Source organism: Sinosporangium siamense (genome assembly GCF_016863435.1).
Taxonomy (GTDB): domain Bacteria; phylum Actinomycetota; class Actinomycetes; order Streptosporangiales; family Streptosporangiaceae; genus Sinosporangium; species Sinosporangium siamense.
In genome coordinates, this window is sequence record NZ_BOOW01000012.1 from 1 (window position 1) to 115,343 (window position 115,343).

At 69.3% G+C, this 115,343-nt stretch carries 99 protein-coding genes and 1 tRNA gene (1 of these 100 running past the window's edge); 48 read left to right on the forward strand and 52 right to left on the reverse strand.

Features of this window, described 5'->3' with window-relative positions; genetic code table 11:
* Positions 1-2,717, reverse strand: a 2,717-nt coding sequence (locus Ssi02_RS09695) for a LamG-like jellyroll fold domain-containing protein (RefSeq protein ID WP_204023889.1), incomplete at its 3' end; no start/stop codon positions are given.
* Between the two features lie 914 nt (positions 2,718-3,631).
* On the opposite strand from Ssi02_RS09695, the gene Ssi02_RS09700 reads away from it, so the two are divergent.
* The 4 genes from Ssi02_RS09700 to Ssi02_RS09715 are packed head-to-tail and all read left to right on the forward strand — an operon-like array spanning position 3,632 to position 9,307.
* Positions 3,632-4,615, forward strand: coding sequence for an ABC transporter permease (locus Ssi02_RS09700; protein WP_204023890.1), 984 nt, complete (start codon positions 3,632-3,634; stop codon positions 4,613-4,615).
* The gene (locus Ssi02_RS09705) at positions 4,612-5,535 is read left to right on the forward strand and encodes an ABC transporter permease (protein WP_239128756.1); all 924 of its coding nucleotides are present in this window, start codon (positions 4,612-4,614) and stop codon (positions 5,533-5,535) included. Before Ssi02_RS09700 ends, Ssi02_RS09705 begins: the two co-directional genes overlap by 4 nt.
* Entirely contained in the window at positions 5,532-7,601 is a 2,070-nt protein-coding gene (locus tag Ssi02_RS09710) for a dipeptide ABC transporter ATP-binding protein (RefSeq protein WP_204023893.1), read from the forward strand. Before Ssi02_RS09705 ends, Ssi02_RS09710 begins: the two co-directional genes overlap by 4 nt.
* A 14-nt stretch (positions 7,602-7,615) precedes the next feature.
* Positions 7,616-9,307: an ABC transporter family substrate-binding protein gene (locus Ssi02_RS09715; protein ID WP_204023896.1), complete on the forward strand. Its 1,692-nt coding sequence runs from the start codon at positions 7,616-7,618 to the stop codon at positions 9,305-9,307.
* Positions 9,308-9,347: 40 nt separating this feature from the next.
* On the opposite strand, the gene Ssi02_RS09720 is transcribed toward Ssi02_RS09715, so the two are convergent.
* From Ssi02_RS09720 to Ssi02_RS09740, 5 genes are all read right to left on the reverse strand, one after another.
* On the reverse strand, positions 9,348-10,199 hold the full coding sequence (locus Ssi02_RS09720; protein ID WP_275410643.1) for a 5-oxoprolinase subunit C family protein: 852 nt from the start codon (positions 10,197-10,199) through the stop codon (positions 9,348-9,350).
* Complete coding sequence (locus Ssi02_RS09725; RefSeq protein WP_204023899.1) at positions 10,196-10,858, reverse strand: 5-oxoprolinase subunit B family protein; 663 nt, start codon at positions 10,856-10,858, stop codon at positions 10,196-10,198. Before Ssi02_RS09725 ends, Ssi02_RS09720 begins: the two co-directional genes overlap by 4 nt.
* 208 nt (positions 10,859-11,066) lie before the next feature.
* On the reverse strand, positions 11,067-11,822 hold the full coding sequence (locus Ssi02_RS09730; RefSeq protein WP_204023902.1) for a LamB/YcsF family protein: 756 nt from the start codon (positions 11,820-11,822) through the stop codon (positions 11,067-11,069).
* Between the two features lie 1,070 nt (positions 11,823-12,892).
* A complete protein-coding gene (locus Ssi02_RS09735) occupies positions 12,893-14,437 on the reverse strand; it encodes a hypothetical protein (RefSeq protein ID WP_239128778.1) in 1,545 nt (514 codons plus the stop codon).
* Positions 14,438-14,578: 141 nt separating this feature from the next.
* On the reverse strand, positions 14,579-14,821 hold the full coding sequence (locus tag Ssi02_RS09740; protein ID WP_204023904.1) for a hypothetical protein: 243 nt from the start codon (positions 14,819-14,821) through the stop codon (positions 14,579-14,581).
* Positions 14,822-15,118: 297 nt separating this feature from the next.
* On the opposite strand from Ssi02_RS09740, the gene Ssi02_RS09745 reads away from it, so the two are divergent.
* The 3 genes from Ssi02_RS09745 to Ssi02_RS09755 all read left to right on the forward strand — a co-directional run bounded on the left by Ssi02_RS09745 (position 15,119) and on the right by Ssi02_RS09755 (position 19,926).
* Positions 15,119-15,688, forward strand: coding sequence for an HhH-GPD-type base excision DNA repair protein (locus Ssi02_RS09745; protein WP_204023905.1), 570 nt, complete (start codon positions 15,119-15,121; stop codon positions 15,686-15,688).
* Between the two features lie 195 nt (positions 15,689-15,883).
* The gene (locus tag Ssi02_RS09750; protein WP_204023906.1) at positions 15,884-17,980 is read left to right on the forward strand and encodes a SpoIIE family protein phosphatase; all 2,097 of its coding nucleotides are present in this window, start codon (positions 15,884-15,886) and stop codon (positions 17,978-17,980) included.
* A 242-nt stretch (positions 17,981-18,222) separates the two neighbouring features.
* Entirely contained in the window at positions 18,223-19,926 is a 1,704-nt protein-coding gene (locus Ssi02_RS09755; RefSeq protein WP_204023907.1) for an RNA polymerase sigma factor, read from the forward strand.
* 85 nt (positions 19,927-20,011) lie between these two features.
* On the opposite strand, the gene Ssi02_RS09760 is transcribed toward Ssi02_RS09755, so the two are convergent.
* The 3 genes from Ssi02_RS09760 to Ssi02_RS09770 all read right to left on the reverse strand — a co-directional run bounded on the left by Ssi02_RS09760 (position 20,012) and on the right by Ssi02_RS09770 (position 23,969).
* On the reverse strand, positions 20,012-22,102 hold the full coding sequence (locus Ssi02_RS09760) for an NACHT domain-containing protein (RefSeq protein WP_204023908.1): 2,091 nt from the start codon (positions 22,100-22,102) through the stop codon (positions 20,012-20,014).
* Between the two features lie 73 nt (positions 22,103-22,175).
* Positions 22,176-22,907, reverse strand: a complete 732-nt coding sequence (locus Ssi02_RS09765) for a YaaA family protein (protein WP_204023909.1) — start codon at positions 22,905-22,907, stop codon at positions 22,176-22,178.
* An 831-nt stretch (positions 22,908-23,738) separates the two neighbouring features.
* Entirely contained in the window at positions 23,739-23,969 is a 231-nt protein-coding gene (locus Ssi02_RS09770; protein ID WP_204023910.1) for a DUF7455 domain-containing protein, read from the reverse strand.
* Positions 23,970-24,215: 246 nt separating this feature from the next.
* On the opposite strand from Ssi02_RS09770, the gene Ssi02_RS09775 reads away from it, so the two are divergent.
* Entirely contained in the window at positions 24,216-26,285 is a 2,070-nt protein-coding gene (locus Ssi02_RS09775) for a DNA gyrase/topoisomerase IV subunit B (protein ID WP_204023911.1), read from the forward strand.
* Positions 26,286-26,901: 616 nt separating this feature from the next.
* On the opposite strand, the gene Ssi02_RS09780 is transcribed toward Ssi02_RS09775, so the two are convergent.
* Positions 26,902-27,408: a beta-class carbonic anhydrase gene (locus Ssi02_RS09780; RefSeq protein ID WP_204023913.1), complete on the reverse strand. Its 507-nt coding sequence runs from the start codon at positions 27,406-27,408 to the stop codon at positions 26,902-26,904.
* A gap of 219 nt (positions 27,409-27,627) precedes the next feature.
* On the opposite strand from Ssi02_RS09780, the gene Ssi02_RS09785 reads away from it, so the two are divergent.
* Positions 27,628-27,939, forward strand: a complete 312-nt coding sequence (locus Ssi02_RS09785) for a hypothetical protein (RefSeq protein ID WP_204023917.1) — start codon at positions 27,628-27,630, stop codon at positions 27,937-27,939.
* Between the two features lie 7 nt (positions 27,940-27,946).
* On the opposite strand, the gene Ssi02_RS09790 is transcribed toward Ssi02_RS09785, so the two are convergent.
* The 3 genes from Ssi02_RS09790 to Ssi02_RS09800 all read right to left on the reverse strand — a co-directional run bounded on the left by Ssi02_RS09790 (position 27,947) and on the right by Ssi02_RS09800 (position 31,680).
* A complete protein-coding gene (locus Ssi02_RS09790; protein WP_204023920.1) occupies positions 27,947-28,507 on the reverse strand; it encodes a thioredoxin family protein in 561 nt (186 codons plus the stop codon).
* Positions 28,508-28,866: 359 nt separating this feature from the next.
* Positions 28,867-29,037: a hypothetical protein gene (locus Ssi02_RS09795; protein WP_204023922.1), complete on the reverse strand. Its 171-nt coding sequence runs from the start codon at positions 29,035-29,037 to the stop codon at positions 28,867-28,869.
* A gap of 132 nt (positions 29,038-29,169) precedes the next feature.
* A complete protein-coding gene (locus Ssi02_RS09800) occupies positions 29,170-31,680 on the reverse strand; it encodes a DNA gyrase/topoisomerase IV subunit A (protein ID WP_373870109.1) in 2,511 nt (836 codons plus the stop codon).
* 110 nt (positions 31,681-31,790) lie between these two features.
* Between Ssi02_RS09800 and Ssi02_RS09805 the strand changes: the two genes are divergently transcribed.
* Both Ssi02_RS09805 and Ssi02_RS09810 read left to right on the forward strand, forming a co-directional pair.
* The gene (locus Ssi02_RS09805; RefSeq protein WP_204023925.1) at positions 31,791-32,639 is read left to right on the forward strand and encodes a hypothetical protein; all 849 of its coding nucleotides are present in this window, start codon (positions 31,791-31,793) and stop codon (positions 32,637-32,639) included.
* Between the two features lie 182 nt (positions 32,640-32,821).
* On the forward strand, positions 32,822-34,987 hold the full coding sequence (locus Ssi02_RS09810) for a RecQ family ATP-dependent DNA helicase (protein ID WP_204023926.1): 2,166 nt from the start codon (positions 32,822-32,824) through the stop codon (positions 34,985-34,987).
* 543 nt (positions 34,988-35,530) lie between these two features.
* On the opposite strand, the gene Ssi02_RS39255 is transcribed toward Ssi02_RS09810, so the two are convergent.
* Together Ssi02_RS39255 and Ssi02_RS09815 are read right to left on the reverse strand one after the other, a co-directional pair.
* Positions 35,531-35,659 carry a hypothetical protein gene (locus Ssi02_RS39255; protein ID WP_275410645.1) on the reverse strand — a complete coding sequence of 43 codons (129 nt, stop codon included), beginning with the start codon at positions 35,657-35,659 and terminating at the stop codon, positions 35,531-35,533.
* Between the two features lie 273 nt (positions 35,660-35,932).
* Positions 35,933-36,826, reverse strand: a complete 894-nt coding sequence (locus Ssi02_RS09815) for a carbohydrate kinase family protein (RefSeq protein ID WP_204023927.1) — start codon at positions 36,824-36,826, stop codon at positions 35,933-35,935.
* A 311-nt stretch (positions 36,827-37,137) separates the two neighbouring features.
* Here Ssi02_RS09815 and Ssi02_RS09820 point away from each other — a divergent pair, with 311 nt between their 5' ends.
* On the forward strand, positions 37,138-39,780 hold the full coding sequence (locus tag Ssi02_RS09820; RefSeq protein WP_204023928.1) for a bifunctional acetate--CoA ligase family protein/GNAT family N-acetyltransferase: 2,643 nt from the start codon (positions 37,138-37,140) through the stop codon (positions 39,778-39,780).
* Positions 39,781-39,819: 39 nt separating this feature from the next.
* Here Ssi02_RS09820 and Ssi02_RS09825 read toward each other — a convergent pair whose 3' ends face one another.
* Positions 39,820-41,916 (reverse strand): L-type lectin family protein, encoded by a 2,097-nt coding sequence (locus Ssi02_RS09825; protein ID WP_204023929.1) that lies wholly within the window; start codon positions 41,914-41,916, stop codon positions 39,820-39,822.
* 315 nt (positions 41,917-42,231) lie between these two features.
* Here Ssi02_RS09825 and Ssi02_RS09830 point away from each other — a divergent pair, with 315 nt between their 5' ends.
* On the forward strand, positions 42,232-42,822 hold the full coding sequence (locus Ssi02_RS09830) for a DUF5998 family protein (RefSeq protein ID WP_204023930.1): 591 nt from the start codon (positions 42,232-42,234) through the stop codon (positions 42,820-42,822).
* Positions 42,823-43,029: 207 nt separating this feature from the next.
* The gene (locus Ssi02_RS09835) at positions 43,030-43,860 is read left to right on the forward strand and encodes a sulfurtransferase (protein WP_204023933.1); all 831 of its coding nucleotides are present in this window, start codon (positions 43,030-43,032) and stop codon (positions 43,858-43,860) included.
* A gap of 12 nt (positions 43,861-43,872) precedes the next feature.
* On the opposite strand, the gene Ssi02_RS09840 is transcribed toward Ssi02_RS09835, so the two are convergent.
* The 4 genes from Ssi02_RS09840 to Ssi02_RS09855 form a co-directional block, all read right to left on the reverse strand.
* The gene (locus Ssi02_RS09840) at positions 43,873-46,383 is read right to left on the reverse strand and encodes a CHAT domain-containing protein (protein WP_204023936.1); all 2,511 of its coding nucleotides are present in this window, start codon (positions 46,381-46,383) and stop codon (positions 43,873-43,875) included.
* Entirely contained in the window at positions 46,380-46,826 is a 447-nt protein-coding gene (locus Ssi02_RS09845; RefSeq protein ID WP_239128757.1) for a hypothetical protein, read from the reverse strand. Before Ssi02_RS09845 ends, Ssi02_RS09840 begins: the two co-directional genes overlap by 4 nt.
* 2 nt (positions 46,827-46,828) lie before the next feature.
* A complete protein-coding gene (locus Ssi02_RS09850; RefSeq protein WP_239128758.1) occupies positions 46,829-47,413 on the reverse strand; it encodes an RNA polymerase sigma factor in 585 nt (194 codons plus the stop codon).
* Between the two features lie 65 nt (positions 47,414-47,478).
* Positions 47,479-48,534, reverse strand: a complete 1,056-nt coding sequence (locus Ssi02_RS09855; RefSeq protein WP_204023939.1) for a S8 family peptidase — start codon at positions 48,532-48,534, stop codon at positions 47,479-47,481.
* 203 nt (positions 48,535-48,737) lie between these two features.
* Here Ssi02_RS09855 and Ssi02_RS09860 point away from each other — a divergent pair, with 203 nt between their 5' ends.
* The 6 genes from Ssi02_RS09860 (at position 48,738) to Ssi02_RS09885 (ending at position 52,639) form a co-directional block, all read left to right on the forward strand.
* Positions 48,738-49,232, forward strand: a complete 495-nt coding sequence (locus Ssi02_RS09860) for a DUF3145 domain-containing protein (protein ID WP_204023942.1) — start codon at positions 48,738-48,740, stop codon at positions 49,230-49,232.
* Between the two features lie 102 nt (positions 49,233-49,334).
* Positions 49,335-50,015, forward strand: a complete 681-nt coding sequence (locus Ssi02_RS09865) for a RibD family protein (protein WP_204023945.1) — start codon at positions 49,335-49,337, stop codon at positions 50,013-50,015.
* Between the two features lie 44 nt (positions 50,016-50,059).
* The gene (locus tag Ssi02_RS09870) at positions 50,060-50,500 is read left to right on the forward strand and encodes a cytidine/deoxycytidylate deaminase family protein (RefSeq protein ID WP_239128759.1); all 441 of its coding nucleotides are present in this window, start codon (positions 50,060-50,062) and stop codon (positions 50,498-50,500) included.
* Positions 50,497-51,300 (forward strand): phosphotransferase family protein, encoded by an 804-nt coding sequence (locus Ssi02_RS09875; protein ID WP_204023951.1) that lies wholly within the window; start codon positions 50,497-50,499, stop codon positions 51,298-51,300. The genes Ssi02_RS09870 and Ssi02_RS09875 overlap by 4 nt, the downstream gene beginning before the upstream one ends.
* A gap of 131 nt (positions 51,301-51,431) precedes the next feature.
* Positions 51,432-51,818 carry an SCO5389 family protein gene (locus Ssi02_RS09880; RefSeq protein WP_204023953.1) on the forward strand — a complete coding sequence of 129 codons (387 nt, stop codon included), beginning with the start codon at positions 51,432-51,434 and terminating at the stop codon, positions 51,816-51,818.
* A 242-nt stretch (positions 51,819-52,060) separates the two neighbouring features.
* The gene (locus tag Ssi02_RS09885; protein WP_204023955.1) at positions 52,061-52,639 is read left to right on the forward strand and encodes a Uma2 family endonuclease; all 579 of its coding nucleotides are present in this window, start codon (positions 52,061-52,063) and stop codon (positions 52,637-52,639) included.
* A gap of 605 nt (positions 52,640-53,244) precedes the next feature.
* Here the strand turns inward: Ssi02_RS09885 and Ssi02_RS09890 are convergent.
* Positions 53,245-54,084, reverse strand: coding sequence for a tyrosine-type recombinase/integrase (locus tag Ssi02_RS09890; protein ID WP_204023957.1), 840 nt, complete (start codon positions 54,082-54,084; stop codon positions 53,245-53,247).
* Positions 54,085-54,139: 55 nt separating this feature from the next.
* Here Ssi02_RS09890 and Ssi02_RS09895 point away from each other — a divergent pair, with 55 nt between their 5' ends.
* The gene (locus Ssi02_RS09895) at positions 54,140-54,307 is read left to right on the forward strand and encodes a hypothetical protein (protein ID WP_204023959.1); all 168 of its coding nucleotides are present in this window, start codon (positions 54,140-54,142) and stop codon (positions 54,305-54,307) included.
* 748 nt (positions 54,308-55,055) lie between these two features.
* Here Ssi02_RS09895 and Ssi02_RS39585 read toward each other — a convergent pair.
* On the reverse strand, positions 55,056-55,673 hold the full coding sequence (locus tag Ssi02_RS39585; RefSeq protein ID WP_307825625.1) for an ATP-binding protein: 618 nt from the start codon (positions 55,671-55,673) through the stop codon (positions 55,056-55,058).
* Between Ssi02_RS39585 and Ssi02_RS09905 the strand changes: the two genes are divergently transcribed.
* The gene (locus Ssi02_RS09905) at positions 55,672-56,415 is read left to right on the forward strand and encodes a GntR family transcriptional regulator (protein WP_204023964.1); all 744 of its coding nucleotides are present in this window, start codon (positions 55,672-55,674) and stop codon (positions 56,413-56,415) included. The genes Ssi02_RS39585 and Ssi02_RS09905 overlap by 2 nt on opposite strands.
* 292 nt (positions 56,416-56,707) lie before the next feature.
* Here the strand turns inward: Ssi02_RS09905 and Ssi02_RS39590 are convergent, their stop codons facing one another.
* The 4 genes from Ssi02_RS39590 to Ssi02_RS09925 all read right to left on the reverse strand — a co-directional run bounded on the left by Ssi02_RS39590 (position 56,708) and on the right by Ssi02_RS09925 (position 60,556).
* On the reverse strand, positions 56,708-57,256 hold the full coding sequence (locus tag Ssi02_RS39590) for a helix-turn-helix domain-containing protein (RefSeq protein ID WP_307825626.1): 549 nt from the start codon (positions 57,254-57,256) through the stop codon (positions 56,708-56,710).
* A 257-nt stretch (positions 57,257-57,513) separates the two neighbouring features.
* Positions 57,514-58,719: an ABC transporter permease gene (locus Ssi02_RS09915; RefSeq protein ID WP_204023971.1), complete on the reverse strand. Its 1,206-nt coding sequence runs from the start codon at positions 58,717-58,719 to the stop codon at positions 57,514-57,516.
* Positions 58,716-59,501 (reverse strand): ABC transporter ATP-binding protein, encoded by a 786-nt coding sequence (locus Ssi02_RS09920; RefSeq protein WP_204023974.1) that lies wholly within the window; start codon positions 59,499-59,501, stop codon positions 58,716-58,718. The genes Ssi02_RS09915 and Ssi02_RS09920 overlap by 4 nt, the downstream gene beginning before the upstream one ends.
* Positions 59,498-60,556 (reverse strand): efflux RND transporter periplasmic adaptor subunit, encoded by a 1,059-nt coding sequence (locus tag Ssi02_RS09925; RefSeq protein ID WP_239128760.1) that lies wholly within the window; start codon positions 60,554-60,556, stop codon positions 59,498-59,500. Before Ssi02_RS09925 ends, Ssi02_RS09920 begins: the two co-directional genes overlap by 4 nt.
* A gap of 184 nt (positions 60,557-60,740) precedes the next feature.
* Here Ssi02_RS09925 and Ssi02_RS09930 point away from each other — a divergent pair, with 184 nt between their 5' ends.
* Both Ssi02_RS09930 and Ssi02_RS09935 read left to right on the forward strand, forming a co-directional pair.
* Positions 60,741-61,388 carry a response regulator transcription factor gene (locus Ssi02_RS09930; RefSeq protein ID WP_204023977.1) on the forward strand — a complete coding sequence of 216 codons (648 nt, stop codon included), beginning with the start codon at positions 60,741-60,743 and terminating at the stop codon, positions 61,386-61,388.
* A gap of 5 nt (positions 61,389-61,393) precedes the next feature.
* A complete protein-coding gene (locus Ssi02_RS09935) occupies positions 61,394-62,668 on the forward strand; it encodes a sensor histidine kinase (RefSeq protein WP_204023980.1) in 1,275 nt (424 codons plus the stop codon).
* Here Ssi02_RS09935 and Ssi02_RS09940 read toward each other — a convergent pair.
* Both Ssi02_RS09940 and Ssi02_RS09945 read right to left on the reverse strand, forming a co-directional pair.
* A complete protein-coding gene (locus tag Ssi02_RS09940) occupies positions 62,592-63,122 on the reverse strand; it encodes a hypothetical protein (RefSeq protein ID WP_204023982.1) in 531 nt (176 codons plus the stop codon). The genes Ssi02_RS09935 and Ssi02_RS09940 overlap by 77 nt on opposite strands.
* A 321-nt stretch (positions 63,123-63,443) precedes the next feature.
* Entirely contained in the window at positions 63,444-64,172 is a 729-nt protein-coding gene (locus Ssi02_RS09945) for a helix-turn-helix transcriptional regulator (protein WP_204023984.1), read from the reverse strand.
* Positions 64,173-64,375: 203 nt separating this feature from the next.
* Here Ssi02_RS09945 and Ssi02_RS09950 point away from each other — a divergent pair, with 203 nt between their 5' ends.
* The 9 genes from Ssi02_RS09950 to Ssi02_RS09990 all read left to right on the forward strand — a co-directional run bounded on the left by Ssi02_RS09950 (position 64,376) and on the right by Ssi02_RS09990 (position 72,702).
* Positions 64,376-64,786 carry a hypothetical protein gene (locus tag Ssi02_RS09950; protein WP_204023986.1) on the forward strand — a complete coding sequence of 137 codons (411 nt, stop codon included), beginning with the start codon at positions 64,376-64,378 and terminating at the stop codon, positions 64,784-64,786.
* An 8-nt stretch (positions 64,787-64,794) separates the two neighbouring features.
* On the forward strand, positions 64,795-65,955 hold the full coding sequence (locus Ssi02_RS09955; protein WP_204023988.1) for a glutathionylspermidine synthase family protein: 1,161 nt from the start codon (positions 64,795-64,797) through the stop codon (positions 65,953-65,955).
* 11 nt (positions 65,956-65,966) lie between these two features.
* Positions 65,967-66,416 (forward strand): DUF350 domain-containing protein, encoded by a 450-nt coding sequence (locus Ssi02_RS09960; RefSeq protein ID WP_239128761.1) that lies wholly within the window; start codon positions 65,967-65,969, stop codon positions 66,414-66,416.
* A 70-nt stretch (positions 66,417-66,486) separates the two neighbouring features.
* Positions 66,487-67,605 (forward strand): PucR family transcriptional regulator, encoded by a 1,119-nt coding sequence (locus tag Ssi02_RS09965; protein WP_204024383.1) that lies wholly within the window; start codon positions 66,487-66,489, stop codon positions 67,603-67,605.
* A 108-nt stretch (positions 67,606-67,713) separates the two neighbouring features.
* Complete coding sequence (locus tag Ssi02_RS09970) at positions 67,714-68,610, forward strand: ACP S-malonyltransferase (protein WP_204023990.1); 897 nt, start codon at positions 67,714-67,716, stop codon at positions 68,608-68,610.
* Entirely contained in the window at positions 68,607-69,563 is a 957-nt protein-coding gene (locus Ssi02_RS09975) for a beta-ketoacyl-ACP synthase III (protein WP_204023992.1), read from the forward strand. The genes Ssi02_RS09970 and Ssi02_RS09975 overlap by 4 nt, the downstream gene beginning before the upstream one ends.
* A gap of 68 nt (positions 69,564-69,631) precedes the next feature.
* The gene (locus tag Ssi02_RS09980) at positions 69,632-69,871 is read left to right on the forward strand and encodes an acyl carrier protein (RefSeq protein WP_204023995.1); all 240 of its coding nucleotides are present in this window, start codon (positions 69,632-69,634) and stop codon (positions 69,869-69,871) included.
* A 161-nt stretch (positions 69,872-70,032) separates the two neighbouring features.
* The gene (gene fabF, locus Ssi02_RS09985) at positions 70,033-71,265 is read left to right on the forward strand and encodes a beta-ketoacyl-ACP synthase II (RefSeq protein ID WP_204023998.1); all 1,233 of its coding nucleotides are present in this window, start codon (positions 70,033-70,035) and stop codon (positions 71,263-71,265) included.
* A 12-nt stretch (positions 71,266-71,277) separates the two neighbouring features.
* Positions 71,278-72,702, forward strand: a complete 1,425-nt coding sequence (locus Ssi02_RS09990) for an acyl-CoA carboxylase subunit beta (RefSeq protein WP_204024001.1) — start codon at positions 71,278-71,280, stop codon at positions 72,700-72,702.
* A 68-nt stretch (positions 72,703-72,770) separates the two neighbouring features.
* Here the strand turns inward: Ssi02_RS09990 and Ssi02_RS09995 are convergent, their stop codons facing one another.
* The 8 genes from Ssi02_RS09995 to Ssi02_RS10030 form a co-directional block, all read right to left on the reverse strand.
* Positions 72,771-73,322, reverse strand: coding sequence for a DUF2399 domain-containing protein (locus Ssi02_RS09995; RefSeq protein WP_204024004.1), 552 nt, complete (start codon positions 73,320-73,322; stop codon positions 72,771-72,773).
* 15 nt (positions 73,323-73,337) lie between these two features.
* Complete coding sequence (locus Ssi02_RS10000) at positions 73,338-73,772, reverse strand: RloB family protein (protein ID WP_204024006.1); 435 nt, start codon at positions 73,770-73,772, stop codon at positions 73,338-73,340.
* Positions 73,773-74,100: 328 nt separating this feature from the next.
* Positions 74,101-74,175, reverse strand: a tRNA-Val gene (locus Ssi02_RS10005).
* 21 nt (positions 74,176-74,196) lie between these two features.
* On the reverse strand, positions 74,197-75,216 hold the full coding sequence (locus tag Ssi02_RS10010) for an ROK family protein (protein WP_204024007.1): 1,020 nt from the start codon (positions 75,214-75,216) through the stop codon (positions 74,197-74,199).
* 83 nt (positions 75,217-75,299) lie between these two features.
* Positions 75,300-75,638, reverse strand: coding sequence for a hypothetical protein (locus Ssi02_RS10015; RefSeq protein WP_204024009.1), 339 nt, complete (start codon positions 75,636-75,638; stop codon positions 75,300-75,302).
* A gap of 110 nt (positions 75,639-75,748) precedes the next feature.
* Entirely contained in the window at positions 75,749-76,204 is a 456-nt protein-coding gene (locus Ssi02_RS10020) for a peroxiredoxin (protein ID WP_204024011.1), read from the reverse strand.
* A 541-nt stretch (positions 76,205-76,745) separates the two neighbouring features.
* A complete protein-coding gene (locus Ssi02_RS10025; RefSeq protein ID WP_204024013.1) occupies positions 76,746-77,174 on the reverse strand; it encodes a DUF3052 domain-containing protein in 429 nt (142 codons plus the stop codon).
* A gap of 279 nt (positions 77,175-77,453) precedes the next feature.
* On the reverse strand, positions 77,454-77,648 hold the full coding sequence (locus tag Ssi02_RS10030; protein ID WP_204024014.1) for a DUF1918 domain-containing protein: 195 nt from the start codon (positions 77,646-77,648) through the stop codon (positions 77,454-77,456).
* 261 nt (positions 77,649-77,909) lie between these two features.
* Between Ssi02_RS10030 and aceE the strand changes: the two genes are divergently transcribed.
* Complete coding sequence (gene aceE, locus Ssi02_RS10035) at positions 77,910-80,657, forward strand: pyruvate dehydrogenase (acetyl-transferring), homodimeric type (protein ID WP_373870111.1); 2,748 nt, start codon at positions 77,910-77,912, stop codon at positions 80,655-80,657.
* Positions 80,658-80,871: 214 nt separating this feature from the next.
* Here the strand turns inward: aceE and Ssi02_RS10040 are convergent, their stop codons facing one another.
* A complete protein-coding gene (locus tag Ssi02_RS10040; RefSeq protein WP_204024016.1) occupies positions 80,872-82,170 on the reverse strand; it encodes a tetratricopeptide repeat protein in 1,299 nt (432 codons plus the stop codon).
* 189 nt (positions 82,171-82,359) lie between these two features.
* The gene (locus Ssi02_RS10045; RefSeq protein ID WP_204024021.1) at positions 82,360-83,856 is read right to left on the reverse strand and encodes a DUF4331 domain-containing protein; all 1,497 of its coding nucleotides are present in this window, start codon (positions 83,854-83,856) and stop codon (positions 82,360-82,362) included.
* Positions 83,857-83,965: 109 nt separating this feature from the next.
* Here Ssi02_RS10045 and Ssi02_RS10050 point away from each other — a divergent pair, with 109 nt between their 5' ends.
* The 5 genes from Ssi02_RS10050 to Ssi02_RS10070 all read left to right on the forward strand — a co-directional run bounded on the left by Ssi02_RS10050 (position 83,966) and on the right by Ssi02_RS10070 (position 88,183).
* Positions 83,966-85,822: a GMC family oxidoreductase gene (locus Ssi02_RS10050; RefSeq protein WP_204024024.1), complete on the forward strand. Its 1,857-nt coding sequence runs from the start codon at positions 83,966-83,968 to the stop codon at positions 85,820-85,822.
* A 299-nt stretch (positions 85,823-86,121) separates the two neighbouring features.
* Positions 86,122-86,466, forward strand: coding sequence for an ArsR/SmtB family transcription factor (locus Ssi02_RS10055; protein WP_204024039.1), 345 nt, complete (start codon positions 86,122-86,124; stop codon positions 86,464-86,466).
* The gene (locus tag Ssi02_RS10060; protein WP_204024042.1) at positions 86,463-86,930 is read left to right on the forward strand and encodes an SRPBCC family protein; all 468 of its coding nucleotides are present in this window, start codon (positions 86,463-86,465) and stop codon (positions 86,928-86,930) included. Before Ssi02_RS10055 ends, Ssi02_RS10060 begins: the two co-directional genes overlap by 4 nt.
* A 366-nt stretch (positions 86,931-87,296) precedes the next feature.
* Complete coding sequence (locus tag Ssi02_RS10065; RefSeq protein ID WP_204024045.1) at positions 87,297-87,614, forward strand: hypothetical protein; 318 nt, start codon at positions 87,297-87,299, stop codon at positions 87,612-87,614.
* 98 nt (positions 87,615-87,712) lie between these two features.
* Positions 87,713-88,183 (forward strand): hypothetical protein, encoded by a 471-nt coding sequence (locus tag Ssi02_RS10070; RefSeq protein WP_204024048.1) that lies wholly within the window; start codon positions 87,713-87,715, stop codon positions 88,181-88,183.
* Between the two features lie 11 nt (positions 88,184-88,194).
* On the opposite strand, the gene Ssi02_RS10075 is transcribed toward Ssi02_RS10070, so the two are convergent.
* On the reverse strand, positions 88,195-90,165 hold the full coding sequence (locus Ssi02_RS10075; protein WP_204024051.1) for a hypothetical protein: 1,971 nt from the start codon (positions 90,163-90,165) through the stop codon (positions 88,195-88,197).
* A gap of 27 nt (positions 90,166-90,192) precedes the next feature.
* The gene (locus tag Ssi02_RS10080; RefSeq protein ID WP_204024067.1) at positions 90,193-90,501 is read right to left on the reverse strand and encodes a hypothetical protein; all 309 of its coding nucleotides are present in this window, start codon (positions 90,499-90,501) and stop codon (positions 90,193-90,195) included.
* A 451-nt stretch (positions 90,502-90,952) separates the two neighbouring features.
* Here Ssi02_RS10080 and Ssi02_RS10085 point away from each other — a divergent pair, with 451 nt between their 5' ends.
* Both Ssi02_RS10085 and Ssi02_RS10090 read left to right on the forward strand, forming a co-directional pair.
* The gene (locus Ssi02_RS10085; protein ID WP_204024070.1) at positions 90,953-91,162 is read left to right on the forward strand and encodes a hypothetical protein; all 210 of its coding nucleotides are present in this window, start codon (positions 90,953-90,955) and stop codon (positions 91,160-91,162) included.
* A gap of 102 nt (positions 91,163-91,264) precedes the next feature.
* Positions 91,265-92,782, forward strand: coding sequence for a hypothetical protein (locus Ssi02_RS10090; RefSeq protein ID WP_204024072.1), 1,518 nt, complete (start codon positions 91,265-91,267; stop codon positions 92,780-92,782).
* 49 nt (positions 92,783-92,831) lie between these two features.
* Here the strand turns inward: Ssi02_RS10090 and Ssi02_RS10095 are convergent, their stop codons facing one another.
* Genes Ssi02_RS10095 through Ssi02_RS10115 form a run of 5 tightly spaced genes read right to left on the reverse strand, consistent with a single transcriptional unit; the run spans position 92,832 to position 98,827 of the window.
* Positions 92,832-93,584, reverse strand: a complete 753-nt coding sequence (locus tag Ssi02_RS10095; RefSeq protein WP_204024074.1) for a (2Fe-2S)-binding protein — start codon at positions 93,582-93,584, stop codon at positions 92,832-92,834.
* A gap of 26 nt (positions 93,585-93,610) precedes the next feature.
* A complete protein-coding gene (locus Ssi02_RS10100) occupies positions 93,611-95,323 on the reverse strand; it encodes an oligopeptide/dipeptide ABC transporter ATP-binding protein (RefSeq protein ID WP_204024077.1) in 1,713 nt (570 codons plus the stop codon).
* Positions 95,320-96,171 carry an ABC transporter permease gene (locus tag Ssi02_RS10105; protein ID WP_204024080.1) on the reverse strand — a complete coding sequence of 284 codons (852 nt, stop codon included), beginning with the start codon at positions 96,169-96,171 and terminating at the stop codon, positions 95,320-95,322. Before Ssi02_RS10105 ends, Ssi02_RS10100 begins: the two co-directional genes overlap by 4 nt.
* Positions 96,168-97,187: an ABC transporter permease gene (locus Ssi02_RS10110; protein ID WP_239128780.1), complete on the reverse strand. Its 1,020-nt coding sequence runs from the start codon at positions 97,185-97,187 to the stop codon at positions 96,168-96,170. The genes Ssi02_RS10105 and Ssi02_RS10110 overlap by 4 nt, the downstream gene beginning before the upstream one ends.
* A 5-nt stretch (positions 97,188-97,192) precedes the next feature.
* Positions 97,193-98,827: an ABC transporter substrate-binding protein gene (locus Ssi02_RS10115; RefSeq protein WP_204024084.1), complete on the reverse strand. Its 1,635-nt coding sequence runs from the start codon at positions 98,825-98,827 to the stop codon at positions 97,193-97,195.
* Positions 98,828-99,191: 364 nt separating this feature from the next.
* On the opposite strand from Ssi02_RS10115, the gene Ssi02_RS10120 reads away from it, so the two are divergent.
* A complete protein-coding gene (locus tag Ssi02_RS10120) occupies positions 99,192-100,835 on the forward strand; it encodes an endonuclease/exonuclease/phosphatase family protein (protein ID WP_204024093.1) in 1,644 nt (547 codons plus the stop codon).
* A 38-nt stretch (positions 100,836-100,873) separates the two neighbouring features.
* Here the strand turns inward: Ssi02_RS10120 and Ssi02_RS10125 are convergent, their stop codons facing one another.
* From Ssi02_RS10125 to Ssi02_RS10150, 6 genes are all read right to left on the reverse strand, one after another.
* Complete coding sequence (locus Ssi02_RS10125) at positions 100,874-101,503, reverse strand: phosphotransferase (RefSeq protein ID WP_204024112.1); 630 nt, start codon at positions 101,501-101,503, stop codon at positions 100,874-100,876.
* 16 nt (positions 101,504-101,519) lie between these two features.
* Positions 101,520-102,386 carry a tetratricopeptide repeat protein gene (locus Ssi02_RS10130; protein WP_204024114.1) on the reverse strand — a complete coding sequence of 289 codons (867 nt, stop codon included), beginning with the start codon at positions 102,384-102,386 and terminating at the stop codon, positions 101,520-101,522.
* A gap of 307 nt (positions 102,387-102,693) precedes the next feature.
* Positions 102,694-104,229 (reverse strand): multicopper oxidase family protein, encoded by a 1,536-nt coding sequence (locus tag Ssi02_RS10135; protein ID WP_204024116.1) that lies wholly within the window; start codon positions 104,227-104,229, stop codon positions 102,694-102,696.
* Between the two features lie 138 nt (positions 104,230-104,367).
* Positions 104,368-104,781: a hypothetical protein gene (locus Ssi02_RS10140; RefSeq protein ID WP_204024118.1), complete on the reverse strand. Its 414-nt coding sequence runs from the start codon at positions 104,779-104,781 to the stop codon at positions 104,368-104,370.
* A 75-nt stretch (positions 104,782-104,856) separates the two neighbouring features.
* A complete protein-coding gene (locus tag Ssi02_RS10145) occupies positions 104,857-105,804 on the reverse strand; it encodes a M56 family metallopeptidase (RefSeq protein ID WP_204024119.1) in 948 nt (315 codons plus the stop codon).
* Positions 105,801-106,175 (reverse strand): BlaI/MecI/CopY family transcriptional regulator, encoded by a 375-nt coding sequence (locus Ssi02_RS10150; protein WP_239128762.1) that lies wholly within the window; start codon positions 106,173-106,175, stop codon positions 105,801-105,803. Before Ssi02_RS10150 ends, Ssi02_RS10145 begins: the two co-directional genes overlap by 4 nt.
* A 255-nt stretch (positions 106,176-106,430) precedes the next feature.
* Between Ssi02_RS10150 and recQ the strand changes: the two genes are divergently transcribed.
* The 3 genes from recQ to amcH all read left to right on the forward strand — a co-directional run bounded on the left by recQ (position 106,431) and on the right by amcH (position 111,221).
* Positions 106,431-108,308: a DNA helicase RecQ gene (recQ, locus tag Ssi02_RS10155; protein WP_204024121.1), complete on the forward strand. Its 1,878-nt coding sequence runs from the start codon at positions 106,431-106,433 to the stop codon at positions 108,306-108,308.
* Between the two features lie 167 nt (positions 108,309-108,475).
* Positions 108,476-109,111 (forward strand): AAA family ATPase, encoded by a 636-nt coding sequence (locus Ssi02_RS10160; RefSeq protein ID WP_204024123.1) that lies wholly within the window; start codon positions 108,476-108,478, stop codon positions 109,109-109,111.
* 694 nt (positions 109,112-109,805) lie between these two features.
* Complete coding sequence (gene amcH, locus Ssi02_RS10165; protein WP_204024126.1) at positions 109,806-111,221, forward strand: adenylate-forming 2-oxoglutaryl-ACP ligase AmcH; 1,416 nt, start codon at positions 109,806-109,808, stop codon at positions 111,219-111,221.
* A 136-nt stretch (positions 111,222-111,357) separates the two neighbouring features.
* On the opposite strand, the gene Ssi02_RS10170 is transcribed toward amcH, so the two are convergent.
* Entirely contained in the window at positions 111,358-112,458 is a 1,101-nt protein-coding gene (locus Ssi02_RS10170) for a lysylphosphatidylglycerol synthase transmembrane domain-containing protein (protein ID WP_204024130.1), read from the reverse strand.
* A gap of 57 nt (positions 112,459-112,515) precedes the next feature.
* Between Ssi02_RS10170 and Ssi02_RS10175 the strand changes: the two genes are divergently transcribed.
* From Ssi02_RS10175 to Ssi02_RS10185, 3 genes are all read left to right on the forward strand, one after another.
* Complete coding sequence (locus Ssi02_RS10175; RefSeq protein ID WP_204024133.1) at positions 112,516-113,763, forward strand: sensor histidine kinase; 1,248 nt, start codon at positions 112,516-112,518, stop codon at positions 113,761-113,763.
* Between the two features lie 5 nt (positions 113,764-113,768).
* Positions 113,769-114,422, forward strand: a complete 654-nt coding sequence (locus tag Ssi02_RS10180) for a response regulator (protein WP_204024136.1) — start codon at positions 113,769-113,771, stop codon at positions 114,420-114,422.
* A gap of 361 nt (positions 114,423-114,783) precedes the next feature.
* Positions 114,784-115,343: the 5' portion of an FkbM family methyltransferase gene (locus Ssi02_RS10185; protein ID WP_204024140.1), read on the forward strand. The gene runs 295 nt beyond the window's last position; the window shows 560 of its 855 coding nt (coding positions 1-560); it begins with the start codon at positions 114,784-114,786; its stop codon lies beyond the right edge, outside the window.

A 115,343-nucleotide genomic window follows, 5' to 3' on the forward strand; every position in this document is an offset into this window, starting at 1 on the left:
ACCCAGCTCGTGCCGTGAGCAGCTCCGCCGTTGGCGTTGCCGGAGGAGTCGGCGACCGTCGTCCCTGTGCCCTCCTCCAAGCCGTAGGCGGCTACCAGCCCGGTGTCAGGCTCGGGTTCCGGACCCGGTGTGGTGATGGAGGTGGTCATGTCCGTTTGAATCTGTGCCGCGGTTTGTGCGCGGTTGTAGACGCGGACTTCGTCGATGACTCCGGCGAAGTATTCGCCCCATTTGGTGTTTCCGCCGAGGTGGAGTGAGCCGTTGTCGTCGATGAGGCTGCCGGTCATGGGGATGGTGGTGGTCTGGGTGCCGTCGACGTAGAGGTGGGCGTCGGTGCCGTCGTAGGTGATCGCGATGTGGCTCCAGGTGTCGACGGGCAGGGGTGAGGTGCCGTTGACGATGTTGTGGCTGGCGGCGTCCGGTTTGAGCATCCAGGCCGAGGGCACAGCATCGCCGTTGGAGGAGTAGAGGCCGTAGGCCGAGCCGTTGGTGTGGTCCTTCATGACGACTGTGCGATAGCCGCCGACGCCGGTGGGCTTGACCCAGGCCGAGAGGGTCATCCCGTTGGTGAGTCGCAGTGATGGGCTGTGGGGTACGGTGACCCACGCGTCGATGCCGTCGAACGACAGGGCGTTGCCGTACTTCCCGGTGACCCAGCTCGTGCCGTGAGCAGCTCCGCCGTTGGCGTTGCCGGAGGAGTCGGCGACCGTCGTCCCTGTGCCCTCCTCCAAGCCGTAGGCGGCCACGAGGCCCTCCAGCGCACCGTTGGCGGTGGTGAACGTCCACGTATAGGGCGCCATAGTGTTGTCCGCCTGGTCGGTGGCGCCGGTGACCTCGACCGAATACGTGGTCTCGGCGGCTAACTGTGCTGACGGGGTGAAGGTGAGGGCCCTGTTCGCGTAGACCGGTGCTCCAGGCACGGTCGCTCCGCCGGGACCTTTCACGGAGATAGCCGCTTCGGTCACAGGCTCGTCGAAGTACGCCTTGATCCCTGTGGTGACGGGGACGCCGGTCGCGTCGCGGGCCGGTGAGGTCTCCATCACGTTGGGGGCCTGTGTGTCCGGTTCGGGATCCACGGGGGGATCCGACTCATGCGGCAACGGTTGATCCTGCTCCGTCTCCTGGATGTCGAACTCGGCCTCCGACTCGCGGGCGGCCTGTGCCTCCTCCCAGGTCGGGCCGTTGGGGTCGGCCGAGACCGACGTGGTCGCCCGGGCACGCGCAGGATCGTTGGCCAGCGCCTCGATCTCGTCATAGGTCGTGGCGTCGGCGTCGCCGGAGTATCGCCAGGCGACCGAGCTGACCGGCCGGTCGGCGGGTGTGTATTCGATGAAGAGCACGGGACCGCGAGGGGTGAAGGGATAGGTGTCGTAGCCGCCGTACTCGTCGGAGCGGTAGTAGCGCCAGTTTTGCAGGGCGTCGGCCTCGATGACGGAACTCAGCCGGACGCCGTGGTCGGGAGTGCCGTTCATCCAGGCCTGGACGATGAGTTCGATCGAGTAGTAGAGCTCGCCTTCGCCCTCTGGGCACCGCGTGGCGCTGTAGGCGCCGCGGTTGCCGACGTGGCCGGCGGAATCGGTCGACGGTTGGTTGGACCAGCTGATGGTGTCCGTGGTCCACGGGCTGGAGACGCGTTGCAGATCGATGCCGGGGCTGTCGGTGTCGCTGCAAGTATGGGAATCCTGATTGTGCAGCCGAAGATCGGCGTTGTGTACGGTGCCGCCCATCAGCGGCGTGTCGTGAATGTTGAAGTCGATGTAGGTGCGGTGCGTGCGGCTGCCGCTGTGCGATTTGCCAGCCAGCAACCAGGGCAGCGTGGCATTCGCCTGTCCGCTCGGCAGGACGTTGCTGACGTGGGTGTCACCTGCGATGCCGGTGCCTTCCCAGGTGTCGCTTGCGATCGTCACCGTGACGGGGTAGGTGACGGCTGGGTTGTTGAGGAAGGCGGATTTCGCCGTGAACACCATGCTGTCGCCGTCGACTGCGGCCTTGGCCTGGCCAGCGGTTCCCTGGTCGGGGTTCGCCGCGGCCGTAGCATCCAACATCGGAGCGGTGGCCAGATCGGCGACCTCTTTGCCTTTCGTGTTGAGCAGGCCCGGCGTTTTGTCGGAGCCGTTGCCGAGTTTGAGTCCCCGGGGCAGGCGCATCGGCATGCGGAGCTTCATGTCTTTGGCGGGACGTTGCCGGATCACCACGTCATGGCGGAATCCGCTGGGGGTGAGGGTGACGACGAGGTCGGCGAGGGGGCCGTAGGCCGATGGGTATGTGGCGGTGTTCCCTTTGACGATCGGCCTAGGCAACGTGGCAGGAGCCGCGATAGCGGCCCGGCCCTCGTCACGAATGTAGGTGACGGCGGTGGTGTCCCCTCCGGCCGATAGGGAGAGGGGGCCGGGCGCCGCTTTGGGACGCAGGACACCGTCCTGCTCAACGAGTGTGAGGTCGATGGGTTTCCAGCCGCCGTCCCGCTTGACCCGGATCGGCGTGCTTGAGACTTCGGCGCGAACCGTTTTGCCATCGGGGTTCGCGTAGTAGGTGGCACTTTCGGAGCGCAGCGCCTCGATCTCGACGCGCTTGTTGTCCTTCCTGGCCTTGTCCAGTGCGGCTACGGTCGGATCCGCTTTGGCGGCGGCGGGCGGGGGCTTCGGTGGGTCGGTGGAGGACGGCAGGGGGTTACGGGCGATTGCGGGTGCCGCCAGCATTGAGAGCGGCAGGGCCACGGCGGTGATCAGGCATGCGGAGCGGCATATCCGCGAGGATAAACTCGGCCGCGACGATGGTTGTATGTTCAACGCCAGCCTTTCCATGAGACCGGGAAAACAGCGCAAGTGTCACATAAGTAGTAAATAAAAATAAGCCTCTATTTTGTGGCTGGACGAACACAGCCCGTGAGGATTTGGGGGGATGGATGCCCTAACGGCCGCAGATTCAACGGCTATTGTTTGGGTGCGGAGCGCGAAAATCCAATCGCGCACAGTGAAGAAATGGAGGTCGTCTCTTGGTCGGGTCGGGTGGAGGATGTCCGGCGCGGAATGCCGGTGGTGGGGAAGTGAAGGCTGTACCAAACTCCGGATCGCGGGTATCCGAAGCTCTGACCTGCGACGATCAGGCGAAGGGGTGGAGGTGTCACAGTGGGATGGTTATTGTTCGCTTCGTGGGAGCGGGTGGTTTTGGCGCGCGCTAGCCTGCAGGTGGACGAGGTGTGATGGGCCGCCGTGTGGTCCAGATGCGGCATTTGCAATGTCTTATGGCAGGAGGTCCTGATTCGCTATTCCGCCATTAGCTCGAATTTCCTACGGTCGGTAGGTTAGTCGTTACGTGTGGTAGTTCATGTAGGCGGGTGTATCGGCATGAGGGTGTTGGTCGGAGTTTGTCGGCATTTAGGCTGATGTTGCCCATACCCGTGGGTCGGACAGGCGGGGGGCCGGGCGGCGGCCGTGCGGGCGTCATGTGCGGGATTGCTTCACGGATCTCTCTGGCGGATGAAAAGGTTCACTAATCTCAAATCACGACACACCCTCCGATTGGGAAGTCCGCCCCTCCTGGACGTCGCATGATGTAGCAGTATGGCTACACTCCGTATGGCTTTGAGGGGGCTACCCGAGGCGGCCTTGGCGGGGCGAGGGGGAGGGTGATGGCGGGTTTCCTGGCCCGGCGGCTGATCAACTATGTGGCGTTGATCGTTGTCGCCACCAGCCTGGCCTACATGCTGGCCGCGAGTGCGCTCGATCCCCGGTCGAATTATGAGGCGCGCAGGCCGCCTCCGCCGCCGGCGGTGGTCGACGCGCGCCTCGACGAGCTCAACCTCAACAACAAGACACCGGTTTTCCAGCGTTATCTTCGTTGGTCGTGGTCGGTTCTGCACGGCGACTTCGGCAAGACCACCGTGGGCGACCCGGTCAACGCCGACCTCGCCCGCCGGGCGGGGGTCACGCTGCGACTGATTCTCGTCGGGCTGATCGTGGGCAGCGTGGCGGGGGTGCTCGGGGGAGCGCTGGCCGCGGTGTGGCAATACGGGTGGTTCGACCGGCTGACCACAGCGGCGTCGTTCCTCGTGCTCGCCGTGCCGACCGTCGTGCTGGCCAACATGCTCATCATCGGGGCGGTCTGGTTCAACGACCTCGTCGGCGCGCAGATCTTCCTGGTCAGCGGTGAGACGACGCCGGGCCTCGAAGGCGGGTTCCTCAGGGGGGCGGCCGACCGCGCGCAACATCTGCTGCTGCCGACCCTGTCGTTGTCGCTCGGGCTCATCGCGGTCTACAGCCGATACCAGCGCAACATGATGCTCGACGTGCTCGGCGCGGACTTCGTCCGTACGGCACGGGCCAAAGGTCTGCGCCGATCCACCGCGTTGACCAAACACGCGCTGCGCACCGCGCTCATCCCGGCGGTGACCTATTTCGCGTTCACCTTCGGCGCGCTGATCGTCGGCACGACGTTCACCGAGAAGATCTTCGGCTGGCACGGCCTCGGCGAGCAGCTCATCAACTCCATCTTCACCAACGACGTGAACACGGTGGCCGCGATCAGCTGCCTGGCCGCGTTCGGGGTCCTGGTGGCGGCGCTCGCCTCCGACCTCATGCAGGCAGCACTGGACCCGCGGGTGAGGGTGGGGTGAGCGGCCACGTGACCCTGCCCGACGAGCAACTCGCCGAGCAGAGCTCGCCTGGGGGAGTCGGCGTCGCCGTTCCCTCGCGCGGCCGTGTGGTCGCGAGGCGCTTCTTCGGCTCATGGGGCGGGCGCGCGGGGTTCGCGCTGCTGGCCGTCATGTTCCTGGCGGCCTTCGCCGGGCCGCTGGTCTACCCGTGGGGCTACACCGACAAGGACTTCACCGCGTTCCTCACCCCGCCGTCGCCGAGCCACTGGTTCGGCACATTGCAGACCGGTGCCGACGTCTTCGCGGTCACGATGCGCGGCATGCAGAAGTCGCTCGTGGTGGGGCTGCTGGCCGCACTGGTCTCCACGGCGCTGGCCGCGATCGTCGGCGCCTTCGCGGGCTACTTCCTCGGATGGACCGACCGGGTGCTCATGTGGGTGGCCGATCTGCTGCTCGTGCTCCCGGCCTTTCTCATCCTCGCGGTGATGTCACCGCTGTTCGCCGCCGGTCAGTGGCCGCTGTTCGTCGTCATGCTGGCGCTGTTCCTGTGGATGGTCACCTCGAAGGTCGTGCGCGGCATGACCCTCTCCCTCAAAGAGCGCGAGTTCATCCTCGCCGCGCGGTTCATGGGCGTGTCACCCACCCGCATCGTCTTCCGGCATGTCATCCCCAACCTGTCGTCCCTGCTGGTCGTGGACGCCACCCTCAACGTGAGCGCCGCCATCCTGACCGAGACCGGCCTGTCCTACTTCGGGTTCGGCATCCAGCCGCCCGACGTGTCCCTCGGCACGCTCATCGCCGACGGTTCCAAGACCGCCACCTACGCCCCGTGGACGTTCTGGTTCGCGGCCGGCCTCCTGATCGTCACCGTGCTCGCGGTCAACCTCATCGGCGACGCCCTGCGCGACGCTTTCGACCCGTCGGCTCGGAGGGCCCGATGAGTGATCCGACCCATCCCGGTGCCCCGGTGCTTGAGGTCGCCGATCTGTCCGTGACCTTCGGCTCGGGGCCGTCCGCCGTGCGCGCGGTGCGCGGGCTGAACTACGAGGTGCGTCCCGGCGAGGTGCTCGGCATCGTGGGGGAGTCCGGCTCGGGCAAGTCGGTGGCGTCGATGGCCGTGATGGGGCTGCTGCCGCCGCACGCCCGCGTGTCGGGCTCGGTCAAGCTGCTCGGCACCGAGTTGCTCGGCGCTTCCGACAAGCGGCTCGCCGCCTTCCGCGGACGCACGATCTCGATGGTCTTCCAGGATCCGCTGTCGGCCCTCACCCCCGTCTACCGCGTCGGCGACCAGATCGCCGAGGCCCTCACCGTGCACCAGGACCTCACCAGGGCCGAGGCCAGGAAACGCGCGGTCGAGCTGCTCGACCTGGTCGGCATCCCGCACCCGGCCGAGCGCGCCACGGCCTTCCCGCACGAGTTCTCCGGCGGCATGCGCCAGCGCGCCGTGATCGCGATGGCCATCGCCAACGACCCGGACGTCATCATCTGCGACGAGCCCACGACCGCGCTCGACGTGACGATCCAGGCGCAGGTGCTCGACGTGCTGCGCAAGGCTCAGCGCGAGACCGGTGCGGCCATCGTGATGATCACCCACGACCTCGGCGTGGTGGCCGGCTTCGTCGACCGTGTCCTTGTGATGTACGCCGGCCGGCCCGTCGAGATCGGCTCCGTGGACGAGGTCTACTATCACCCGCTCATGCCGTACACCATGGGGTTGCTCGGCTCGGTGCCCCGCCTCGACCAGGGCGAGCGCGGCCGGCTGACCCCGATCGACGGCAACCCGCCGTCGCCCGCGGCGCTGCCCCCCGGCTGCCCCTTCGAGCCACGTTGCCGGCTCGCCGTCCCCGAGTGCCGCCTCGCCGAACCCCCCCTGCGTCCGGTACGGCACAGCCGGCACCTGGCCGCCTGCATCCGCGCGGGCGAGATCGAACGCGGGGTCGTCACGACGGTCCCCAAGCTCCCGGAGATCCCCGAGGAGGGGGAGGAGAGGCCGCCCCGCGAGAGCCGGAGGGTGGTGCTCGGGGTCGAGGACCTCGTGAAGCACTATCCGCTGACCCGGGGCGCGGTGTTCAAGCGCAGGGTGGGCACGGTGGAGGCGGTCGCGGGCGTCTCGTTCGACCTCAGGGAGGGCGAGACGCTCGGCCTCGTCGGCGAGTCGGGATGCGGCAAGACCACCACGCTGATGGAGATCCTCAAGCTGGCGCGCCCCCAGGGCGGGCGGGTGGTCGTGCTGGGCCGCGACATCTCGGGCCTGGTCGCCGCCGACCGCATGTCCGTGCGGCGTGACATGCAGGTGGTCTTCCAGGATCCGATGTCCTCGCTCGACCCCCGCATGACGGTCTACGACATCCTGGCCGAGCCGCTGCGCGCCCACCGCGTGCGTGAGCCGGGTCCGCGCGTGCGCGACCTGCTCAGGCTCGTCGGGCTGGAGCCCGAGCACGCGGCCCGCTACCCGCAGGACTTCTCCGGCGGGCAGCGCCAGCGCATCGGCATCGCCAGGGCGCTCGCCCTGGAGCCGCGCCTCGTCGTGCTCGACGAGCCGGTGTCGGCGCTCGACGTGTCGATCCAGGCGGGCGTGATCAACCTGCTTGAGGAGCTGAAGGCGCGTCTCGGCCTGTCCTACCTGTTCGTGGCGCACGACCTGTCGGTCGTCCGGCACATCGCCGACCGTGTCGCGGTCATGTATCTCGGCCGCATCGCCGAGGTGGGCCAGGTGGACCGCGTCTACGACACCCCCATGCATCCATATACGCAGGCGCTGTTGTCGGCGGTTCCGCTACCCGATCCGGTGGTGGAGCGCGCGCGGCGCCGCATTCTGCTCGAAGGTGACCTCCCGAGCCCTGCCGACCCCCCGTCGGGATGCCGGTTTCGCACCCGTTGCCCGCTGTACAAGGCGATCGGGGAGACCGAGCGTCTCAGGTGTGTGCATGAGGAGCCGCGCGTGCGTCCGATGGGCGGCGATCACGGTGCGGCCTGCCACTACGCCGAATCATTGGATGTCGTGTGACTACTGGAGGAATCGTGATTGCAGTCCGGCGCGCGGCCGCGCTGGTGTTGGCCGGAGTGCTGGCCTTCACCGCCTGCGGTGGCCAGACCACCACGCAGACCGGGAGCGGTCAGGGCCAGATGAAGGCATATGACATCAATCCTCATCCGCGTGACTCGGTCAAGGACGGCGGCACCTTGAGGTGGGGCATCACCGAATATCCCGTGCAATGGAATCTCAACCATATTGACGGCAACCTCGCCGAGGTTAAAAAGGTGATCGACGCGTTGATGCCTTCACCCTTCAGGTCGGATGAGAAAGCGCAGATCGCCCACGATCCCAATTATCTGACCCAGGCGAAGATCACCCAGTCGACGCCTAAGCAGGTGGTGACCTACACCCTCAACCCCAAGGCCAGGTGGTCCGACGGCAACCCCATCACCTGGGCGGACTACGATGCCCAGTGGAAGGCGATCAGCGGCAAGGACCCCGCCTTCCGGGTGGCGACCGTCACCGGATATCAAGACATTGAGAGTGTGAAGCGCGGCAAGGATGACTTTGAGGTGGTCGTCACCTTTGCCCGGCAGTTCGGTGACTGGCAGTCGCTTTTCTCCCCGCTGTATCCGAGGTCGACCAACGCCAGTGCGCAGGCGTTCAACACCGCGTGGATGAACAAGATGCCCGTCTCGGCGGGGCCTTTCAAGTTCCAGGCGTTCGATCCCACCGCCAAGACCATCACCCTGATACGCGACGACAAATGGTGGGGGGATCGGGCAAAACTCGACCGCATCATTTTCCGCGCCTCCGAGAGCGACGCGCTCATCGGCGCCTTCACCAACAACGAACTCGACGTGGTGGACGTCGGCCCCTCAGCCCCCGACTACGCGCGGGCCAAGGCCACCCAGGGCGGTGCCGTACGGCAGGCCGCCGCCCCTGATTTCCGGCACTTCACCTTGAACGGCGAAAGCGAGCACCTGTCCGACCCCAAGGTCCGGCAGGCCATCGCGATGGGCATCAACCGTCAGGCGATGGCCCAATCCGATCTGCAGGGGCTCAACTGGCCCATCGTTCTGCTCAACAACCACTTCTTCATGAACACCCAGGGGGGCTACCAGGACAACGCAGGTTCCGTGGGTGTCCACGATCCGGCCAAGGCGCGGCAGATGCTCGATGCGGCGGGGTGGGTCATGTCGGGCGGCACACGCAAGAAGAACGGCAAGGAGTTGAGCCTGCGCTTCGTCATCCCGTCGGGGCTCCAGCTCAGCAAGTCGGAGGGTGAGCTGGCGCAGAACATGTTGTCCGCGCTGGGGGTCAAACTGGTCATCCAGGCGGTGCCCAGCGATGACTTCTTCGTGAAGTACGTCATCCCCGGCAATTACGATATTGCGCCTTTTTCGTATATTGGCACACCATTTCCGGTGACGAGTAGCTATGGGCAATACGCGGATGCGGTGGCCGGTCCCCGCGGCGGCAGACAGTGGAACGCCAACCTAGGCCGCATCGGCTCCTCCCAGATCGACGCCGCCATGAACCGCGCCGTCTCCGAACTGGACCCGGGCCAGGCCATCACCGAGGCCAACGCCGCCGACCGCCTCATCTGGGAGGCGGTCAACGTGCTGCCGCTTTACCAGCGCCCGCAGAACATCGCCGTGCGCCAGACTCTCGCCAACATCGGCGCCCGCGGCTTTTACAGCTTCAGATACGAGGACATCGGGTTCACGGCTTGACCGTGGCGGGTTCCGGCCATCCGTAAATCGTGACGGCCGGTCACCGTACCCGGAGGAATTTCACCTGGTCGCCAGGTCGCAGTTGCGCGGCGAGACCGAGGTCGGCGTCGGCGACCACGCCGATCACCGGATATCCGCCCGTGGGCGGATGGTCGGCGAGGAAAACGATCGGCTGCCCGTCCGGCGGCACCTGCACCGCGCCCGCCACCATGCCCTCGCTCGGCAACTCCCCCCGCCGGGCCCGTTCGAGCACGGGCCCGCGCAGCCGCACGCCCACCCGGTTGCTGTCCTCCGACACCGAGTACGGCACAGCGCACATGGCGGCCACCGCCTCCGGCGTGAACCAGTCGTCCCTGGGGCCCACCCGGATCCGCAACATCGGGGTGTCCGGCCAGGGCGGGGGAGGGGCGGCGTCCGCGAGGGGCTGGGGCAGGCCGGCAGGGGAGCCGAGGGGCAGCAGGTCGCCCGGCTTCAACGGGGGAGGGCCCAGCCCGGACAAGGTGTCATGGGAGCGGCTGCCCAGGACGGGTTCGACGTCGACGCCCCCGCGGATCGCCACGTAGGTGCGCAATCCCGCCGAGGGTGTCCCCAGCGAGAGCTCACCGTCCGGCGGGACCCAGACGGGGGCGTATGTGCCTCTTCCGACCGGGCAGGGGGCGCCGGTCACCGCGACCCACGCGCCTCCGGGAAAACGCAGCCGGAGCCCGCCGAAGGTCGCCTCCAGTCCCGCAGTGTCCTCCGGGTTGCCCACCAGGCGGTTGGCCAGCCGCAGGCTGCGCCGGTCGGCCGCACCCGCTCCCGGCACCCCGAGATGTGCCAGTCCCGGCCTTCCGAGATCCTGCACGGTCGCGAGCATGCCCGTCGCCACGACCTCGGCCACCCTCGGGGTCACGAGCCGCCTGCCTCGGTTTTTTCGGTCTTTTCGATGAAGCGCACGCGCATGCCGGGCCGCAGCAGAGACGGCGGGTCGGCCGAGGTGTCCCACACCGCGGTCGACGTGCGCCCGAGGAGATGCCAGCCCCCCGGGGAGGCCGACGGGTAGACGGCGGAGTAGGGCCCCGCCACGGCCACCGAGCCGGCGGGCACCGACGTGCGGGGCGTGGTCAGGCGTGGAACATGCAGGACGGGGTCGAGACCGGTCAGATAGGCGAATCCCGGTGCGAAGCCCAGCCACCCCACGAGGAACTCGCTCCCTGTGTGGCGGGCTACCACCTCCGCCGCGGAGAGACCCGTGAGAGCGGCGACCCCGGCCAGGTCGGCTCCGCCGTACTCGACCGGGATGGTCACCACCGGGTGATCGCCCTCCGCCAGTCCCCCCGGCACGTGAGCCGCCGCGTTGAGCGCCGCCAGACGCGCCGCGAGCCGGTCCACGGCGTCGCACGCGGCTCCGTAGGCGACGACAAGCACCGTTTCCGGCCCCGGGACGATCTCGGTGACCCCCGGGGGGCGATCGGCCCTCAGCGCCGCGTCCAGCCGATGCGAGGCGGCCAGGTCCCCCGTCTCCACCAACACCCCGAACTCCCCGGCACGCCGCACACCCGCCTCGGTCATGTGCGCACACCCAGGGGTGGGTCGTTCGTATCTCTCATCGGAGCGTGGGCACTCAGGCGCGTGACATGTCGGTCATGTTGGCATGGGGTGCTCATGGCGCCTGGCCGGTCCGTTTGACGGGTGCCCGCATGAACTCCGGAACGGCGCCGCCGACGCGGGTGGGCTGCACGGCGGGGCCTCGTGTCGGGCATGTCCGTTCGGCGGGTGCTCACGTGAACGCCATGACCGTCACGCCGGCGCCGGTGAGGGCGTCGCGCACCGCCCGGGCGAGAGCGACCGCGCCGGGGGTGTCGCCGTGCACGCAGATCGAGCGCGCGCCCACCGCCACCTCGCTTCCGTCCTCGGCCACCACGACCCCCTCGGCCGCCATGCGTACGGCACGGGCCGCGACCTCGGCCGGATCCGTGACGACAGCACCCGGCCGGCCACGGGGCACAAGGGCGCCGCCCGAGGTGTAGGCCCGGTCGGCGAACGCCTCGGTGACGGTGGTCACCTGCGCCTCGGCGGCGACCCGGTGAACGGCCGAGTGGGGCAGGGTGAGCACCGGAAGCCGGGCGTCGTAGTCGACCACGGCCGCCACCAGCGCCTCGGCCTGCCCGGGGTCTCGGCAGACCCGGTTGTAGAGCGCGCCGTGGGGTTTGACGTAGGAGACCCGGCCGCCCATGGCGCGGGCGATGCCGTCGACGGCGGCGATCTGGTAAAGAATCTCCGCGCACAACTCCTCCGGCGGCACCTCCATCTCGCGCCGCCCGAATCCGGCCAGGTCACGGTAGGACACCTGTGCTCCGATAGCCACCCCGCGATCGACCGCGGCGGCACAGGCGCGCCGGATGGTGAGCGGATCACCGGCGTGAAAACCGCAGGCGAGGTTGGCGCTGGTGACGATGTCGAGAAGCGCCTCGTCGTCACCGAGGCGGTAGACGCCGAAACTCTCACCGAGATCGGCGTTGAGATCGATCAACATCGTGCCCCTGGGAGACGCACCGGACGGACTTCAACGAGCATGCCCTATCCCCCCGGCCTCCCGCGCCCCTAGGGCCCGGCTGGCGTGTCCCACGCCGACGGTGTCCACCTGGGGCCAGGTCACGGCGTCGAGAGTGGGGAACGCGAGGTACTTGGGCATGCGGTTGAGCTTCGCCCCGATCGGCTCGCCCCGGCCAGGTCGCCCGTGGCGTGCGGCGGCCAGGTCGCGGCGAACCTCTCGTGCGTCTTACGTCCAGGCGACAGCACTCCGCCCCGGAACCGCTGCCGTACCGCCGGCGTCGCCAAGCAAGACGCCGACCTGCGGCTCGGTTCTCGGTGCTGATATTCGGCCGGTTTCGGGGACGAGGTGGATCCTCGCCCCTTCTTACCGGGGCCGGCAGGATTCGGACCTGTCTGCTCCCCCCCTTTGGCGGCGCGGGCGCCGGCCGAAGTCGGTCGCGCGGTGCGATCGTTCCTGCTCTCCGCGCGAGCTGGGGATCCGATGTCGAGGATCAGACGATCACGGAGGCGAAGGAGGCCGCCTTCCCGACGGCACGGCCCGAGTCGCCGAACCGGATCAGGTACGGCTCGGCCCACGCGCGGGCGGCGCTTCAGTGAGCCGACCGCCTGACGCGCAGCAGCGGAGAGCTTGCCCCGCGCGCGGGCGGCGCTTCACCCGGTGAAGCGGCGGCGCATGGTCTGCCGGGAGGTGCCGAGGGCGGGTGGTGGCCGCGTCGCGGTGGACACGATTGCCGCCAAGGCCGGGGGGCGCGGGTCTGCCGGGAGGTGCCGGGGGCGGGTGGTGGCCGCGTCGCGGTGGACACGATCGCCGCGAAGGCCGGGGGGCGCGGGTCTGCCGGGAGGTGCCGAGGGCGGGTGGTGGCCGCGTCGCGGTGGACACGATTGCCGCCAAGGTCAGGCGGCGCCGGTCTGCTGCCGTGTCGGCGAGGGCGCGGCGCCGCCCGCCGGGGCAACTCCCGTAACCCATTTGGGAACCGGGCGGTCTTCGAAGGTCGTCACAAGCGGCTCGAAGACCCGGCACCACATGAGGCAGGGGATTGGACCCGGAGGTTAGAAAGGGGGTTCGTCTGGGATGTCGGCGATGTCGTCGAGGGCGCCGGCGAGTTCGTCGGGGTGGTCGCCGATGCGTTCGGCGATCTCGATGAGGACGTGGAGGACGTCGTGCCGGTCGTGGCCGAGGTCGAGGAGGCGCTGGGCGGCCTCCCACATCTCGGGTGGGTCGCCCTCCCACAGGCGGGCCGCGATCTCCTCGTGCCAGGCCAGGTGTTCCTCGTAGTCGGGGCGGTCCACCTCGCCCGCGTGGTCGAGTTCGAGCAGGACCCGGCGGTCGGCGTCGTCGGCGGGGTTGAGGCGGTCGAGCTCGACGCCGCCGTGGGTGCCCTCCAGGAGGGGGAAGGCGAACACCCGGCGGGCCAGGGCCGACAGGTCGCCGTCGGGTAGCAGGCGCTCAACCAGGGCACGGTCGAGGCCGAAGGTCGTGGGGTCGCGATAGGCGTCGGAGAACCTCGCGGTGGCCTCCCACACCGAGTCGAGGGTGGCGCGCAGCCCGGCCTCGGGCAGGCCCATGCGCGCGCCGGCGAACCGCACCCAGGCGGCCAGCACGTGCGGCATGGCCTCCTGCTCCGCGGGGCTGAGCATGACCTTGCGGGGCAGCCAGGTGAGCAGGAAGGTCTCGCACTTGGTGGGGCTGACCCGCAGGGGGCGGCTGAAGTCCTGGTCGCAGCCGTAGTCGATGATGTGGTCGGCGCAGCGGGAGGCCGCCGAGGGGTCCGACAGGTGCTCGGCGGCGTCGGAGGCGAGGAACTCCGCGGCCAGCATGGCGCGGCGGTCGCGGCTGTAGGGGGCCTCGCTGTGGAGCGGAGCGGGGCGTTTGCGGCCGGGGGGCAGGGCTTTGAGGCGGGCCCGGGCGAACGCGTGGTAGGCGCCGTAGCTGTCGCTGACCGGCGGCGGGGTTCTTCGGTCGGCGGGGTCCCGGGTGGCCTTCATCGCCGATTCCAGGAGCGCGCGGGCCTGGTCGGGGTCGACCTCCTCGAAGCGCAGCATCTCGCTCGCCTCGGCCTCGGCGCGGGCCTGCTCCAGCAGTTTGTCCACCTGGGAGGAGACCCAGGAGTCGCGGGCCATGCCGCGCATGTTGTAGTCGACCACCAGGACCAGCGCGTGGCGGTCCTCGATGGGGGAGGCGCGGCGCGGGCGGGGCGCGCCCTCGAGGTGCTCGGTGCGGTAGGCGAACGTGCAGACCACGGTGTCCTGGTCGCCGTAGGCGTCCCTCGACACGAAGCAGCCGGTCTGCTTGACGGCGCCGACGCGCTCGGCCCAGCTCGGGCGGGCGACGCCCGACTCCATGAGCGCGAGCGCGGCGCCCTCGGACTTGGCGCCCTGGCGGGCGGTGCCGAGGTAGGCCATGGCGATCAGCAGGGTCAGCGCGGCGGGCGTGCCCGCTTTGGCGGCGTAGTCGACGAGGCCCTCACCGAGCACCTGTTCCACGTCGCCGCCGCGCAGCCGGCGGCCCCACCAGGCGCCGATCATGTCGGAGACCATCAGCTCGGCGTCGAGAGGACTCCTGACGGCGAGTAGCTCTCGCGCCGCGACCAGCATCTCCGCGAACACGTCGTCCGGTGGCTGATTGTCCCGTGGATCTCGGTGTTGTCGGCGGCTCACACCCCAACCTTCTCGCATTTCCGTTCCTGGGGCACGTCGGGCCAAACGGTGCGTAGGAGGCGGCCCGGTACCCCGATGTTATCGGGGAGTGCGGGGCGGCGGAGCGGAGTTCACGAGCGCGAGCAAATGCTCGCGGGCGATTCGTTCGATGACGTCCGGCGTGGCGCGCACGCCGAGATGCCGGGCACAGGCGCTGACGTCCATGACGTACCTGGCGACCGTGGCCCCAGGGATCGTCAGGAACTCGGCGGACAGGCGCGCGCTCACCGATTCGTGGAGCGAGGTGGCGCCACCGGTGCTGCGTGTGGCGAGACCGTGCATGTCTGTCGCATTCCTCCCGAGGATCGGGTGAAAACCCCGTATGGACACATGGGGGGCTTGCGTTCCCATTCCATTACTTCTCAGGTTTATGTCAAGGCGTGGACGGTCATGTGAACTTTTTTTGACGGTACGGTAGCCAGATTTGTGCTTTGCCGTCACGTAAGGGCGGTTTGTCCATGTTTTAGATCTATCGAGGTCGGATGGGCATTTGTGACAAATGTTGTCTACGCGCCGTGAGACATTGGGGGAACACGTCGATGCCGGATCCGGCGCGGGGCGCTGTGGGAAGCTGGACGCATGCGAATCCAGCTCACCCAGGAGGCGCGCGCCGACGAGCTCCTGACCCGCGACCCCTTCGCGCTGCTCGTGGGCATGCTGCTTGACCAGCAGGTTCCCATGGAGTGGGCCTTTACGGGGCCGCGCACCATCGCCGACCGGATGGGCGGCGAGTTGAGCGCGGAGGCGATAGCCGAGAGCGATCCCGAGGCTTTTGCGGGGCTGCTCTCCGCAAAACCCGCCGTGCATCGCTATCCGGGTTCGATGGCCAAACGTGTTCAGCAACTAGCTGCCTACCTCGTCGAGCACTACGATGGCTCGGCAGAGGCCCTGTGGCGGGACGCCCGCGACGGAGATGAACTGCTGCGGCGGCTTATGGATCTGCCCGGGTTCGGCAAGCAGAAGGCGCAGATCTTCCTGGCACTGCTCGGCAAGCAGCGGGAGGTGAGACCGCCGGGATGGCGTGAGGCGGCCGGGCCATATGGCGAGGATGCGGTTTTCCGCTCGGTTGCCGACGTGGTCGACGGCGACAGCCTCGCCAAGGTGAGGACCGCGAAACAAGAGGCCAAGAGGGCGGCGAAGAGGAAGTAGCCTGATCTTGCTGCGGACGGCGGAGCATTTTTGACAGGATGCGTTGACCGCATCGTGGCCGGGGCTTCCGTCCGCGCATGCCCATCGCCGATGATGTAGGGCAGGATCCGGTCAACCCGGAGCCGCGCAAAGCCGAATCACAGTTATGGAGATGTGCCTCGTGGGAGACCCTGGCACGCGACGGAGGTGCCGACCATGAGCGCCGAAACCTCCGTGCCCCGTCCCCGGGAGTCGGGTGTGGACATCTCAGACTCCGGCCTGTTCCAAGGCCTGATGTCAGAGGCGACCTTCGCCTTCGCGTTCTTCGACCCCTCGGGCCACTTCCAGCGGGCCAACCAGCTCTTCGGCGAGGTGGTCGGGGTTCCGGCGGAGAGGCTGATCGGGCAGATGCCCGGAGACGTGCTGGCCGCCGACCTGACCGCCCTCATCGAGGGCTCGGTCCGCGCGGTGGCCGACGGCAACGACCCCGTGACCGACGGCAGGGTGCGAGTGCGCCTGTCCGACGGCGAGACCAGGCACTGGTCGCTCTCGTTTGCCCCCGTCCACGACGACGACCAGGTGCTGCGCGCCGTCGCCCTGGTCGGTGTCGACGTCACCGAGGGCCGCCAGGTCGAAGAGGATCTCCGCCGCAGCGAGGAGCGCTATCGCTCGCTCGTCGAGGCCCAGTCGCAGCTCGTCTGGATCACCTCGCCCACCGGCGCCGTGATCGAGGACGCGCCGCAGTGGCGCGCCATCACCGGCCAGGGGCTGGAGGAATACCTCGCCCACGGCTGGCTGGAGGCCGTCCACCCCGACGACCGCGCCCACACCGAGGAGGCGTGGCGCGACGCCCTGCGGGGCCGCACGATGTTCGAGTGGAATTACCGCGTCCGCACCCGGGCGAGCGGCTATCGCCATTTCGAGGTCCGCGCGGTCCCGATCATCCGCCACGGCCGCGTCGTGGAGTGGGTGGGGGCCAACACCGACGTCACGCCTCAGCGTGAGGCCGAGGAGATGCGCGGGCGCCTCACCGACCAGCTGGGCGCGGCGGCGCTGCGCACGGCGCGCCTCCAGGGCGCCACGGCGATGCTGGCCGAGGCGCTCACTGTGGAGCAGGTAGTCCAGGTCATCATCGACGTGGGACGCACGGCCCTGGCCGCCGACCGTTCGTCGGTGGCCCTGCTCGACCCCGACCGCGCCGCGCTGAAACTGATCAACAGCGGCGGTTTCCCCGACGTGCTGCCGGGCGCGCCGAGCGACGATCTTCCGCTGACGCACTCCAGCGTGCTCACGATGGCGGTCAACAGCCGCCGGCCGGTCTTCGCCGAGTCTCCCGAGAGCCTGCGCGCCCAGCTGATCGACGCCGGGGGCGAGGAGGACGTGATCGAGGGCTTCCTCAATCACTCCGACGAGCGCGCGTGGGTCGGTCTGCCACTCCTGGCGGCGGGCCGGGCCCTTGGCGCCCTCAGGTTCTCGTTCACGCGCCCGCAGAAGATCTCTCAGGAGGACGGCGTCTTCCTGGAGGCCCTGGCCGGGCAGTGCGCGCTCGCGGTCGAGCGGGCCACGCTCTTCGAGCGTGAGCATCGCACCGCCGAGACGCTCCAGCGCAGCCTGCTGCCCGACCGCCTGCCGGTGGTGCGGGGGCTCGTGCTGGCCCAGAGGTTCCGATCCGGCAGCCGCCACGTCCAGGTGGGCGGCGACTGGTATGACGCCTTCGTGCTGCAGGACGGGCGTGTCGCGGCCGTCGTGGGCGACGTCATGGGCAAGGGCGTGAAGGCCGCCGCGGGCATGGGCCGCATCCGCAACGCGATGCGCGCCCTCGCGCTGACCAATCCGCCGCCCGCGGCCGTGCTGACGGGGCTGGACCGCGTCTTTGAGGCCACGGAGGAGGAAGAGCAGGTCACGACGCTGGCCTACATGGTGGTCGAGCCGAGCACGGGTGAGGGCACCCTCGCCCTGGCGGGCCATCCGCCGCCCCTGCTGGTCTCCCCGCAGGGCGCGCCGCTGCTCTGCGACGCCGAGCCGGGCACGCCGCTGGGGTGGGCCACGAGCCGCCGGCAGTTCCGATTCTGTGTCCCGCCGGGGCATACCGCCGTACTCTACTCCGACGGTCTGGTGGAGAACCGCAAACGAGGACTCGATGCCGGACTCGCGGAGCTATGCTCGGTTGTGACTGAAGCTCCATCTGAGGTCGTGGGGAGTCCTCACATGTTGCTCGATTTCCTGGTGGATCGGATGTTGGCTGGCTATGAACAGGATGACGATGTGACTGTACTGGCGATTCACGTCCCCCCGGCCACGAAGAGTGACTGAATGAAACAGTCATAACGGTTGCTTTCGGATATCAGTGCCCCGCTTCCGTACGCACTACTCTCTCGGTCGGCCTAGGGTGGGAGGGCAACCGCCGGGAGGTGGGCCTGTGGAGTGTGTGTGTCGTGCCAGAATGCTTGGCATGCACGTCGCGGTCCGCACGGCCACGCCGACTTCAAGAGAGGCATCCGCCCCTAGCGGGCAACTGGGTCCATTGTCGCCACGCGTTCGTTCGAGAGGTGTTCGTGTCGCCTGCAAGTTCGACTCGCTCGAAGCCATCTGAGCTGAACGAGCCCGTCATTCAGCGACTGCTCGAGCGTGGGCGCTCGCAGGGTTTCCTCGAGTCCGAGGATGTCCGCAAGGCTTTCGAGGAGGCGGACATCCCCATGTCGCACGCCGCCGCGTTCTTGCGGAGCCTCAGCAAAGAGGGTGTGACCGTCGTGGTGACCGCCGCGGACTCCGCAGCGGCCCCCAAGAGGTCTCGGGGATCAGCAAAGCGCCGCACAGCCGCTCCCGTCAAGAAGACCAAGACAGCCGCTGCCGCGGCCAAGGAGCCTCAGCCTGAGACCGTCACCGCGGTCGTCAGTGCCACAGAGCCCGCTCCCGCCGCGCCCAAGAAAGCGGCCCCCGCCAAGCGCGGCGCCGCGACCGCGGGCAAGAAGCCCGCGGCCAAGGCCAAGTCGGAGGCGGCTTCCGCCCCCGCCGCGCCTGCCGCCGGGGGCTCCGGCCCCGCCGGCCCCGCGAGGGGCGGCGAGGGCAAGGCCAAGCCCGCCGAGTCCAAGTCAAAGATCGCCGACTCCGGTGAGGACGACGAGGACATCGAGCTCGATGTCGACGTCGAGCTCGAGGACTTCGACGAGGAGCTGGAGGTCGAGACCGACGAGGTCGAGATCGAAGGCGAAGAGGCCGAAGGCGACGCCGAGGAGGAGACCGAGGCCAAACCCGACGCCGCGGTCAAGCCGCAGAGCGACGACGAGGTCCTCATCCTCTCCGACGACGATGACGACGCGCCCGTGGCCCAGGTGGCCGCGGCCGGCGCCACCGCCGACCCGGTCAAGGACTACCTCAAGCAGATCGGCAAGGTCCCGCTGCTCAACGCCGAGCAGGAGGTCGAGCTCGCCAAGCGCATCGAGGCCGGCCTGTTCGCCGAGGAGCAGCTCGCGGGCGAGAACGAGAAGCTCCCCGTCGACGTCCGCGCCGAGCTGGAGTGGATCGCCGAGGACGGCCGCCGGGCGAAGAACCACCTGCTGGAGGCCAACCTCCGCCTGGTGGTCTCCCTCGCCAAGCGTTACACCGGCCGCGGCATGCTCTTCCTGGACCTGATCCAGGAGGGCAACCTGGGCCTGATCCGTGCGGTCGAGAAGTTCGACTACACCAAGGGTTACAAGTTCTCGACCTACGCCACGTGGTGGATTCGCCAGGCGATCACCCGGGCCATGGCCGACCAGGCGCGCACGATCCGCATCCCGGTCCACATGGTCGAAGTGATCAACAAGCTGGCCCGGGTGCAGCGGCAGATGCTGCAGGACCTTGGCCGCGAGCCCACCCCGGAAGAGCTGGCGCGTGAGCTCGACATGACCCCTGAAAAGGTCATCGAGGTTCAAAAATACGGTCGTGAGCCGATCTCTCTCCACACCCCGCTTGGTGAGGAGGGCGACAGCGAGTTCGGTGACCTCATCGAGGACTCCGAGGCGATTGTCCCGGCCGACGCCGTCAGCTTCACGCTCCTGCAGGAGCAGCTCCACTCCGTGCTCGACACGCTGTCCGAGCGTGAGGCCGGGGTGGTGTCCATGAGGTTCGGCCTTACCGACGGCCAGCCGAAGACACTCGACGAGATCGGCAAGGTCTACGGGGTGACGCGTGAGCGCATCCGGCAGATCGAGTCGAAGACGATGTCCAAGCTGCGCCACCCGTCGCGTTCTCAGGTGCTGAGGGACTACCTCGACTGATTCAAAGTTGAGCAAGCATTGATTGGGAGGCCCCGGATCCGCGTTTGGCGGGCCGGGGCCTTTCCGTTCACGCAGTGTGATCGGCTTACGCAGTGTGGTCGGCGCCGGCTGTGCCGTACGCGACCTTGTGCTCCCGGGCGTGGGCGGCGGCGAGGTGGTCTTGCAGCTCCGCGTGCCGGAAGCGATAGACCGGCCCCGCCGCTCGCAGCAGGCCCATCCGATGGGCGTCGTCGAGGAACGGCATGAGCCCGCGTGGCAGATGCCCCCGCCGGGCCAGCCGACATGTCATCACAAAGTAGGCGAGCCACGCCCGGCGGGAGCCAATGTTGAACTCGTCGACCCCCATGAGCCCGCCGAAGAGCCCACCGGTGACACCCCCGGCGATCCCGGCGGCGGCCTCGCCCGCCCACGTGGCCACCAGCATGCCCGCGAAGGCGCCGAGGGCGCTTCCCCCTACACCGCCCGCCGCGCCGCCGAGAAGCCCGCCCAAGTATCCGTGGGTGTCGAAGAGCGCGTTCACCAGGGCGCCCGCCAGCCCTCCCGCGACCGCGAGGGCGAGCACTCGGCCGAGGTTGCGAGCCCGGTCCGCGCGCCAGGTGGCCATGGGGCTCGCCGCTCTTCCGGCGGCAGGGGCGACTTCGAGGCCGAGGGCGGGCCCGACGGCGAGGGTGATGACAAGCCCGAGGCAGATCCCGAACACCGGCCCGCTGGAGACGGCGAACGAAAGACCGGTGAGCAGACCGAGCACGACCGCTGCGGCGAGGGGCACCGCGGCGTCCCGGCCCCGGAGGCGGAGGAGAGCGGGGCCGGGCTGGGCGTCCTTGGCGGCGGGACACGCCGAGATGAGCGTTCTGCCGATCAATCGTGCTGCGACCAGGCCGACGACCGCCGCGAACACCCCCGCGACGACGCCTCCCAGGAGCCCGAGGACGACCATGCCGATCCCTATGGCGACCATGTGATCGCGCGGCGCGGGTGCGGTGCCGGTGCCGGTGAGGCGGGCCAGGCGCCACCAGGCCAGGTCACGGGTCCTGGGGGCGCCGTCCACGGTGGGCGATGTCATCGTGAAGGCCAGGTAGCCCAGCCACCGGCGTACTCGTGCGGGGTCGCGGCGGCGGGGGCGCGAGGTGTCGCCGTCCACGAGGGCGGGGATCAGGTGGTCGAGCAGGTGGGAGCGGAGGGCCGCCGCGTCCGGGAAGTCACCGAGCAGGTCGGCGGGGTCGGTGCCGCGCCGCATGTAGACGGTGCGTACCAGCCACAAGCCCAGGGGTGTCTGGCATAGCTCGGCTAGAGCCGTGTTTCGCGGGGGTGTGGTGGATAAGGCGTCGAGAATCCGATTCCACCCGGGACCGGGCTCTTGGGGAAGGCAGCTCCGGAGATGCTCCGCCGCGGTCGTGTGGCCGATCGGGAGGGGTTCGATCACCATGGCAGGGAAGGGCACGTCGTAGGGATACGCCTCAGTGCGACAGGTAAGTATCACCTGGTCGTCACCCCCGAGGCGGGCCGAGAGCGCGGTGAGGAACGCGGTGCGGGCGGGGGCGGGGAGTTCGTCCAGCCCGTCCAGAACGGGCAGCACCCGGCCGCCGGCGATCAGGCGGCGGACGGCGTCGGGGTCGAGTGCCGCCGCGGGATAGTCCTGCGCCAGCCGGGCCGCGAACCAGTCGTGCGGATGGGGATGGAGCTCCGGATCCCACTCGGCGACGGGCAGCGGCACCGGCAGTGGCTCCCCGGGATGTCCGGCTCGCCGGCTGAGGAGTTCGCAAACCAGGCGCATCGTGAGCGTGGACTTGCCGGTGCCCGAGCCGCCCAGGACGACCAGGCGCCGCCGCTCCATCGCGAGAAACTTGCGGGCCAGGGTGGCGACGTCGTCACCGTCTTCACCGGCCGGGCCCCAGCGCAGGGGGATCGGGCAGGGATCGTCCGCCTCGTCGCGCCACCGCTCGGCGACGAGATCGGCCAGGGTCTGCTCCGCCGTACCGGCTGTCTTGGCGGGCGGAGCTGATCGGCGGCGGGATAACTCGCCCCACACCAGCGCGCCGATCAAGAACACCACGGTGCTCCACACCGCGAGCGGCCACGCCGACCAGGAGATCTCCACGGTGGTGGCGGCCAGATTGCCCGCGAGCAGCAGGGCGACCGCCACAAGGGCGGTGGTGATCAAGGAGTGGGCACGCACCCCTCCATCATGATCGCGGGCGAATTTCGGCGCTGGATGGTGACAACATTGTCACCCTGGAGCTGGGTCGGCCTTACGGCGAGAGCAGCACATCCAGGCGCCGACCGTCGAGACGCACGTCGTAATCGAGGTCGATGAGGGTCTTGGCCAGCTCGTCGGGGGTCTCGGGGGTGTTGTCCGCGAGGAGCAGGGAACGGGCGACCGCACCACGTGTCGCCTTCGCCATGTGACTCACCACTTTGCCCCCCTTCAACACCCGCACCGACACACCTCGCCGTCCCGGCGGCCACGCCGGGGCGTATGTCGACGACCGCATGTCCACCACCAGGCTTGTGGACCCGTCGAGGGCGGCGCTCACCACCGGCCGCCAGAAGGTGCCGAGAGGTCCGAGAGGAGGCAGTTTCACGCCCATCGACAAGCGGTATGGCGGCACCCGGTCGGCCGGCCTGAGCACGCCCCAGAGCCCGGAGAAGACCAGCAGCGCCTCGTCGGCCCGTCGCCGCGCGGCCGGGGGAAGGTCGCCGAGGCGCAGGTTGTCGTAGAGGACCCCGGTGTAGAGCTCGGCCGCAGGCAGGGCAGGGGCGGTGCGCAGTGTGCGGTTTTTCGCGACCTCACCCGACTGCCCGGGGGAGAGGGTGAGTGTCTCCCGTGCCCGCTCCTCGTCGCCGCCGCAGAGCGCGAGCAGGGCGGACAGAACGCGCTCCCGGGCCTCGTTGAGGGAAGGAAAACTCAGCGAGGCCGGATCGAGCGCGGGGCCGTGCCCTGCGGCGGCTTTGCCCTCGGAGGGGGGCAGGAGGATCAGCACGAGCCCTGACTCTATCGTCCGCCCTGGTCGCAGGGGGTGCGCCAGAGGGATTTCGGTGGGGCCGGGGGTGGCCCCTCCGGTGCGCCGGGGTCAGCGCTCGGCGGCGGCCTCCCACTGGGAGCAGGGGTTGAGCGCGTAGTGCTGGTAGATCGTCCCGATGGGCTTGCTGCCGGCTTCAGGGAATTTCACCACGTCTGGTCCCGGACCGCAGATGCAGTGGGCGTTCGGCTCGTGCTCGACCACGTCATCTACCGGTCTTACATGCACAATCACGCTAGTTCCCCCGTTCGACCACGCAAGTGGCGGATAGGGCAAACCTAATCCCAAGGGAGGTCTAGCGCTATGGCTACCTGGGTAAAGTCACAGAGGGTTAGGGTGCGTGACTCTATGGACTCGGTGGTTCAAGGTTCTGGGCATGCCGATGTATCGGTGTCCGGGACTTTGAGGATGGGTGACGGCTCGCGGCCGGGGGGTGTGGCTTCGCCGTACATCGGTTCCCGGGGAACGTGCGCCCGCCCTTCGGGGAGGGGCGGTGTGTCCGGCTCGCTCAAGGGCGAGAGTGCGGCTTCAGGCCAGGGGTGTGGCTTCGCCGTGCACCGGCCCCCGAAGGGCATGCGTCGCGCCCCGGCCTCCGGTTTGTGGGAGAGCGGGGCGCGTGCCGCGCCGATTGTCGGACTATTTCGTGATCTGAATGTTTCACGGGATGGGGCGCGGCTGCGGTCCCCTTGATCTAAATTGGGGATCTTGGCCCTCGGGAGTGGTGAGGAGGCGGATGGCGTCGTGATGAGGAACGCTGGTATCCGCCTGGATATGGGGGTTGGGGAAGCGTCGTCAGCGCTCCCCGTCGCGGGCTGTCGTAGAGGTTTCGCTGAGCCTGGCCGACTCGTCAAGAATGTCGGCGCCCTTGTCGCGCAGTGCTGCGACGTGCTGACGCCCGTGGTGGGCACAGAACAGCAGCTCCCCGCCGATCGGCAGGGTCGCGCGAACATAGGCTTGGGCGCCGCAGCGGTCACACCGGTCCAGGGCCGTCAGCGGCTTGGTGGGGGCGAGAGCTCCAGTCACGTATCGCCTTTCGGGTCATCCCTGCGAGAGCGGGGATCTGGCGTCAGTCACTTGGGACAACATCTAACCCGACCTGAACGTTCCCAATCGCGTCGACGCTACGCCGAGAGCGGAATGTGTTGGAAAGTGACACGGAGCTGGCCGTGGGTAACACCAAACGCCTCCTGATGGCAAGCTTGTACGCGCACTACGGGGAAGCGCTGTAAGCTGCGCACTGGTGTTCGATGTGGGACTCTGGGAGTGGGTGTGACCGCAGTAAGCACGGAGACGGGTTACACGGCCCGTCACCTGTCGGTGTTGGAGGGCCTTGAGGCGGTCCGCAAACGCCCGGGTATGTATATCGGGTCCACCGATAGCCGCGGTCTCATGCATTGCCTTTGGGAGATCGTGGACAACGGCGTCGACGAGGCGCTGGCGGGCCACTGCTCGCGCATCGAGGTGGTGTTGCATCCCGACGACTCGATCGAGGTCCGGGACAACGGGCGAGGCATCCCCGTCGACATCGAGCCCAAGAGCGGCCTCGCGGGTGTCGAGCTGGTTTACACCAAGCTCCACGCGGGCGGGAAGTTCGGCGGCGGCTCCTACGGCGCCTCGGGCGGCCTTCACGGCGTCGGCGCCTCGGTGGTCAACGCCCTCTCCTCGCGCCTTGACATCGAGGTCGACCGCGGCCGCGTGCACGCGATCAGCTTTCGGCGCGGCGTGCCCGGCGTCTTCGACGGCGACGGGCCGAAGGCCAAGTTCAAGAAGAAGTCCGGCCTGCGCGACAGCGGGCCGCTGGCTCAGCCGGGCACGGGCACTCGTGTGCGGTTTTGGGCCGACCGCCAGATCTTTCTGCCCGAGGCGGAGGTCTCCCTCGACGAGATCCACGTCCGGCTGAGGCAGACCGCCTTCCTCGTGCCCGGCCTGACCCTGGTCGTGACCGACGCCCGGGGTGAGGAGCCTCAGGAGGAGACGTTCCGCTTCGAGGGCGGCATCTCCGAGTTCACCGAGTTCCTCGCCCGCGACGAGGGCGTCTGCGACGTGCTGCGCCTGCAGGGTGTCGGCCACTTCCGCGAGACGGTGCCGGTGCTCGACGAGCAGGGGCACATGACCCCGACCAGCGTCGAGCGCGAGCTCACCGTCGACGTCGCCGTGCGCTGGGGCAAGGGTTACGAGTCGACCGTGCGGTCGTTCGTCAACGTGATCGCCACGCCCAAGGGCGGCACCCACGTCACCGGTTTCGAGCGTGCCCTCGTGCGCACCATCAACGAGCAGCTCCGCGAGACCCGCCTGCTCAAGAACGGCGACGACGCGGTCACCAAGGAGGACATCCTTGAGGGCCTCACCGCCGTTGTGACCGTGCGGGTGCCCGAGCCGCAGTTCGAGGGCCAGACCAAGGAGGTGCTCGGCACCTCCGCGGCCAACCGCATCGTCTCCCACGTGGTGTCCCGCGACCTCAAGGAGCTCTTCGCCGGCACCAAGCGCGCGCAGAAGCTCCAGCTCCGGGCCGTCCTCGAAAAGATCGTCGCCGCGGCCAAGGCCCGCATCGCCGCTCGCGAGCACCGCGACAACCAGCGGCGCAAGAGCGCCCTTGAGAGCTCGGCGCTGCCCGCCAAGCTCGTCGACTGCCGCAGCGACGACGTCGACCGCAGCGAGCTCTTCATCGTGGAGGGAGACTCGGCGCTCGGCACGGCCAAACTCGCCCGCGACTCGGAGTTCCAGGCTCTCCTGCCGATCCGCGGCAAGATCCTCAACGTGCAGAAGGCCTCGGTCAGCGACATGCTGAAGAACACCGAGTGCGCCGCGATCATCCAGGTGGTCGGCGCCGGCTCCGGGCGGTCCTTCGACATCTCCGCCGCCCGTTACGGCAAGATCATCCTGATGGCCGACGCCGACGTCGACGGCGCCCACATCCGCTGCCTGCTTTTGACCCTCTTCCACCGCTACATGAAGCCGCTGGTCGAGGCCGGCCGCGTCTTCGCGGCGGTCCCGCCCCTGCACCGCATCGAGGTCACCAACCCCGGCCGGGGGCAGGACAAGGTCATCTACACCTACTCCGACGCCGAACTCCACAAGGTCCTGCGCGACCTTGAGCGCAAGGGCAAGCGTTGGAAGGACCCTGTGCAGCGTTACAAGGGTCTGGGTGAGATGGACGCCGACCAGCTCGCCGAAACCACCATGGACCCCCGCCACCGTGTGCTCCGCCGCGTGCGCATCGACCAGGTGGAGGCGGCCGAGGAGGTCTTCAGCCTGCTCATGGGCAGCGAGGTCGCCCCTCGGCGCGAGTTCATCGTCAAGAGCGCCGCGGACGTCGACCGCGACCAGATCGACGCCTGACCTCTCCCGCGCCCGTCCCCGCGATCGTGGATGGGCTCTGCCGCGCGCTGTGACGGTCTTTCGGGGCTGTTGCCGCCCTGGGTGAGATCCTGGGGTCACCCTGTGCTGTTTGGCGCGCTCCAGGCTTTCCGGGGCCGTGTTTCCAGCGGTGCCGTGCTGCGCTGTACGGCGTGGCGTTTGCGGGCTGTGCCGTACGGTGTGGCCTCGCTTTATGCGTCGGTGCGCGTTTGCCGGGACTCGTCGGCAGTGTCCTGCTTGCCGCCCTGGGGATGAGCCGATGTGGAATGTGTCGCGAATGTGCGAGGCGATCCCGTGCCGCAAAGCCCATCGCGCTCGCCGATGAGGGGGGCGGCACGAGCCTTGACGCGTGCTCTGCGGTTTGCGTGGTCAGTGGCTGGGATCCCGTCCCGACGTCAAAGGCCGTGTCCGGTCGGACTGGGAACGTTTCCGTGGACGACATCGGGGCGGTCGCCCTGCTGCGCGGTTGGGCCACAGCGCTGTTCCGGGGGGGTTCCGCTGGGTGTTGCCCGTGTGGTCGGCGGGCGGCCGAGGCGGGCCCGGGAACGTTCCTGGCCCGCCTCGGTTCCTGCCGCTGTCCCGGGGATCGGTGAGAGTGTCAGGAGGTGAGGTCGATTGGGGTGAGGCGCCCGGTGTTGACGTTGTACAGGGCGCCGCCGACCGCCAGGTCCGCTGGGAGGAACGGGCTCGTGCGGATGCGGGTGAGGTCGTGGTGGAGTGCCGCTTGCTGGTCGGGGACGGTGTGGAACTCCAGGCTCCGGGTGTTCATCCCGTGTTCAGCGCTGATCAGGTCGTGCACGTCCTCGTCCGTCAGTTTGGACATGCGGCAGTCGGTGTGGGGCATGACGAGCACCCGGTGCACGCCGAGGAGATAGACCGCCAGGACTAGTGTGCGCAGAACGTCGTCGGTGACGCGGGCCCCGGCGTTGCGCAGGATCTTGGCGTCACCCGCCTTGAGGCCGAGGAGGCCAAGGGGGTCGATCCGGGAGTCCATGCAGGTGACAACGGCCAGGCCACGGGCTGCTCTGCCCGTCAGGTCCGAGTCGGTGAAGGTGGCGGCGTAGCGCTGGTTGGCGACCAACAGGTCGTCGAACGCATCGCTCAAGGTAGACCCTCTCCTCCGAGATGCCAATGGGGACTAGACACTCCCAAGATGATTCCGCATGCCCCAATAGTCAAAGTTGCGGGGGTGGCCATTTGGCGACAGTCGGCGGTGGCGGTAACTTAGGGTGACGAGTGGGTCACGTGGGGTCGCATAATGGTTGCCCGTTAAGCACGTGAGTTTTTCGAGCGGCGGGGGCCGTTCGTCGAGCGAGGAGCACCCATGGGCAAGACCGAGATGCTGGCGGACTTTCTTCGAGCCCAGGCACGCCGTCAGCTCGACCGGGTCGAATACCGCGACGACGGTCGCAACGCCCGATGTGCCCTGGCCCTGCTGGACGCCGCGCTTTACGCGACCGAGCTTGAGGAAGACGATGCGCTGATCGTTGAGCTCACGGAGGCCGGCTGCTTCGGCCCCGCGCAGTTTGACCCGGGAGAGGAGGCCACGCGGGCCGTCCGCGCCTGGGAGGGCGGCGAGCCGCGTGACCTTCTCCGCTTCGTGGTGATGATCTCGAAGGTGCAGTTGATGAGCTGAGACCCGCTTAGGCGGGTTCGTTGCCCGGCTTCCACTTGATGCCGCACCCGAGGCTGGGGGCCTGTTCGGGGGCGGGCTGGCCGGCCAGCACGGCGTCGGTGGCCGCTCGCAGCGACGAGCCGGTCACCGGCACGTCGTTCTTGGGACGGGCACCGTCGAACTCTCCCCGGTAGGCCAGCTTCAGGTCACCGTCGTAGAGGAAGAAATCCGGCGTGCAGGCCGCGCGATAGGCGCGTGCCGTCTCCTGGGTCTCGTCGAGGAGGTAGGCGAAGGGGAAACCCGCTCGCCGTGCCTGCTCGGCTAGGTGGGCGGCATCGTCGTCGGGGTAGGCGACCATGTCGTTGCTCGCGATGGCCACTGTGACGATCCGGCCCGCGTAGTCCGCGGCGAAGGCGCCGATGCCATGCTCGATGCGTCGCACGTAGGGACAGTGGTTCGACAGGAAAATCACCAATGTCGCGGGCGCACCCTTGAGGTCGCGCAGAGCGACCCTCCCGCCGCCCACGGCCGGAAGGTCGAAATCAGGCGCGGGTGTGCCGAGAGGAACCATAAACGAACTGACAGCCATGTTCACCATTGTCACAAAGCCCAGCCGATCCCACAGCGCGGCCCGCCGTCACGCCGCGAGACAACCCGATCAAGCCCCTCCGCGCGGCCCATGGTGGCCGCCCGAACTCGCCCTGTCTCACGGCCGCGGCGGTGCCCGGCCGTGAACTTGGTCGGTGTGGTTGCGGTGTCGGCTGGCGGCCACTTCGCCTCGCCGGCTTCGCCGTACGCCTGCCGTTCCACCCGGTTACGGAGTTGGTTGTGGCTGTCCACTGTGGGCCTGTGACGGGACAACGCCGGCTCACGACCGCGGTTTGGGAGGCGGCGGATTCCCGGGGCAACGTGATCGGCTCACGTGACCGCCGAGCCCAGGCGTGCGGCTTAGGCGAAGGGGACGCCGTCGGAGGCGCCGGACAGGGAGGGGCGGGGGGAGAACGCCACTAAGGTCAGGGTGATCTCGTGGGCGTGCCCGCCGCTCTCGGTGCGAAGGGTGGCGGTGGCGTTGCCGTTCGGGGTGAGTGTGATGGTGTCGCTGACCTGCAGGTTGTGCACGAACAGGATCTCGTTGAGGGTGACGTCCCGGCCGCAGGCCGGCCCGGGTTCGTTCGTCCGCGTCCACTAGGACGGGCGCGAGGGGATGGTGTCGGTCGGCCAGAGGCGGGTGCCTCTGGCCGTCCGGGGTGGTTAGAGGGTGGGGTCCTCGTCGGGGGCAGGGGGCGGTGGGATGGAGGCGGTGGTGCCGAGGGCGCCGCCGAGGGCGCTGACGGGGTGGGTCAGGCGGAGGCCGGAGCCGTCGCGGCGGCCGATCTCGTCGGGGAGGTCGACGGGGCGGCCCGTGTCGGTGACGGCCTTGGCGGGGGCGGGGCCCGCCCATGCCAGGATCAGGACGTCTTCTCCCTTGAGGAAGCGCTGGGCGCGCACGCCGCCGGTGGCGCGGCCCTTGGCGGGGAAGTCGGCGAAGTCGGAGACCTTGGCGTTGCCGGTCTGGGTGCCGGGGATGGCGGTGGCGAGGCCGGAGATGGTCACGACCTGGGACGGCAGAGCCGGGTCGAGCGCGCCGAACCAGATCACCTGGGCGGCGGCGTCGAGCCGGATGCCGGCCATGCCGGTGGCGGGGCGGCCTTGGGGACGCACGCTGGTCGCGGGGAAACGCAGGAGCTGGGCGTCGCTGGTGATGAACACGAGGTCGTGGTCCTCGGAGGTCAGCTCGGTGACGCCGACCACGTGGTCGCCGTCCTTGAGGGTGATCACCTCGAAGTCCTCGCGGTTGGCGGGATAGTCGGGGACCACCCGTTTGACCACGCCCTGTGCCGTGCCCAGCGCGAGGCCGGGACCGTCGGGGTTGAGGGAGCCCAGTCCGACGACCGTCTCACCGGGGGCGAGTGTCACGTATTCACTCACGGGGTGCCCGCCGGACAACGACGGCGGGTTGGCCGACGGCGGCAGGGCGGGCAGGTCGATGACGCCGACGCGGATGAGGCGGCCGTGGGAGGTGACCACGCCGATCTCGCCGCGCACAGTGGAGTCGACGACGGAGATGAGCACGTCGTGGTTGGACCTGTCCCCGATGCCGCTGAGCGGCTCGGCGCCGGCGGTGCGCGCCAGCAGGCCGGTGGAGGACAACATCACGCGGCACGGGTCGTCGGGGACCTCCAGCGGCACGGCGGGCGTGCTGCGGGGCTGCCCGCTGGACTCCATGAGGATCGTGCGGCGGGGCGTGCCATAGGACTTGGCGATGTCGGCGAGCTCCTTGGACACCGCGGCGCGCAGCTTGGTCTCGGAGGCAAGCAGCGCGGCCAGCGCGGCGATCTCGTCGGTGAGCGTCTGCTTCTCGCGGTCCAGCTCGAGCTTGTCGAAGCGGGTCAGGCGGCGCAGCGGCGTGTCGAGGATGTAGACCGCCTGGGTCTCCGACAGGTCGAAGACCTCCATGAGCCGCGCGCGGGCCTGGGCGGAGTCGTCCGAGGCGCGGATGACCTGGATGACCTCGTCGATGTTGAGCAGGGCGATGATGAGGCCCTCGACGAGGTGCAGGCGTTCCTCGCGCTTGTGCTTGCGATAGGCCGAGCGGCGCCGCACCACGTCGATCCTGTGGTCGACGTAGACCTGGAGCAGCTCACGCAGGCCCAGGGTGCGCGGCTGCCCGTCGACGAGCGCGACGTTGTTGATCCCGAAGGTCTCCTCCATCGGCGTGAGCCGGTAGAGCTCGTCGAGGATGCGCTCGGGGATGAAGCCGTTCTTGATCTCGATGACCAGCCGCAGGCCCTTGTGGCGGTCGGTGAGATCCTTGAGGTCGGAGATGCCGGCGAGCTTCTTCGACTGGACGAGCTCTCTGATCTTGGTGACGACCCGCTCGGGGCCGACGTTGAAGGGGAGCTCGGTGACCACGAGGCCCTTGCGGCGCGGTGTGACCTGCTCGATCGCCACCTTGGCGCGCATGCGGAAGGTGCCGCGCCCGCTCTGATAGGCGTCGCGGATGCCGTCGAGCCCGATGACCAGGCCGCCGGTGGGCAGGTCGGGGCCCGGGACGAAGCGCATCAGCTCGTCGAGGGACGCCTCGGGGTGCTTGAGCAGGTGGCGCGCGGCGGCCACGACCTCGCCGAGGTTGTGCGGGGGCATGTTGGTGGCCATGCCGACCGCGATGCCGGTGGCCCCGTTGACGAGCAGGTTGGGGAAGGCCGACGGCAGGACCGTGGGCTCGACCTCCCGCCCGTCGTAGTTGGGACGGAAGTCGACCGTCTCCTCCTCGATCGACTGCACCATGAGCATTGCCGCCGAGGCCAGCCTGGCCTCGGTGTAACGCATGGCGGCGGGCATGTCGTCGAGGGAGCCGAAGTTGCCGTGGCCGTCGATCAGGGGCAGTCGCATGGAGAACGGCTGCGCCAGCCGTACGAGCGCGTCGTAGATCGGGCTGTCTCCATGGGGGTGGAGCTTGCCCATGACCTCGCCGACCACCCGCGACGACTTGACGTGGCCGCGATCGGGTCTAAGCCCCATCTCGTTCATCGAGTAGAGGATGCGCCGCTGGACCGGCTTCAGACCGTCCCGCGCGTCGGGAAGCGCACGCTGATAGATGACCGAATATGCGTACTCAAGGAAGCTCGTGCGCATCTCGGAGGACACGTCGATGTCGACGATGCGTTCCTCGAAATCATCGGGCAGGGGGGTGGTCGTCTTACGTCGGGCCATGTCGAACATTCTGCCGAAGGTCGGGGCCCGGTTGCGACTCGAACAAGCCGTTCCCGCATGTCGGTCCCTCTCCCTACGATGCCGGGGTGATCATATTTCGCGAGATCGCAGGTCCAGCTATGCGGAATCCGTTGCCAAAGATCGTGGGAAAGGGCCTTCTAGCGGGGACATTGATCTTCACCTTGGTGGGATGCGCCTCCATATCGCAGTTGGCCACCGAGGCCGAGAAGGCGTTGGATGAGGGTGCGGGAGTCAACGACGTGATCTCCGCGGACGCCCCCTTCAGGGGGTCGCCCTCCGAGAAGTACGCCGACGGCGCCGCCGGCATTGTGATCCCCGAACCCACCTATGAGAGATGGTTTTCCAAGGCGGACACGGCATGGGCCTACAAGAAGACGAGGCAACTCCTTGAGGCGAGGAGCCTCGACACCACCACGCTGCTGGGCGGCGGGCCGGACGCCTATGCCAAGGCACTCGACCCCGAAGCGCGCTCGTTCTTTCTCAAAGGGCTCGACCACAAGGACGACGACAAGAACACCCGCTACGCGGTGACCAGCTTCCCGCCCGGCAAGGTGGAGCTCGTCGGCTCGGTTGTCAAGGTGCGGGGAAAGCTGTCGGCCGAGCCCAAGTTCGTGGAGGGGGAACGCGAACTCCACGTCACGCAGGAGTCGAGGTTCGTCTACCCGGTGCGCCCCAAGGGGAAGCCGGGGCCGATCATCCGCGTGATGGTCTATTCCAAGACCGTCTACAGGTTCTGGCGGGACAAGCCGAGGGCGCGCCTTCGCGTGTGGGAGGGCGATCACCTCGACGGCTGGAACGCCAACGCGCAGTGCAACACCGCCGACGGGTTCATCCACCCCGACTTCAGCCTGACGGACAGTGGCGGCTCGGGTCCGGCCGACGACGCTTACGGCGACAGCAGCCGCAAGTTGAAGGAGGGGGAGTGCGGCTCCGTCACCGGAGTCTGATTTCGACCGTTTTCGCTGATCGCGGAGGTCGCCGGTGAAGCCCGCCCGTGCCGTACGGCATGAGCCAGAAGCGGCCGATCCCCGCGTGTCGCCGAGTGTGCCTCTGTCGGTGTCACGTGGTACCAAGGACGGCGTGACCGAGCCGTGCCGTGGGGCTCACGTGAGGCCGTCGGAGGTGTGCCATGGATGACCAGGGCTTCGAGCAGGGCTCCGAACAGGGCTTTGACGATCCTGAGGAGGCTGCGCTCCATGCGGAGGCGCAGGCCAGGCTGCGTGCCCTGGCGGGCGAGGGGGCGGTGCTCCGCGACGACCAGTGGGCCGCGATCAAGGCGCTGGTCGTCGATCGGCGGCGGGTGCTTGTCGTGCAGCGCACCGGGTGGGGCAAGTCGGCGGTCTACTTCATCGCGACGGCGCTCCTCCGCGAGCTCGGAGAGGGGCCGACGGTCATCGTGTCGCCCCTGCTGGCCCTGATGCGCAACCAGATCGCCGCCGCCGAGGGCGCCGGCGTTCACGCGGTGACGGTCAACTCCGCCAATCCCGAGGAGTGGGAGCAGATCTACGCCCAGGTGGCCGAGGGCGTCGTCGACGTGTTGCTGGTGAGCCCAGAGCGGCTCAACAACCCCGACTTCCGGGACAACGTGCTGCCGGAGCTCGCCGAGAGCGCGGGGTTGGTGGTGATCGACGAGGCGCACTGCGTGTCCGACTGGGGGCACGACTTCCGGCCCGACTACCGCCGCCTGAAGTCGCTTCTCGCCAAGTTGCCGCAGGGCAGCCCGGTGCTCGCCACGACCGCCACCGCCAACGCGCGGGTCACGCACGACGTGGCCGAGCAGCTCGCCGTCGAGTCGGAGTTCGGCGAGGCGGAGTTCGAGGAGCCGGTGGAGACCCTGGTGCTGCGCGGGCCGCTTGAGCGCGAGAGCCTGCACCTGAGCGTGGTCACGCTGCGGGGCGCCGAGGAGCGGCTGGCCTGGCTCGACCAGGCGCTGCACGAGCTTCCCGGGTCCGGCATCGTCTACACGCTGACGGTGGCCGCCGCCCATGAGATCGCCGCCTATCTGAGCGAGCGCGGGCACACCGTCGCGTCCTATTCCGGGCAGACCGACCAGGCCGAGCGGCTCGCCGCCGAGCAGGACCTCCTCGACAACAAGGTCAAGGCCCTGGTGGCCACCTCCGCCCTCGGCATGGGCTTCGACAAGCCCGACCTCGGGTTCGTCGTGCACGTCGGCGCGCCGCAGTCCCCGGTGGCCTACTACCAGCAGGTGGGCCGGGCCGGCCGCGGGGTCAAGCGGGCCGAGGTCATTCTGTTGCCGGGCGCCGAGGACCGCCAGATCTGGGCCTATTTCGCCTCGCTCGCCTTCCCGGCGGAGCAGACGGTGCGCCAGACGCTCGACGCCCTCGCCGAGGGACGGTTGTCGACACCCGCGCTGGAGACCCGGATCGACCTCAGCCGCAGCCGGCTGGAGATGATGCTCAAGGTGCTCGACGTCGACGGCGCCGTGCGCAGGGTCTCGGGCGGCTGGGAGGCGACCGGCGAGCCCTGGAGCTACGACGCCGAGCGATATGCCCGGGTGACGCAGGCCCGCGAGGCCGAGCAGCAGGCGATGCTGGCCTACCTCACGACGACCGAGTGCCGCGAGATGCACCTGCGGCTGCACCTGGACGACGAGACCGCCACGCCGTGCGGCCGCTGCGACAACTGCACGGGCGTCCACCGGTCCGCGGAGATCGACATGGCGTCCGTCGAGGCCGCCCGCACGAGCCTCGCGCGGCCGGGGGTGACGGTCGAGCCCAAGCGGCGCTGGCCGACCGGCCTGGCCGACCTGTCGGGCAACATCAAACCCGACTTCGCCGCGGACGGCGGGCGTGTGCTCGGCCGCCTCACCGACCTCGGCTGGGGCAACCGCCTTCGCGAGATCTTCGCCCCGGGGGCGTCCGACGGGCCGGTGCCCGACGACGTGTTCGGCGCCCTCGTCAAGGTGCTGGCCTCTTGGGAGTGGGAGTCCAGGCCCGGCGCCGTGATCGCGGTGCCGTCGGCGAGCCGCCCCCTGCTGGTGCGGAGCCTCGCCGAGCGCCTGGCCCAGGTCGGCCGCCTGACCCACCTCGGCGAGCTCGGCTACCGCGCGGGCAGCCCCGGCCGCCAGTTCAACAGCGCCCAGCGGGTGCAGGCGATCCGCGGCACCCTCGCCATGCCCCGCGACCTCGCCGGCCGCGTCGCCGAGGCCGGCACCCCGGTGCTGCTGGTCGACGACCGCATCGAGACGGGGTGGACCATGACCCTCGCCGCCGCCCTGGTCCGCCACGCGGGCGCACCGGCGGTGCTTCCGCTGGCCTTGGCTAAGTCGTCGTGATGCTCAGGATCTGACGGTGACGTGTGCTGCTGCCCCGGGAGGCTCGGCGGTGGTCGTTCCGGGGCCTCTGGCCTGATCGTGTCGTGCGCCGCCACCATCGTGACCAGGCACTTCGCGATTTATCGGCATATGGCCGCCACGATGGTGCACCCACGCCGGGCCCTCAGCCGTGTCGCCTCCGGTTCTCGCCCCCCGGCACACGTAGCTCCCGCACGGTGCCGGGGGCGCTCCCTGCACGCCGGGGCAAGGACGGCCGCCCATACTCCGGAGACGCTCCAGGCCGGGCTTGTGCCGTACGCCGGAGGCAGGAAGGACATCCGTGCTCCGGGGCGCCCCAGGCCGGGCCTATGCCGTACTCCGGAGGTAGGAAGGACGTCCGTGCTCCGGGAGCGCTCCAGGCCGGGCTTGTGCCGTACGCCGAAGGCAAGGTGGCCGCGCCCGTGAAACGCGGCGCCTGGCACGCCCTCAGCGCGTGGCGATGGCTTCGCGGACCGCGAGGACGATCTCGCGTGCCCAGCGGGCGAGGGAGGGCTCGGTGGGCGCCTAGTCGGGGAAACTGAAGTACACGAAACCGGCGGCGTCGTGCTCCAACACGGCGGAGGTCGGTTCCTCGACCCACTGGTCCACAGAACCGCCGATCCAGCCGCCGCCCGCGTCACGGGTGACGTCCAAGGGGGTCGGTGATCCGCCCCGAGACGTTGAAGATGGTGGAGGTCTCCGCGAGGCCGCGGCCCGCCGCGGCCTCGGCCTGGTCGATGACGGCGCGCCTCGCGGTAAAGCGTGCGAGCCACAGCCGGGGATCCAGTCGTCGGCGACACTGCCGGTGACGGCGAGCGACTTGGGTCCGACCGAGCCGGTCCAGACGAGCGCCGGCCTGGAAAACGCCGCACCCCGGGAAGCCGTGGCCTCTCGGGGTGCGGCGGAAGACTGGTCTTGGCCGGCGGGTCAGAGCCGGGGGCGGGCGCCGAGGAAGGAGATGGCCTTGGCGGCCAGGCGGCACCCCTCGGCGAGGGCGTCGGCAGGGGGCTTGCCCATGAGCCAGGGGCTGAGGAAGCCGGCGGCGAAGGCGTCGCCCGCGCCGGTGCCGTCGACGACACGCTCCACGGCCTCGGCCGCCACCTTGACCGGCTCGGGGCGGTTGTTCGTATACCAGAGCGCGCCTTCCTCGGCGAGCTTGATCACGACCTGGGGGAACCAGGCGGTGAGGACCTTGGCCGCCGAGCTGGGGTCGTCGCGGCCGGTGAGGACCTTGGCCTGGGGGACGTTGCACATGAGGAGCTTGGCCGCGTGGGTCCACTCCAGGAAGGGCTCGGCGCCGGTGCGCTCCAGGGGAGCGGCCGAGGCGGCGTCGACCGAGATGCTCATGCCCTCGCGCTGGGCGAGGTCGAGCGCGGCCAGGCCGGCCTCGCGGGAGCCCTCGTTGATGAGGGTGTAACCCGACAGGTGGAGGTGGGCGCCTCCGGTGAACAGGTCGCGGGGCAGGTCTTCGGGGGACAACGCGGCGTTGGCCCCGGGATCGGAGAGCATGGTGCGCTCGCCCTTGTGCGTGATGAGGACCACGCAGGTGCCGGTGGGGCGCTCGGGATCCATGACGAGCCGGGCGTCGACGCCATAGCCCATCAGCTCCATGTCGCGGTTACGCCCGGTGATGTCGGCGCCGCGCCGGCCGATGAAGGCGACCTCGCCCCCTTCGACGGCGAGCCACGAGGCGACGTTGGCCCCTGACCCGCCCCCGTGCATCGTCACGATGGCCGGGGTGTCGCTCGCTCTCGCGAGGGCATAGCGGGCGCGCGCGACCGCATCGGTCATGAGATCGCCCACCACGACAACCCGCGTCATGATGTCACCACCTTGCTCCCGATAGTGCCGGTGTGGTCGCCAAGGTCCGGCCACGGCAATGCCCACGCGCAACAAGACCGACCCCGAGAAACCTTACAGTTTCCGGCCGCGCTACGCGGCATTGCTCGGGGAGAGGGGCTCAGTCGATGCACAAGCGTTGCGCGCGACGGGCTGGGAGGTGTGAGGCGGCTGGGGTGGCTTTGTCGTACAGGGGTGGGCAAACCGGGCCGTCGCACGTGTGCTGGGGAGGGGGCTGGAGGTTGTGGACCGGGGCACAAGAGGCGGAGTGGTGAGCCTTTAGTCTCGGAAATGTGGTCGCACACTATCCCGCCCATTGGGAGGCCGACGTCGTCCTGGCCGATGGCGGCACCGCTCATGTTCGTCCCATCCGCCCTGCCGACGCCGACCGTATGCGTGCCTTCTATGCGCGCCTGTCGGATGAGTCGATCTACTTCCGTTTTTTCGGTCCGCGTCCGGAGTTGTCGGACCGGGAGGTGACCCGGTTCACGACAGTGGACTACGTCGACCGGGTGGCGCTGATCGCGTTGATCGGCATGGAGATGGTGGCGGTGATCCGCTATGACCGTTCCGGTCCGGGGGAGGCGGAGGTGGCCTTCCTGGTGGAGGACGCCCACCAGGGCCGGGGGGTGGCGTCGGTGCTGCTTGAGCACCTCGCGGCGACCGCCAGGGAGCACGGCATCCAGCGGTTCGTGGCCGACGTCCTGCCGGCGAACCGCCGCATGACCGGTGTGTTGCGGCAGGCGGGATATACCGCCGACAGCCGGTTCGCCGACGGCGTCGTGCGCATGACGCTCGATCTGACCCCGACGGAGACGTCGCAGGAGGTCACCCTCAGCCGCGAGCACCGGGCGGAGGCCCGGTCGATCGAACGCCTGCTCAATCCGGGGTCGGTGGCGGTCATCGGTGTGTCGAGGGCGGGCGGCGTCGGGCAGACGGTGCTGCGCAATCTGCTCGCGGCCGACTTCGCCGGCCCGGTCTACCCGGTGCACCGCGAGGCGAAGGCGGTGGCGGCGGTGCGTGCCTACCCGAATGTGAGCGCGATCGACGGCGAGGTGGACCTGGCCGTGCTCGCCGTTCCCGCGGCCGGGGTGATCGACGTGGTGAAGGAGTGCGCGGAAAAAGGGGTGCGCGGGCTGATCGTCGTCTCCTCCGGTTTTGGGGAGACCGGCCCGGAGGGAAGGGCACGCCAGGACGAACTGGTGCGCATCGCACGGGCGTACGGCTTGCGCGTCGTCGGCCCCAACTGCCTTGGCATCGCCAACACCGACCCCGCCGTACGCCTCAACGCCACACTGGCGGCCACCGTACCGGGCCGGGGCAAGGTCGGCTTCTTCAGCCAGTCGGGCGCCCTCGGCACGGCGCTGCTGCAGCGGGTGGCGCAGCGCGGCATGGGCATCTCATCGTTCGTGTCGGCGGGCAACCGCGCGGATGTCTCGGGCAACGACCTGCTCCAGTATTGGGAGGAGGACCCCGCGACCGAGGTGATCCTGCTTTACCTGGAGTCACTCGGCAATCCCCGCAAGTTCACCCGGCTCGCCCGCAGGATCGCGCGTAAGAAACCGATCGTCGCCGTCAAAAGCGGCGGCACCACCCAAGGGGTGCCCACCGGACATGCGGCGCCTGTGCTCGGACTGCCCGACACCGCGCTCAGCTCGCTCTTCGAGCAGGCGGGGGTGATCAGGGTCGACGACCTCGTGCAACTGTTTGACGTGGCCCAGCTTCTCGCCTACCAGCCCCTCCCCAAAGGGCCGAGAGTCGGCCTGGTGAGCAACTCCGACGCGCTGGCCCTGCTCGCCGTGGACGCCTGCGTCGCCGCCGGCCTCTCCCCGCTCCCGCCGGTCAACCTTGGGGCCGGCGCGGGCGCGGCGGAGTTCGGTACGGCTGTCGCCGAGGCGGTCGGCCGCGACGACGTCGACGCGGCGGTGGTCGTCTACATGCCGCCCATCCCGGGAGGCGGCCAGGAGGTCGCCGGGGAGATCGTCCGGGTTGCGGGAGGTTGCGGCAAACCGGTGCTGGCGACGTTCGAGGGGCGCCGGGGCATGCTCGCCGAGCTGCGCACGGGCATGAAGGGCCCGGACCCCGCGCCCGGGTCCATCCCGTCCTACGCCGCCCCGGAGGAGGCCGTGCGTGCCCTGGCTTATGCCGTACGCCACGCACGCTGGCGGGACGGGCTCCCCGACGGGCACGCCGACCGGGAGGCCGCGGACACCCGCGCCGCGCGGGAGCTGGTGCGTGAGGCCCTCGCCGAGGCCGGGGGCGTGGAGGTGGAGATCGACGCGACCCGGCTGCTCGCGGAATATGGCGTCGAGGTGTGGCCCGCGGTGCCCGTCGCCTCGGCGGACGAGGCCGTGGCGGCAGCCGAGCGGCTCGGCAGGCCGGTCGCCGTCAGGGCCGTGGACGAGGAGGCCGTCCGGCGTGCGGGCACCGTACGGCTTGGATTGTCCGACCCGGCGGGGGTACGGCAGGCGTTCGCCGACCTGGCCGGTCAGCTCGGCGCGCACACCACCCTGGCCGTGCAGCGTATGGCGCCCCAGCCCGCGGTGCCGACGGTGGTGAGCGTGGTTGACGACCCCGGGTTCGGGCCGGTCGTGTCGTTCGGGCTGGGCGAGGTGGCCGCGCGGCTCCTCGGCGACCGGGCCTACCGGCTCGCGCCGCTCAGCCCCGACGAGGCCGCGTCGCTGGTGCGTTCGGTCCGCGCGGCACCGCTCTTGTTCGGGGAGTACGGTTACCCGCCGGTCGCCGTGACCGCCCTGGAGGGTTTGCTGGTCCAAGTGGGGCGGCTCGCCGACGACCTGCCGGAGGTGGCGCGGCTCGACCTCGACCCGGTGCTGGTGGGGGAGAGCGGCGTGGTCGTGCTCGGGGCGCGGGCGGTGCTGCGCAGTCCCGAGGGCCCGCGCCCCGACGGCGGCCCCAGAGGGCTTCGCCCGGTGTGAGAAGGGGACGGGGTGATCCGTCCCCTTCGGAAAGGCCGGTCAGGCCGGGCTGTTGGTGTCGGCGCCGGTGCAGGGCCTGGCCGTCGTGCAGGTGGTGCCGGGCGCGGTGATCGAGGCGGTGGCGGTGTAGGTCTCGATGATTCCCGGAGGCATCACGCAGACCACGGTGAAGGTCATCGTCCCGCCCGAGGACAGACCGATGACTTTGGTGACGTCGCCGACTCCAGCGGGGACCGGGCATATGCCGCCCGAACTCGTGCATGTCCAGCGGATCCTGTCCCATGGGGACGGCCAGTCGATCATGAGCGTCGCGCCCGACACGGCGGTGGCGCCGGGATTGCGCACGGTCACGCTGTAGCTATACGGCCTGCCGGGAACGTAGGGCTTCGGGGTGGAGACGACTCTGATGCTGAGTGTGCCGGTCGGCGGGGGATCGATCACGGGAAGCCGGATGAATCCGGTCGTGGTGTTGTCGCCGGGGTTGCCGTCCCCCGGTGTGGTGACGGTGGCCTGGTACGCCGCGGGCCCGCCGGTGACGTTCGGCACCCTGACCGAGATGCCGATCGGCGGGTGGGAGTCGCCGCCGTCGAGCCTGTCGGTCCTGGTGCAGATGACCTGCCGGTCGGCCGTGCCGCACGTCCACCCGGCGCCGGTGACACCGGTGATCTCGATCGGCGGGGTCACGGTGAAGACGCCGGTGACGGTGCCCGTCGCCGGCCCGGTGCCTGCGGCGTTGGCGGTCGTCACCGTGATCGTGCCGCTGCCACCGGGGGCGAGGGTGGTGTCCCCGGCGACCGTCAGGCCGAGGTTGGGGGGCGGACCGGCCGCCGCGGTCACTCCGGTGGTCCTGTCGACCGTGTTGTCGGCGGGGTCGGCGTCGGCGTTCCCCGAGGTCACGGCGCCTGACGCGGTCACCATGGACGCGGTGCCGCGGTCGATCGCGACCTTCACCTCGACCTGCGGGAACGACTGTCCCGGGCGGAGGACGGCGGTGGTGTCGCAGGTGACCTCGCGCTGGGCGATCGAGCAGGTCCAGCCCTGCCCCGAGGCGGCGGTGGGCGTGACGCCGGCCGATGTCTCGAAGGTCAGCTTTGTGGGGGCGTCGACCACCCCGGCCTGCGGCTTCGCCGAGGCGGTCAGGGTGTAGGCGCCGGTGCCGCCGGCCTGCCAGGGGCCGTCGTCGCCGACGGCGAGGCCGAGGTCGGCGTCCAGAGTGCGGATCTTGAGGTCGGACAACGCGTGGTTCGCGGCCGCGATGCCGGTAGAGGCGGCGAACCCAACTTTGATCGTGTCCGGCAGCGGGTTCTGGTTGGGCAGCGCGTCGAGGTCGACGCCGGTGAAGAGGTCTTGGTACGGCTCGCCCTCCCGGTGGCGGATCTTCACTGAAAGCAGGTTCTCCGGTGAGAGGGCGATGAGGACGTGGCGTTTGGCGGCGTCGCGCCCGGTGGCGTCGTCGAGGGGCCTGGTCAGGGCTTTACCGTCGACGTAGCCATATCCGGTCGACTCCGAGCCGCGGATCACGACCGAGTTGGGCTTGACGCCCGGGCCGCCCTTGCCCGCCCAGCGGGGATTGGAGAAGTTGCCGAACTGGTCGAAACCTATGCCGACGACGGCGCCCCTCAGGCCCTTGTAGCCGAGTGCGCCGCCCGGTTCGCCCGCCTGGGCGGTGGACGCGGCGCCGTCGACGATGTAGAAGGAGACGCCGTCGCCGCCGCGGGGGCCGAGGCTGTCGGCGTATGGCCTGCCTCCCCACATATAGAGGTCGAACTCGATCACGACCCCGCGCCGGGCCGGGATCGGCCTGTTCAGCAGGATCGCACCCGCGGCCTGCGCAGAGTCGTCGGTCAGCCGGAGGACCCCCTGGCCGACGGGGTCCGTCGCACCCTCGGCGCAGGCGCCGAGAGATGCCGTGGGGGGCGCGCTCGCGGCGGTGAGGCACGGGGCGTCGCCCCCTTGGACGCTGCTTGACGTCCAGACGCCCGAGGGAGTGGAGTCGACGCGGAAACCTTCGTCAAGAAGTTCCGCCGCGGATGCCGGCGGCGCTGTGAGGGCGAAGAAGCCCAGGCTGACGGCGGTGGCGACCGCCGTCAGCCCCGGTCGCGGGGCCGTGACGGCCCGTGCGCGTCCGATTTTCATGTTTATCCCCCGATGTAAGATTGCTGATTCAGCCTCATTCTCCGAGGGGAGATTTTACGGCGGATCAGTGCTTTGACCAGGGAAGATGTCGCTTGTGTCGGTCTTGGTCGAGGGGGAAAGGATCGTGTCCTCCGCCGCTGCCGACAGCCGGTGGATATGTGAAACAGGGGTCGTGGGGTTTTGAGCGGACAATTGTTTATATGAAAAGTCGCGGCGCATGTTTTCCCGTCGTTATCGGGAGCGGCGGCCGACAAGTCTGCGCCGGGTCGGCCGGTGAGGGTGAAAGCGCTGCCCCGGACAGGGCAGGATGGGTGCATGAGGGAAACCCGAGTCTCGGCCGAAGGTCTGCGCGAGGCGATCGATCGCAGTGGCTACTATCCCGACCTGGTCGCCGACGCGGTCGAGTCCGCGCTGGGCAAGGAGGCGGTCACCGCCTTCGTCGTGCACCACGAGGCCACCTTCGACCCCACCATGGAGGTCCGCAGACACGTCACCGTGCTGGTGCTCTCGCCGAGCCGCCTGCTGGTCTGCCACACCGACGAGCACCCGCCGGCCGAAGGCGTGTCCGCCTCTCACGCCTCCACGACCACCGAGGCCGTCCGCCTCAGCCGCATCCAGTCGATCGCGATCACGCGGGTCGTGCCCGACCCCGCCACCTACGTGCCGGGCGTGCCGCCGACCGAGGTCACCCTGACCATCGGATGGGGAGCGATCTCCCACATCGACCTCGAACCGGCGACCTGCGGCGACGAGAACTGCGAGGCCGACCACGGCTATACCGGCGCGGTGACGGCCGACGACCTGTCCCTCCGGGTCAGCGAGGCCGCCGACGGGCCCGAGGCCGTCACCCACGTGCTGGCCTTCGCCAAGGCGCTCTCCGAGGCCACCGCGCGCGTCGCCTCATAGGTCCCTCCCGCCCGCAAAGCCCCATGGACATCGGCGTCCGCGGCATGCGCTCTGAAGCCCGGCTCCCCGGCCCGCGTCGCTCCTGCCGTACTCAGGCACGCCTTTCGGGAGACTCGGGAGCGTGAGCCTGTGCCGCCGCTCTCCCAGGGGCTTCGATGGCATGCCCGATAACTCCAGATTCGCCCATCCCACCATTTAAGGAGACCCGTGAGCCCGTTGATCACCCCGGCCGAGCTGGCCGCGCTCGCCGAACGCGGTTCCGCGACGGTGCTCGACGTGCGGTGGAAGCTCCAGCCCGGCCCGGAGCCCTACGGGGCAACGGCCTACCGGGACGGCCACATCCCGTCAGCCGTCTTCTGCGACCTCGACGCCGACCTCGCGGCCCCGCCAGGCGCAGGAGGCCGCCACCCGCTGCCGTCCGCCGAGGCGTTCCAGGCGGCCATGCGCCGCCTCGGCGTGCGCGACGACCGCCCCGTCGTGGTCTACGACGACGCCGACTCCACCGCGGCCGCCAGGGCGTGGTGGACGCTGCGCTACTTCGGCCACCGCGACGTCCGCGTGCTGGACGGCGGCATCAAGGCGTGGAAGGAGGCCGGGCTGGCCCTCGCGACCGGCACCCCGCCCCCGCCGGCCGGCACCTTCACCGCCCGCCCCGGCGCCATTCCGATCCTCGACGCCCGCGCCGCCGCCTCGGTGGCCGCCGAGGGCACCCTGCTCGACGCGCGCACCCCTGAGCGCTTCCGCGGCGAAACCGAGCCGATCGACCCCGTCGCCGGCCGCGTCCCCGGCGCCGTCAACGCCCCCACCGGCGGCAACGTCGGCCCCGACGGCCGTTTCCTGCCTCCGGCGGACCTCCACGCCCGCTTCGCCGCCCTCGGCGTGCGCGACACGGCCCCGGTCGGCGCCTACTGCGGCTCCGGCGTCACCGCCGCCCACGAGGTTCTCGCCCTCACCCTGGCCGGCATCCCGGCCGCGCTATACGTCGGCTCCTGGTCCCACTGGATCACCGACCCCACCCGCCCGGTGGCGACGGGCTGACGGCTCCGGCCCCTAAGGCTGCGGCGGTACGGCGGAGCCGGCGATCACCGGGTGGTGGCCGTCGCCGAAGCAGGCGAAGCTCCATTGGCCTGTCGAGGCCGCGGCGGCGGCCAGGGCCTGGGCCGGGGTGCGGCCAGCGGCCAGGAGGGTGTGGAAGGCGCTCATCAAGTGCATGGTCTCCTCGTCTCTGACCGGCAGCAGGCCCGCGATCACACATCCCGTGCCTCGCGCCAGCAGGGTCCCCACCAGGCCCGAGCGCACGCCGTCCGCCTGGGTCTGCGCCATGCCCGAGTCGCAGGCCGACAGGGCGACCAGCCTGGGAGACGTTCTCGGCCCCACCAGGTCGTAGGCCATCAGGGTGCCGTCGGCCAGTTCCACTCCCGACAACAGCGGAGCACGTGGGCAGAACCTGCCGTGTGCCGCCACGTGGACGATCTCCGCCTGTTCCAGGGCCTTCACCACCGCGGCCCGGAGCGGTGGGACCTCCGTGGCCTGCCCATGGCACGCGAGCACCGCGCTCACCTCGGCTCGCCCGTGGTCCAGCCCCGGTCCCGCGACCGCCGCCACCTTGGGTGCCGCGCCGCTGTCCCACGCTCGTCGCCCTGCTCGTGTCTCGGTGCCGATGCTCACGGGCACCTCACGCAGCGGGGGCAGTGCCGCCCACGGCAAGGTGTGCAAGGTGCCGGTCGGCACGACGAGCAGCTCCCGCCCCGCGATGTCCGCCGCGAGGGGAGCGAAAAGCCGTTGATACACCTCGTCGGCCTCCCGGTTCGCCCACCGGCTGCCCACCGGGTCGCGCTGGGCCGCCCGGCGCATCGCGTATCTCAAGCGCACCGTCGCCTCCGCGATCGTCTCCTGCGCGCCGAGGTGGTGGAGCCCGATCCGGCGCGGCGTCAGCGTCACGGCCGCCATTTCACGGCGGTGCCGTACGAACGACACCAGGGCCACATCACCGAGGTCCGCCCGCAGCCGCTCCAGGCAGAGCGGGTCCTTCTCCGGTGCCCGCACCGCTTCGGACCAGCACAGTACCGCCTCCGCCCGCCCGCTCTCGATCGCGAGCTCCACTCCATATCGCGCGAGCCGTACGGCGGCAGCCCGCGCTCGCGCGGCTTCGGCCGGATGGACGGTTCCGGGGCCTGCCGGTTCGATTCCTGTTGCCGGGGGAAACGACTGGCTCACGTCCGCGGGCCAGCCGATCGATCCGGCGGGGTGGGAGACATGCCGGCGTTCGGCGGCCAGTGCTTCGGTGAGGGTGGTGAAGGCGGCGGTGAGGTCGCCGTGCAGGGCGTGCCGCATGGCCACCGCCTGCGGGGTGCGGGCCGTGGGCGGGATGAGCGATCGGGCTGTGGCACGGTCGCCGAGGGCGGTGGCGATGCCGGCGGCGAGGAGGGCGAGGTCCGCCCCCTCGGCGGCACGGCCGGCGGCGGTCAGGTCCGCGGCGCATCGGGTCACGTCGTCCAGGAGTGGGCGGCTGGGGAGCTCTACGGCGGCACGTGCTCGAACCCGGACCTCGTGGGCCAGAGGTGCGTAGTGGGGTCTGTCCTGGAAGGTGAGCTCCGCACCGACCTGTGATGCTGTGGCGGCGGCACGTGCCGGGTCGCCGGTGAGGAGCTCCGCCCGCGCAAGGAGCAACCGTGTATCGGTCAGGGTGACACCCGCGTCCGCCGACTTCAGCGAGGGCACGGCCTGCTCCAGCAGCACCCGGGCCTCGTGTGGGAGGCCCGAGGCCAGCAGGGCCTCCGCCAGATCGGCCTGCATGGCGGCCAGCCGCTCGGGGAACTCCGCCAGCGTGCGCTCGGCTTCCCGGCAGGCATGGAACGCGGCGCCGATGCGCCCCCGGCAGACGGCGAGGAACGGGAGGTTCGCCTGCGCGAGCCGTAACAGGTGGCCAAGGCCCGCGTTTGCCGCCAGCTTCGCGCACCGTGCCACATCCCGCTCGGCCTGCTCGTAGAGCCCGAGGAAGGCGCGGGCCAAGCCCCGGTTGAGCAGTGTCCCCGCAACGAACACCACGTCGGCCGGCTCGGCGGCGTCGAGCACCGCGAGTGCGCCGTCGCACACCTCCACGGCCTCCGCGCACCGACCGAGGCGGACCAGCGCCACCGCCCGGTTCGCCCCCAGCTTTCCCCGCTCACCAGGCGAGAGGTACGGCTCGGCTTCGTCGGCCAGCCGCAGCGCCTCGGCGGGATGCCCCCGCTCGGCGCGGATCGCGACCAGGGACAAGCGGGCCTGCGCCGTAAGGTGTGCGAGGTCGGCGGTGCACGCGGAGCCCGGGCTTCGGGCGAGGACGGGGGTGGCCAGGGCGATGGCGCGGCGCAGGTGCTCGTCGGCACCGGCCAGGTCGCCGAGCTCGCGGGTGGCCAGCGCCAGTGCGCGGCGGGCGATCACCTGGGCGCGGGGGCAGCGGGCGCGGTCGGCCCGGCGCACGGCGTCCCAGGCTTGCTGCCATCCGCATTTCGGGCGCATCCCGGCCAGCGGGATGAGCTCCTCGCAGACCTGCACCAACTCCTCATGAGGGCAGCTCAAAGCCGGACCTGGGTCCATGGTGTGGCGACGGGCGGCCGGTCCGCGAGGTGGCACACCACGCTGAACCATCCCTGAGGGAGCGCGGTGGCGGCGAATCGCCCTGAGCCCGGAGGTTCGCGGACGACAGTGGCCTCGGGGGTGCGGATCTCGACCCGCGCCACCCCTTCGGCGGGGGAGAGCTGGCCGGCGAGGGTGAGAAGCTCGCCGTCCAAGGTGAACTCCAGCTCGACGACCAGGTCATCCGCGGCGAAACGCAGGAAGGCCGCGCCGTTTTCAAAGGTGTCGCGCACCCCGGAGGACGCCGGCGCCGGCTGGGCCCTCGCGGTGACGGCACCGGGGACGCGCAGGGCGAAGGCGGCCTGGGCGGCCGAGGTCACCTCGGCGGGCACGGGGTCGCTTCCCGAGGTGAGGCGGAGCGCCGCGATCAGGGACGCGTCGTCCACGGTCAGACCTCCTCGGTGATGAGAGTGCGGAGCCGGGCGAGGCAGCGGCCACGCGTCGGGCCGATGCTGCCGACGGGCATGCCGAGGCGGATGGCAAGCGTGCGATAACCGGCGTCCGGTTCGGTGACGAGGAGCCGCAGCAGCGACTGGCAGGGTTCGCCGAGGGTGGCGACGGCCTGCCAGAGGCGTTCTCCCCGGTCGAGGGCGAGGACGGCGCCGACAGGGTCGTCGTCGGCGCCGGTTTCGGGGGTGTCGTCCGGCGGGTTGGGCTGGAGGTGTTCGCCGGATCGTTTGCGGAGTGTGCGCATGGCTTGATGTTTGACGGTGGTCGCCAGCCATGCGCCGACCGCGGCGGGATCACGGATGGTGTAGAGGTTTTCGACGAGCTTGAGCCAGGCGAACTGCACGATGTCCGCTGAGTCCTGCGCATTGAGGCCGTGAGCTCTGGCGATGTGCCAGAGGCGGGCGCCGTAGCGGTCGACGATCTCGGCCCAGGCCGTGGGGTCGTCCGCGGCGGCGTCGCGCAGCAGCTCGCCGGGGGTGCGGCCGGGGGCCATCAGGCCGCCTTCCCGAGGGTGGTGGGGCACCTCTTCTCCCCTGCTCACGTGGGGTGCGGCAAGTGTGCCGCGGTCCTTACGTCAGGGGCCAAACCCTAGCGACTGGCGGGGACCAGCACCCCCAACTCGGGGATTTGCCGTGATCTGTGGGGATCAAGCACATGAGCAGCGGCTTCGCGGGCGGGCATGGTGCGGGCGGCGTCCGCGATGGCCCCGGTGACCAGCGCCGTCGCGAAGGAGGTGCCGCTCCAGCGTGCGTAGCCATCGAACTCGCCCCACTTCAGGTAGGAGCTGGCCAGCCATTCGCCTTGCGCACATGCGTCGACCCATGGGCCAAATGCGGAGAAAGGTGCCCTTTCCTGCTCCGCCGTACCGACTGCCCCGACGGCCACGACGCTCGGCAGGGCGGCGGGCCAGAAGGGGCGTCTGCCCGCGGTGTTGCCGGCGCAGGCGACCACGACGGTGCCGGGGAGCGCGTCTACGGCTTCCGCGAGCAGGACGGGTGGCCGGTCGTCATAGGTATGGCCGCCAAGGGAGAGATTGACCACCTGTGGTGGGTTGTCGCGCATGCGGGCGAGGGCGTGTAGAAGCGCCGCCTCGTCGGCGACCCCGTCGCTCGACAGCAGGCGGGACACGCGGAGTTGTACGCCGGGGGCCCGCCGGACCAGCAGCCCCGCGATGAAGGTGCCGTGCCCGGCCTGGGGGTCGAGTTCGCCGTCCCCGTCGGCGTCGGCGACCTCTTCGATGTCTCCGAGGTCCGCGGGACACCACGAGGTGCGCTCCCACCACGGATGGGGGGCGAGGCCGGTGTCCAGGAGGCAGACCGAGGTGCCTTCACCCGGTTCACGGCTCGGCGGGGGGATCGGGTCGGTGGGAAACGGCCGGCCCGCGGGGCCGCCCCAGAAGAGAGGCTGACCGACGAGGACGTGGTTGGGCGAGACGCGATGCCCTTGGTCGCTGAGCGTAGCCGCTAGGTCACACACGTCGACGCCTGGTGACAGGCGCATCCTGACAAATCCATCGGCTTCGGATGCGGTCTCGACCCAGCGCTCCGTTACCTGGAGTGATCGTCGGTCGCCGATGAGCTGTCCTGTGCGGATAAGAGTGGGGGAGCCGGGGATGTGCTCGACGTGCCGGATGTCACGGTGCATCTGTGCCTCCAGAGGGTCAAGCGTTGGTGAGCTGGATCTTTCCCAGTTCTCATCCGTGTCAAGAGTCACTGACGCAACATCTAGGTATGCGCTTCCTCTGGTGTCCGGTCGCGACCGACGGTAGTCTCTCCTACAGTCACTTGTGATCATCCCAGTGTGAGGCCGTTGGGGAAGGCGCACCTCATACCGAAACGGGAGGTCCGGTGTCTGCTCGTGGCGTGCTTTACGTCCACTCGGCTCAGCCTGCGCTGTGCCCTCATATCGAATGGGCGGTCGCAGGCGTCCTCGGCGTGCCCGTTGACCTTATGTGGACCCCGCAACCGGCCGCGCCCGGCACTTTGCGTGCGCAGGCCGAATGGGAGGGACGTCCGGGAGTGGCGGCCGCCGTCACCTCCTCCCTGATGGGCTGGCAACGCATCCGTTTTGAGATCACCGAGGATGCCTCGCCGGGGATCGACGGCTCTCGCAACGCCTACACCCCGACCCTGGGCGCCTACACCGCGGTCGTCGGGGCCAACGGCGACATCCTTGTGCCCGAGGACCGATTGCGTTCCGCGATGCTTCTCGCCACGCAGGGGCGGGTGGTGCTTGAAGACGAGTTGGACAAACTTCTTGGCCGCCCCTGGGATGAGGAACTGGAGCCGTTCCGCTACGCGGGTGACGGCGCCCCGGTCCGCTGGCTGCACGCCGCCGTCTGACCGGCGACCGGCGCGACCCCGGCTGTCTCGGCGCGCCTTCCGAGCAGCCATTTTCCAACGTTGACCGTTTCCACGTTTCCACCGACCGGAGGATGACCTGGCATGGGCACGCGCCCATATGTGCTGCTCAGTTGCGCCATGTCGCTTGACGGTCGCATCGACGACACCAGTCCCGACCGGCTCATGCTCTCCAACGAGGAGGACTTCGACCGGGTCGACGCCGTACGCGCCTCCTGTGACGCGATCCTCGTCGGGGCGGGCACCCTGCGGCGGGACAACCCCCGGTTGCTGATCCGCTCCGAGGCGCGGCGGCGGGAGCGCGTCGCGCGCGGCCTCCCGCAGCACCCCGCCAAGGTGACGCTGACGACGACCGCCCGGCTCGATCCGTCAGGCCGGTTCTTCACCGGCGGCGACAGCGTCAAGATCGTCTATGCCGCCTCGCCCGCCGCCGACCGCCTCGCCGCCCGGCTCGCGGGCGTGGCCGAGGTGCGCGACGCCGGCGACCCCCTCGATCTGCGTAAGGCTCTCGCCGACCTGGCCGGCCGCGGCGTCGCCCGGCTGATGGTCGAGGGCGGCGGGGCGGTCCACACCGCCTTTCTCAAGGAGGGGCTGGTCGACGAGATCCAGCTCGCCGTCGCCCCGTTCTTCGTCGGCGACCCGGGTGCACCGGCGTTTGTCGGGGCGGGTCCCTTTCCGCAGAACGCACGCCGTCCGATGGAACTGGCGGAGGTGCGCAAGCTCGGCGACGTGGTCCTGCTGCGCTACCTCGTCGGTAAGATCTGATCTCATAAGATTCCGGGGTGAGGCAATCTGGGGAAGGTGACGGCGTGAACGACCACGATTGGCTGACTCTCGCCTGCGAGCTCGCCCGATCGTGCCCGCCCTCCGAGACCGCCTTCTCCGTCGGAGTGATCGTCGTCGCCCACGGCGGCAAGGAGATGGCCCGCGGCTTCTCCCGCGAGTCCGACCCCCTCGATCACGCCGAGGAGGCCGCGCTCGCCAAGATCGACCCAGCCGACCCGCGGTTGCCCACCGCCACCGTCTACAGCAGCCTCGAACCCTGCGGCAAACGCAAGTCGCGCCCGCAGGCCTGTGCGCGCCTCATCGTCGGCAGCGGCATCCGCCGGGTCGTCATGGCGTGGCGTGAGCCCGACCTGTTCGTGGAGGGGCGCGGCGCCGAGGTGTTGTCCGCGGCGGGAGTCGTCGTGGTCGAGATGCCGGAGCTGGCCGATCTCGCGCGCAAACCCAACGCGCACCTGGTGCCGTGAGACGCTCCCTGCTGGAGCGGTTGCTGCCCGGCGACGCGTGGGGCGACCTCGAGGTACGGCGGGGCCAGTTCCACGAGGTGTTCCTCGGAGCCGAGCGTGTCGTGTGCTTCGCCCGCACCGCGGCGGCCTCGGCCCGCCTCCCGGGACGGGCGGAGACGCTGCGCTCGCTGGCCCGGCTGGACCTCGGTTTCAAGGTGCCGGTGCCGCTGGAGGAGGGCGACGGCTATCTGGTGCTCAGCCGGGTGCCCGGGAGTCCGCTCGCCCGGGAGGCGGTCGCGGATCCGGCGGTGGCCGTGCAGTACTCCTCTTTGCTTGAGGCTCTGGCGAACGCCGGGGCCGCCGCCGCGCTGCCCCGTGCGGCTGAGGACCAGTGGCGGCGGTTCGCGTCGGATGTCCGCGCCGAGCTGTTCCCCCTGATGTCGCAGGCCGGACGGCGGCGGGCCGACGGCGAACTGGCCGCCGCGGAGGCCCTTCCCTGGACCACCGGCGCGCTTGTGCACGGTGACCTGGGCGCGGAGAACGTGTTGTGGGAGACCGCCGGCGGTTCGCCGCGGCTGAGCGGGGTGATCGACTGGGACGAGGCCTCGCTGGGTGACCCGGCTGAGGACTTCGCGGCGATCGGGGCGAGCTACGGCGACGGCTTCCTGCACCGGGTGCTCGCGTCGAGCGGCCGGCTGGAAGGGGACCTGCTGGGGCGCATCACCGCGATCCGCGGCACCTTCGCGCTGCAGCAGGCGTTGTACGCGAGCCGCGATGGGGATGAAGAGGAGATGGCGGACGGTCTGGCCGGTTACCAATGAAACTGGTTATCATGTGCAGCGGATGAAGTGCCCTGCTTGGTGGGTTCGTGGCTCTTCCTCACTTCTGAGCCATAGACCGGGTGCATTGTCCGATCTAGCGTGAATGTGGCAATCGTCGTCATGGAGGTGTCATGTCACTGACTGTTCCTGCGGAACTGATTGACCAGGCACGTGATGGGAAGGTGGAGCACGCCGCCTTTGTGGACTGTGTCCGTACCTCACTCCCGTACGCATGGGGCGTGGTCGTCAGGCTCGTCGACGACCTGCGCTCCGGCGACGCCGACTTCGCCGACAACCAACTCTCCCCACCCGACCAGGCCTCCTACGGCCAACTCTTCAGGATGATGGCCAGCGACTCGATCCGCGGCGCCGTCGAACAACACTTCGGCGTACGCCTAGCCTTCCAGAACTGCTGCCGCGCCGCGGTATTCCGCCCCGAAGCCCACGCCGCCTACGCCGACTTCATCACCCCCGAAGCCCAAATCCTCAACCAGCGTCCAGAGCTCATCGACTGCTGACTCCCAGCGCCCTGGGGCCCCGCCGTACGGCGGGGCCCCAGGCGTTTGGTGAAGATTGTCGCGACACTCCTGTACGAAGGAGGCGGTCGTCGTGCATGGCGGTGTAGCGGATTGAATGGTTATGGTCGCCTGGAGGGCATGCACGTCGGTCATAGGCATGGGTGTGCTGTCTATAAACAGACAACACGCCTGCTGGAGTTGATAGTTTGGCAGCCATGAAGGCTGAGGCCAGGAGCGTTGAGATGACGGACCCATCATTGCCGGGTTGGTTGTTTCCGCCCGAACAGGGATTCTTCGCTCAGGATCTCGATCACATTCCGGAACTGCCTCCGCACACTGAGTTGATTGATGGAAGCTTGGTCTTCGTGAGCCCTCAAGCCAGCTTTCACACGGTGACGCTGTTCCTGCTGGAACGCGAGCTGCATCGCGCCACCTCGACGGCATACCGTGTGCGCCGGGAGATGAGCGTCACCCTCGCGCCACGTCAACGTCCGGAGCCCGACCTGGTGGTTGTCCACGCGTCGGCGTTGAAGGCACCGGAGCAGACGACCTTCCAGGCTCAGGACGTGGTGCTCACGGTTGAAGTCGTGTCACCGGAGTCCGAGTTGAGGGATCGAGAGCGTAAGCCTCAGCTTTATGCCGCGGCTGGCATTCCGCACTTTTGGCGTGTGGAGAATGTGTCAGGACATCCCACGGTATATGTCTACGAACTCGACCCTGCGCTGCGCAGCTACGTGCCTACCGGCATCTACCACGCCAAGCTGCAAGTCTCGGTGCCGTTCGACATCGACATCGATCTGACCGAGGTCGACAACTTCTGAACAGCTCCGCAGCATCGGCAGCCTTCGGCCTGTTCTGCGGACTTCCGCACCTTGACCCGATAGTTCCCCGAGGGCGACCTCGCGTCTGAGGAGCCGCACGTGGTCCGGCTTGGCGCGACACCCATGCTTGGCTTGATGTGGCTGTCGGATGCCGCTCCAACTCGGCGGGCCTGCGGCCCTGGCTGAACGCCACCGGTCCGGTACGGCGGAGCGCGCCCTCCGGGCGAGCGAGGGCAAGGAGCTGCTCGACCGGCTGGCCGGGTGCTCGCGGCCTTGGCCATGTCCGCGACATGTGACCTCGGTGCTTTGCCGTACAGGCGTGAGGGGACTGCTGGCACCCGTGGGAAGGCAGGCGGTCTCTCCTCACTGGAAGAGCCGGGGCGGCCCGTGCCAACAGGACCGCATGGCTGTGCCCCCGGCCGGTGCTGGGCGGAGGTGCGGTGAGGTGTGGAGGAATGGGGCTAGGAATATTGCTGTGTGACTTAGAAGCACTCGCATTACAAGCGAGGGGTCACTGGTTCGAACCCAGTAGCGCCCACCAGGACAAACACCCTGTCCGCAAGATCACGAACCGGGCATGAGTGACTAACTGGGTGACTAAGCCTCTAGGGCGTTGGCGAAGATCTGGTCCATGGCCGTCGCACCCTTGTCCAAGACGGGGCGGATCTGCTTTCGGCGCTGTTGAGCCCCACCCTGTCGATGATCTTGCTGATAGCACGACGAACGTTGTGGGCGCTCAACGGCGTTCCCGTTGAGGTGCGGAACACAAAACTCTCTTCGGTGCATGCCTGACTCTTCGCCTCCTGCTCTTGCCATAGTTCCCGCAGCGCCTCTAGGCACCGTTCGGGAAGCATCAGGGAACGACGGGACTTAGCGGTCTTGGTATCTCCCTTCTGCCGCACAGACCGCCACACGTAGACGGCGAACTCCTTGTGTTCCCATCCCGCATGGGTGACCGGGAGCCATGTCCCACGCGACTCGTCGAACGCCACGACATGGGACCACTGGAGAGCCCGCAACTCCTCGGTACGGGCACCGGTCAGCAGTGAGAGCACCACATACGCTTGCATACGAGAAGTGGCCTTCTCGGCGCTCTCAATGATGGCGACGGCTTGCGCAAGTGTGAGCGCCTTCGAGTCACGGCCCGCGCGTCCCTCGGGCACATCGCACAGCTCCACGACGTTCCGCTTCACCTTGTCGCGACGCATGGCGCCCTTGACCGACCTGTTGAGGATGCCATGTATCAGCTTGAGGGACCGTGTGCTGAGTTGGCTTGTCCTACCCGCAAGCCATTGATCGACATCCTCAACCGATAGGTCGCGCAGCTTGCGAGCCCCAAGGGCTGAGATCACATGGGTCTTGGCGAAGGTGGTGTACATCTTGACCGTGTTTGCGGAACGTCCGCCAAGTCCATGCTCAAGCCAGTACGCGACGGCATCGGCCACGGTGTAGCTCGTCGGGGCTAGGGCCAGTCCGTCCTCGTGGTCGCGGAAGACGTCCTTGAGCTTCGTCTTGGCTTCGGTCTTGGTTCGGCCGCTGGCCTTCTTGACGATCCGCTTTCCGGCAGACCGGTACGAGATCGCCTACGGAGGGGAGATCGCCGACGACCCGCATGCTCTGTTCTCGCCCGAGGAACTTGCCGAAGAGGGGATAGCCCTGGTGATCTAGGGCGGTTCAAAGTTTCTTCACTGGTTCAAGGCGGCGGCGCTTCGCACCGCCGCATGCGGCCCTTACCTGCCCTGCCCCCGCGAGCTGCGGCCTTCGGCCGGTCTCGCGAGGCAGCAGGACGGGCCGCTTCGCCGTACACAGCACCCGCCACGTGAACCGAACGCGCCGACCGTCGGAGCCCCGCCGCCTAGATTCGGCTTCGAGTATCGACCACTGTGCCGCCGAGCCCCTCGTGTCGTCCAGGGGTACGTCTACCTACAGCACTACGATCGCCACGGGATGGTTGAGCACCGCACGGGCTAGGGGCGATCGCCGGTCCAGGACTTCGTTCCTCAGCCCCGGCCCCCCGAGACATGTGGTTGCCCTTTGTCGCCAATGACACCTATTGCCGTTTTGCCGATAGGCCAGCGCGAGCAGTCACCCGTCATCGGTCGCGGGTAGCTCGCTCACATGAACGGTCTTGAGGATCAGCCGCTACGCCGCCGGCCCTGCCGCTTCGCGGCCCCTCCGGGGTGCTTCGCATCGGCGCCGGCCGCTCTGCTCTGATCTGCGGCAGGCTTCCCCCAGTTCGGTTATGGCGAGTAGTTTCTATCCCTCCCCGGCAACGCAGAGCGGCAACTCCGGTAGCCGCGCCGGGGAGGGGCAGCCCAGGGGAGACAGTCACGTAACCCCTGGCGTTCGGCATCAGGCGGACACCTCCGGATCCGCCGAGCCGCTCGGAAGAAGACCTTGCTGTGTCAGAGACGCCTTAGAACCCCTCGTCATCGTCGTCGTACTCGGGTGGGCAGTCGGGGTTTCCGCACGCGGGGACCACCACGACGGCGGGTCCGTCGTCGATGACGTCCATGCGCACCCGGGCGCGCTCGTGGTCCAGGTCCAGCAGGACCGTGACCACTCCATGTTTGGACAGGGAGTGCGTGACCGCGTTCGTCACGAGTTCGCTGGTCAGCAGGACGACCACGTCACTCGTCTCGGCTGCCACCTGCTCCAGTTCCAGGAAGTTACGCACCCACCGTCGTACGCAGCCCACCTGAGAAGGTGAGCCGGGTACATCGGTACGGCGGGGAAACGGGTATCCGTGCCGCATTCTTGCCGGATGGGCTTGATCGCCCCAGCCGACCCCAATCACTCTCATGAAACCACCCAGCGCTGTTGCTCGACACGCGGCGACGTGCAAGGGCCGCGACACCGATACGGACGGTTGCCTGCTCCATGAGGTAAGTTCCTCATGGAGGTCGCTCTTGGACTTCCATGAGGAGGTTGTCAAGCGCGTTGAGAGAAGTTCGTCTAGTCCTCCATGAGGAGGTCCCCCTATGCTGGCTGTCGAGGGGCACGGGCATCCCCCACCGATCAGGAGCCACGCCATGCGGACCGCACAGCAGATTGCCAGCGCACTCCGAGAACGGATCGCGTCGGGTGAGTTCGCTCCCGGCGCCCTCCTGCCATCGGAGCGTGAGCTGATCGCGGAGTACGGAGCCGCCAAGAACACCGTGGCCAAAGCCCTGTCCATGCTCAGAGCCGATGGCCTTCTGGTCAGCCAGATCGGTCGCGGGAACTTCGTCCGGAAGATCAAGCGGCTCCGGCGGGACGGTACGAGCCGCCACCTGAGGTCTCAGCGGCCCGAGGCGACTTCTCCGTTGGAAGCAGAGGTGCAGGAGCAGGGGTTTCGGCGCGAGCTGGAACTGCGGGAAGTTGCCCTCACCCCTGCGCCGCCGGACATCGCCGAGATGCTGTCCGTTGAACCCGGAGAGCCGCTCATTGTGCGGCGGCATCTCATCACCATCGATGGCACGCCGGCGCAAACGGCGGACAGCTACTTTCCGGCGAGCCAGGTGGCGGGAAGTCGCATAGGACGCCCCGAGGTCATCCCAGGCGGAGTTCATTCTGAGCTGGCTGCGGTACTTGGACGCCCCCTCGGCAATGCCGTCGAAACCCTGATCGCCCGGATGCCCACGCCTGACGAGACGGTCATGTTGCAGTTGCCGCCTGGCACGCCGGTGGTCGAACTCGTTCGCGTCATCCGCTCCGAAGGATCGCCTGTTGAGGTGACGCACTTCCTGTTCGATGCGGCTCGTCACGAGTTCGCGTACGAGGTTCCGGTGGACTAGAGCCCGTGCCGGTTCGCGTGAAGATCGGGAATCGTCTTCTGGACTGAGCCGGGCGACAGACACAGCTCTGAAGCGCGTCTGCTGACTGACCAACTGAGTGACAACGGCCACGTACACGGCTGGACAAGAGTGGATCACCGTGGAAGGCACGTGCAGGTGAGGACGGGTTCAAGTCGAAATCCCGCCCTCACCTGGCTTGACTTACAAGCGAGGGGTCACTGGTTCGAGCCCAGTAACGCCCACAGGACCTCTCCGGGTGCCCCTGATCGGCGGGGGCGTCCTTTTCGGTTGGCTAGGAGATCTCCTGGCGCATGGTTACCAGGGTGGCCCATTCGTCCATGGTTAGTTCGTAGACCCTGCTGAGGGTGTCCAGTTCGGGGGCGGTGGGGGATTCCACGCCGCGTTCGATTTCGGATACCCGTGCCCGTGATAATCCCGATCGCCGAGCGGCCTCGCGCGTGGAAATGCCGAGCCGGGTCCTGCCGCTGCGTAAAGCGTGGGCCAATTGGGTGGCCGGGGTGGACGGTTGGGCGGAAGTGGTGGAGGCGGTGGTCACGCCGTCGGGTGACGAGGGGGTTGGCGGGTCGTCTGCAAGGCTGAAGCCGATCCAGACGGCAACGGCAGCCGCCAAAACGACCCCCGCGGCGCCTCCTTTCGCGGTAGCCGGGGCATTGCGCCAGTGCGCTCTGACCTTGGTCACCCTGCCGCTTGACAGTCTCCGTAGATGTTCTCTCACCTTGACGCGAGGCACAGACGGATACGTTAGAGACTTTCCCTGGCAGGCTGAAGTGGGAAAAGAGGGAGTTTCTCCTGTCGGGGGGGCGACAAAACCGAGCCGCACACATTCTGTAAAGCACAAAATTCTCAATAGAGAAAGGAATCAACCGGCCTTCGCCGACGGCAGGGAGGTGTCCCACTGGATCCTGGCTGCGGGAGGCCCGTGTCATACCGGGGCGCCGGCCCGACCAAAGGCGATGTCACCGGCGACCTGCATGCCCGCGTCGCAGGCCAGGTCGCCTCGGCGTCGCGAGTGTGCCCGCAGGTGGGCGCCGGCGGGCGGGGATGTCCCGGCCGCCGGCGCGTCGACGAAAGCTGAGGTCAGGCCGTGACCAGGGCGACCGTGGGTGACAGGCGGGCTGCGCGCATTGCCGGGTAGAGTCCGGCGACCGTGCCGATCAGGAGGGTCGCGCCGAGGGCTCCGCCGACCGCCCAGGGGGGCACCACTGCCGGGAGGTCGTTCCACATCGCGTAGCCGAAGCTGGCGAACGTTCCGAGCACCACTCCGATAATCCCGCCGAGCGCCGACAGCAGCAGCGACTCGGCGAGGAACTGGAGCCGGATCTGCCCCCGGGTCGCCCCCAGCGACCGGCGCAGGCCGATTTCGCGCCGCCGTTCGAGCACCGAGATCACCATCGTGTTGGCGACCCCGACGCCGCCGACGATCAGGGCGACGCCGCCCAGTCCGAGCAGCAGGTTGGTGAAGGCGCCCTCGGCCGCCGCGCGGGCGGCGAGTGCGTCGGAGGGGCGGCTCACGTCGACCTCCTCGGGGTTCTCCGGGCTTACCGTACGCGACAGCACGGCGGCCACCGCCTCCACGGCGCCGTCGGCGGAGCGTTCGTAGATGGCGGTCGGGTGGCCGTCAAAGCCCAGATAGGTCTCGGCGGCGGCCCAGCCGACAAGCGCGGACCGCTCGATCTCGGGGGCGAGCGGCAGCGCGTCGAGGATGCCGGTCACGGTGAACCACCGCCCGGCGATCCACACCCGCACGCCGACGTGCCGGACGCCCAGCCGCTCGGCCGCCACCGACCCCAGCACGACCGAGGGGTGCCGCGCGGTGGCCTCGTTCAGCCACACGCCGGCGGACGCCCGTCCCTCCAGGGTGGTGAGAAGCTCGAGCGTGGTGGCCTGTACGGCGATGCCACCGGTGATCTCCTCCGGGATCCGGTCGGTGCGGCGGATCTTGGCCTCGGTGGAGCCGGTCGCCGAGACCGTCTCCACGGGAGGGATGCGGCCGACCATCTCGACTGCCGTCTTCGGCAGTTTGGCCGACTCGCCGAAGAGGGTCTGGCCGGGGGTGACGGTCAGGAGGTTGGTGCCGAGCCGGTCGAGCTGGCGCAGCAGTTCCTCTTTGGACGAGGAGGAGACGCCGACGACCGCGATCATGGTGGCGATGCCGATGGCGATGCCGAGCGCCGACAACACCACCCGGGCGGGCCTTGCGCGGAGCCCGGCGGCGCCCACCCGCAGTACATCGCCCGGGGCGAGCCTTGCCGGGATCAGCCTCTCAGGGAGCAACCGCGTCATGACACCACCCTGTCGCCGCCGTCCGGGCGGGCTTTGTACGCCTTCAGACGGTCTGAAGCACTCTTGCCGGAAACGCCGCCTCCGGGACCGGCGGTGCCCGAGTCGGGCACGATCAGCCCGTCCATCACCTGCACCCGGCGGGGTGCCCACGCGGCGATGCCGAGGTCGTGGGTGATGACGGCCACGGTCGTGCCCGCCGCGTGCAACCCGGACAACACGTCCAGCACCTCGGCCCCCGAGCGGGAGTCCAGGTTGCCGGTCGGTTCGTCGGCGAGAAGCAGCGGCGGGTCCCCCACCACGGCGCGGGCCACCGCGACACGTTGCTGTTCGCCACCCGACAGCTGGTGCGGCCGGTGGTCGAGCCGGTGCCCGAGCCCGACGCGCTCCAGGGCGAGGGCGGCGCGGCGGCGGCGTTCGCCTATGCGGGCGCCCGTGTAGAGCAGGCCGTCGGCGACGTTGTCCAACGCGGTCACGCCGGGGGCGAGGTGGAACTGCTGGAACACGAAGCCGAGCCTGCGGGCGCGCAGCGCGGACAGTTCGCGGTCGGAGAGGGCGCCGACGTCGTAGCCGGCGATCCTCACGGTCCCCTCGGTGGGCCTGTCCAGCGTGCCGATCATGTGCAGGAGGGTGGACTTGCCGGACCCGGAGGGGCCGACGATCGCCACGAGCTCCCCGGCCTCGATGGTGAGGTCGACTCCGCGCAGCGCCTCCACGTGGCCGTTGTAGACCTTGCGCACCCCCGTCAGCTCGACTACGGGGCCGCCGGACGTCGTCGTGCTCACGTGGCCGGCACCCCCACCTGCATGCCCTCGGCCAGGCCCTGTCCGGAGATCTCCACGCGGCCTCCGCCGTACGCGCCGGTTTTGACGCCGACCAGTCTGGCTTTGCCGTTCTCGACGATCTCGACGCCGTATCCGCCCTCGCTGAGGGCGAGCAGTGCCTCGATGGGGACGTGCAGCACGTCCTTGACGCGCCGGCTCCGGAGGTTGACGCGTACGGGGGCCTGGTCGAACTGTCCGGTGTTCTTCCCGGTGAGTTTGATCTCGACGTCGATGGTGGAGCTGCCGCCCTCCTGTGCGGGCGCCTTGGCGGTGGTGCCGACCATGGAGATCTTGCCTTTGACCACCTTGCCGCCCGGCAGTTCGACGGTGACGGCGGCGCCCTTGCGCGCGAGGGTGCTGTCACCGGTGTCGAGGTCCACCTGTACGACCCGGCCGGTGCCGGAGCCGGTGAACACCTTCTGCCCCGGGTTGACGCTGTCGCCGACGGCGGCGCCGAGGTCGGCGACCCTGACAGCGGCGGGCAGGAAGGTCACCTGGCTCTGGTCCACCGCCCCGGTCTCCGTGTGGCCCACGGCGTCCTGCCAGTCGATCACGGCCTGCTGGGTGGCGTAGGTGAACGTGTCGTCGACGGTCATCCCGTCGCCGTAGCCGAGGGCCTTCAGGTTGCTTTCGAGCTGCTTCACGTCGGGGCCGCCGGACACCCCGAGCTGGAGGGTGCGGTAAAGCGGGACCGTGCCGTACATCAGCACCTGCGGCTTCCGGTCGATCCTGACCAGGGCGCGTCCCCGGCGGATCACCCGTCCCTCCTTCGGCAGGGCGGTCACCGTGCCCGAGGCGCCGGATTTGATCACGTGTTCGCCGGCGTAGGTGAGCGTGCCGTCGACCGCCGTCGTGTCCACCAGGTCGCCTTTGCCGATCGGGGTGGTCGCGGGAGCCGCCGCTTTCGGAGCCGCCTCCTCCGCGGCTCCGTCCCCCACCGTGACGAAGGCGGCGACCAGCCCCCCGGCCGTGATCACGGCGGCGCCGGTGAGGAGCAGCCCTTTACGACGCTTCACCCGAACCCCACTTTCATCGATGACACCTCCACTTAGGCGGTCCTTCCGCCTTCATGCGGTGAATTGCTATCCCGGCCGGAGTTAGCGCCACGTAAGCCGGGAGGCTTGGTGGATTTTGCTTACCGGGCCCTAACGGGCTTGGCCCCACGATGTCTCTTGCATCGCGCGCTACCTGGAGGAATTCATGCGAGTACTGGTCGTCGAGGACGAGGTGGACATGGCGGCCGCAATCGCCCGGGGACTCCGGCGGCGGGCCATGGCGGTGGACGTGGTGTACGACGGTGCCGAGGCGCTCGACCGGCTCGGGTACACGTCCTACGACGTGGTGGTGCTCGACCGGGACCTGCCCGAGGTACACGGCGACGAGGTGTGCAGGGAGTTGCGGGACCGGCCCGAGCAGGTGCTGATGCTGACGGCGGCGGGCCTCGTGGGCGACCGGGTCGGTGGGCTGACCACGGGGGCCGACGACTACCTGGTCAAGCCGTTCGCGTTCGCCGAGCTGGTGGCGCGGATCTGCGCGCTGGCCCGGCGCACCGCCCGGCCGAGGGCGTCGGCGCTCACCCGGGCGGGGATCACGCTCGATCCGGCCGGCCGTACCGTCGTGCGCGACGGGCGGCAGGTGGCGCTGGCGCGCAAGGAGTTCACGCTGCTCACCGAGCTGATGCGGGCCGGTGGTAGCGCGCTGACCTCGCGGGAGCTGCTGCGCAGAGCCTGGGACGAACACCACGAGTCCGGCACCGGCGCACTGCGCGTGGCCATGGCGACGCTACGCAGGAAACTCGGCGAGCCACAGGTCATCGAGACCGTGCCCGGCATGGGATACCGCCTGTGAACGGCATGGGGCGCAGTCGGGCCGCCGGGCTCGGGTTGCGCGGCCGGCTTACCCTGCTGCACGGCACGCTGTTCCTGGTCGGCTCGATGGCGTTTGTGGGGGTGACCTACCTCATGACCGCCCAGGCGATGGGCAGCGAGTTCAAGACCCGGCTGGTCAGCCTGGCCACGCAGAGCGGTGTGCCGCCCATTGTGGCCCGGCGGCCGGGCCCCCACGTGATAACCAAAGATCAGCTTATTGCGGAGATCGAGCAGGGGCGCGTCGCCGTCATGGAGGACCTGATCAGGAACTCCATGATCATCGCGCTGGCGCTCACCGCGCTCGCCGTCGTCCTCGGCTACCTGATCAGCGACCGCGCCCTGCGCCCCCTCCAGCAGGTCACCGCCACCGCGCAGCGCCTGTCGGAGAGCACCCTGCATGAGCGCATCGCGCTCTCCGGACCGCAGGACGACGTCAAACGGCTCGCCGACACCTTCGACGCGATGCTCGACCGGCTTCAGCGGGCCTTCAACGCCCAGCGCCGGTTCGTCAACAACGCCTCCCATGAGCTGCGCACACCGCTCGCCATCAACCGCACGCTGCTGGAGGTCGCCCTGGAGGAGCCCGACGCCTCGCAGGACCTCCGTACCCTCGGCACCGCCCTGCTCAACACCAACGCCCGCCATGAGCGCCTCATCGAGAGCCTGCTGCTGCTGGCGAGGTCCGAGCACGAGCCGATCGACGTGCGGCCGGTGGATCTCGCCTATCTGCTGCGCCTGACGGTCGAGCAGCTCCAGCCCGCCGCCGACCGGCGGCGGATCACGATCTCCGCGGAGGTACGGCAAAGCCGCGATCCCGGCGACACGACCGTGCAGGGCGAGGCCACCCTGCTTGAGCGTTGCATGGTCAACCTCATCGAGAACGCCGTCAAGTACAACGTGAAGGGCGGCCACGTGACCGTGGAGCTGACCCGGCACGCAGACAACGTGTCCTTCCGGGTGCGCAACTCCGGGCCGCGAGTCGCCGACTACGAGGTGGACGGCCTGTTCGAGCCGTTCAGGCGGCAGCGCGACCGGGTGGGATCGGCGCGGGGCAGCGGGCTCGGGTTGTCCATCGTGCGCGCCATCACCGTCGCCCACCACGGCACCGTCAGGGCGGCCGCCCTTCCGGAGGGCGGCCTGGACGTCACCGTGGGACTCCCGGCCGAGCCGTGGCACAACGTCATCAGCTCCCCGGAGCCGGGTTCTCGTCCTTCCCGCGTGGGGAGGCTTGCTGCCGGCAGGCCTCCATCGCCTTCTTGAAGGTCTCGGACTCGGGGTTGACGTCGCCCCTGCGCATCATGCCGCCCTCCTCTGAGGGGTCCGGCATGTTCACGCCGTTCTCCCGCATGCACTGGGCGAACTTCAGCATGCGGTCCCTGACCTTGGGGTCTGAGCGGTCGGCGCCCATGCCCCCGGCCATGTACTTTCCGCACTCCTTTTGCGCCTTCGCGAACGCCTCCTTGTTCACCTCCGCCCCGCCGAAGTTCACCTTCGGGCGCCCGTCCGGGTCGGGCATGTCGATGCCGTTCTCGCGCATGCACCGGGCGAACTTGAGCGGGTCGCTGGAGGTGGTCGGCGAGGGCGACGCCGACGCCGCCACGCCTGTGCCCGCCAGGGAGGCCACCCCTGTGCCCTGCTGTTCGCTCCCGCACGCGGCCAGCGCGAGCACGGGGAACACCACCGTGATCAGCGCGAGGGTCCGGGGAGTCTTCACTTTCTCACCTCCGGCCGGCAGGTCGCACGCCTGTCCGGCTCGCGTCCATTCCTACGGGGGCCGGGGTTAGCGACATGTAAGCGGTGATCCGGGGGGCTTTGCCGTACTCGGCATCAAAGGCGCGAGTCTCGATCGGCAGGCTTCGCCGTACTCGGCACGCGCTTGGCGGGCTGTGCCGTACTCGGCATCAGGAGATCGGTCCGGGCGTGATCGTGGCCCGGGCGCGCCGCCGTTCGGCGGTCGGCGGCGTGCCCCGGGCGATCCCGGAAAACCGGCGATCACTACTCTGCCCTGGTCTAGCGACAGCCTTATGTCGGTGTTTTAGTCGAGTTGGGGATTACGGACGATCACGTCGGGCAGGTCGGTCACGAAACGCTCAGGGGGGCGCTCCGGGCACCGCTCGCCGGTCGGCTCGGCCGCCGCGATGCGGTCGAGCCGGAAGACGCGCACGTCATCGCGCAGGCGGCACCACCCGACGAGATACCAGAAACCGCCCACCCCGCCGATGAACACCGCGGGCTCGATGTCGCGTGAGGTGACCTCGCCCTTGCGGTCGGAGTAGCCGATGCGCAGCACCTGCCTGCGCAGCAGTGCGTCGTCGATGGCCCGCGCCACCGTGTCAGGGGGCGCCGGATCGCGAGCCGGCCCCGCTTGCGGCTCGGGGTCCAGCAGCCGCACCCTGGCGGCGAGTTCACGGGCGCGCTGCCCATCGGGCGCGGGCATCGCCGCCACGACCTTGCGCAGCGCGCTACGCGCGTGACGGGCGAACGGCTGGCCGCCGGCACGGCCGAGCGCCACCGCGATGGCGACGGCCTCTGCGGGGGTGAAATTGAGCGGGGGCAGCGACATGGTCTTGTCGAGGCTGTAGCCGCCGCGCCGCCCCGGCTCGGCGTAGATGGGCACGCCCGAGGCCTGGAGCGCGGCGATGTCCCGCTCGATCGTGCGCTTGCTGACCTCGAAGCGGACGGCCAGTTCACGTGCGGACCTGCACCTGGGGGAGATCGCGCGCAGCTCTTCGACGAGAGCGTAAAGCCGATCGGTACGGTTCACATCCGGCACGTTACGCGGCGCCACCGACAGTTTCCGGGTTTGAAACCGTAAATGGGACACCGCTACCCTGCTTGCACTGGGCCTTCTCCGGTTTGGCGTTCTTTCGGGCTGTCCTATCGCCAGGTATCTGTCCTGTCGCGGTCGGTGCACTTCCCGGAGCGTGGGGGACAACGGAGAATGCGCATTGTCGACATAGGAGTGCGATGGCAGCCGGCGCCAAATCCGTTGAGTCCGCCAAGAAGAAGCGCAGTTTCCGGACCAAGGCCAGCATCGCGGTGGCCGTGACCGGCGTCAGCGTGATTTCCCTGGTCATCGTGGGGTTCGCCACGGCGGACGACGAGGAGCGAGAGGTCAACGCGGACTGCGTCGACTGGGACGACTACAACCCCGACGGCTCGTACCTGGTGGTGGACGACGACCACTGCGAGGACGACGACGGCAACACCTACATCCGCACGTACGGCTCGTACTACTGGTACTACGGGGGCCGCCACGTGAACGGGCGCGTCATGAGCGGTTCCACCGTGAAGCCCTCCGATGTGCGCATCGTCAGCAGGTCGGGCACGGTCATCCAGCGCGGCGGCTTCGGCGGGCGCGGGTCCGGGGGAGGCTGAGCGGCGGAGTGAGACGTCATCGCTCCACTCCTCGCGAGGGATGGGAACGCATCGTCGAGTCCCAGGGCCTGGCCTACCACCGCACGGCACACCCGTCCGGTCTGACCAGGCCCTACTGGGACGAGAGCGTGCACTACACGCTGTCCATGGACCAGGTGCTCGACCTGGAGGAACAGGTGGAGGAGCTCCACCGCATGTGCCTGGCGGCTGTCGAGCACATCGTGACCGCCGGCCGGTTCCGGGAGTTCGCCGTCCCCGAATGGGCGGTGCCAGAGCTGATCCAGTCGTGGGAGCGGCGCGACCCGCACGTCTACGGCAGGTTCGACCTGCGCTACGACGGGAGCGCGCGGCCCAAACTGCTCGAATACAACGGCGACACGCCGACGAGCCTGCTGGAGAGCTCGGTCGTGCAGTGGTTCTGGCTGAAGGACACCCACCCCGGCGACGATCAGTGGAACTCCATCCACGAGCGACTGATCGACCGCTGGCGGGAGTTGTCGGCCGTCCTGCCGACAGGACCATGCCATTTCGCCTGGACCGCCATGGACAGGACCGGCGAGGAGGCCATGACCGTGGCCTACATGCAGGAGACCGCCGAGCAGGCGGGTCTCACCACGATCGCGATCGCCGTCGAGGACCTCGGCTTCGACGGCGTCAACCGCCGTTTCGTGGATCTCGAGGGCCGCGTCGTGCGGTCGTTGTTCAAGCTCTATCCGTGGGAGTGGGCGCTGGCCGACCCGTTCGGCGAACTGGCCGTACGGCACCAGCCCGCCTCGACCTGGATCGAGCCCATGTGGAAGATGCTGCTGTCCAACAAGGCGCTGCTCGCGATCCTGTGGGAGTTGTATCCGGACCACCCGAACCTGCTGCCCGCCTACCTCGACGGACCCCGGGACATGACCTCCTACATCGCCAAACCGCTGCTCGGGCGGGAGGGCGCGAGCATGAGGATCGTCAGCCCCGATCACACGTCGCAGACCGGCGGGTCCTATGGCGCCGAAGGCTTCGTCTACCAGGAGTTCCTACCGCTGCCCGACTTCGACGGGCAGCGGCCGGTGCTCGGCGCGTGGATCGTGCACGACGAGGCGGCAGGACTCGGCATACGGGAGACGGCGGGGCTCATCACCGATGACACCTCGTCTTTCGTCCCCCACAGAATCGAACTCTAGGAGAGCTCCACATGACCGCCATGGTCGCCTCCCCCCTCATAGACACCCTCAGCCGCGGCGCTCTCGCGATCGGCGCCTACGCCCTGCTCGGCGTGGTGCTGCTGATCGTCGGTTTCTACGTCATCGACCTGGCCACGCCGGGCAAGCTCAGCAGCCTGATCAAGTCCGAGCGGAACCCCAACGCCACCCTGCTGACGAGCGCGGGGCTGGCGGCGGTCGGGCTCATCGTGGCGGCCTCCATCTGGTCGTCCAGTGGAGCGCTCCACGAGGGCCTGCTGGCCACCGCGGTGTTCGGCCTCGTGGGCATCGCCGTACAGACCGTGGCGATGTTGCTCTTCGATCTCGTGGCCGGAATCTCGGTGCGCGAACTCGTCCAGCAGGCCGAGCTGCAACCGGGCACTCGCCTCCTCGCGGTGACACACCTGGCCATCGGCCTCATCACCTCCGTCGCAGTCATCTGAAACGAGCTGGCACCCTAGTGGTGTGAGCGATCGGGTACGCGAGGACACCACACGGCGACTTGAGCGGGCCATGGGGGCGCTGGGCACGGCGGCCATGGCACGCATGGACGAGAGGCTGCCGTGGTTCCGCGCGCTGTCCGCGGAGGACCGCTCCTGGGTCGGCCTGGTGGCCCAAGCCGGGATCGCGGCCTTCGTGGAGTGGTTCCAGCACGTCGACGAGGGGCGGCCCACCCCCAGCATGGAGTTCTTCGGCACCGCGCCCCGCGAGCTGAAGCGCTCGATCTCGCTCCAGCAGACCGTCGACGTGGTCCGCGTCGTGGTCGAGGTCGTCGAGGCGCAGGTCGACGATCTCGCCGCGCCCGGCGGCGGCGACCAGCTCCAGCAGGCGATGCTCCGCTACACGCGTGACGTCGCCTTCGCCGCCGCGCAGGTCTACGCGCGGGAGGCGGAGGTGCGCGGCGCGTGGGACGCGCGGCTTGAGGCGTTGATCGTGGACGCGCTGGTCCGGGGCGAGGTGGACGACGGCCTGCACTCGTGGGCCGCCGCGCTCGGCTGGACCTCCTCGCCCGTGGTGGTGCTCGCCGGCCGCGCGCCCGACGACGACCCGCGGGCGGTGATCGACGGCCTGCGCGACAAGGGCAGGCGGGCCGGGCTCGACCTGCTCGCCGGGGTGCAGGGCGACCGGCTCATCGTCATCGTGGGCGGCGCCGGCAGCGTCAACGACGCGGCCAAGCAGGTGGTGCCGAGGTTCGGCGACGGCCCCATCGTGATCGGGCCGGAGGTGTCCGACCTGCACGCGGCGGCGAGCTCGGCGCGGGCCGCCATCGCGGGGCTGCGCGCCGCGGCGGGCTGGCCCGACGCGCCGCGCCCGGTGCACGCGGACGACCTCCTGGCCGAGCGCGCCATCGACGGGGACGGCGACGCCCGGATGCAACTGGTGGAAAACGTGTATCTCCCCCTCGCGGGGACTCCGCTGCTCGACACGCTCGCGACCTACCTTGAGCAGGGAACTTCTCTGGAAGCCACGGCGCGTCTACTGTTCGTGCATCCCAACACAGTGCGCTACCGTCTAAGGAAGATCACGGAGCTGACCGGCTACCAGCCCACCGAGGGCAGGTCGGCGTTCACGCTGCAGGTCGGGCTGATCCTCGGCCGGTTGTCCGAAATCTCGGCGCACGCCGACCGATAACGCATTCACGCATAACCCCCTACTGTAGGTTCCCTACAACAATGACTGCGAAAAGTTCATGCGGATCTCCATCCGTGTGGCGAACCTCTACAGGGCATGGTGGTTTTCGTGCACGCTATCGTCGCCCCGGGTCAAGGGGCCCAGACTCCTGGTTTCCTCGCCCCGTGGCTTGAGCTGCCCATAGTCGCCGACAGGCTCGCCGCCTGGTCGGAGATCGTCGGGATTGACCTGGTCGCCCACGGCACCACCGCCGACGCCGACCGCATCCGCGACACGGCGGTCGCCCAGCCACTGCTCGTGGCCGCCGCGCTCGCCGCGGCCGCCGCGCTGGACGTGACTCCCGGTGTGGTCGCGGGTCACAGCGTCGGCGAGTTCGCCGCCGCCGCGATCGCGGGTGTGCTGACCGACGAGGAGGCGCTGGCGCTGGTGAGAGAGCGCGGCCACGCGATGGCGAAGGCCGCGGCGGTGACGGCGACCGGCATGACCGCCGTTCTCGGCGGCGACGAGGCCGAGGTGCTGGCGGCGCTTGAGCGCCACGGCCTGACCCCGGCCAATGTCAACGGCGCCGGTCAGATCGTGGCCGGCGGCACGCTTGAGCAGCTCGACGCGCTGAAGGCCGACCCGCCCGCCAAGGCCCGGCTGCGCCCGCTCGCGGTGGCGGGGGCGTTCCACACCGCGCACATGGCCCCGGCCATCGACCACCTCCGCGGCGCCGCCGCCGAGATCACCCCGAAGGACCCGTCCGTCCCGCTGCTGTCCAACGCAGACGGCGCGGCCGTCCCCTCCGGGGCCGACGCGCTCGCCCGCCTGGTCGGCCAGGTCGGCAACCCTGTGCGCTGGGACGCATGCATGGCCACGATGGCGGGCATGGGTGTGACCACGCTGGTCGAGCTGCTGCCCGGCGGCACCCTCACCGGTCTGGCCAAGCGGGCCATGCCGGGGGTCAAGACCGTCGCGATCAAGACTCCGGAAGACCTCGACACGGCCAGGGAGGCCCTCCGATGAGACTCATGCCGAGCATCCCCGGGGCCCGTGTCCTCGCCTTCGGCGGCTATCAGCCGTCCAACGTCGTGACCAACGACGAGCTCGCGGCGCGCATCGAGACCTCCGACGAGTGGATCCGCACCCGGGTCGGCATCGTCGAGCGGCGCATCGCCTCGGCCAACGAGAGCGAGGTCGACCTCGCAGTGCAGGCCGGCGGCAAGGCCCTGGCGGCCAGCGGCCTCGCGGCGAGCGAGATCGACCTGGTGATCGTCGCGACCTGCACCCTTGAGGCCCCGATCCCCAACGCGGCCGGCCGCGTCGCGCACCGGCTCGGCATCGACGCGCCCGGCGCGTTCGACGTCAACGCAGCGTGCGCCGGCTTCTGCTACGCCCTGGCCGCCGCGAGCGACGCGATCCGCTCGGGCTCGGCCACCAACGTGCTGGTCGTCGGCACCGAGAAGCTCTCCCAGTGGATCGACTGGGACGACCGCGCCACCTCCGTGATCTTCGCCGACGGCGCGGGCGCGGCGGTCGTCGTGCCCTCCGAGACCCCCGGCATCGGACCGGTGGTCTGGGGCAGCGCCGGCGACAAATACGACGCAATCATGATCAAGGACCGCGAGTCCCACCTCCGCCAGGAGGGGCAGACGGTGTTCCGGTGGGCGACCACCGCGCTGCACCCCGTCGCGCTGCGCGCCTGCGAGCGGGCCGGGGTCGACCCCGCCGAGCTCGCGGCGTTTGTGCCCCACCAGGCCAATCTGCGCATCATCGAGGCCATCGCCCGCAAGATCGGCGCGCCGCACGCGGTCGTCGCCAAGGACATCGTGACGGCGGGCAACACCTCGGCCGCCTCGATCCCGCTGGCCCTGTCCCGCATGATCGAGCGGGGCGAGGTGCCCTCCGGCGGCCTGGCGCTTCTCCTAGGATTCGGCGCGGGGCTGACCTACGCCGCCCAGGTGATCGAGATCCCCTAGCCTTACATCGCACCTCTGTGGGGGTGCGATTCCATAAAAAAAGAACCCAACCAAGGAGAATGTACGACATGGCCCTCACCGAGCAGGATGTCCTCGCAGGCCTCGGCAAGATCGTCAACGAGATCACCGGCATCCCGGCCTCCGAGGTCACCCCGGAGAAGAGCTTCGTCGACGACCTCGACATCGACTCGCTCTCCATGGTCGAGATCGCCGTCGCCGCGCAGGACGAGTTCGGCGTCGAGATCCCCGACGACCAGCTCAAGCACCTCAAGACGGTCAAGGACGTCATCGGCTTCATCCAGAACTAACGTGTCCGGCGCGTGATCCCAACCACGCGCCGACCCTCATCATCTGGCCCCGTGTGCCCGGACTACGAGGCCACCTCGACCGGGCCACACACGGCACGGCGGCACGGAGGGACCCACCGGGAGGACGGCGGTCCCTCGATTGAGCACAAGGAGCGCAGACAGTGAGTACGAACCGGGTTCGCGTCGTCGTCACCGGACTCGGCGCGACCACGCCTCTCGGTGGTGATGTCGCGTCGTCCTGGTCGGCGCTCCTCGCCGGCCGGTCGGGCGTCCGCAACCTCACCGCGGACTGGGTGGACTTGGTCCCGGTGAGGTTCGCCGCCGAGGCCGCCGTCGACCCCAGTGAGGTCCTGCCGAGGCCCGAGGCCAGGCGGCTCGACCGCGCCGAGCAGTTCGCGTTGATCGCGGCCCGCCAGGCGTGGATCGACGCCGGCACCCCCAAGGTCGACTCCGAGCGGCTGGGAGTGGTCGTGGGCAGCGGCATCGGTGGCATCACCACCGTGTTGTCGGCCTACGACACCTTCAAGGAAAAGGGCTGGAGCCGGCTCTCGCCGTTCACCGTGCCCATGCTCATGCCCAACGGGGCGGCGGGCTGGATCGGCCTGGAGTTCGGCGCCACGGCGGGCGTGCACGCCACCGTCAGCGCCTGCGCCACCGGCGCCGAGTCCATCGGCTACGGCATCGAGATGATCCGCTCCGGCCGGGCCGACGTTGTGGTGGCCGGCGGCACCGAGGCCGCCATCCACCCGCTCAACGTGGGTTCCTTCGCCGCCATGCGCGCCATGTCCACCCGCAACGACGAGCCGCAGCGTGCCTCGCGCCCGTTCGACAAGAACCGCGACGGTTTCGTGCTCGGCGAGGGCTCAGGCATCGTCGTGCTGGAGTCCGAGGAGCACGCCAAGGCGCGCGGGGCGCGGATCTACGCCGTCGCCGCCGGCGTCGGCTACTCCGCCGACGCCCACCACATCGCCCAGCCCGAGCCGACCGGCGCCGGCATCATGCTCGCCATGCGCCGCGCCCTCGCCAACTCCGGCCTCGCCCCCGAGGACGTGCACCACATCAACGCGCACGCCACCTCCACCCCCGCGGGCGACGTCGTCGAGGCGAGCGCCGTACAGCAGGTCATCGGCACCCACCCGCTCATCACCGCCACCAAGTCGATGACGGGCCACCTGCTCGGCGGAGCGGGCGGCATCGAGTCGGTCTTCACGATCCTCTCCCTGGGTGAGCGCATCGTGCCCGCGACCGTCAACATCGACGACCTCGACGACGGTGTCGAGGTCGACATCGTCCGTGACGAGCCGCGCAAACTTCCGCAGGGTCAAATCGCCGCGATCAACAACTCCTTCGGGTTCGGCGGCCACAACGTGGCCGTCGCCTTCACCACCGCATGAGGGGACACCGCGATGACCGTGCTCGACAGCCGGGGGGTGACGTCGGCCACACCCGGTGAGTCCGGCGACCCACGAGATCCCGGCCTCAGACTGGCCGCCTACTTCGACGAGGGCTCGGTGCGTCTCATCACGCCCGAGGACCGCAGCGGCGTGCTCGCCGCCATGGGCCGGGTCGAAGGTGTGCCGGCCGTGGCCTTCTGCAGCGACGCACGGGTCCAGGGCGGAGCCATGGGCGCCGACGGCTGCGAGCACATCGTGCACGCCTACGACGTGGCCGTCCGGGAGCGGGTGCCGATCGTCGGCATCTGGCATTCGGGCGGTGCGCGGCTCGCCGAGGGCGTCGAGTCGCTGCACGCCGTCGGCCGCGTGTTCGCCGCGATGACCAAGGCGTCCGGCGTCGTCCCGCAGATCTCCGTGGTCGTCGGCCCCGCCGCCGGCGGAGCCGCCTACGGCCCCGCCCTCACCGACCTCGTGATCCTCGCCGACGAGGGCCGCATCTTCGTCACCGGCCCCGACGTCGTGCGCAGCGTCACCGGTGAGGACGTCGACATGCGGGCACTCGGCGGCCCCGAGCCGCACAGCAAGCGCAGCGGCGTCGTGCACGTCGTCACCAACTCCGAGGCCGAAGCGCTGCTCCAGGCCAGGCGCCTCGCCGTCCTCCTCGGCCACCAGGGGCGGGTCCGCCCGGACTCGGTGAAAGAGGTCGACTTCAGCGCACTCCTGCCCGACTCGCCGCGCCGCGCCTACGACGTGCATCCGCTCGTCGACGGCCTGCTCGACGAGAAAGGGGTCGAACTCCACCCCAAGTGGGCGCCCAACATCGTCACCACCCTCGGCCGCCTCGGCGGGCGCACCGTCGGCGTGATCGCCAACAACCCGATGCGCCTCGGCGGGTGCCTCGACGCCACCTCCGCCGAGAAGGCCGCCCGTTTCGTGCGCATGTGCGATGCCTTTGGGGTGCCGCTCGTCGTCCTGGTCGACGTGCCCGGCTACCTCCCCGGCGTCGGCCAGGAACACGACGGCGTCGTGCGCAGGGGCGCCAAGCTCCTCCACGCCTTCGCCGAGGCGTCCGTGCCTCGCGTCACTCTTGTCACGCGCAAGGCGTACGGCGGAGCCTACATCGCCATGAACTCCCGCTCCCTGGGCGCCACCAAGGTCTTCGCCTGGCCCACCACCGAGTTCGGCGTCATGGGCGCCGTGGCGGCCGTGCGTGTGCTCAAGCGCCGCGAACTGGCCGCGTGCCCCGAAGAGGACCGGCCGGCCCTGGAGGCCAAACTGGCCGAGGAACACGAACAGAGCGCCGGCGGCCTCCAGCGTGCGGTCCAACTCGGCGTGGTGGACGACATCATCACCCCCGAGACCACCCGCAGCACCATAGCCACCGTCCTCGCCAAAGCCACCCCGGCCCGCGGCGCCCACGGCAACATCCCGCTGTAGCCCCGGCCGTGCCCCCGGCCCACCGGCCGGGGGCACGGTTGTCCGGCAGGCGTTCGACCGGTGAACGATCAGGGGCGGCGGCCGGCGGCCAGGTCGCCAAGGAGGTCGGCGATCACCAGCTCCTCCTCGGCACCCACGCCTTGCCGCACCATCGCCGCAGACAGTTGCCAGGCCCACGGTGTCTCCTCCACCCTGCCGGGTAGCGGCGCCGAGGCGGCGACGGCCTGACAGGACGCGCTGTCGTAGCGCCAGGGCACCCAGCCGACACGGGCGCGGACGGCGTTCGCGATGCCGATCCCGCCCCACTCGAAGTCACCGTGGTAGGCGAACTCGGCCCCGCCGGCGCCGAGCAGGTCGAGCAGCCGCCAGACGGCAGCCGAGGGCCTGCCGTTCACACGCGCGTTGGGTGGACAGCGCGGCCCGAGCTCGCCGGCTTCCACGGCGACCATCACAGAGTTCTCGCAGATCCGGACCAGGCCGGCGGTGATAGGACCCTCATGGCGGCGGAGCTGCCTCAAGGTGGGTGCACACGCTCGCCCGCCGTCCGAGCCGCCGCTCGGCCAGCCGGTCGAGCGGTGCCTTAAGCAAAGGCCAAACTGAAAGAGATCATCCGTGACCATGAGGACGGACTACTGTTACGCCTTGGCGGAAGCCTGGATGGACTCCACGAGTCTCCACACCGAGGTGGACGGGTTCCGCATGTGATTCTCCCCTTCAGGATCAGCGGCTTTGGCGCGCCGGCAAGCATCATCGACACCGTCCCGAAAATCGGCGAACCTTGTGTTTCCCTTGCTCCACCCCGGAAGCACGCACTTCAACGCCTTCTCGGCATCGCCTGCGGCTTGAAAGGGAGCTCGATGATCCTTGTGGTGAAGTAGGAGCCAGAAGTCAAAGCAGGGGGTAGAGAGTGCCAGCCGAACCTTGCCCCCCGCCTTCGCAAGCATCCGCCCAGTGAGATTGCTGTCGAGTTCTGTGTCGAGAACACACCACACTTCGTCACTTTCGTCATAGTCGTCCAGATTTCGGCGACGGTTGGCCGTACGAAAACTCAGCAGCATGCCGACTGTCACCCCCTCCTGGACGGACTCCCGGGCTACATCTCGCAGAATAGCCGCACAGATGATCGCGCGACATGGCGGATCGACTCACAGATCCGAAAGCTTGGTCAATAGCCCGGCAGCCCCCGAGGCGTATCCAAAGCTGTCTTGCACAGCCCCCGCGAGTTCACCCCCCACTTTGAGTCATCCTTCTCCACTGTGAGGACTCACGGCATGGGCAGGCGAACACGTTCAATGCGCCAGAAACGCTGACACCGGACATCGCAGGGACTTACTCACCTGCCAGTTGATCACCGGAAAGAGTTGTATACCCTGTTTCCATGATTGGAAACGGGTCCTATGGTGGGCGCTACTGGGTTCGAACCAGTGACCCCTCGCTTGTAAGGCGAGTGCTCTACCGCTGAGCTAAGCGCCCGGACGCATGCGGTTCACCACCTTACGGCACGGGGGGTGTCTCTGGCACATTCACGGTCCAGGTGTGGCCGATGTCCGGGTGGCCGGCGGCCTGCCAGCCCAGGAGGGCGGCGCCCAGCATGCCGGCGTTGACGCCGAGGGCGGCGGGGCGGAGGGGTGGGGCCTCGCGGAAGGTGAGGCGTTTGGCCAGGCGTTCGCGGAGGGGGTCGGTGAGGGCGGGGCCGGCTTCGGCCAGGCCGCCGCCGAGGACGATGAGGATGGGGTCGAGGAGAAGCGTGTAGCTCGCGAGGCCGAGGGACAGGGCCTCGATGGCGTCGTTCCACACCTCGACGGCGATGGGGTCGCCGGCGCGGGCGAGGGAGACGACCTGTTCGGCGCGGGTGTCGGGGCGGCCCGCGCGGATGCTGTAGCGGCGGCCGACGGAGGCGGCGGAGGCGTAGGTCTCAAGGCAGCCGATCTGGCCGCAGGCGCAGGCCTCGCCGGTGGGGAGGACGGGAATGTGGCCGACCTCACCGCCCCAGCCGGTGGCTCCGCCGTACGGCTCGCCGTTGATGATCATGGCGGCGGCGATGCCGGTGCCGATGGGGAGGAAGAGGAAGTCGGGTGAGCCGCGCCCTGCGCCGAGGACACATTCGGCGAGGCCCCCCGTACGGACGTCGTGGCCGAGCATGACGGGGACGTCGAGGGTGGTGAAGTCGGCGGCGGGGACGTCGCGCCAGCCGAGGTTGGCGGCGTAGACGGCCGTGTCGCTGGTGACGATGCCGGGGACGATGAGGCCGACGCCGACGAGGCCGCTTTGCTCCTGGGAGCGTGCCGGGCGGTTGGGGCCGCCCTGAACGCCTCGGGCAGGGGTTGCCGGCAGAGTGTCGCCGAGGCGGGTGAGGTGGGTGATGAAGGCGCGGATGGTCTTGACGACGGCTTCGGGGCCGTGTGCGCGCGGGGTGGCACGCCTCTCGGTGTGCAGGACGGTGCCGACCTGGTCGACAAGAGCGCCCTTCATGGACGTACCGCCCACATCTAGGGCAACCACGAAGGACCTCATGTAGCACCCTCCTGCGGGGGTAGTTTGCTCGGTTATGAGCAATATAGGGGGCGACCCTCAATAGGATCAGCCCCCATCCCGCGTTACGGCTCAGCCCCTTGTCGCGGCGGTGCCGACCGCCCGAGAACGCGGCTGAGCGCCGCCTCGACCTCGGCGGAGAGGTCGGGGGTGGTGCCGGAGGAGGCGAGCCGGCCGTGGGTCTCCGCGAGGCGTACGACGCCGCAGTCGCGGCACTCGACCTCGCCGAGCCGGCAGATGAGTGCGGTGGAACCACACGATGCGCACGAGTCCAGCTCGGGGGCGTGCGCACGCTGGCAGTCCGGGCAGACCAATACCTGAGTTTCGTCGAGGACGCCGCGCTTCCAGGGGCTCGCGCCACGCGCGGGGTCGGTCTGCCTGGCCCCGCATCGATAGCAGGGCATCATCGCCTCCGTCGGGCCAAGGGGCGGATGAGGGGCCGCCGCCCGGCGGAACGGCTCACCCCCGCCTGCGGCGGTGTCCGGATGCGAGCGGCGATGTGTGGAGCCCGCCGTCAGAGGCCGGCGAGCGCCTTGCGGTAGTCGGCGATGTCGCGGGCCTCCGGAAGCTGCTTGACGACCTTCCAGCGCACCACGCCCTCGCCGTCGATGATGAAGGTGCCGCGCAGCGCGATGCCCTTCGTGTCATCGAATACACCGTACTTCGCCGCGACCTGTCCGTGTGGCCAGAAGTCGGAGAGCAGGGGAAACGAGTAACCTTCACGGTCGGCCCAAGCACGGTGGGTGAACAGCGAGTCGACCGAGATCGTGATCACCGCGACGTCGTCGGGGGCGTCGGTGACGAACTCCTTCTGGAGGGCGCTGAGCTCGTCGTGGCAGACGCCGCTGAAGGCGAGCGGATAGAAGACCAGGACGACCTTCCGGCCGCGGAAGTCCGACAGCCTTACCGGGGTGCCGAATTGATCCATGAGCTGGAACTCCGGAGCCTGGGCACCGACTTCGACCGTCATGTCGGATTGATCCCTTCAGGATGGGCGACGCGGGCGTCATCATCCTGCCGTATGTGGCCCCCATCACGGGCACGACCCGGCCGGGTGGGCGACGGCGACCGGCATCCGGCCCGGCCACCACATCCCATTAGTCCCGCTGATACTGATACGACCCGACAGGCACTCGCCACCCCGCCGTGCGGCCCCCACCGCACGGCAACGAACGAGACGAGATGACGCACGGTCACTCATCCGCACGCCGGGCGCCTTGCCGCTGATGTGCGGTGGCGATCCGGCGGACGGACAGGACGGCAGGCCGGAGTGCGGCGCTGCAGCACGGCATGACAGGCCCCGCACCGGCGAGGCGGGCGGGCAAGACAGGCGATGAACACCGCACCGCGCTCAGGGCAGCCGGACCGGGCACGCGGCCGGACGGCCTCGTGCGACCGGTCGCGCCGACCGCGGGTTCCGAGGCGTGCGGGCCTTGGACCCCGGGCGAGACGACCGCGGATCCCGGGCCGGCCTCAGGCGGAGTGCCGGTTCACCTGAAGGAGTGCCGGCCTCAGCGGCGCGTCCTCGGTGCGACCAACCTTGTCCCCGACCAGTCGGCGGCCGCGCTGATGCTGCTGGTCTGCGCCAGGCCGGCGGTGATGGCGTCTTCCCCGATATCGCTCGGTTCGACATGGCCCTCACGACCTGCTTTGGGAGTCAGCAGCCAGATCTGTCCCCCGTCCGCGAGGACGGCCATCGTGTCGCTCAAGGCGTCGAAAAGATCGCCGTCGCCGTCACGCCACCACATCAGCGCGACGTCCACGACGTCTTCATAGTCCTCGTCGACCAGTTCGTTGCCGGTCAGCTCCTCGATGGATTCGCGAAGCTCCTCGTCGGCATCCTCGTCCCAGCCGATCTCCTGCACCACCTGACCCGGTTTGAGACCGAGTCGGTCGGCCAGGCCACGCTCGTCCTGCGCCTGACCCGCGGTCGCGCTCACGTGTATCCCTCCTGCTTGGGTGGCCCCTTAACGGTGCCCATGTGGGCCTTCGTTTCGGCACAGTCCACACGCTGTGACCCATCGTCGTCAACGGTCGCCACGACGACAGCACCAGTCCTGTTGAATGAATTGGACAAACTAGACAGTCGTGGACGGTGTTTTGGCCGACGACATGGGCTCTCGCGCGATGGCCACCACGCTAGCGGCCCCCGCCCCCGTAACCGCTCTGTGCGGGTTCAGTAAAGGTTTCCCAGCGTCGCCGGTCTTGTCCCGCTGCTCCTAGGCGCTGCGCTGACTTGGGATGACGACGGTGTCCGGGCCTGGGAAGACCAGCCCGGTGTGCCCGTCCTCGAAGCGCACGACGAACGGCGGGCCGCCGTCCGCCCCGCGCACTTCGATGATTTCACCTCTTCTATCCGGCTCTCCCACGGCGTTGCCGTGCATGAGAAGCCGGTCCCCGACCATCGCGTTCATACTTGCTGTCCCCCTCTCTACTCCTCTCTTCCCACATTCGTACGGTTGACCGCTCTCCGAAAGGGGGTACCTGATGTAACGTTTGCCCAGGAATCGTCCTACCATCGGTGGTCTAGGCCATAGGCTGCGCATCTGCCAGCATGGACCTCCTGGTTACCCCGGAGTAGAGATGCGCTTTCCGGGGTGAGCGGCCAGGATGGAAGTGTCCTAGACAACAAGATGAAGAGGCTTCACAAGACCATCCTCGGAAGGCGAGACCCAGTGGCTTCCGGACGCCAGCGTTTCTCGATCATCAGCGACGGCCTACCCAGTCAGTTGCCTGATGTCGATCCCAGCGAGACCCAGGAATGGCTCGAATCTCTTGACAATGTGGTCAAGACGGAGGGGAGGACACGCGCCCGATATCTGATGCTGCGCCTGCTGGAGCGGGCCCGCGAGCATCAGGTCGGTGTGCCCGGGCTCCGAAGCACGGACTACATCAACACGATCCCGCCGGAGCGCGAGCCGTGGTTCCCCGGTGACGAATACGTTGAGCGCCGCATTCGGGCATACATCAGGTGGAATGCCGCCGTCATGGTCACCCGGGCCAACGCCCGCACCAACGTGGGCGGGCACATCGCGACCTACGCCTCGGCGGCGTCGCTCTACGAGGTGGGCTTCAACCACTTCTTCCGCGGCAAGGACCACGGCGAGTCGGGCGACCAGGTCTACTTCCAGGGCCACGCCGCGCCGGGTGTCTACGCACGCGCGTTCCTGGAGGGCCGTCTCAACGAGGCCCAGCTCGACGCCTTCAGGCAGGAGCTGTCGCACGGCTTCCGCGGCCTGCCCTCTTATCCGCACCCGCGGTTGATGCCCGACTTCTGGGAGTTCCCGACCGTCTCGATGGGCCTCGGCTCCATCTCGGCGATCTACCAGGCGCGGTTCAACCGCTACCTGCTCAACCGCAAGATCAAGGACACCAGCCGCAGCCACGTATGGTGCTTCCTCGGCGACGGCGAGATGGACGAGCCGGAGTCGCTCGGCGCCATCGGCCTGGCCGCGCGTGAGGAGCTCGACAACCTCACCTTCGTCATCAACTGCAACCTGCAGCGGCTCGACGGCCCGGTGCGCGGCAACGGCAAGATCATCCAGGAGCTGGAGTCCTTCTTCCGCGGCGCCGGGTGGAACGTCATCAAGGTGGTCTGGGGCCGCGACTGGGACCCGCTGCTCGCGGCGGACGTCGACGGCGTGCTGGTCAACAAGATGAACACCACCCCCGACGGCCAGTTCCAGACCTACAGCGTCGAGACTGGCGGCTACATCCGGGAGAACTTCTTCGACGACGACCCGCGCCTGCGGCGCATGGTCGAGCACATGTCCGACGACGACATCCGCAAGCTGTCCCGCGGCGGACACGATTACCGTAAGGTCTACGCGGCGTTCAAGGCGGCTCGGGAGCACGTCGGGCAGCCCACGGTGATCCTCGCGCAGACGATCAAGGGCTGGACCCTCGGCAAGGACTTTGAGGCGCGCAACGCCACGCACCAGATGAAGAAGCTGTCGAAGGCCGAGCTCAAGGAGTTCCGCGACCGGCTCTACCTCGAGATCCCCGACAAGGACCTCGAAGGCGACCTGCCCCCCTACTACCACCCGGGGCAGGACAACGAGGAGATCCAATACATGATGGAGCGCCGGGCGGCGCTCGGCGGCGTGCTCCCGAAACGGGTCAACCGCGCCAAGCCGCTCAAGCTCCCCGGCGACGCGGTCTACGCGGGCCTGCGCAAGGGCTCCGGCAAGCAGGCCATCGCCACGACCATGGCCTTCGGCCGCCTGCTCAAGGACCTCATGCGTGACAAGGAGATCGGCCACCGCCTGGTGCCGATCATCCCGGACGAGGCCCGCACCTTCGGTCTCGACGCCATGTTCCCCACCGCGAAGATCTACTCTCCGCACGGGCAGACCTACGAGGCGGTCGACCGCGAGCTGCTCCTGTCGTACAAGGAGTCGACCGAGGGCCAGATCCTGCACGAGGGCATCACCGAGGCCGGGTCGATGGGGTCGGTGATCGCCGTCGGGTCGTCCTACGCCACGCACGGCGAGCACATGATCCCGGTCTACATCTTCTACTCGATGTTCGGGTGGCAGCGCACCGCCGACCAGATGTGGCAGCTCGCCGACCAGATGGGCCGGGGCTTCCTCATGGGCGCGACCGCCGGTCGCACCACGCTCAACGGTGAGGGCCTCCAGCACGAGGACGGCCACACGCCGCTGATCGCCTCGACGAACCCCGCGGCGATCTCCTACGACCCTGCCTGGGCGTTCGAGATCTCGCACATCGTCAAGGACGGCATCCGCCGGATGTACGGCGAGCGTCCCGAGGACGTGTTCTACTACCTCACCGTCTACAACGAGCCCTACCAGCAGCCCGCCGAGCCCGAGGGCCTCGACGTCGAGGGCCTGCTCAAGGGGCTCTACCTCTACGCCCCCGCGACGGGCGACCACGCCCGCCGCGCCAACATCCTGGTCTCCGGGGTGGCGGCGCCCTGGGCCCTTGAGGCCCAGCGCCTCCTCGACGAGGAATGGGGCGTCTCCGCGAACGTCTGGTCGGCCACCTCGTGGTCCGAGCTGCGCCGCGAGGCACTGGACTGCGACGAGCACAACCTGCTCAACCCGGACAGCGAGCAGCGCGTGCCATACGTGACCTCCGCGTTGTCGAACGCGAGCGGTCCGTTCGTGGGCGTGAGCGACTACATGAAGGCCGTGCCCGACCAGATCGCCCAGTGGGTGCCCGGAGACTGGAGCTCCCTCGGCACCGACGGGTTCGGCCTGTCGGACACCCGGTCGGCGCTGCGCCGCCACTTCCACGTGGACGCCGCGTCGATCACCCTCGCGGTGCTCACGCAGCTCGCCCGCCGGGGCGAGATCGACGGCGAGATCGTCCGTGAGGCGATCACCCGCTACCACCTCAAGAACGGCGTGACCGAGGCGGGCGGCGCCGAGAGCAACGACACCCAGTCGATGGGCCTCTGACCGCCACCTGCTCACCGACGCCACAACGTGCCCCCGGGTCCTCACCCGGGGGCACTTGTGTCCGGAGCCACCGTTCACAAGAACCGCTCACAAGAACCGTTCGTCCCAAAGAATCTCGCGAGACCCGCGTCATACCTCTCGCCCAGCCCGGTCTCTGTGAGAGAGGCGGCGTGCCTGGAGGGGGCGCGCCGCCTCAACTCACACGGCATTACGGTCAATGGGCGCCCATTACGGCAAGAGCCCGCCTGGCCGCTTCCGCCTCGCCGAAGTGCGGGTCGGTCTTGAGCGCCAGCTGGAGGTGACGGCGGGCCGCCGTCACGTCGCCAAGGGCTCTGGCGATCTCCCCCCGGTGAAACGCGAACGTCGCGTCCCGCATCCCGGTCCGCGCCGCGCGTCCGGCGTAGGTCATGGCCTCCCGGTGCCGCCCGGCCTTGTGCAGGGCCCACGCCATCGCGTCCGCGACCTCGACGCTCTCCCGCCGCCCGAGCTCACGCCGCAGGTGGCGGACCGCCACAGCCGGATCGCCGTGCTCGGCGTGGTAGCGGCCGAGCGTGAGGTCGTCGGGCTCGCCGAGCCTGGCCGTGGCTGCGAGCACCTCGAACTGCTGTCGCGCCTCGCCGGCCCGGCCGAGCGAGTGATAGTAGCCGCCGAGCTCCAGCAGCACATGCGGCTGCGGCGCCCGGCCCACGGCGTCGGCGTAGTCGCGCAACGCCAGATCGACGCGCCCCAACGCCGCCTGTGACCGGGCACGGCCGACCAGGGCGGGCAGATAGCCCGGCACCACCGCCACGGCCTCCGTGAACGCCTGGAGCGCCTCCTTGTGGCGTCCCTGGCGGGCGGCCACCTCACCGGCCCGGTGCAGCGTGAGCGCCACGTCTCCGGGCAGCAGGGCGGCGTCCAGCGCGAGCGTGAGGGCCTCGCCGGCGCGCCGGGGGCGCCCGGTGAGGTCGAAGTAGTGCGCGGCCCTGGTGAACGCCGCGACCCCCGGTGCGTGGTCGAGGAGCCTCTGCAGAGTCTTCCCGGCTTTGCCGTAGTCCCCGAGGTTCACATAGGCGTCCGTCAGCGCGGCCAGGGCGGGCCCGTGCCGTCCGGCGAGCGCCGTGGCCTTGAGCGCCCAGTCGCGGGCGCCCGCGAAGTCGTGCGTGACGACGGCCAGCCGGGCCCGCCCCACATAGGCGTCGAGATTGCCGCCGGGCGCGAGTCTGAGCGACTCGGCGAGCACCTCCCCGGCCCGCCTCACCGCCGCGGGGTCGGCGCTGAGCTGCGCCTTCTCGACGTAGAGGCTGCCGAGCGCCGCCGACGCGGCCGGATCGCCGGGGCGGGCCCTCCGCCGCGCCTCGGCCTCGGCGATCATGCCGGCCAGGTCACCGGTGCGGGCCTTGGCGAGTATGGCGGGGTCCGCGGCGGGCGCGGGCCTCGCACCGCTCGCGCCGGGCGGCCCGGCCGGGACGAACAGGATGACGGCCCCCGTCACCACGAGAGCGGCGGGAACGAGCAGCGGCCAACGCCGCATCAGCGAACTCCTTAAACCGGGCACGGCGGCCGATCCACCCCGCGCCATCACAGACAACCGGTACGGCGGAAGCCCGCAGGGGCCGACCCTCCACGAGCTCTTGCCGGCAAGAAGACGGGCTACGACGGAAGCCCGGCCAGGCCACTCACGGTGGACGCCAAGGGCCAGGCTTCCGCCGTACACCACATGTCAGCGGATGTCGGGATAAGCCTCATAGGGGAAGACATCCCTGATGGCCTTGGCCGGGCCGAGCACCGGGCTGACCCAGGTGGGCAGGAGGCTGCCGCGGCGCAGCGGCTCGCCGGTGCTCAGGCGCACGAACGCCACGGTGACGTCGTCGGTCAAGCGCCGCCCGTTGGGCCACCCCTGGAGGTCGCCGCCGATGAGGCCGAACCTGTTGGGGCGGGCCGTCACCGGGGTCGTCATGTTGAGCCTGGTCATCTCGGCGGGGACGATCCGGCTCCGGTCGGCGTCCTGGTTGAGCACGTGGGAGTTGAGGTCGATCTTGATCGGGCCGGTCGCCTTGGCGATGCCCGTCAGGAAGAACTGCTCGAAGTCCAGTCGCGGCGTCGCGGGCGGGATCGTCAGCAGGCCGGGCGCGGTCAGCAGCGAGGCGTAGGGCTTGCGGACGGCTTCCCTCAGCGCGACGTTGGAACGGTCCTGGTCGGGACTCGACGCGTGGTAGATGTCGCGCAGGGGAGCCGGGTTGACGCTGTCGCCGAACATCGACAGCCCCTGCCGCGACACCTGGCGGAAGCGCCGCTCGCCGGGCGTGAGGCTGACGGTCTCACGCGACGAGGTGGCCCAGATGCCCACCACGGGGTTGCGGCGCACGTCGCCGTTGAGGGCGAGCTCGCTCTTCGGGACCTGGATCGCGATCGAGTGCACGTTGAAGGGCGCGATGAAGTCGAACGGCGGAGCCACCGACAACCCCACCCGGGTCAGCGCGATCATGCGGAAGTCGAAGAAGAACGGATCCTTGACCGGCCCGGAGAAGGTCTTGCCGCCGCCCGGCAGCGGCACGATCGCCTCGTCGAACTTGCGGCGGTAGTCGAGCCCGAGAGGCCACGGCGCGACCGGCGCGTCGTCAAGCAGGACCTTCGCAGGCTGACCCGGGCGGATCAGTTCGAGTTTGTAGGTCTGCGGGATGATCGTGCGCCTGGCCGCGGGGTTGAGGCGGGCCGCGGAGCCCGGTGAGCCGGATGCCGGGCCCATGCCGTGGTAGGGGTCGTTGCGCGGGTCGGCGACCGCCCCCTGGGCGCCGAACGCCGGGTAGCCCTTGCTCGGCGGGGCCTTGGGATCGCCGCTGCCGTCCCCGTTGCGATACCACCAGCGGTAGGTGAGCTCGGGCTTGCCGTCGCCGGTGCTGTCGAAGTGCAGGTCGTAGAAGCCCCTGGTGGCGAACCGGTAGTACGGCAGGGGCACGACCGGCAGCTCGAAGGGGATGTAGTTCCAGATGACGGTCACCGTGTCCTGGCGGTCCGGACTGGTGAACGCGTAGAGATCGGTCACGTCCATCTGCGGATCGAGGATCTGCAGCGGTGAGTCGGCGTGGTTGGAGGCCTCGGCGACCTCGGGCCCAGGGCACGTGAGGAGAGCCGCCGTCAGGAGGGTCCCGGCGGCGGTGAGAACGGTCAGGGATCTGGCCGCCCTCCTCCAGGGCCCGCGATCACGAAAAGTCTCCATATGTGTCTCCCCATGTATGGGGGTCAGTCTGATCACGTCGAGTGATTTAACCATGACGCTCGGTAACTTCAATGTGACCGACTCTCCCTCACGAAGAACCGGAAATCCCATGACCATGCAGATGGATCGCCGTTTCCTGCTCCGCGCCGGCGCACTCGCGGCCGGCGCCTCCGCCTTCGGCGGAGAGGCCCACGCGGCCCGCCGGCGCGAACCCCGCCCGTCCGAGGGCGGTGAGGCCGACTATGTGGTGGTCGGCTCCGGCCCGGGGGGCGCGCCCCTGGCGGCGCGGCTGGCCGCTGCCGGGCACAGCGTCATCGTGCTGGAGGCCGGGCCGCCGGCGGGTAACCGTACCTGGTATGACACACCCGGCCTGCACAACCGCGCCTCGGCCGCCGACACCGCCGTCCGGTGGGACTTCTACGTCGAGCAATACACCGATCCGGCGATGAGCCGCACCAACAGCCAATGGGTGCACGACCGGGGCGTGCTCTATCCCCGCGCCTCGACGCTCGGCGGCTGCACCGCGCACCACGCGCAGATCACGATGCATCCCGATCCGTGTGACTGGGCCTTCGTGCAGCAGCTCACCGGGGACGCCTCATGGCGGCCCGAGGCCATGTGGCAACACTGGGAGAGCCTGCTCAAGTGGAACCTCGTCGAGTTCCCCCCGCTGGTCGAGGCACTCAAGATCGACAGCCAGCTCCGCCGCATCATGAACGCCGCCGTGGACGAGGCGGCCCGCCTGCCCGGCGGCAACATCATCACCGACCACTACGGCGCCAACAAACCCGAGAACGTCGGCGGCGGCAGGCAGGGCTACCTATACGCCCCGCAGATGAACAGGGGCGGCAGGCGTTACGGCCCGCGCGAGATCCTGCACACCGCGTCGCAGCAGTTCGCGAGCAGGATGACCATCCGCACCGGCACACTGGCCCGCCGGATCCTCTTCGCCGGCGGCCCGGACGGGCGGCCCCGCGCCGTCGGGGTGGAGTGCATGGTGGGCGACCACCTCTACGCCGCCTCGCCGCTCGCCTCACCCGGCAGGGCATACGGCGTGCAGGTCTTCCGCGCGCGCAAGGAGGTCATCCTGGCGTGCGGAGCGTTCAACAGCCCGCAACTGCTGATGCTGTCGGGCATCGGCCCGCGCGCCCACCTCGCCCGGCACGGCATCCCGGTCGTGGTGGACCTGCCAGGTGTGGGAGGCAACCTCCAGGACCGCTATGAGGTGTCCATCGTCACGCACCACCGGCCCTTCGCTCTGCTCGCCTCCTGCTCGTTCGGCAAGCCGCTCGACCCCTGCCTCGCCGCGGACAAGGGGCTCGGCCTGTTTGGGTTCAGCCAGTTCAGCCCATATTCCATCAGCGCCGGCACCGGCGGCGTCAAGCGCCGCTACGGCGCCGACCCCCGGGCCCAGCTCTACGTCTTCGGCGCGCCGGCCGACTTCCGCGGCTACAAGCCAGGCTTCGACTCCGGCTATGTGAACGACAAGTTCTCCTGGCTTGTGCTCAAGGGCTACGCCGCCTCACGCATGGGCACCGTGCGTTTGCGGTCGGCCGATCCCGTGCATCCGCCGTACATCAACTTCCGCAAGTTCGACGACGGCGCCGGCGGGCACGAGGACGTCGCCGCCGTGGTCGACTCGATGGCGATGGTGCGGCGCATCAACACCGCCGCCGGAGCCGGCACGGAGGTGTGGCCCGGCCCGCAGGTGTCCACTCCCGAGCAACTCGCCCAGTGGGTGCGCAAGGAGGCGTGGGGCCACCACGCCTCCTGCTCCAACCCCATCGGCCCCGACGGGGACCCGGACGCGGTCCTCGACAGCCGCTTCCGCGTGCGCGGCACTATCGGCCTGCGTGTGGTCGACGCCTCGGCTTTCCCACGCATCCCGGGGCTTTTCATCTGGGCCCCCACGGCGATCATCTCGGAGAAGGCCGCCCACGACATCCTGAGCGAGGCCCGCCTGTAGGCGTGTTCAGCACGGACTCCACCGACCCCGGCCGGTCGAGGTTGATACCGGTTCACCCCTGGTCGAACCCGACCGGCCGAGGCCACCCTCGGCCGGACTCACTCGCTCCCGCTCCCGTTCGCTCTCGCTCCCGCTCTCGCTCCCGCTCTCGCTCCCGCTCTCGCTCCCGCTCTCGCTCCCGCTCTCGCTCCCGCTCTCGCTCTCGCTCTTCGCGATTGCCACGAGGACCCCTGTTGACTGCCGTCCGCCAATGGCTCTATTATCAACATATCGGTTGATAAAGAGATTGGTTGATAAGCATGGCGGTTGACGAGGCGGAGGAGCGACTGGACCGTGCGTTCACCGCGCTGGGCGATCCCGTCCGGCGCGCGCTGATCGCCCGGCTGTCCCGCGGCGACGCGACCGTGAACGAACTCGCCGAACCGTTCGCCATCACCAAACAGGCGGTCTCCCGGCACCTCCACGTGCTGGAGGCGGCGGGCCTGATCACACGCAGCAAGGACGCCCAGCGGCGCCCCTGTCACCTGAACGCGGCCGCGCTGGAGGAGCTGACCAGCTGGATCGACACCTACCGGCTGGAGGTCGAGCGGCGCTACCGCACGCTCGATGCGGTCCTGGAAACCATGGAGGAGCAGGAGAAATGAACGAGACCACGATCACCGCCCAGCCCGGCACCCCGTTCATCGAGGTCGTCCGGGAGTTCGACGCCCCCCGCGAGCGGGTCTTCCGCGCGTGGACCGACCCCGAGCTGGTCCCGCAATGGCTCGGCCCGCGCGGCATGACGGTGAAACTGTTCGAACTCGACGCGAGCCCCGGCGGCAGCTACCGCTACATCCACGCCGACGACCGCGGAGAGTACGGCTTCCGCGGCGTCTTCCACAACGTCGTCCCGAACGAGCTGATCGTCCAGACGTTCGAATACGAGGGCGCGCCGAACCAGGTCAGCCTGGAGACGATGACGTTCGAGGACCTCGGCGGCGGCCGCACCCGGGTGCACGGCCGCACCGTGTACACAACGGTCGAAAGCCGCGACGCGATGGTCGCAAGCGGCATGGAGCGCGGCCTGCGCGACTCGATGGAGCGGCTGGACGAACTGCTGACCCGATGACCGGTCTTGCCTGAGCGGATTCCCTCCCTCGCCTGCCTGGTCACCGACTTCTCGACGACCCGGTCGTGCCCCAGGGCCGCCGCGCCCTCCACCTCGCATACCTGGTCCGGCGCCAGCCGTGTGAGCGACGGACACGTCGGTGGCTCCGGCCTCAAAGATCCCGTGAACTCATTCCCGCGAAACACCAGGTGACTGTGATGTCGCCGACGGTTACTGTGGTCGAGTGGCCGACGACGAGCTACCCCCCGTCTGCGACATATGTCTCGGCGCAGGGGGCGAGTGGATGCCTAAGAATGGCACTAAGGACTCCCACGAGGAGTGGGTGCCATGCAAGCCCTGCGAGGGCACTGGGCGGCGGAGACACACGTGACCGATCCCATCACCTGTCCCGAATGCGGCGGCCGCAAACAGCAACGCCTCGGAACGTTCTATTTCCGGTGCCGCTTCTGCAAGGGCCTCGGCTGGGTCGGCGGCCCCAACGAACCCGCCGAAACCAACCACACCCCACCAAAACAAGCACCCCCAGTGTGGGAGCGTTCGCAATGGCGAGACCCCATGGTCGCGTCAACCTTCCCCTGCCGCTACTGCCTCGGCGCCCAAGTCGTCACCAGCGTCGACGAAGCAGCCCGCACAATGCTGACAGTCCCCTGCCAATGTGCGGCGAAGGCCGGCGGGGCGGATTAGACGCGGGGATTTACCGGACACGCGCATTAAGTAGCGGCAGAGACCGGGGTGAGGTAAGGATTGGGGCGTCTCGACGTCACCGCCTTGGGAGGTAGCGAATGCGCAGCGCCCGGTTCCTGGTCGCCGCTCTGGCACTGATGGTGGCATCGGGGTGCACCTCCAAACCTTCGGCGACCGAGGCGATCGCCGAGCTGGAGCAGGATGTGCGCCGGTTGGAATCGGATGATCTGTTCAAGAGTCCGAGTATGAGTCTGCGTATCTTGCAGCGGCCCGACAAGGATTTGCCCTGCGGAGAGAACGGGTTCAAGCGTGTATTGCGAGCGACTGCAAATAAGGAGCGCGGCAATGAAGATCCGGACTCCCACCTCGATGGCGCCCAGAGGGTTATGGAGACGACTCTGTCCCGACACTTGGGATACAAGCTTGAGCAGGACATAAGTCAAGGGGATGCGCCGGAGGGACGATTCATCTACGGGACTAAGGAGACCGGTGTCGTGGTCACTGTGCACGTGGCGTCGGAGGCCCCGACCTGGCACTTGCATGCGCAGACCGTCTGCATGCCGCGTTGAGTAATAGTTTCTCAGTCTGAGTTCTGCAGCCGATGCTCGGCCAGATTGCTGGTATGGGCGCGAGAGGAATACTCGATCTTGTCGTCGAGGTCGCGATTCTTGTCCATCCATGCCTCGTAGGCGTTCAACTTACGCTGAAGTGCCTGTTCCCATTGTTGGCCGTTCTTAGCCTCCTGTCTGGCCTCGGTCGTCAGCTCCTCGTATGTTTTCAGGTTGCCGGTCACCGGGTTGACGAGTTCCTTCGGTGGGTCACTCGCCGGATAACCTCCGGCATGGAGGAGGTAGGCCATGTCGTACATCATGCGCCTGCTCACATCGGACTGTTTCTTGTCGGCGGCTTCGACCTGGGTTTCGAAACTGTCGGCCCAAGCGTCTGAGGCGGTGCTGACGACGTATGCCTGGACCAACGCCCATCCGAGTTCTGCGGCCTTGCCTACGATGGGGACGCCGTCGAGGAGCAAGGCGAAGCTGTTCTTGGTGACATCGCGAGCCAAGCCGGCGACGGCGTCCTCCTCTCCCAGCACCTCTTTGGTTGCCTTGAACTGGATGCTGCCGAGGTCGCCGAACGTTGTAGAGAGACCACGGAAATAGTCGGTTTTTCCCTTCGCGTCCAGGCGGGCTGCCGATATCAGCAGGTCATGGCGGAGCCCTGCCACAGTCTTATTGAACTCATCGACGGCGCGGTCCTCACCGGCAAACGTCTTGAAGAACCGGTAAGTATCGCCCGGGCTGAGGTAAAAGGCGGGAGTGACTCCTGGCCAGTCGATCCAGTGCTTCGGGGCATTCATGCCGGAGATGCGATCGGTGGCCTTGTCTGTGCGTCCACCCGAAAGCAGTTCATGGACGTAGGAGTTCGCTATCACTCCCATGGAGTCTTTAGCCGATCTGGGTAGTGTGGCGCCGAAGGAGCCTGCGGCGAGCAGCGTGTCCAGGGCGAAGGCGGCAGCGGCTGGGCTGTGGTGCCCGGCCTTTTCCTCGGTGGCCTCGCTGCCCGCAACCAGGACTCGGCCGAACACGTCGCCGATGCTCTCGCCACCGGTGCGGCCGTAATCGAAGAGTCGCTTCATCTTGTCGACCTGGCCTATTTTCAGATCGGCCCCTCCGGCTTTGGCGAACGCGTCCCGTACGGCGGTGCCGTCGTCGCCGAGAACCTCCAATCCCAGGACGACCAGATCTGACGGCAACCCATACGCCTTGAGCTGAGTGAATCCGGAGGTATGCCAGTTCTGCTTGGGGTTCCTCATGAAGTCGTCCAGGACGAGGGAGCGGGCTGCCGCACTGCGCACGTCTGAGGGGACATTGGCGCCTCTGAGGAGAGCAAGCCGCTGCCACGCCACCTGCTTGTCGTGCGTGGGCTTCACCAGTGCCTCGCGCACCTTGGTGAAGGCTGGGATGTGGTTGGGGGCGCGGAGGGCTGCGCCGAGGGCGGAGCTGAAGGCGGCGAGGTCTTGTTTGGCGGTCTTGCTGCCCGTTGTGGCGATGAGGTTGGGCAGGGTGTCGCGGACTTGTGGGGACAGGAAGGCGAAGAAGGCTGCGGCGGCTTGGGGGTTGTTGGCCAGTTGGGCGACTCTGCCGGTGTGGTTGTGGATGAGTTGGCCCTGGAACTCCCCGCTGTACTTGGTGGTGAAGATGTCCTGGTTGAACATGGTGGCGAGCCCGCGGGCGGTTTCGAAGTCCTCTATCTGGTCGGGGAGGTGGAGGAGTGATGACGCGGAGCCGCCGGCTGCCGCGGGTTCCTGTGCTCCCTTGCCGAGGGCGTTGATGAGTTCGATCCGGCCTTGCAGCATGGAGACTTGTTTTCCGCCCCAGTCGGCGATGTCGGCGATCTCTTGCAAGACGGAGGTGCTGACTCCGGTCTGACGGAACTTCGTGTCGAATTCGCGGCAGGAAGCAGCGAGGTTTGCCGCAGATCTCCGAAGCGATTCGGCCACTCGTCCCATCTCGTCGGGATCGATGCCGCAGAACCCGGCATCGGATGTCATGACTGCTCCCTCTTCTCTGCTCGCCTGCTATGCATTTCCGCCGAGTTCGCGACGTATGGCCTCGGCCTGGGACTCGGTCACCATGGCGGGGTGCCGGCGTAGTTCGTCCTCGATGGCGTTGGATAGGTGTTGTGCGAGCCGGCGTAGTCGGTGGTGGCGGTCTTCGAGTTCGTCGCCCCATCTGGTGGCTGTAGGCCCGGTCCAGACCTTTCCCGATCGCATGGCCGACGAGGCGGGTTGATAGGCCTGGCGTACGTCGCGGGCCCAGTTGTCGGCTTCCATGAGGAGAAGCTTCAGCTTCGCGTGCCGAGGATTGGGCACCATGCGTTCGGCCACGCGAGCCCCGTCCTCTCTAGGTATGGAAAAGCCAATAGCACAGTAGACGTATAGGGACGGTGTTGACAGCTCTAAGGCTCCCCGGGGAAGTTCTGCGATGTTGCGCCATGTAATGCCGGTTTTGTCCTCTGATTGAGTGGCAGGGGAGCGCGTCGATGCAGCCGCTCACCGAACGGCGGAGTTCGTCTGAGTCGTAAGAGATGGACGCAGGGGCGGGCGGCGTCGCTCGGGGGCCGGGTGATGAGGAAGGGCGCCCTGTTCGCGGCCCGCGCGGACAGGCTTTACCGGCTGTTCCAGACGCACGGTTCACTCGCCGACCTCGACCCGCGGACGGCGGACGGGATCGAGGAGGGCTACTTCCGCCGTGGCTTCGACGAGGTGTGGCGCGACGCCCGGTCCCGCCACCTGGCCGCCGGCCGGGAGGAGGAGAGCGGCGGACCTGAAGCGGCGCGTGGCCGTGGTCTTCCGGTCGTACTTCGAGGAGGTAACGACGGCGGCCCTCACCGGCCGAGCGGACGACCGGGTGAACTGCCAGGTCCCCTACGGCCCCACAATGGGCGCTTTCAAGCGCTTCGCGGAAAACACCCCCTCAGCCGACCGCCACAAGCGGCACGTGGACACCGTCGCCGAAAGCTTGATGACCGAAGCCACAAGCTCCTGACCTGATCCGACTGGCGTCGGCGACGGCGCGGCTGAGCATTTTCCGCTTATAGTCTGGATGCTTGTACAGAGACGGCTGAAAACTGAATACAAGGAGCCCCCCTTGTCCAATGCCGAGCAAATTGCCCAGATATTTCGGATAGCTCTAGAGGTTCTTCGCGAGGCAGGCCTTCCGCTGGGCCCCGACCGGGTGAGGGCAGCGGTCTCCCGGCAGGTCGACATCTCAGCGGAGCTTCAGGCGCCCGACAGACATGGGCAGGCACGCTGGTGGGCACAGCTCGGATTCCGCACCGGTGAAGCGGCCGCGATCGGTTGGATGAGCAAGAGAAACGGCTGGTCGCTCACGGACGCCGGAGTCCGGGCGCTGGCGGATTTTCCGGGTTCTCACCTCTACCGAGAGCTGGTGCGTCAGTATCGCGCCCGCAGGACCCCGCTGTCCACGCCGACCGGCGAGCCGTCTCCGTTCGAGCAGTTTCAACAGAACCTCGAATACGCTCGGCAGCTCGTGCGTGGAGGTCAGAATCTGGAGCGCCTCAAAGTAGGCGCATTCGATGTGAGCGATCTCTATCGAGCCGCCTGGACACAGTCGGTCGCCGCCCTGGACCACTGGATAACCCGGGAGCTTATCGATCGGGCGGTGCTGCTCGCGATCAATCCGCAGGTGCCACGCCCGCCGAAGTTCGACAAGTTGCCCATTCCTGTGGGGTTGTTCGAGCGGATCCATCATGGACGTGAGTCCTTGGAAGAGGTTTTCCGGGCACACCTGGACCAGGTCTTCGGGTTCATGACCTTTCAAAACCTCGAGAAGATCAAGGAAGGCCTCGCCCATGTGAGCACGGTGAAGCTCTGGGTGAAGGTCGCCGAGATCCTGACCGATCAAGACCCGACGGCACCGGTCACCCAGGACAAGGTGCGGCGCAGGCTGGAAGAGATCGCCTGGCGCCGCAACAACATCGCTCACACCGCCGACCACGACCCGGAGCATCCCGGGCAGAAGATGCCCATCACCTCGCGTGACGCGGAGGAGACGCTGTCCTGGCTCGAGTCGACCGCGATCGCCATCCAGTTGGCACTCGGAGACCCGCTCCCGGCCGAGGACTACAGTGCCGTTCCCAGCGGTGCGGGTGCCCTGGGGGAGGTTCCTCAGGTCGCGTCGCGGTCGCCTTTGACGCGCGGAAACGGCAAACAGGAGAGCTTTCTCCATGCCCTTGAGACATACACTCATCCGGAGGTGTCGACCACCCTTCTGGCCGTCTACCGGCATGCGGAAAGTCATCCCGCGTTCCGCGGATACCGGCACTACTGTGGCGAGGCCGCGCACCCTTCGGCCACCGCGTGGTTCAGCCTCGGGTCCGATGAAGCCGCCGTCTGGGGCATCTACACAGGGGTGAGCAAGTCAGTGCTGACGATCAACTTCGAGTGGATGCGCAACCGGGGGGCCGACCGGGGCCGGTTGGCGCGGGTGAACGAGGCGCTTGCGGGCCTTCCGGGGTGGACGGATGTGTCCGAGCGGCTTGCCGCGGCCGACTACGGTAAGCGGCCGTCCATCGGCCCTGTCGCGCTCTCCCATCCCGATGCTGCGCGGACGGTGATCTCGGCGCTTGACGAGCTGTTGAAATAGCCGCTCGTCCAAGGACGAGGACGAGGACGAGCGGCCGGGGAAGCGCCGGTCAGTGCGGGACCACGCCGTCGGCGAGGACGCGGCGGTAGTTGGTGATGCGGTCCTCCACGCTGTCCAGGCAGCAGCTTGAGCACTTGCCTCCGTGGGCCGACGTGTAATACAGGCAGCACGTCTTGCGCAGGTAGAAGAGGCCCTCGCGGTCGCCCTCGCGGAGGCGGATGACGTCGCCCAGGCGGGCGAGGTCGCCGGTGGAGGCGGCGAGGAAGGTTTCGTAGGCCTCGTGCAGGCGGGTGACGTCGCCGCCGCGGCGGCTGGAGATGCAGAACGCCGCCGCGCAGCCGTGGGCGACGCCGCCGCGGAGCTGGCGCATGCCGGCTTTGGTGCGGATGCGCAGGGCGTCGGCCAAGGGGAGGAGGTGGTCGTCGAGGACCCAGGAGACGAGGGTGGTGAGGGGCGCCTGTTCGACGCGGGGTTCGCGGAGGGCGACGGCTTCGAAGCCGTGGTCGGGGGCGAGGCGTACGGCGACGTTGCCGGCGCGCATGTCGACGACGACGCGGTCGAGGGCCCAGGCGAGGAGGGCGGAGGCGGTGACGGTGCCGGCGTAGACGGCCATCACGGTGAGGGCGGTGGCGTGGTCGGAGACCTGGCCGCTGCCGCGGCGTTCGGCGTCGAGGACCTGGCCGAGTTCGTCGGAGTGCGGGTTGAGGAGGCGGTCGCAGGCTATCCAGTCGTGGCCGGGGGCGAGTCCGCGGTGCAGGCTGAATCGTTCGCCGTAGGAGTCGAGTCGGGTGAAGACTTCCATGGCGTCTGTTTCGTGGGCGGTCACGCTCAGCCTTTCGCTGCTTGGAGGAGTTGGCGGGTGTAGGGGTCGGTGGCGGAGCCCGCGACGTCGGCGCAGGTGCCGTGTTCGACGACGGTGCCGTGGCGGAGCACGGTGATGCGGTCGCAGGATTGGATGGCCTCGCCGAGGTCGTGGGTGACGAACAGGACGGCGAGGCCCCGTTCGGCGGCGAGGGTGCGCAGGGTGGTGGCGATGCCGGCCCGGGTGGAGACGTCGAGCATGCTGGTGGCCTCGTCGGCGATGAGCAGCACGGGGTCGCCGGTGAGGGCGCGGGCGATGGAGACACGCTGCCGCTGCCCGCCGGACAGCTGTCCGGGGTGGCGCCGCAGGAAGTCGGGGGTGTCGGGCAGCCCGGCCGAGCGCAGGGCGCGGTGCACCCGGTCGCCGCGTTCGGCGGCGGGGGTTTTGGACACGGCGAGGGGTTCGGCGACGAGGTCGCCGACCCGCATGCCGGGGTGCAGCGAGTCGTAGGGGTCCTGGTGGATGAAGCCGATCTTCTGCTGGAGCAGCCGCAGGGCTTTGCCGCGCTGGGCGGTGAGCTCCTGCCCGGCGATCTCCACCCGGCCGGCGGCGGGGCGGATGAGGCCGAGGAGCACCCGGGCGAGGGTGCTCTTGCCCGAGCCGCTCTCCCCGACGAGCCCGTGGATCTCCCCGGCGCCGATGGTGAGGTCGACGTCGGCGAGGGCGGTGGTGGTGCGGGCGCGGCTGCGGAAGGTGTGCCGGAGCCCGGTGGCCCGCACGGCGATGTTCTGCGGGGCGCAGTCGGCGCGCGGCACCGTCGGATAGGTGGGGAGGGCGTCCTCGTCGTGCCGGTGGCAGGCGACGTGGCTTTCGCCGTACGGCATGAGCCCGGGTTCCTCATCCACGCACCGTGAGGTGGTGAGGGGGCAGCGCGGGGCGAACCGGCAGCCGGTGAGGGTGTGGTCGAGCGCGGGGGCCTGGCCGGGGATGCTGCCCCAGGGCACATCACGGTCGGGGGCGGGTGTCGCGGTGAGGAGGCCGTTCGTGTAGGGGTGGGTTTTGTCCTGCCGGTGCAGCAGTCTCGCGGAGGGGGTGACCTCGGCGAGCCTCCCGGCGTACATCACGGCGATGCGGTGAGCGTGTGGCAGCAGCCCGGTGAGGTCGTGGGAGACGATGAGCAGGCTGATGTTCAGCGAGGCGAGCAGGCTGAGCACGTGCCGCTGGCTGATGGCGTCGAGGCCGGTGGTGGGCTCGTCGGCGACGAGCAGCCGCGGTTCGCCGGCGAGGGAGAGGGCGATGGCGACCCGCTGGCGTTGCCCGCCGGACAACTCGTGCGGATAGCACTTGAGCATGCTCGCCGGCAGGCCGACCCGGTCGAGCAGGTCGGCGGGGGTGGCGGTGCCCTTGTGCAGGGTGAGCATCTCGGTGAGCTGACGCCCGACGCGGTGTACGGGGCTGAGCCCGGTCATCGCGCCCTGCGGCACGATGGCGATGCGTTTGCCGCGCACGCCGGCCCAGTCGCGGCGGCCGGCGAGTTCCTCACCGGCGAGCAGCGCCGAGCCGGTGACGACGGCGTTGCGGGGCAGCAGGCCGAGGAGGGCGCGGGCGAGGGAGGTCTTGCCGCAGCCGCTCTCGCCGACGAGGGCCACGATCTCGCCTTCGGCGACGTCGAGGTCGACGCGGTCGACCGCCGGGCGGGCGCCGTAGGAGACGGTGAGGTCGCGCATGGTCAGCGTCATGACGAGTTGGCCTCCTTAAGCGCGGGGTTGAGGCGTTCCTCCACGGCTATGCCGATGAGTGCGAGCCCAAGCACGGTGAGGGTGATGGCCGCGCCGGGCGGCAGCGCCCACCAGAGCCAGGCCTCGGACAGGAAGACGCCGTTGGACTGCACCCAGTAGAGGGTGGTGCCCCAGCTCGGGGTCGTGGGGTCGCCGAGGCCGAGGAAGGACAGGGTGGCGTCGTAAAGGATGGCGCGCATCGCCGTACGCACGAAGACGGGGATGAGCAGCGGCCCGATCAGATAGGAGCCGTGGCGCACCAGCAGCCACCAGCGGGGCGCGCCCATGGCGCGGGCGACCTCGAGGTGGCCGCGCGACCAGGCGGTGAGCACGGCGGCGCGCAGCACGCGGGCCGGGACGGGCCACAGGATGAGCGCGAGGATCGCGACCCTGATGCCGAACGCCTGCCCGAGGAAGGCGGCGGCCAGGATGAAGAGGATCAGCTCCGGCAGGATCAGCATGATGTCGATCCCGCGCATGATGGTGGCCGACATCCATCGCGGCCCGATGCCGGCCGCTCCGCCGACAACGGCGGCGATCACGGTGGTGGCGACGGCGACGAGGAAACCGAGGCTGAGCGAGGTGCCGGCGCCCACCACGAGCTGCTCGAACAGGTCGCGGCCGAGGTCGTCGGCGCCGAGCGGCAGGCCGGGCCCTGGCGGGGCGTACGGCGTGCCGACGCGGGCGTGTCCCGCGCCCTCGGGCAGCAGGAAGCCGTAGACCGCGACGCCGACGACCGCGGTGAGGATGGCGGCGCCGATGAGGCCGGGTGTGCCGAGCAGGCCGTGGGCGCGGCGCAGGGCGGTCATCGTGCTCCTCCCGCGCGGGCCCTCGGGTCGAGCAGGGGGTAGGTCGCGTCGGCGACGGCGTTCATGACGACGACCATGACGGTGAGCACCAGGAATGCTCCTTGCATGAGCGGGTAGTCACGGGCGGAGATCGCGTTGAACGTGAGCCGTCCGAGCCCGGGGTAGGCGAAGACCGTCTCGACGACGATCGAACCCGCCGCCAGGAAGCCGATCTCCATCATGATGATCGTGTGCACGGGCAGCAGCGCCGGGCGCAGTGCGTGCCTGCGCACGATCTGGCGGTACGGCACGCCGCGCGCGTGGGCATGTTGCACGGGTTCGCTGGTCAGCACCGTGAGCAGGGACGAGCGCGTGTAGAGGAACAGGTAGCCGAACCCGGTGAGGGTGAGCGTGGTCACCGGCAGGACGAGGTGCTGGGCGACGGCGCCGATCGTGACCACTCCGTCGGGGCCGACCGCCCCGAAGGTGGGCAGCATCCGCAGCTGCACGCTGAACAGGACGATGAGCAGCATCCCCAGCCAGAACTGCGGCAGCGAGTCGAACACGATCGCGCCGCCCAGCAGCCCCGACCCCTTGCCCTTGCGGCGGCGCAGCGCGCCGATCACGCCCAGCGTCACGCCGAGCAGGGCGGTGATCACGATGCTCGTGCCGACCAGCAGCAGCGTCCAGGGGAGTGCCTCTCCCAGCACCTCCATGACGGGGCGGCGCTGGGACAGGGACATGCCGAGGTCGAGGCTGAAGACGTTGCCGAGGTAGGTGAAGAACTGCTCGTGCAGCGGCTGCCCGAAGCCGTACTGGTTGGCGATCTGGGCGCGTTCCTCGGCGGTGAGCTGCGCCAGCGCCTCGGGGCTGCCGAACAGCTTGAGCGGGCCGCCGGGCAGGGCCCGCGGCAGGGCGAAGTTGAGGGTCAGGGCGATGAAGAGCACCGCGGCATATTGCGCCAGCCGACCGGCGGTGTAGCGGCCGTAGCTCCGGCGCCCACGTTCGGTGGGCGCCGGTGTCTCCGTTTGTACCATGGCCGTCAAAGCGCCATGTCGACGAGGGAGAACTTGTTGAGCGCGGCCGCGCCGTCCTGCCAGGCCCAGCCGTCGTAGGTGTCCTTGCGGAAGGCGTAGGTGCCGTTGCGGTAGTAGAGCGTGAGGAACGGCACCTGCTCGGCGAGGAGCTTCTGGAGCTGCTTGGCTGCCTCGCTGCGCTCTTCCATCGTGGGCGCGGAGGTCAGCGTCTTGACCACGGCGTCGACCGCGTCGTTCTTGAAGCCGACGACGTTGAGCGGGCCGTCCTTGTGGTCGGAGGCCACGAGCTGGGCGATCATTCCGCTGCTGAGCATGGTCGGGGCGGACCAGCCCCACATCGACATGTCGTAGTTGCGGCCCTGGGCGACGTCGTAGTCGGGCCACACCTTCGCGTCGAGCGAGTCGGAGTCGAGCGAGGTGATCTTCACGGCCACGCCGACGTTCTTCAGCATGTCGCGGATCAGTTCGGCGGCGCGCAGCCGGTCGGTGCTGGAGCTCTGCACGAGCAGCTCGTACGACATCGGCTTGCCGGACAACACGCGGATCCCGTCGGCGCCGGGCGCCGCGCCGAGTGCGTCGAGGTCGCGCTTGGCGCCCTCGGGGTCGAACAGCGGCGGCAGTTCGTCGGCCTTGATGGGGGACTTGGCGTGGATGAAGCCGGGGTTGCCGGGGGTGCCCTGGCCGAGCAGCACGGTCTTCACCAGGTCGTTGACGTCGATGGCCTTGGCCAGGGCCCGCCGTACCTCGGCTTTGTCGAAGGGGGCCCGCCCGGTGTTGAACGCGAGCAGGGTGGAGGCGAACTCGGTGCCCTCGACGATGCCGATGTTCGGCTGCTGCTTGAAGGACTGGAGCTGCTGCGGCGGCACGAGCCGGGTCGACATGTGCACCTCGCCGGTGCGTAGGGCGGCGAACTGCGTCGCCTCCTCGGGGATCACGACCACCTTGACGGTCTGCACCTTGGGCTTGCCCATGGCGTACGCGGCGTTGGCGGTCAGCGTGTAGCCGCGCGAGGGGTCGTAGGTCGTCAGCTTGAACGGGCCGGTGCCGACGGCTTTGTCGGTGCCCGCCTCCTTGACCTTGGTGACCGATTCCCAGAGGTGCTTGGGCAGCATCGCCATGTCGGCGAGCAGGCGCCGGGGGAACTCGGGGTCGGGCGCCTTGAGGGTCATCGTCACCGTGTCGCCTTCGGCGCTGACCTTCTCGATGGGGCGCACGTCGATGGCGGAGTCGCCCTCCATGTGCTCGCGGTAGTAGTCCACGCTGAAGAGCACGTCCTCGGCGGTGAAGGGCTTGCCGTCGTGCCAGGTCACGCCGGAGCGCAGCGGCAGGGTGTAGACCTTGTTGTCGGTGGTCTGCACCTCTTTGGCGAGAAGGGGCTTGATCCCGTCGCCTTGGACCGTGACAAGTGAATCGAAGATGAGGTTCACCAGGTTGTCGCCGGGGTATCCGGTCTGGTTGGTGAACGGGGTCAGCGTGCTCTCGTCGGACGAGATGGAGATGGTGACGGATGCGGCGGTTCCGGCGGTCTTCTGACCTGGGGCGCCCTGGTTCTGCACCGGTGCGGTGTTGCCGCCGCACGCGGCCAGCGTCAAGGCGAGCAGGCCTGCCGCGGCGATCGACCTGGGTGTCCGACGGTACATGAAACCTCCGGGGGGTATCTGAGGTCTAGGCCACCCCCATGGAGGAGGAAGCATGTTGAAGGTGACTCTATAGGGCATTTACGGAGATTCAAGGTTTGCTTTGGACCGTCACAAAACCTTGATCTGGGTAACCGCAACATCGGCCTGGCGGCTGTGAGCTGCGCCGATGGTCGCCGGAGGCGCCCACGGGGGGTATGGGCACCTCCGGCGGGCGTCCGCTGGGGGGCGGTTCGGAAACTATAAGCGATAGTAGGCCGGGTGGGGGGATCTTCGGCGGCTGTGCCCTCCCCGGCCAGCACATGTACACCAATCGGCCACTTGGCTCACAGAAGCTCCTTATGCTCAATTGTCACCAAGGAGTCTCATGCGTAGGATCCCGCTGCTCTCGGTCGCCGTCCTGGCCGCGATCGCCGTCTCGGCCACCTCGGCAGGGGCGGACCCGGACACCGCCCGCAAAGCACCGCCGTCCGGTCCCGCCGCGCCGGAAACCGTGCCGGAAACCGCGCCGGACGCCGCACCGAACGCGGCCCCGTCCCCCGGCGGCACGCTCACCGTGCAGAACGCCACCGTGCGCGCCGGGCAGCCCGTCGCCTTCACCTACTCGACGCCGGCCCCCGGCCCCACGAACTGGATCGGGATCTACACCGATCCCGGCGACGGCCCCGTCGACCGGAGATTCGTCGGCCCCTCCCTCAAGTGGGTCTACATCCCGAAGGCGAGCGGCACCGCGACCCTGCCCACCGAGGGCCTCCAGCCGGGCGACTACATCGCCTTCGCCCTGGCCGAAGACGGCTACGAGTGGCTCGCCCAGCCGGTGAGATTCCGCATCACCGACGGCGGCGCCCTCCGCTTCGCCGCCGAGCGGATCCCGCTGCGCAACGCGCAGGCCGGCCGCCCCTACGCGGCGACCGTGCGCGGCCTGGTGCGCGGCGACCTCGACGGGCTGACCTTCGAGAAGGTGTCCGGCCCCGGCTGGGTGCGGGTCGCCGCCGACGGCGCCGTCACCGGCACGCCCCCGCCGGGCGAGTCGTCGAAGACGACCGTGGCCGAGGTGCGCGTGGCCAACAAGGCGGGCGAGAGCCGTACGGCACGGCTGGAGGTCGGCGTGCGGCCTCCGGGAGCCCGGCTCGTGCCCACGCTCAAGGCGCTGAGCTGGAACCTCTGGCACGGCGGCTCACAGGTGAGCGGCGGGCGTGAGAAGCAGGTGAGGTTCCTCCTCGACCACGACGTCGACGTGGTGGGTGTGCAGGAGGGCTCCAATGAGTCGGTCAGGGAGCTCGGCGAGGCGCTGGGCTGGGACTACTACCAGGCGGGCGACGTCGGGGTGCTCAGCCGCTATCCGATCGTGGCGCGCGGGCCGCTCCCGTCGCAGTCGCACCTGCCCGTGTCCAACGTGCGGATCCGGCTCGACGAGCGCCGGCGCACCGAGGTCGCGGTGTGGAACGTCCACCTCGGCTACACGCCTTACGGCCCCTACGACGCCTGCTTCGGCAAGATGACGGTCGAGCAGTTGCTCGCCCGTGAGGCCGAGTCGCGGCGCACGGCGCAGATCGAGGGCGTGATGCGGGCGATGCGCGCCGACCTGGACGCCGCCGACCGCACCCCGGTGCTGCTCACCGGAGATTTCAACGCGCCCTCGCACCTCGACTGGACCAAGCGCGACTCGCGCTGCGGTTACGGCGACGTGCCGTGGCCGACGTCCGTGTTGCCCGCGCGGGCCGGTCTGAAGGACACCTTCCGCGTCGCCAATCCCGACCCGGCGGCGGCGCCCGGGATCACCTGGTCGCCGATCTACAAGACCTTCACCGGCGGATATGGGCATGACGCGCACAAGGGCGAGCCCGAGCCGCAGGACCGCATCGACTTCGTCTACGCCAAGGGCGCGTCGCTCACGGTGAAAAGCTCGGCGGCCCTCGTAGAGGGAAAGCCGGCGCCGGTGCCGGACCACCGCGACAACCAGTGGACGTCGGATCACGCGGCGGTGCTCACCGAGTTCATCGTGAAGTGAGCGGGCACGGCCCGGAGGTTGTCCGCCTCCGGGCCGCGTCAGTAGCTCTCACGCAGGGCACGGAGCTCGGCATCGGATATGCCGGGCAAGCCGTAAGCCTCGGCGAACTCCCGTCCATATCGCCCGTCGCCCAGGTTGTAGTGCAGACTCCACAGCGCCGCGGCCAGGTCGGCCTCAGGGGAGGCGAGCCCGGCGTCGCCGACGTCGATGAACCCGGTGACCCCCGTGCCGTCGGCCAGCACATTGGGCAGGCAGGCGTCGCCGTGCGTCACGACCGCCCCCGGGGCGGGCTCCCCGAAGGGGCAGCCGTCCGGGTCGAGCGTGTGGAACATCCGCAGCGCGCCGGCGAGCAGGCGCACGAGAGCATCGGGCCGGGGAAGGAAGGCCGTGAGGTCGTCACCGGGCACCGCGGCGGTGATGAGGCAGTCGGCCGAGCCCGGCGTGCCCCAGCCGAGCACCTCCGGCACCGGCAGCCGCCCGGCGAGCCAGGCCAGCCGGTCGCGCTCGCCGGCGAGGTCCGCGCCCACCTTCACGTAGGCGGCCCCGCCTCCGGGGCGCACCACGCGGTAGACCGTGTTGTCGTCCCTGGCCCGCACCTCGGCCCACGCCGCCGGCGTGCCGCCCAGCTCGTGCGCCACCAGCTCGTCGACCTCGCGCGACCTTCCCACGCCTCCCGCCCCCCGTTCAGCCCCGCCCCTCGACCGGTTCGAGGTCCGACCAGGAGCGTACGGCACTGCCCGCGGCACGCCACTCCTCCAGCAGTCCGGCCGCCCGCTCCGGGGGAGCGCCGAGCCAGAGTGTCTGGCTGCCGCCCTCGTTCTGCGGGCGCCTGCTCTCCACGCTGCTCTCGCTGCACCTCGCGCTCAGGATGCGGAAGTTGCCCGCCGGCTGGGCGCCGAGGTCGTGGTCGCCGAAGAGGAGGATCAGCTCGTCGATGTCCTTGCCCTCGCGCGCGGTGACCGTCACGGTGAAGGTCGGCAGCGGGGAGGGAGCAAAGAGCATGAGCTCGTCGAAGACGGGATATGTCACATCGGCCACGATCCGCTCCCCGTTGGGGACGCCGTCGTGCAGCACGATCTCGCCGTAGCGCCGCTCGGTGGCGACCGGCACGGTCAGGACGCGCGCCCGGGTAGGGCAGATGCGCCGCACCCACACCACCTCGCTGCTCTTCTCGTCCCGCAGCCGGACGCACGCCGTGCCGAAGTCCTGGACGATCTCCCCCTCACCCGGCTCGACGGCGATGCCGTACCCCGCCCAGGCATCGCGGGCGGTGGCCCAGTCGCGCATGATCGTGGCGGCGATGCCGAGGTTCCAGAAGGCCGGGTCCTGCTCGCCGCGGGCCGAGCGGGCCGCCGCCTCCCTGCCGCGGGTATACGCCCTGGGCCAGTCGCCGAGGAACTTGTACGCCAGTGCCAGGTCGAACCACCACACGGCGCTCTTGTCCGCGTTCGGCAACTCGGCGACCAGTTCCTCGAAGCGCACGGCGGCGGTGGGCCAGTCCTCCTTGTCCCACGCCCGGTAAGCCGCGTCTTCCACGTCTTGCCAGCCCATATGGCCTTCTCTCTGGTCGACTCACCGCAACGGCCCTTATCGATCGCCAAACGGTGGGGCGATGGAAAACGTGCCCGGTGTCACGGGGGCGCCACCGGGCACGTCCGCGCTTGCACGCGTAGCGGAGGCCACGCCTGGTTGAGCCGCGTCACCTCCGTCGTCACCGGTCCGGCCGAGAGTGGCGTTCTCCTCCGGAGTGGTGCGTGCGGGGGACGTCGAACGGGTGTTCCGGCTCACGGGGCTGTCAGGAGTGGGAGATTCCGCGTAACTTCTACTATAAGTAGTAGTAGATAAGTGGGGTGTAAACCTAGCTCCGATAGCCGAGCAGGGTCATCATGCCGCTCTCCCCGTGATAGAGGTTGTGGCAGTGCACCATCCACAACCCGGGGTTGTCGGCGTCGAAGTCGGCGTGCAAGGTGCGGCCCGGCAGCACGACCGCGGTGTCCTTGCGGATCCCCTCGCCGCCCAGGGCGAAGGTGTGGCCGTGCACATGCATGGGGTGCCACATCGTGGTCGTGTTGACGAAGGAGACCCGCACCCGCTCTCCGGCGCGCACCTCGGCGATGGTCCTGGGGTCGTATTTCCGCCCGTTGATGCCCCAGTCGTACCTCATCATGCCGCCCGTCAACTCCATGGTGATCGTGCGATCCGGCCTCCTGCCCGCCAGCCGTACGGCTGCCGCCGGCGTCAGCGCGTCATACCCGATCACCAGCCGCTCCAGCTCCGCCGGCCGCACGCCGGCCCCCGGCGCGCGTCCGCCGCGGCTTGTGCGCACGAGGGCGCGGGCCAGGGCCTTCTTCCCCTCCGCGAGCGCCACCAGCGGGAACACACCGTCCTTGAACGTCACCAGCACGTCGTAGCGTTCCCCCATGCCGATCAGCAGGGCGTCGGTCGCCGCGGGCTCGACCGGGTAGCCGTCGGTGTGCGTGACCGTCATGCGGTGCCCGCCCAGCGCGACGCGGAACGCGGTGTCGCCCCCGGCGTTCACGAACCTGATCCGCACACGCGCGCCGGGTTTGGCGGTGAAGGTGACGGGGGCACTCGGCAGGCGGCCGTTGACCAGGTAGTGGGGATAACGCACGTCTCCCGCGTCACCTCCGAGCAGGGGGCTTCTGGCGCCCATCATCATGAAACCTCCCGGGGACGGCGTGGTGCCCGCCTCCCCCTCCCCGTGGTCCATGCTCTCCATGGAACCGTGGTCCATGCCGCCCATGCCGCCGGAGAGCTCGGCCATCACGTCGTCCGGGGTGCCCGTCACGCCGTCCAGCCAGTCGTCGAGGACCACCACCCACTCCTCGTCGTAGGCGAGTGGCTCGGCGGGGTCCTCGACGATGATCGGGGCGTAGAGTCCCCGGTCGAGCTGGGTGCCCACATGCGGGTGGAACCAGTGGGTGCCCGCGTTGGCGGCGCCGAACTCATAGACATACTCCTGGCCGGGCCGCACCGGCTCCTGCGTGACACCGGGCACGCCGTCGGCGTTGTTGCGCAACGCCAGCCCGTGCCAGTGGACGGTGGTCTCCTTCGGTAGCTCGTTGATGAGCCGCACCCGCACCGTCTCGCCTGCCTTGACGCGGATCTCCGCTCCGGGGACGGTGTCGCCGTAACTCCACGTCCTGACGGTCTTGCCGCCGAGGTCGATGGTCTGCTCGACGGCCCGGAGCGTGTGGTCGCGCACCGCTCCCGGCCGCCGCGCGGCCTCCGCCGCCGCCACCGCCGGGTCGGCGGGGCCGATGAAGGAGGGGGCGGCGGCGGGTGGCCTGCCGCCCGCACATCCGGTCAGCGCCGCGCCCGCGGCCAGGCCGAGCCCGCCGATGAGAAAGCCGCGCCGGTCTATCGATCGCATGGGTGATTGCCTCGCTTGTCGTGTGGTCGGATCGTCTGCCGGGGCGGGCTTCGCCGAGGGCATGCCGGCGCGCGTGCCGGAGATGTCCGGCACGTAGAGACGCATGGGTCATGGTCCTGGCGGCCCGCGAGCGGATCTCTAGATCCGCAGCACCGCCACACGGGTGAGCACTAGAGCGAGGAGAGGCGGCCCATGGCGGCTCGTGCCGTACGGCATGAGCCCGCGTGGCGTGAGCCGTGTGAACCCCCCGCCCGGCGCGAGGGTGAACAGGGCGAGCAGGGGGAGCAGCGTCAGCAGGGCGCCGGAGGAGAGGATCGCCAGGCAGATCCACAGCGGGGAGGCCGGGGAGGGCCCGTCCTCGGGGGTGGCGTCGCGCGTGACCGCGGCGGGCTCGTGCCCGGCGGCGCTATGGGAGGCCGCCGCGGTGGAGGTCGTTGCGGGGGAGTGGCCGTCGTGGTGGCCGAGGGTGTGCATCGAGACGACGCCGACGGCCACCAGCAGCAGCAGGGCGATGTGCTGGAGCGCCCCCACCGCCGTCCGCCGCGCCACCATGGCCCGTCACCTCCGGCGCCAGTCTACTATGTGCAATCGTAATTGACGCGCTCGCCCAGGGACGGAAGAGCCGCCTCAGAGCATGATCAGCGTGTGGCAGTGGTGGGCGAGGAAGGAGCCGACACCGGGGACGAGGACCACGGCGGCGGGGCCGGTCAGGAGCAGGCCGACGGCGAGCAGGCCGGCGAGGCGCTCGCGGCGGCCCAGCGGGGCCTCGGGGTTGAGCATGCGGCGGACCCGCATAAGGGCGGTCTCGCCGCCGGCGCCGAGCGTGAACGCCGGGGGCCTGCCCGTGGCGAGGCCCACGAGCGCGGCGGCGATCTGCACCCGGGGGTGGCGGCGGGCGGCGACGTCGTCGGCGGCGAGCTCCACCAGACGGGTGATCTCGACCTTGGCGCGTGAGAAGAGCGGGACACCGGGGAAGGCGCGCCTGAGGGCCGCGGCGCCGACGAGCACGAGGTGATGGCGGCCACGCAGGTGCGCGTGCTCGTGGGCGAGCACCGCGGCGACCTGGGCGGGGGCCAGGGAGCCGAGGGCGCCGGTCGTGATCACGGCCTGGCCGGGGCGGCCGGGCAGGCAGTAGGCGACGCGCTCGTCGTGGTCGACCACGACGGCGCCGAGCTCGTGGTCGTGGCGGCCGAGGAGGGCCAGGAGCTCGGCGTGCCGGCGGCGCTCGGCCCGGGCCCGCAGCAGCTCGGCCACCGCGCAGTAGGCGATCCTGGCGGCGACGAGACCGGAGCCGGCCAGCCCGGCGAGAGCGGCGGGGGAGGCGGTGAACTCGCCTTCGCCGAGCAGGAGCGCGCACGCCTCGAAGAAACTGGCCAGGCCGTGCCCGATCGCGGAGGCCGGGACGGCGAGCGCGAGCCCGGCCAGCAGCGCCGACACGACCACCGAGGCGCCCGCCGCCTGCCACAGCGCGAGGGCGAGCCGGGGCGCGCGATGGCGCCACGCGCCCCGGCTCAGCAGCCGGGGCAGCACGAACGCCGCCGCGACGGCGTAGAGCCCGAGGAGGGCGGCGGTCACTCGTCGCGCCCCTTCGCCGGGAACACCTGCAGGGCCGCCGACAGGGCTTCGGCCTCCTCCGGGGTGAGCCGCTCCAGGAAGTGCACGAGGGTGGCGGCTCTATTGCCGCTCTGCGCGAGAGAATCACGCATCAACTCAGCGGTATATGCCTCTTTAGAGGCCACGGTCTCATAAATGTAGGCACGGCCAAGCGGGCGGCGTTTGAGGAGGCCTTTGGTGTGGAGCTTGTCCATCACGGTCATGACCGTCGTATAGGCGATCTCACGGTCTTTGCGTAGGTCTTCAAGCACGTCCCGCACCGACGCCGGCCTGCGGTAGGACCACATGCGATCCATGATCGTGGACTCCAGGTCGCCTAAGCCGCGCATCATGGAGACCTCCTCCTCACCTGCGGATCCCTCATGCTACTTGCAAAACGCGCCGAGGCCTCGGCCGCCCATCCGCTCCCTTATCCTGCCCTGTCGCATGCGATCGCGGTATGGCAAAGGAGGGCACTGGGCTTCCGTTTATCCGGTTGAGCATGACAACGCTCCCCGGCAAGCCGCATAAGTCCGCCCAGCGATCGCATGCAGGCCGATAAACCCGCTCGCCCGGTGCTTGTCCGCCGGGCTTCGTATGATGGCCCGATGATTTCCCCCGACGGCGCTCCCGCCCTCGACGACGCTGCTCTGACGCTACGCCGCGTCTTCGGTTATGACACCTTCAGGGAGGGGCAACGAGAGATCATCGACCACGTCGTGGCGGGCGGCGACGCCCTCGTGCTTATGCCGACCGGCGGGGGCAAGTCGCTCTGCTACCAGATCCCCGCGCTCGTGCGCTCCGGCACCGGCATCGTGGTGTCCCCGCTGATCGCGCTCATGCAGGATCAGGTCGACGCCATGCGGGCCCTCGGGGTGCGGGCCAACTTCCTCAACTCCACGCAGGGCGTCGACGAGCGGCGCACGGTCGAGACCCTGTTCGCCGCAGGTGAGCTCGATCTGCTCTACCTCGCCCCCGAGCGGCTCGCCCTGGAGTCGACGATGCGGCTCATCGACCGGGCCGAGGTCTCGCTGTTCGCGATCGACGAGGCGCACTGCGTGTCCCAGTGGGGGCACGACTTCCGGCCCGACTACCTCACGCTGTCGGCGCTGCACGAGCGCTGGCCCAAGATCCCGCGGGTGGCGCTGACCGCGACGGCCACTCCCGCCACGCGCGAGGAGATCGTGACCAGGCTGGGCCTGGGCGAGGCGCGGCAGTTCGTGGCGAGCTTCGACCGGCCCAACATCGACTATCGCATCGAGCCGAAGAAGGAGCCGAAGCGCCAGCTTCTCAAGCTGCTGCGCGGCGAGCACGCCGGCGACGCCGGGGTGGTCTACTGCCTGTCCCGGGGCTCGGTCGAGAAGATCGCCGCCTTTCTGGTGGAGAACGGCATCCATGCCTTGCCCTACCACGCGGGGCTCGACGCGCGCGTTCGCGCGGAGCACCAGGCGAGGTTCCTGCGTGAGGACGGGGTGGTCATGGTGGCGACCATCGCGTTCGGCATGGGCATCGACAAGCCGGATGTGCGGTTCGTGGCGCACATGGATCTTCCGAAGTCCGTCGAGGGCTACTACCAGGAGACCGGCAGGGCGGGCCGCGACGGGCTTCCGGCGACCGCCTGGCTGGCCTACGGGCTGCAGGACGTCGTGCAGCTCCGCAAGCTGATCGACACCTCCGAGGGCGACGACGCGCACCGGCGCAACCTCGCAGCTCATCTGTCGTCGATGCTCATGTTGTGTGAGACGGTCGAGTGCCGGAGGGTGGGGCTGCTCACCTACTTCGGGCAGGAGAGCAGCCCGTGCGGCAATTGCGACACCTGCCGGTTCCCGCCGGAGTCGTGGGACGCCACGGTGGCGGCGCAGAAGGTGCTCTCCACGGTGTTCAGGTTGCAGCGCGAGCGGCGGCAGAAGTTCGGGGCCGGGCAGATCATCGACATCCTGCTGGGCCGCCACACCCCCAAGGTCGAGCAGTTCAACCACGCGTCGCTGACGGTGTTCGGGGTGGGCACCGAGCTTGGCGAGTCCGAGTGGCGTGCGGTCGTGCGCCAGTTGCTGGCCCTCGGGCTGCTGGCCGTCGAGGGTGACTACGGCACGCTGGTGCTGACCGCGGCGAGCGCCGACGTGCTCGGCCAGCGGCGTGAGGTGCGCATGCGCAGGGACAAACCGCGCCCCGCGGCCCCCGCCGCCTCAGCTCCGGCGAAGCCGGCGGGTGGCCCGGCTCCGGCCAAGTCGCGCCGCGCTGCGCCCGTCGAGCTCTCGGCCGAGGCCCAGCCGGTGTTCGAGCGGCTGCGCGCCTGGCGGACGGCGGCGGCCAAGGAGCAGGGGGTGCCGCCTTACGTGGTCTTCCACGACTCGACGCTGCGCGAGATCGCGACGCGCCTGCCGGGGTCCCTCGCCGAGCTCGGCGAGGTGGGCGGTGTGGGGGACAACAAGCTGGCGAAATACGGTGAGCAGGTCCTTGAGACGCTCGCAGAGATCGCTACGTAGCGGGGGCGGTGCGGTGTCACCGGGGCCCACGGTGATACATGTTGATTTGGATGCCTTAGGGGATTTGTCGTAGATCACCTTTACGGTGGCCACTGGGCTCGTTTCCAGCGGTCCAGACGTTGAACCACTTGATGGGCATGGTTCTCTACCCCTGCGAGGTGCACGCGATGGCCGCCACACCGGCCAGTCAGGCGTCGGTCAACGAGCTGAGATATCCGGCCGGTTCACTTGTGCTCCTCTCCGGGCTTCCCGGTGCGGGCAAGAGCACCCTGCTGGAACGGCTCTACGACTTGACCGGTGAGGAGACCCAGCCGGTGATCGCGACCGGCGGCGTGCGCGTGATCGACTCACGGCAGGCACGCAAACGATGGGAAGAGGTGCTGCGGCCGCTGCCGTCCCGGCTGCAGACACCGTTCGTGCACACTACACACACCTGGCGCGTGATCCGCGCGGTCCTCCGCGGCCACACGGTCGTCGCGCACACCAGGGGCACCTGGCCCCACCTGTTGTACGGCTTCGCCTGGCTGGCCCGGCGCGCACACGGCGAGATGCATTTGATCATGTTGGACGTGGAGCCGGCGACGGCTCGCGCCGGGCAGCACGCGCGCGGCCGGGTGATCGCCCGTGTCTCGTTCGCCCGGCATTGCCGGCGCTGGGAGACGTTGATGAAGCGGGCGCGCGCCGGTTCGATGCCGCCCGCGGCCAGTGTGACCGTGCTCAGCAGGCCCGCCGCGGCTCAGGTGCGGGCCATTCGTTTCGACCCTCCGGCTTCGGCAGCCGAAGAATCCGGTAGCCGGAGGTGAGTGGGGCGGCGGAAACTGGCCGGATGGCCGGTGAGTTAAATAGCGAAAGTCAGGGTGGTTTCTTTTGCCGCCGCTCGCGTGATTTATGAAGCATGCCGGTGTTGGGGGTGTAGTGGGGAAATGCCGCAACCCCTACCATGCCGCAGGCCGGTCGGGACTTTCACTCGTGGAGCATGCGCGGACGCCGCGCGTGCTCCGTCCCGCCTGTTGTGAGCCGCGTGATACCAGAAGTCCGGCGGGGTGGGTGGGGCTGGTGAGAGAGGGGAGACGCCCACATTTGGGATGCTACCCAGGGTGATCGGCTCGGCGTGGCGTAAGTGACCGTCCACGTCATTCCCGGTCACCGCTCGAATCCGGTTGATTATCGCGATGAGTGGTGGCCGAAACGGCAAGCCCGGATATAAATGTGGGTTGACACCCTGAAAGTGGAACATTACCATCGGTCACGTTATGCGCCCATTGAGATAGTTTCTTGCGGCTACATGGGCTATAGCCGGTGGTGAGGATGAGCCGGTGCTATATCAACGGTTGGGTAGTTCGCGCCCCGTTGACGTTAGATTCTGATTTCGCTTTTCAATCCCGTCCGAGGATCTCCGAGGGGACTATGAAAACCGGCCCGTCGACCTCCGCGGTGACCAGGGGGTCACAACCTCAGCTCGAGCCCCCCGCCGCCCCGCGCCCCTGGTAGGGGGCGATGCCTGTGAACACCGCCCACGCGGCCGGTCTCGGCCTGCCCCCGTCCCCCGCCTCCGTCGAGGTGTTCCTCAACGGAGCCGTCGACACCGAACCGGTCGCAGGCGCCGCACCCGTCGCCACCCTGGCCGAGCTGTTCGGCTCCCTGCTCCCGCGGGCCGGCGCCGTGGTCGTGATCGCTCTGCCGGGCTCCACCGCGCTTCTGCGCCACTTCTTCGGCACGCTCTTCGCCGGCGCGGTGCCCGTGCTCGCCGCCCCCACCACGCCCGCCTCCCGGCTCGGCGAACTCGCCCGCCGGCTGGGCGCCACCGCGCTCGTGGTGCCGCGAGGCAAGGCCGTGCCGTACACCACGGCGGCACGCGCGCAACTCCCCGGCGCCGACGTGCTGGTCCTGCCCGGGCCGCACCGCCTGCACCGGCCCGGCCAGGTCATCCTGCTCACCTCGGGCACCTCCGGCGTGAGCAGCGGCTGCCTGCACAGCGCGTCCGCCCTCATGCGGAACGCCGCATGGCACGCCGCCTCCATCGGCCTCACCTCGGACGACACGATGCTGGTGAACCTGCCGATGCACTTCTCCTACGCCCTGGTCGCCCAGGTGCTCGCGGCGATGAGCGCCGGCGCCCGCATCGTCGTCGACCGGCCGCCGTGCAGCCAGGCGAGGTATACGGCCATGCTGAAGGAATACGGGGTGACCGCTTCCTCCCTGATGCCGTGTTTCGTGCGCCGGTTACTGGCGGGCGGCTGGTCGGCGCCGCGCGGCCTGCGCGCACTCACCGTAGGCGGCGACATGCTGGAAGCCGGCGCCGTCGGCGCCCTGCTCAGCCGGGCCCCCGGCACCGAGATCTACCTCACGTACGGCCTGGCCGAGGCGGGCCCGAGAGTCAGCACCCTGGCCGCCCACCTCGAACCGCCGCACCGGCACACCTCCTGCGGCCGCCCCCTCGACGGCGTGGGGATCACTCTGCGCCCCCGAGGCGAGGACGGCCCGGCCGAGCTCGTGGTGGCCTCGGAAACCGTGATGCTCAGCCGCGTCGGCGTCCCCGAGGGAGAGGCGAACACCGCCCTCATCACGCCCGGCCGGGTCGCCACGGGCGACCTCTTCGACGTCGACCGCGACGGCTACCTTTACTTCCGGAGCCGGCTGACCGACTTTCTGGTCGTCAACGGCAGCAGGGTGTCACTCGGCTCGGTGCGCCGCCTGGCCTCATCCCTCCCCGGAGTCGTCGGCGCCCGCACCCGCCCGGGCCTTGAAGAATGCGGCGAACCCTCCTATGAACTCGACCTATACATGCACGACATGTCCGACGACGCAGTCGAACGCGCCACCTCGGCCCTCCTCGGCGGACTCCTGCGAACCGAACACCCCCACCGCATCCGCGCCCTGCCCCACGACAGCGTCGAGGCCCTGCCCAAGTAGAGCTTCACGTAGGTGTTCCCGGTGAGGTCTGGGCAGGAGGACGGTCAAGCCAAGGTCGCCCGCTGAGTGTCGCGGCCAGGTGCGTGCGGGGTCTAGCGGTGCTTTTGCGCGGCATCGACTGGACCGTCCGAGGTGGCTAGCTGCGCGCGGCGTCCTGGGGGCGCGGGGTGTCGGGGACCGCCGGTTCGAGAGCCTTTTCGTGCAAGGCGAGGGAGGTGCTTTCGCCGCGGCGGCGGCGGGACCAGGTCCACACGGTGAACACCACGCCGCCGAAGGGGATCTCGATCAGGTAGGTGAAGAACCAGAACAGCAGCACCGCCGCCGAGGTGGCCGCCGGGGCGGTGCCGAAGGTGGCGGTCATCAGGAGCACCGTGCCGGCTTCGCTCACGCCGCTGCCGCTGGGGGTGATGGTGACCGTGCTCAGGAGGCGGCCCAAAGCGAAGGCCGCGATGGTTTCGGCGAAGCCGACCTCGACGCCGGTCGCCCACAGGCACGCGTGGAACAGCGCCGCCTGGAGGGCGAGGAAACCGAGCATGCCGGCGGTCATGGTGAGCCAGCCGCGCCGCACCACGTCGAGAATGCTGAGCCGGAGGCCGACGAAGGACGCGACGACCTTGTCCCGCGACGGGCGGCGCCTTTCCGGGACGACCTTCACCACGACGGCGGCGCACTTGCCGAGGGCGCGGGCGGCGCCTTCCCGCCACAGGCCGGCGATCAGCAGGGCGGCGGCACCGGCCAGCGTCAGGCCCGCGGTGCTCGCGGCGGTGGCGAAGCCGTCGCTGACGACGCGGCCGGTCGCGAGGAGGCAGACGATGCCGGCGACCGGCAGCAGCAGCCGCGACAGGTTGTTCCAGATGCCGCTGACCAGGACGAACGTGGTGATGGACCGGTTGTCGTGCCCCCAGATGCGGGCCATCGCGAAGGTGACGGGCACCCCGACCGCCGCGCCGCCGAAGGGCAGCAGGTTGCTGACCGCGCTGCCGACGCCGCTGACGACGACGCCGCGCAGAGGCGTCAGGCCGGGCAGCGACCCCACGAGCACATAGCTGTACGCCCACAGGCTGCTCAACCACAGCGCCGTCAGCACACCCCATTCGAGCAGGCTCAGCCGGGCGAACTCGGACAGGATCTGCTCCCATCCGACCCCCACCAGGAACGGCATGGCGATGAGCAATCCCGCTCCGAGCGCCAGCGAGACCACTGATATCGCGACGCGCGCGATGATGTTCCCCCTCATCGCCGACTACCCTAGGAGCGAGGACCGGCGATGCGCATCCAACCGTAGGTGGAGCTTGTGGAGGCGGAAATCAGCAAGGCGAGGTGGCCGGTCCGGATACTGCGGACCTTGCCGGCGTCGCCCGCCTATGCTCCGGTGACCGGTGCCGCTCTCGGTCTGCTCGGCGCGGTGGAACTGGTGCGTGTCCACGGTGGCACGTTCACGTGGTTGTGGGTCACGACGCTCGCCGCCACGGTGCCGCTGGCGTGGCGGAGCCTCTATCCGGTCCCGATGGCATATGTGGTGACCGTGGCGGCCCTGTCGTCTTACGTCATCAGGCCGGAGTTGTTCTTCGCCGTCGCCATAGGCGGACTGGTCGGTCTCTACCACCTCGCCTACCGCTCCAAAAACCCGACGCGCCTCGCGGTTGCCGCCCTCATCGTCTTGATCGTCGTCATCGCGGCCGGTCGGCGATGGGAGGATCCCGAAGGACTCTTCGGCGAACCGGTGGTCTTCGCCGTGTCCCTCATCGCGGTGATCAGCCTCGCCGACGCCGGTCGCAGCCGCCGCCGCATACGGCAGGAGCGTGAGGTCGCGCTCGCCCGCGTCGTGGCGGCCGAGCGGCAGCAGGCAGTGCTGGAGGAACGCGCCCGCATCGCCCGCGAACTGCACGACGTGGTCGCGCACGCGGTCTCCGTGATCGCGGTCCAGGCCGAGACCAGCCAATACATTGAGCCCGGACTGACCGACGGGGGCAAGGAGGGGTTCCGCAGGATCGCGGTGTCGGCGCGGAGCGCGCTCACCGAGCTGCGGCAGGTCCTCGACGTGCTGCGCCAGGAGTCCGACACCGCGCAGACCACGCCGCAGCCCACCCTCGCCGAACTCGCCGACCTCGTCCGCCTCCACCGGGAGGCGGGGGAACGGGCCGAACTGCGCGTCGAAGGCGACCCGGCCGAGTTGCCGCAGGCGGTGGAGATGTCGGCCTACCGCATCGTGCAGGAGGCCCTGACGAACGCCCGCAGGCACGCCCCGGGCGCGACCACCCACGTGACGATCATATATCGGCCCGCCTGGGTCACCGTACGGGTGGCCGACGACGGCGGCACCCGGCGCTCCGCCGCCCACCCGGGGCCCCGCGGCGTCGGCCACGGCCTGCTGGGCATGCATGAGCGTGTGGCGATGCTCGGCGGACACCTCACCATGGGCCCCCGCGACGGTGGCGGCTTCACGGTGCGGGCGGAGCTGCCCGCAGGCGCCGGCGCGCCGGTACGGCGGAGCCCCGTCAGCCCCGTCCACCGGCGTGAACACCACCACGGAAAGGACTGATGGGCATGACGATCCGGGTCCTGGTCGCCGACGATCAGGCGATCGTCAGGGCCGGCTTCGCGGGCCTGCTCTCCACCCAGGACGACATCGAGGTCGTGGGACAGGCGGTGGACGGCGCCGAGGCGGTCGACCTGGCCGCGCGTCACCGACCGGACGTCGCCCTGCTCGACATCCGCATGCCCCGTATGGACGGCATCGAGGCCGCCCGCCGCATCCTCGCCGACGCTCCTCGGACCCGAGCCCTGATGATCACGACCTTCGACGTGGACGACTACGTGTACGCCGCCCTCGCCGCCGGTGCGAGCGGATTCCTGCTCAAGGACGCGACGGCCCCCGAACTCCTCGAAGCCGTTCGCGTCGTAGCCCGCGGCGATGCCCTCCTCGCCCCCTCGGTCACGAAACGCCTCGTCGCCGAGTTCGCCCGGCAGCGCCGCCGCCTGGTCGTGCCCCGGCAGGTGGAGGAGCTGACCGCGCGGGAACGCGAGGTGCTCACCCTCATCGCCGCCGGCCTGTCCAACGGCGAGATCGCCGGGGAACTCGTCGTCAGCGAATCGACCGTCAAGTCCCACATCAACCGGCTCTTCGCCAAACTCGGCCTGCGTGACCGCGCCCAGGCAGTCATCTTCGCCTACGAGCACGGCTTGGCGGGCAACGGCTGAGCAACCCCGACAGCCCTTCGGCGCTGAGCGGCACTTGAGTGGCGGGTGCTTAGAGGGCGGGGCGGCGTTGGCCGGAAGGCCGTCGTCGCGGCAGCCCGGCCAAGTCGAAGTCGTCCGCACCTGCCTTCGGCGGAGGGGCGCGGGAGCATGCGGCCGAAGAGACTGCCGGCGGGTGATGTCCGAGAGGTAGTGGGCCGCCCCTGAGGGACGGTGCTCTCCACCCTGGGGCGGAGAGGTCGGTTGCCGGGTGGAGGTGAGAGTCCCACCCGCGGCTTGACGATCGGCGGGCGGTGCCGTTCCTAGCATCGGAGAGACCAGGGCCCGTACACGGGCCGGTGATCGATCTCGCCAGGGGGACGACATGCCCGCGGACACACCAGGCCGGTACGGCGGAACGGCGTCCGCTGCGACCGAGCCCGCTCCAGTGCCTTCCCGCGGCGCCGCACCCGCGCGACCCGTCCTTCCCCCGCGGGACGGGTTGCGCGTGCGCTTCGCCGCCTCCTTACTCCGCGGGCTCGCGCCGCGCGTGTCGTTCGTGGAGAACGAGGTGGCCGGGCTAGCCGGTGTCGTCCGTCCGGGAGACGTGTGCCTGGACCTCGGTGCGGAGTACGGGCTCTACACCTATCCCCTCGCCCGCCTGGTCGGCGGGCGAGGGGCCGTCCACAGCGTGGAGCCGCTTCCCGGGCCGGCCGCCTTGCTCGCGGCGGGCATCAGGGGGCTCGGCTGCGCCAACGTGCGGCTTCACCGCGTCGCTCTCGGCGGCCGGCGGGGTGAGGCGGTGATGAGCCTGCCGCTGCGCGGCGGATTGCCGGTGCACGGGCGGGCCTATCTCACCGAGGGGGCCCGGGGCCCGGGGCCGAACGTGGAGTTCCGCCGCACCCGCGAGGTGCGGACCGCCGTCACCACGCTCGACGCGCTGTG

Excerpts from the sequence above, each read along its gene's own strand:
- Ssi02_RS10130 (WP_204024114.1), bottom strand. The coding sequence starts at position 102,386 with ATGGGCTGGCAAGACGTGGAAGACGCGGCTTACCGGGCGTGGGACAAG.
- Ssi02_RS09750 (WP_204023906.1), top strand. The coding sequence starts at position 15,884 with ATGAGCGCCGAAACCTCCGTGCCCCGTCCCCGGGAGTCGGGTGTGGAC.
- Ssi02_RS09965 (WP_204024383.1), top strand. The coding sequence starts at position 66,487 with ATGGGGGCGCTGGGCACGGCGGCCATGGCACGCATGGACGAGAGGCTG.
- Ssi02_RS10100 (WP_204024077.1), bottom strand. The coding sequence starts at position 95,323 with ATGACGCTGACCATGCGCGACCTCACCGTCTCCTACGGCGCCCGCCCG.
- Ssi02_RS10140 (WP_204024118.1), bottom strand. The coding sequence starts at position 104,781 with ATGGTGGCGCGGCGGACGGCGGTGGGGGCGCTCCAGCACATCGCCCTG.
- Ssi02_RS09825 (WP_204023929.1), bottom strand. The coding sequence starts at position 41,916 with ATGAAAATCGGACGCGCACGGGCCGTCACGGCCCCGCGACCGGGGCTG.
- Ssi02_RS09865 (WP_204023945.1), top strand. The coding sequence starts at position 49,335 with ATGGGCACGCGCCCATATGTGCTGCTCAGTTGCGCCATGTCGCTTGAC.
- Ssi02_RS09725 (WP_204023899.1), bottom strand. The coding sequence starts at position 10,858 with ATGACCGAGGCGGGTGTGCGGCGTGCCGGGGAGTTCGGGGTGTTGGTG.
- Ssi02_RS10070 (WP_204024048.1), top strand. The coding sequence starts at position 87,713 with ATGCGCAGCGCCCGGTTCCTGGTCGCCGCTCTGGCACTGATGGTGGCA.
- Ssi02_RS09785 (WP_204023917.1), top strand. The coding sequence starts at position 27,628 with ATGGGCAAGACCGAGATGCTGGCGGACTTTCTTCGAGCCCAGGCACGC.
- Ssi02_RS09710 (WP_204023893.1), top strand. The coding sequence starts at position 5,532 with ATGAGTGATCCGACCCATCCCGGTGCCCCGGTGCTTGAGGTCGCCGAT.
- Ssi02_RS10020 (WP_204024011.1), bottom strand. The coding sequence starts at position 76,204 with ATGACGGTCGAAGTCGGTGCCCAGGCTCCGGAGTTCCAGCTCATGGAT.
- Ssi02_RS09960 (WP_239128761.1), top strand. The coding sequence starts at position 65,967 with ATGACCGCCATGGTCGCCTCCCCCCTCATAGACACCCTCAGCCGCGGC.
- Ssi02_RS09800 (WP_373870109.1), bottom strand. The coding sequence starts at position 31,680 with ATGTTCGACATGGCCCGACGTAAGACGACCACCCCCCTGCCCGATGAT.
- Ssi02_RS10010 (WP_204024007.1), bottom strand. The coding sequence starts at position 75,216 with ATGAGGTCCTTCGTGGTTGCCCTAGATGTGGGCGGTACGTCCATGAAG.
- Ssi02_RS10040 (WP_204024016.1), bottom strand. The coding sequence starts at position 82,170 with ATGCGGCGTTGGCCGCTGCTCGTTCCCGCCGCTCTCGTGGTGACGGGG.
- Ssi02_RS10120 (WP_204024093.1), top strand. The coding sequence starts at position 99,192 with ATGCGTAGGATCCCGCTGCTCTCGGTCGCCGTCCTGGCCGCGATCGCC.
- Ssi02_RS09990 (WP_204024001.1), top strand. The coding sequence starts at position 71,278 with ATGACCGTGCTCGACAGCCGGGGGGTGACGTCGGCCACACCCGGTGAG.
- Ssi02_RS09975 (WP_204023992.1), top strand. The coding sequence starts at position 68,607 with ATGAGACTCATGCCGAGCATCCCCGGGGCCCGTGTCCTCGCCTTCGGC.
- Ssi02_RS10170 (WP_204024130.1), bottom strand. The coding sequence starts at position 112,458 with ATGAGGGGGAACATCATCGCGCGCGTCGCGATATCAGTGGTCTCGCTG.
- Ssi02_RS09745 (WP_204023905.1), top strand. The coding sequence starts at position 15,119 with ATGCGAATCCAGCTCACCCAGGAGGCGCGCGCCGACGAGCTCCTGACC.
- Ssi02_RS09935 (WP_204023980.1), top strand. The coding sequence starts at position 61,394 with ATGGGGCGCAGTCGGGCCGCCGGGCTCGGGTTGCGCGGCCGGCTTACC.
- Ssi02_RS09950 (WP_204023986.1), top strand. The coding sequence starts at position 64,376 with ATGGCAGCCGGCGCCAAATCCGTTGAGTCCGCCAAGAAGAAGCGCAGT.
- Ssi02_RS09805 (WP_204023925.1), top strand. The coding sequence starts at position 31,791 with ATGCGGAATCCGTTGCCAAAGATCGTGGGAAAGGGCCTTCTAGCGGGG.
- Ssi02_RS09735 (WP_239128778.1), bottom strand. The coding sequence starts at position 14,437 with ATGCTGGTCGCGGCGCGAGAGCTACTCGCCGTCAGGAGTCCTCTCGAC.
- Ssi02_RS09880 (WP_204023953.1), top strand. The coding sequence starts at position 51,432 with ATGTCACTGACTGTTCCTGCGGAACTGATTGACCAGGCACGTGATGGG.
- Ssi02_RS10150 (WP_239128762.1), bottom strand. The coding sequence starts at position 106,175 with ATGATGCGCGGCTTAGGCGACCTGGAGTCCACGATCATGGATCGCATG.
- Ssi02_RS09700 (WP_204023890.1), top strand. The coding sequence starts at position 3,632 with ATGGCGGGTTTCCTGGCCCGGCGGCTGATCAACTATGTGGCGTTGATC.
- Ssi02_RS10075 (WP_204024051.1), bottom strand. The coding sequence starts at position 90,165 with ATGACATCCGATGCCGGGTTCTGCGGCATCGATCCCGACGAGATGGGA.
- Ssi02_RS09930 (WP_204023977.1), top strand. The coding sequence starts at position 60,741 with ATGCGAGTACTGGTCGTCGAGGACGAGGTGGACATGGCGGCCGCAATC.
- Ssi02_RS09855 (WP_204023939.1), bottom strand. The coding sequence starts at position 48,534 with ATGCACCGTGACATCCGGCACGTCGAGCACATCCCCGGCTCCCCCACT.
- Ssi02_RS10045 (WP_204024021.1), bottom strand. The coding sequence starts at position 83,856 with ATGGAGACTTTTCGTGATCGCGGGCCCTGGAGGAGGGCGGCCAGATCC.
- Ssi02_RS09790 (WP_204023920.1), bottom strand. The coding sequence starts at position 28,507 with ATGGCTGTCAGTTCGTTTATGGTTCCTCTCGGCACACCCGCGCCTGAT.
- Ssi02_RS10160 (WP_204024123.1), top strand. The coding sequence starts at position 108,476 with ATGGCCGCCACACCGGCCAGTCAGGCGTCGGTCAACGAGCTGAGATAT.
- Ssi02_RS10055 (WP_204024039.1), top strand. The coding sequence starts at position 86,122 with ATGGCGGTTGACGAGGCGGAGGAGCGACTGGACCGTGCGTTCACCGCG.
- Ssi02_RS10095 (WP_204024074.1), bottom strand. The coding sequence starts at position 93,584 with ATGGAAGTCTTCACCCGACTCGACTCCTACGGCGAACGATTCAGCCTG.
- Ssi02_RS10135 (WP_204024116.1), bottom strand. The coding sequence starts at position 104,229 with ATGCGATCGATAGACCGGCGCGGCTTTCTCATCGGCGGGCTCGGCCTG.
- Ssi02_RS10060 (WP_204024042.1), top strand. The coding sequence starts at position 86,463 with ATGAACGAGACCACGATCACCGCCCAGCCCGGCACCCCGTTCATCGAG.
- Ssi02_RS09730 (WP_204023902.1), bottom strand. The coding sequence starts at position 11,822 with ATGTTGATCGATCTCAACGCCGATCTCGGTGAGAGTTTCGGCGTCTAC.
- Ssi02_RS10030 (WP_204024014.1), bottom strand. The coding sequence starts at position 77,648 with ATGAACGCGATGGTCGGGGACCGGCTTCTCATGCACGGCAACGCCGTG.
- Ssi02_RS09980 (WP_204023995.1), top strand. The coding sequence starts at position 69,632 with ATGGCCCTCACCGAGCAGGATGTCCTCGCAGGCCTCGGCAAGATCGTC.
- Ssi02_RS09830 (WP_204023930.1), top strand. The coding sequence starts at position 42,232 with ATGAGGGAAACCCGAGTCTCGGCCGAAGGTCTGCGCGAGGCGATCGAT.
- Ssi02_RS09810 (WP_204023926.1), top strand. The coding sequence starts at position 32,822 with ATGGATGACCAGGGCTTCGAGCAGGGCTCCGAACAGGGCTTTGACGAT.
- Ssi02_RS09815 (WP_204023927.1), bottom strand. The coding sequence starts at position 36,826 with ATGACGCGGGTTGTCGTGGTGGGCGATCTCATGACCGATGCGGTCGCG.
- Ssi02_RS39585 (WP_307825625.1), bottom strand. The coding sequence starts at position 55,673 with ATGGCGTGGCTCCTGATCGGTGGGGGATGCCCGTGCCCCTCGACAGCC.
- Ssi02_RS10105 (WP_204024080.1), bottom strand. The coding sequence starts at position 96,171 with ATGACCGCCCTGCGCCGCGCCCACGGCCTGCTCGGCACACCCGGCCTC.
- Ssi02_RS09885 (WP_204023955.1), top strand. The coding sequence starts at position 52,061 with ATGACGGACCCATCATTGCCGGGTTGGTTGTTTCCGCCCGAACAGGGA.
- Ssi02_RS09740 (WP_204023904.1), bottom strand. The coding sequence starts at position 14,821 with ATGCACGGTCTCGCCACACGCAGCACCGGTGGCGCCACCTCGCTCCAC.
- amcH (WP_204024126.1), top strand. The coding sequence starts at position 109,806 with ATGCCTGTGAACACCGCCCACGCGGCCGGTCTCGGCCTGCCCCCGTCC.
- recQ (WP_204024121.1), top strand. The coding sequence starts at position 106,431 with ATGATTTCCCCCGACGGCGCTCCCGCCCTCGACGACGCTGCTCTGACG.
- Ssi02_RS10110 (WP_239128780.1), bottom strand. The coding sequence starts at position 97,187 with ATGGTACAAACGGAGACACCGGCGCCCACCGAACGTGGGCGCCGGAGC.
- Ssi02_RS09905 (WP_204023964.1), top strand. The coding sequence starts at position 55,672 with ATGCGGACCGCACAGCAGATTGCCAGCGCACTCCGAGAACGGATCGCG.
- Ssi02_RS10015 (WP_204024009.1), bottom strand. The coding sequence starts at position 75,638 with ATGCCCTGCTATCGATGCGGGGCCAGGCAGACCGACCCCGCGCGTGGC.
- Ssi02_RS09995 (WP_204024004.1), bottom strand. The coding sequence starts at position 73,322 with ATGGTCACGGATGATCTCTTTCAGTTTGGCCTTTGCTTAAGGCACCGC.
- Ssi02_RS10050 (WP_204024024.1), top strand. The coding sequence starts at position 83,966 with ATGACCATGCAGATGGATCGCCGTTTCCTGCTCCGCGCCGGCGCACTC.
- Ssi02_RS10115 (WP_204024084.1), bottom strand. The coding sequence starts at position 98,827 with ATGTACCGTCGGACACCCAGGTCGATCGCCGCGGCAGGCCTGCTCGCC.
- Ssi02_RS10180 (WP_204024136.1), top strand. The coding sequence starts at position 113,769 with ATGACGATCCGGGTCCTGGTCGCCGACGATCAGGCGATCGTCAGGGCC.
- Ssi02_RS09915 (WP_204023971.1), bottom strand. The coding sequence starts at position 58,719 with ATGACGCGGTTGCTCCCTGAGAGGCTGATCCCGGCAAGGCTCGCCCCG.